At 46.4% G+C, this 115,343-nt stretch carries 85 protein-coding genes, 1 pseudogene, 1 riboswitch and 1 other annotated feature (1 of these 88 running past the window's edge); of the genes and pseudogenes, 23 read left to right on the forward strand and 63 right to left on the reverse strand.

Annotated elements, in window-relative coordinates; all coding sequences use genetic code 11:
* The 37 genes and pseudogenes from AC27IJ_RS20870 to AC27IJ_RS21050 form a co-directional block, all read right to left on the reverse strand.
* Positions 1 to 1,793, reverse strand: a pseudogene (locus tag AC27IJ_RS20870) (collagen-like protein); the annotation flags it as partial.
* 233 nt (positions 1,794 to 2,026) lie between these two features.
* Complete coding sequence (locus tag AC27IJ_RS20875) at positions 2,027 to 3,145, reverse strand: glycosyltransferase (protein ID WP_312446127.1); 1,119 nt, start codon at positions 3,143 to 3,145, stop codon at positions 2,027 to 2,029.
* Positions 3,142 to 4,254, reverse strand: coding sequence for a tetratricopeptide repeat-containing glycosyltransferase (locus tag AC27IJ_RS20880; protein ID WP_312446129.1), 1,113 nt, complete (start codon positions 4,252 to 4,254; stop codon positions 3,142 to 3,144). The genes AC27IJ_RS20875 and AC27IJ_RS20880 overlap by 4 nt, the downstream gene beginning before the upstream one ends.
* Positions 4,255 to 4,647: 393 nt before the next feature.
* The gene (locus AC27IJ_RS20885; RefSeq protein ID WP_313259325.1) at positions 4,648 to 5,169 is read right to left on the reverse strand and encodes a hypothetical protein; all 522 of its coding nucleotides are present in this window, start codon (positions 5,167 to 5,169) and stop codon (positions 4,648 to 4,650) included.
* Between the two features lie 129 nt (positions 5,170 to 5,298).
* Entirely contained in the window at positions 5,299 to 5,829 is a 531-nt protein-coding gene (locus AC27IJ_RS20890) for a CDP-alcohol phosphatidyltransferase family protein (protein ID WP_312446133.1), read from the reverse strand.
* Between the two features lie 94 nt (positions 5,830 to 5,923).
* Positions 5,924 to 6,454, reverse strand: coding sequence for a GNAT family N-acetyltransferase (locus AC27IJ_RS20895; protein WP_312446134.1), 531 nt, complete (start codon positions 6,452 to 6,454; stop codon positions 5,924 to 5,926).
* 118 nt (positions 6,455 to 6,572) lie between these two features.
* Positions 6,573 to 8,402, reverse strand: a complete 1,830-nt coding sequence (locus AC27IJ_RS20900) for a 5'-nucleotidase C-terminal domain-containing protein (protein ID WP_312503594.1) — start codon at positions 8,400 to 8,402, stop codon at positions 6,573 to 6,575.
* A gap of 204 nt (positions 8,403 to 8,606) precedes the next feature.
* On the reverse strand, positions 8,607 to 10,397 hold the full coding sequence (aspS, locus tag AC27IJ_RS20905; protein ID WP_312446138.1) for an aspartate--tRNA ligase: 1,791 nt from the start codon (positions 10,395 to 10,397) through the stop codon (positions 8,607 to 8,609).
* Between the two features lie 80 nt (positions 10,398 to 10,477).
* Entirely contained in the window at positions 10,478 to 11,734 is a 1,257-nt protein-coding gene (gene hisS, locus AC27IJ_RS20910) for a histidine--tRNA ligase (RefSeq protein ID WP_312446139.1), read from the reverse strand.
* 130 nt (positions 11,735 to 11,864) lie between these two features.
* The gene (gene hemZ, locus AC27IJ_RS20915; RefSeq protein ID WP_312446141.1) at positions 11,865 to 13,319 is read right to left on the reverse strand and encodes a coproporphyrinogen dehydrogenase HemZ; all 1,455 of its coding nucleotides are present in this window, start codon (positions 13,317 to 13,319) and stop codon (positions 11,865 to 11,867) included.
* Positions 13,320 to 13,340: 21 nt separating this feature from the next.
* Complete coding sequence (locus tag AC27IJ_RS20920; protein WP_313259329.1) at positions 13,341 to 13,985, reverse strand: MBL fold metallo-hydrolase; 645 nt, start codon at positions 13,983 to 13,985, stop codon at positions 13,341 to 13,343.
* Between the two features lie 83 nt (positions 13,986 to 14,068).
* The gene (locus AC27IJ_RS20925; RefSeq protein ID WP_312446338.1) at positions 14,069 to 16,375 is read right to left on the reverse strand and encodes a RelA/SpoT family protein; all 2,307 of its coding nucleotides are present in this window, start codon (positions 16,373 to 16,375) and stop codon (positions 14,069 to 14,071) included.
* A 73-nt stretch (positions 16,376 to 16,448) separates the two neighbouring features.
* Positions 16,449 to 17,441, reverse strand: a complete 993-nt coding sequence (add, locus tag AC27IJ_RS20930) for an adenosine deaminase (RefSeq protein WP_312503590.1) — start codon at positions 17,439 to 17,441, stop codon at positions 16,449 to 16,451.
* A 254-nt stretch (positions 17,442 to 17,695) separates the two neighbouring features.
* The gene (nagZ, locus tag AC27IJ_RS20935) at positions 17,696 to 19,261 is read right to left on the reverse strand and encodes a beta-N-acetylhexosaminidase (protein ID WP_312446147.1); all 1,566 of its coding nucleotides are present in this window, start codon (positions 19,259 to 19,261) and stop codon (positions 17,696 to 17,698) included.
* Between the two features lie 16 nt (positions 19,262 to 19,277).
* Complete coding sequence (locus AC27IJ_RS20940) at positions 19,278 to 20,420, reverse strand: exo-beta-N-acetylmuramidase NamZ family protein (RefSeq protein ID WP_313259334.1); 1,143 nt, start codon at positions 20,418 to 20,420, stop codon at positions 19,278 to 19,280.
* 11 nt (positions 20,421 to 20,431) lie between these two features.
* Positions 20,432 to 21,148, reverse strand: coding sequence for a PIG-L deacetylase family protein (locus AC27IJ_RS20945; protein ID WP_487150659.1), 717 nt, complete (start codon positions 21,146 to 21,148; stop codon positions 20,432 to 20,434).
* On the reverse strand, positions 21,133 to 22,113 hold the full coding sequence (locus tag AC27IJ_RS20950) for a GNAT family N-acetyltransferase (RefSeq protein ID WP_312446153.1): 981 nt from the start codon (positions 22,111 to 22,113) through the stop codon (positions 21,133 to 21,135). The genes AC27IJ_RS20945 and AC27IJ_RS20950 overlap by 16 nt, the downstream gene beginning before the upstream one ends.
* Positions 22,114 to 22,118: 5 nt before the next feature.
* On the reverse strand, positions 22,119 to 23,435 hold the full coding sequence (locus AC27IJ_RS20955; RefSeq protein ID WP_312446154.1) for a 6-phospho-beta-glucosidase: 1,317 nt from the start codon (positions 23,433 to 23,435) through the stop codon (positions 22,119 to 22,121).
* Positions 23,432 to 24,313, reverse strand: a complete 882-nt coding sequence (locus AC27IJ_RS20960; protein WP_313260835.1) for an ROK family protein — start codon at positions 24,311 to 24,313, stop codon at positions 23,432 to 23,434. The genes AC27IJ_RS20955 and AC27IJ_RS20960 overlap by 4 nt, the downstream gene beginning before the upstream one ends.
* On the reverse strand, positions 24,291 to 25,238 hold the full coding sequence (locus AC27IJ_RS20965) for a BadF/BadG/BcrA/BcrD ATPase family protein (protein ID WP_313260836.1): 948 nt from the start codon (positions 25,236 to 25,238) through the stop codon (positions 24,291 to 24,293). Before AC27IJ_RS20965 ends, AC27IJ_RS20960 begins: the two co-directional genes overlap by 23 nt.
* A gap of 24 nt (positions 25,239 to 25,262) precedes the next feature.
* Positions 25,263 to 26,126, reverse strand: a complete 864-nt coding sequence (locus AC27IJ_RS20970) for a carbohydrate ABC transporter permease (protein ID WP_312503581.1) — start codon at positions 26,124 to 26,126, stop codon at positions 25,263 to 25,265.
* Positions 26,127 to 26,140: 14 nt separating this feature from the next.
* Positions 26,141 to 27,034, reverse strand: coding sequence for a carbohydrate ABC transporter permease (locus AC27IJ_RS20975; RefSeq protein ID WP_312446159.1), 894 nt, complete (start codon positions 27,032 to 27,034; stop codon positions 26,141 to 26,143).
* Positions 27,035 to 27,158: 124 nt separating this feature from the next.
* Positions 27,159 to 28,574 carry an ABC transporter substrate-binding protein gene (locus tag AC27IJ_RS20980; RefSeq protein WP_487150663.1) on the reverse strand — a complete coding sequence of 472 codons (1,416 nt, stop codon included), beginning with the start codon at positions 28,572 to 28,574 and terminating at the stop codon, positions 27,159 to 27,161.
* A gap of 19 nt (positions 28,575 to 28,593) precedes the next feature.
* Positions 28,594 to 29,493, reverse strand: coding sequence for an N-acetylmuramic acid 6-phosphate etherase (murQ, locus tag AC27IJ_RS20985; protein ID WP_312503579.1), 900 nt, complete (start codon positions 29,491 to 29,493; stop codon positions 28,594 to 28,596).
* Positions 29,494 to 29,855: 362 nt separating this feature from the next.
* Positions 29,856 to 35,627 carry a lamin tail domain-containing protein gene (locus AC27IJ_RS20990; RefSeq protein ID WP_487150665.1) on the reverse strand — a complete coding sequence of 1,924 codons (5,772 nt, stop codon included), beginning with the start codon at positions 35,625 to 35,627 and terminating at the stop codon, positions 29,856 to 29,858.
* 113 nt (positions 35,628 to 35,740) lie between these two features.
* The gene (locus AC27IJ_RS20995; RefSeq protein ID WP_487150667.1) at positions 35,741 to 36,946 is read right to left on the reverse strand and encodes a YibE/F family protein; all 1,206 of its coding nucleotides are present in this window, start codon (positions 36,944 to 36,946) and stop codon (positions 35,741 to 35,743) included.
* Between the two features lie 473 nt (positions 36,947 to 37,419).
* Positions 37,420 to 38,328 carry an AEC family transporter gene (locus AC27IJ_RS21000; protein WP_312446171.1) on the reverse strand — a complete coding sequence of 303 codons (909 nt, stop codon included), beginning with the start codon at positions 38,326 to 38,328 and terminating at the stop codon, positions 37,420 to 37,422.
* A gap of 2 nt (positions 38,329 to 38,330) precedes the next feature.
* Positions 38,331 to 39,557 carry an NAD(P)-dependent oxidoreductase gene (locus tag AC27IJ_RS21005; RefSeq protein WP_312446174.1) on the reverse strand — a complete coding sequence of 409 codons (1,227 nt, stop codon included), beginning with the start codon at positions 39,555 to 39,557 and terminating at the stop codon, positions 38,331 to 38,333.
* A gap of 367 nt (positions 39,558 to 39,924) precedes the next feature.
* Positions 39,925 to 40,449 (reverse strand): adenine phosphoribosyltransferase, encoded by a 525-nt coding sequence (locus AC27IJ_RS21010; RefSeq protein ID WP_312446176.1) that lies wholly within the window; start codon positions 40,447 to 40,449, stop codon positions 39,925 to 39,927.
* 79 nt (positions 40,450 to 40,528) lie between these two features.
* Positions 40,529 to 41,416, reverse strand: a complete 888-nt coding sequence (gene xerD, locus AC27IJ_RS21015) for a site-specific tyrosine recombinase XerD (RefSeq protein WP_312446178.1) — start codon at positions 41,414 to 41,416, stop codon at positions 40,529 to 40,531.
* A gap of 219 nt (positions 41,417 to 41,635) precedes the next feature.
* The gene (locus AC27IJ_RS21020) at positions 41,636 to 42,238 is read right to left on the reverse strand and encodes a stage II sporulation protein M (protein ID WP_487150670.1); all 603 of its coding nucleotides are present in this window, start codon (positions 42,236 to 42,238) and stop codon (positions 41,636 to 41,638) included.
* A gap of 181 nt (positions 42,239 to 42,419) precedes the next feature.
* The gene (locus AC27IJ_RS21025; protein WP_487150672.1) at positions 42,420 to 42,968 is read right to left on the reverse strand and encodes an NUDIX hydrolase; all 549 of its coding nucleotides are present in this window, start codon (positions 42,966 to 42,968) and stop codon (positions 42,420 to 42,422) included.
* A gap of 30 nt (positions 42,969 to 42,998) precedes the next feature.
* A complete protein-coding gene (proC, locus tag AC27IJ_RS21030; protein WP_487150674.1) occupies positions 42,999 to 43,793 on the reverse strand; it encodes a pyrroline-5-carboxylate reductase in 795 nt (264 codons plus the stop codon).
* A 72-nt stretch (positions 43,794 to 43,865) separates the two neighbouring features.
* Positions 43,866 to 44,633 (reverse strand): DeoR/GlpR family DNA-binding transcription regulator, encoded by a 768-nt coding sequence (locus AC27IJ_RS21035; protein ID WP_312446184.1) that lies wholly within the window; start codon positions 44,631 to 44,633, stop codon positions 43,866 to 43,868.
* Positions 44,634 to 44,753: 120 nt separating this feature from the next.
* A complete protein-coding gene (locus tag AC27IJ_RS21040) occupies positions 44,754 to 46,154 on the reverse strand; it encodes a GntP family permease (protein ID WP_312446185.1) in 1,401 nt (466 codons plus the stop codon).
* Positions 46,155 to 46,188: 34 nt separating this feature from the next.
* Positions 46,189 to 47,190 carry a 4-hydroxythreonine-4-phosphate dehydrogenase PdxA gene (pdxA, locus tag AC27IJ_RS21045; protein WP_312446187.1) on the reverse strand — a complete coding sequence of 334 codons (1,002 nt, stop codon included), beginning with the start codon at positions 47,188 to 47,190 and terminating at the stop codon, positions 46,189 to 46,191.
* Between the two features lie 35 nt (positions 47,191 to 47,225).
* On the reverse strand, positions 47,226 to 48,533 hold the full coding sequence (locus AC27IJ_RS21050; RefSeq protein WP_487150677.1) for a four-carbon acid sugar kinase family protein: 1,308 nt from the start codon (positions 48,531 to 48,533) through the stop codon (positions 47,226 to 47,228).
* 559 nt (positions 48,534 to 49,092) lie between these two features.
* Here AC27IJ_RS21050 and AC27IJ_RS21055 point away from each other — a divergent pair.
* The 13 genes from AC27IJ_RS21055 to thiD all read left to right on the forward strand — a co-directional run bounded on the left by AC27IJ_RS21055 (position 49,093) and on the right by thiD (position 61,216).
* Positions 49,093 to 49,575 carry a GNAT family N-acetyltransferase gene (locus AC27IJ_RS21055; RefSeq protein WP_331663067.1) on the forward strand — a complete coding sequence of 161 codons (483 nt, stop codon included), beginning with the start codon at positions 49,093 to 49,095 and terminating at the stop codon, positions 49,573 to 49,575.
* Positions 49,576 to 49,738: 163 nt separating this feature from the next.
* Positions 49,739 to 50,003, forward strand: a binding site (T-box leader).
* A 201-nt stretch (positions 50,004 to 50,204) separates the two neighbouring features.
* Positions 50,205 to 51,677 (forward strand): anthranilate synthase component I family protein, encoded by a 1,473-nt coding sequence (locus AC27IJ_RS21060; RefSeq protein ID WP_487150679.1) that lies wholly within the window; start codon positions 50,205 to 50,207, stop codon positions 51,675 to 51,677.
* Positions 51,677 to 52,261 carry an anthranilate synthase component II gene (locus tag AC27IJ_RS21065; RefSeq protein ID WP_312446192.1) on the forward strand — a complete coding sequence of 195 codons (585 nt, stop codon included), beginning with the start codon at positions 51,677 to 51,679 and terminating at the stop codon, positions 52,259 to 52,261. The genes AC27IJ_RS21060 and AC27IJ_RS21065 overlap by 1 nt, the downstream gene beginning before the upstream one ends.
* The gene (gene trpD / locus AC27IJ_RS21070) at positions 52,262 to 53,281 is read left to right on the forward strand and encodes an anthranilate phosphoribosyltransferase (RefSeq protein WP_312446193.1); all 1,020 of its coding nucleotides are present in this window, start codon (positions 52,262 to 52,264) and stop codon (positions 53,279 to 53,281) included.
* On the forward strand, positions 53,278 to 54,072 hold the full coding sequence (gene trpC / locus AC27IJ_RS21075) for an indole-3-glycerol phosphate synthase TrpC (protein WP_312446196.1): 795 nt from the start codon (positions 53,278 to 53,280) through the stop codon (positions 54,070 to 54,072). The genes trpD and trpC overlap by 4 nt, the downstream gene beginning before the upstream one ends.
* On the forward strand, positions 54,069 to 54,752 hold the full coding sequence (locus tag AC27IJ_RS21080; RefSeq protein ID WP_487150682.1) for a phosphoribosylanthranilate isomerase: 684 nt from the start codon (positions 54,069 to 54,071) through the stop codon (positions 54,750 to 54,752). The genes trpC and AC27IJ_RS21080 overlap by 4 nt, the downstream gene beginning before the upstream one ends.
* The gene (trpB, locus tag AC27IJ_RS21085; protein ID WP_487150684.1) at positions 54,698 to 55,882 is read left to right on the forward strand and encodes a tryptophan synthase subunit beta; all 1,185 of its coding nucleotides are present in this window, start codon (positions 54,698 to 54,700) and stop codon (positions 55,880 to 55,882) included. Before AC27IJ_RS21080 ends, trpB begins: the two co-directional genes overlap by 55 nt.
* Positions 55,875 to 56,648, forward strand: a complete 774-nt coding sequence (trpA, locus tag AC27IJ_RS21090; RefSeq protein WP_312446201.1) for a tryptophan synthase subunit alpha — start codon at positions 55,875 to 55,877, stop codon at positions 56,646 to 56,648. The genes trpB and trpA overlap by 8 nt, the downstream gene beginning before the upstream one ends.
* A 51-nt stretch (positions 56,649 to 56,699) precedes the next feature.
* Positions 56,700 to 56,806: riboswitch (TPP riboswitch) on the forward strand.
* Between the two features lie 186 nt (positions 56,807 to 56,992).
* Positions 56,993 to 58,300, forward strand: a complete 1,308-nt coding sequence (gene thiC / locus AC27IJ_RS21095; RefSeq protein ID WP_312446203.1) for a phosphomethylpyrimidine synthase ThiC — start codon at positions 56,993 to 56,995, stop codon at positions 58,298 to 58,300.
* A gap of 42 nt (positions 58,301 to 58,342) precedes the next feature.
* On the forward strand, positions 58,343 to 58,897 hold the full coding sequence (gene thiW, locus AC27IJ_RS21100; protein WP_312446204.1) for an energy coupling factor transporter S component ThiW: 555 nt from the start codon (positions 58,343 to 58,345) through the stop codon (positions 58,895 to 58,897).
* 12 nt (positions 58,898 to 58,909) lie between these two features.
* A complete protein-coding gene (thiM, locus tag AC27IJ_RS21105) occupies positions 58,910 to 59,791 on the forward strand; it encodes a hydroxyethylthiazole kinase (protein WP_487150687.1) in 882 nt (293 codons plus the stop codon).
* Positions 59,778 to 60,419, forward strand: a complete 642-nt coding sequence (gene thiE, locus AC27IJ_RS21110; protein WP_487150689.1) for a thiamine phosphate synthase — start codon at positions 59,778 to 59,780, stop codon at positions 60,417 to 60,419. The genes thiM and thiE overlap by 14 nt, the downstream gene beginning before the upstream one ends.
* Positions 60,416 to 61,216: a bifunctional hydroxymethylpyrimidine kinase/phosphomethylpyrimidine kinase gene (gene thiD / locus AC27IJ_RS21115; protein ID WP_313260727.1), complete on the forward strand. Its 801-nt coding sequence runs from the start codon at positions 60,416 to 60,418 to the stop codon at positions 61,214 to 61,216. The genes thiE and thiD overlap by 4 nt, the downstream gene beginning before the upstream one ends.
* A 93-nt stretch (positions 61,217 to 61,309) precedes the next feature.
* On the opposite strand, the gene AC27IJ_RS21120 is transcribed toward thiD, so the two are convergent.
* The 6 genes from AC27IJ_RS21120 to AC27IJ_RS21145 all read right to left on the reverse strand — a co-directional run bounded on the left by AC27IJ_RS21120 (position 61,310) and on the right by AC27IJ_RS21145 (position 69,157).
* A complete protein-coding gene (locus AC27IJ_RS21120) occupies positions 61,310 to 61,624 on the reverse strand; it encodes a PTS sugar transporter subunit IIA (RefSeq protein WP_312446212.1) in 315 nt (104 codons plus the stop codon).
* A gap of 31 nt (positions 61,625 to 61,655) precedes the next feature.
* Entirely contained in the window at positions 61,656 to 62,945 is a 1,290-nt protein-coding gene (locus AC27IJ_RS21125; RefSeq protein ID WP_312446213.1) for a PTS sugar transporter subunit IIC, read from the reverse strand.
* A gap of 25 nt (positions 62,946 to 62,970) precedes the next feature.
* Entirely contained in the window at positions 62,971 to 63,279 is a 309-nt protein-coding gene (locus AC27IJ_RS21130; protein ID WP_312446214.1) for a PTS sugar transporter subunit IIB, read from the reverse strand.
* A gap of 11 nt (positions 63,280 to 63,290) precedes the next feature.
* Positions 63,291 to 64,715, reverse strand: a complete 1,425-nt coding sequence (locus AC27IJ_RS21135; RefSeq protein WP_487150693.1) for a 6-phospho-beta-glucosidase — start codon at positions 64,713 to 64,715, stop codon at positions 63,291 to 63,293.
* Positions 64,716 to 64,835: 120 nt separating this feature from the next.
* Positions 64,836 to 66,731 carry a BglG family transcription antiterminator gene (locus tag AC27IJ_RS21140; protein ID WP_487150695.1) on the reverse strand — a complete coding sequence of 632 codons (1,896 nt, stop codon included), beginning with the start codon at positions 66,729 to 66,731 and terminating at the stop codon, positions 64,836 to 64,838.
* Positions 66,732 to 66,937: 206 nt separating this feature from the next.
* On the reverse strand, positions 66,938 to 69,157 hold the full coding sequence (locus AC27IJ_RS21145) for a methyl-accepting chemotaxis protein (RefSeq protein ID WP_312446219.1): 2,220 nt from the start codon (positions 69,155 to 69,157) through the stop codon (positions 66,938 to 66,940).
* A gap of 585 nt (positions 69,158 to 69,742) precedes the next feature.
* On the opposite strand from AC27IJ_RS21145, the gene AC27IJ_RS21150 reads away from it, so the two are divergent.
* On the forward strand, positions 69,743 to 70,354 hold the full coding sequence (locus AC27IJ_RS21150) for a recombinase family protein (RefSeq protein ID WP_312446220.1): 612 nt from the start codon (positions 69,743 to 69,745) through the stop codon (positions 70,352 to 70,354).
* An 83-nt stretch (positions 70,355 to 70,437) separates the two neighbouring features.
* Here AC27IJ_RS21150 and AC27IJ_RS21155 read toward each other — a convergent pair whose 3' ends face one another.
* Positions 70,438 to 73,509 (reverse strand): glycoside hydrolase family 2 TIM barrel-domain containing protein, encoded by a 3,072-nt coding sequence (locus tag AC27IJ_RS21155; RefSeq protein WP_312504397.1) that lies wholly within the window; start codon positions 73,507 to 73,509, stop codon positions 70,438 to 70,440.
* Between the two features lie 1,279 nt (positions 73,510 to 74,788).
* Between AC27IJ_RS21155 and AC27IJ_RS21160 the strand changes: the two genes are divergently transcribed.
* Positions 74,789 to 75,157 carry a YmaF family protein gene (locus tag AC27IJ_RS21160; RefSeq protein WP_312446223.1) on the forward strand — a complete coding sequence of 123 codons (369 nt, stop codon included), beginning with the start codon at positions 74,789 to 74,791 and terminating at the stop codon, positions 75,155 to 75,157.
* Between the two features lie 559 nt (positions 75,158 to 75,716).
* Entirely contained in the window at positions 75,717 to 76,562 is an 846-nt protein-coding gene (locus tag AC27IJ_RS21165; protein ID WP_312446225.1) for a helix-turn-helix domain-containing protein, read from the forward strand.
* A 24-nt stretch (positions 76,563 to 76,586) separates the two neighbouring features.
* Here AC27IJ_RS21165 and AC27IJ_RS21170 read toward each other — a convergent pair whose 3' ends face one another.
* Positions 76,587 to 77,402 (reverse strand): helix-turn-helix transcriptional regulator, encoded by an 816-nt coding sequence (locus tag AC27IJ_RS21170; RefSeq protein WP_312446228.1) that lies wholly within the window; start codon positions 77,400 to 77,402, stop codon positions 76,587 to 76,589.
* A 153-nt stretch (positions 77,403 to 77,555) separates the two neighbouring features.
* Here AC27IJ_RS21170 and AC27IJ_RS21175 point away from each other — a divergent pair, with 153 nt between their 5' ends.
* A complete protein-coding gene (locus AC27IJ_RS21175; RefSeq protein WP_312504399.1) occupies positions 77,556 to 78,887 on the forward strand; it encodes an MFS transporter in 1,332 nt (443 codons plus the stop codon).
* Here AC27IJ_RS21175 and AC27IJ_RS21180 read toward each other — a convergent pair.
* The 6 genes from AC27IJ_RS21180 to AC27IJ_RS21205 form a co-directional block, all read right to left on the reverse strand.
* The gene (locus tag AC27IJ_RS21180; RefSeq protein WP_313258947.1) at positions 78,884 to 79,984 is read right to left on the reverse strand and encodes a GntR family transcriptional regulator; all 1,101 of its coding nucleotides are present in this window, start codon (positions 79,982 to 79,984) and stop codon (positions 78,884 to 78,886) included. The two genes, AC27IJ_RS21175 and AC27IJ_RS21180, sit on opposite strands and share 4 nt — an antisense overlap.
* Before the next feature lie 10 nt (positions 79,985 to 79,994).
* Positions 79,995 to 80,693: an L-ribulose-5-phosphate 4-epimerase gene (locus AC27IJ_RS21185; protein ID WP_312504403.1), complete on the reverse strand. Its 699-nt coding sequence runs from the start codon at positions 80,691 to 80,693 to the stop codon at positions 79,995 to 79,997.
* 28 nt (positions 80,694 to 80,721) lie between these two features.
* The gene (locus AC27IJ_RS21190) at positions 80,722 to 82,320 is read right to left on the reverse strand and encodes a xylulokinase (RefSeq protein WP_487150700.1); all 1,599 of its coding nucleotides are present in this window, start codon (positions 82,318 to 82,320) and stop codon (positions 80,722 to 80,724) included.
* 63 nt (positions 82,321 to 82,383) lie between these two features.
* Positions 82,384 to 83,877, reverse strand: a complete 1,494-nt coding sequence (gene araA / locus AC27IJ_RS21195) for an L-arabinose isomerase (RefSeq protein WP_312504405.1) — start codon at positions 83,875 to 83,877, stop codon at positions 82,384 to 82,386.
* Positions 83,878 to 83,898: 21 nt separating this feature from the next.
* Complete coding sequence (gene arfA, locus AC27IJ_RS21200; protein WP_312504407.1) at positions 83,899 to 85,416, reverse strand: arabinosylfuranosidase ArfA; 1,518 nt, start codon at positions 85,414 to 85,416, stop codon at positions 83,899 to 83,901.
* Positions 85,417 to 85,850: 434 nt separating this feature from the next.
* Positions 85,851 to 87,287: a D-alanyl-D-alanine carboxypeptidase family protein gene (locus AC27IJ_RS21205; RefSeq protein WP_312446239.1), complete on the reverse strand. Its 1,437-nt coding sequence runs from the start codon at positions 87,285 to 87,287 to the stop codon at positions 85,851 to 85,853.
* Positions 87,288 to 88,057: 770 nt separating this feature from the next.
* On the opposite strand from AC27IJ_RS21205, the gene AC27IJ_RS21210 reads away from it, so the two are divergent.
* The gene (locus AC27IJ_RS21210; protein ID WP_487150703.1) at positions 88,058 to 90,298 is read left to right on the forward strand and encodes a glycosyl hydrolase family 95 catalytic domain-containing protein; all 2,241 of its coding nucleotides are present in this window, start codon (positions 88,058 to 88,060) and stop codon (positions 90,296 to 90,298) included.
* 112 nt (positions 90,299 to 90,410) lie between these two features.
* Here the strand turns inward: AC27IJ_RS21210 and rny are convergent, their stop codons facing one another.
* From rny to AC27IJ_RS21235, 5 genes are all read right to left on the reverse strand, one after another.
* Entirely contained in the window at positions 90,411 to 91,943 is a 1,533-nt protein-coding gene (gene rny / locus AC27IJ_RS21215) for a ribonuclease Y (RefSeq protein ID WP_312446339.1), read from the reverse strand.
* A gap of 152 nt (positions 91,944 to 92,095) precedes the next feature.
* Positions 92,096 to 92,704 carry a regulatory protein RecX gene (locus tag AC27IJ_RS21220; protein ID WP_312446242.1) on the reverse strand — a complete coding sequence of 203 codons (609 nt, stop codon included), beginning with the start codon at positions 92,702 to 92,704 and terminating at the stop codon, positions 92,096 to 92,098.
* 65 nt (positions 92,705 to 92,769) lie between these two features.
* Positions 92,770 to 93,858, reverse strand: a complete 1,089-nt coding sequence (gene recA, locus AC27IJ_RS21225; RefSeq protein WP_312446243.1) for a recombinase RecA — start codon at positions 93,856 to 93,858, stop codon at positions 92,770 to 92,772.
* A 496-nt stretch (positions 93,859 to 94,354) separates the two neighbouring features.
* On the reverse strand, positions 94,355 to 95,707 hold the full coding sequence (locus AC27IJ_RS21230; protein WP_312504299.1) for an FAD-binding oxidoreductase: 1,353 nt from the start codon (positions 95,705 to 95,707) through the stop codon (positions 94,355 to 94,357).
* 223 nt (positions 95,708 to 95,930) lie between these two features.
* On the reverse strand, positions 95,931 to 96,821 hold the full coding sequence (locus AC27IJ_RS21235) for a S8 family peptidase (protein ID WP_312446247.1): 891 nt from the start codon (positions 96,819 to 96,821) through the stop codon (positions 95,931 to 95,933).
* A gap of 160 nt (positions 96,822 to 96,981) precedes the next feature.
* Here AC27IJ_RS21235 and AC27IJ_RS21240 point away from each other — a divergent pair, with 160 nt between their 5' ends.
* Positions 96,982 to 98,142, forward strand: coding sequence for a M20 family metallopeptidase (locus AC27IJ_RS21240; RefSeq protein WP_487150706.1), 1,161 nt, complete (start codon positions 96,982 to 96,984; stop codon positions 98,140 to 98,142).
* Positions 98,143 to 98,413: 271 nt separating this feature from the next.
* Here AC27IJ_RS21240 and AC27IJ_RS21245 read toward each other — a convergent pair whose 3' ends face one another.
* From AC27IJ_RS21245 to AC27IJ_RS21260, 4 genes are all read right to left on the reverse strand, one after another.
* Positions 98,414 to 99,685, reverse strand: coding sequence for a diaminopimelate decarboxylase (locus AC27IJ_RS21245; protein ID WP_312504295.1), 1,272 nt, complete (start codon positions 99,683 to 99,685; stop codon positions 98,414 to 98,416).
* 205 nt (positions 99,686 to 99,890) lie between these two features.
* A complete protein-coding gene (gene pyk / locus AC27IJ_RS21250) occupies positions 99,891 to 101,327 on the reverse strand; it encodes a pyruvate kinase (RefSeq protein WP_312446251.1) in 1,437 nt (478 codons plus the stop codon).
* 15 nt (positions 101,328 to 101,342) lie between these two features.
* Positions 101,343 to 102,188, reverse strand: coding sequence for a rhomboid family protein (locus AC27IJ_RS21255; protein WP_487150709.1), 846 nt, complete (start codon positions 102,186 to 102,188; stop codon positions 101,343 to 101,345).
* Positions 102,189 to 102,229: 41 nt separating this feature from the next.
* Positions 102,230 to 103,171 carry a magnesium transporter CorA family protein gene (locus tag AC27IJ_RS21260; protein ID WP_312446257.1) on the reverse strand — a complete coding sequence of 314 codons (942 nt, stop codon included), beginning with the start codon at positions 103,169 to 103,171 and terminating at the stop codon, positions 102,230 to 102,232.
* A 254-nt stretch (positions 103,172 to 103,425) separates the two neighbouring features.
* Between AC27IJ_RS21260 and AC27IJ_RS21265 the strand changes: the two genes are divergently transcribed.
* A complete protein-coding gene (locus AC27IJ_RS21265; RefSeq protein WP_312446260.1) occupies positions 103,426 to 107,688 on the forward strand; it encodes an acyl-CoA dehydratase activase-related protein in 4,263 nt (1,420 codons plus the stop codon).
* A gap of 47 nt (positions 107,689 to 107,735) precedes the next feature.
* Here AC27IJ_RS21265 and AC27IJ_RS21270 read toward each other — a convergent pair whose 3' ends face one another.
* Positions 107,736 to 108,707 carry a helix-turn-helix domain-containing protein gene (locus AC27IJ_RS21270; RefSeq protein WP_487150712.1) on the reverse strand — a complete coding sequence of 324 codons (972 nt, stop codon included), beginning with the start codon at positions 108,705 to 108,707 and terminating at the stop codon, positions 107,736 to 107,738.
* Positions 108,708 to 108,905: 198 nt separating this feature from the next.
* Here AC27IJ_RS21270 and AC27IJ_RS21275 point away from each other — a divergent pair, with 198 nt between their 5' ends.
* Both AC27IJ_RS21275 and AC27IJ_RS21280 read left to right on the forward strand, forming a co-directional pair.
* Positions 108,906 to 110,663 carry an ABC transporter ATP-binding protein gene (locus AC27IJ_RS21275; protein WP_313258061.1) on the forward strand — a complete coding sequence of 586 codons (1,758 nt, stop codon included), beginning with the start codon at positions 108,906 to 108,908 and terminating at the stop codon, positions 110,661 to 110,663.
* The gene (locus tag AC27IJ_RS21280; protein WP_487150714.1) at positions 110,660 to 112,366 is read left to right on the forward strand and encodes an ABC transporter ATP-binding protein; all 1,707 of its coding nucleotides are present in this window, start codon (positions 110,660 to 110,662) and stop codon (positions 112,364 to 112,366) included. Before AC27IJ_RS21275 ends, AC27IJ_RS21280 begins: the two co-directional genes overlap by 4 nt.
* A 209-nt stretch (positions 112,367 to 112,575) precedes the next feature.
* On the opposite strand, the gene AC27IJ_RS21285 is transcribed toward AC27IJ_RS21280, so the two are convergent.
* Together AC27IJ_RS21285 and AC27IJ_RS21290 are read right to left on the reverse strand one after the other, a co-directional pair.
* The gene (locus AC27IJ_RS21285; protein ID WP_313258056.1) at positions 112,576 to 113,424 is read right to left on the reverse strand and encodes a DUF6179 domain-containing protein; all 849 of its coding nucleotides are present in this window, start codon (positions 113,422 to 113,424) and stop codon (positions 112,576 to 112,578) included.
* Positions 113,414 to 113,872: a DUF6323 family protein gene (locus AC27IJ_RS21290; RefSeq protein WP_312446269.1), complete on the reverse strand. Its 459-nt coding sequence runs from the start codon at positions 113,870 to 113,872 to the stop codon at positions 113,414 to 113,416. Before AC27IJ_RS21290 ends, AC27IJ_RS21285 begins: the two co-directional genes overlap by 11 nt.
* A gap of 370 nt (positions 113,873 to 114,242) precedes the next feature.
* Here AC27IJ_RS21290 and AC27IJ_RS21295 point away from each other — a divergent pair, with 370 nt between their 5' ends.
* Positions 114,243 to 115,343, forward strand: partial view of a PspC-like choline-binding domain-containing protein gene (locus tag AC27IJ_RS21295; RefSeq protein ID WP_312446271.1) — the 5' portion only. The gene runs 318 nt beyond the window's last position; only the first 1,101 of its 1,419 coding nucleotides appear in the window; it begins with the start codon at positions 114,243 to 114,245; its stop codon lies off the right edge, out of view.

Here is a 115,343-nt window from a genome sequence, read left to right on the forward strand (position 1 = left end):
TCTCCCTGCGGACCTGTTGGACCAATATCCCCTTGCGGACCCGTTGGACCCGTAACTCCCTGCAGGCCGATTGGTCCCGTCGGACCAGTTGGACCAATGTCCCCTTGCAGACCGGTTGGGCCTGTTACTCCCTGCGGGCCGGTTGGACCGATATCCCCTTGTGGGCCCGTTGGACCTGTATCTCCCTGCGGTCCGGTTGGACCAGTAACTCCCTGCAGACCGGTTGGACCTGTCGGACCTATTGGACCCACATCTCCTTGCGGGCCAGTTGGACCTGTATCTCCCTGCGGGCCAGTTGGACCAATGTCTCCTTGCGGACCGGTTGGGCCTGTTACTCCCTGCGGGCCGGTTGGTCCCGTATCTCCCTGCAGACCGGTTGGTCCAGTAACTCCCTGTATGCCGGTTGGACCTGTATCTCCCTGCGGACCCGTTGGACCAATATCCCCTTGCGGACCCGTTGGACCCGTAACTCCCTGCAGGCCGATTGGTCCCGTCGGGCCAGTTGGACCAATGTCCCCTTGCAGACCGGTTGGGCCTGTTACTCCCTGCGGGCCGATTGGACCGATATCCCCTTGTGGACCGGTTGGACCTGTTACACCCTGTAGACCTATTGGGCCTGTATCTCCCTGCGGACCGGTTGGACCCGTCGGACCTATTGGACCGATGTTTCCTTGTGGACCGATTGGGCCTGTATCTCCTTGCAGGCCGGTTGGACCTGTGTCTCCCTGCGGACCAGTTGGACCTGTAACCCCCTGCGGACCGGTTGGACCTGTGTCTCCTTGTGGGCCGGTTGGACCTGTGTCTCCCTGTGGACCAGCTGGGCCAGTAACCCCCTGCGGGCCTATTGGACCAATATCCCCTTGAGGACCAGTTGGACCCGTAACTCCCTGCAGGCCGATTGGACCCGTGTCTCCCTGCGAGCCAGTTGGACCTGTCGGACCGGTTGGACCAATGTCTCCTTGTGGGCCGATTGGGCCTGTTACTCCCTGCGGGCCTGTTGGACCTGTGTCTCCCTGCAGACCGGTTGGACCTGTAACCCCCTGCGAACCGGTTGGTCCCATGTCTCCCTGCGAACCAGTTGGGCCTGTTACTCCCTGCGAACCGGTTGGTCCCATGTCTCCCTGCGAACCAGTTGGGCCTGTTACTCCCTGCGGGCCGATCGAACCCGTGTCTCCCTGCGGTCCGGTTGGACCAATATCCCCTTGCGGACCCGTTGGACCCGTAACTCCCTGCAGGCCGATTGGACCCGTTGGACCCGTAGACCCCTGCGGACCGACTACTCCTTGCGGACCCATTGGGCCTGTGTCTCCCTGCGGACCCGTTGGACCTGTCACTCCCTGTGGACCTATTGGGCCCGTAGACCCTTGAGAGCCGGTTGGACCGATATTTCCCTGTGGGCCAGTTGGACCTGTGTCTCCTTGTGATCCCGTTGGACCGGTAGCTCCTTGAGAGCCCGTTGGGCCGATAATTCCTTGCGGACCCGTTGGACCTGTCACTCCCTGTGGACCCGTAGCTCCCTGTGGGCCGGTTGAGCCTATTACCCCTTGCTGTCCTGTTGGACCTATTGGACCTATCGCCCCCTGTGAACCCGTTGGTCCTGTTACTCCCTGCGGGCCCGTAGGACCCGTTGGACCTGTCACTCCCCACGGGCCGGCAGGACCCGTTGGGCCAGTTGGCCCCATTGGACCAGGGCAGCCCCTTGGTCCCATAGCTCCCAGCGGACCTGTTGGCCCCGTTGGACCTGGGCAGCCTCTTACTCCTTGCGGACCGACTGGCCCTCTGGGACCTTGCATACCTATTTCACCTTTCGGACCTGGACGCCCCGTATCCCCCTTGGGACCCGTTGGGCCTGTAGGACCCATGGAACAGCAGCCCCGGTTGCATCTGCAACTTTTTTCTGAGCATTCCTGTTTTATCAGCGCCGGGTTATCTTCATGGCTATCACTGGCATTTTGCATATTATGACACCCTTTCTAAAGATTCCTAAAGGAACATATTATAATGTCAGCAATAATACGTTCCATTTTTAAGGAACTATTGATTTTTGCGCGGCTGCAATGATGTTATAATTGCTTTTTAGCCGTTCATTATCGGGTGCATATTTAAGAGCATTCTTTGCGTGTTCCAGGGATTCGTCCAGCATACCCAGCCAATAAGCAGATATGGAGCAAAAATCATCGAGAGTATAATCCCAGGAATATCCCATATTGACAAAGGTCCTTGATTTTTCCTTGATTTTCAAAGCTTCTTTTGTCAAAAAATACGTCATCGACCAGTCTTTTAATTCATAGCACATTTTTGAGAACTCCGCATAGGTATCACGAATGTCCGGCACTTCAGCAATGGCTTTATAATACCAGGCGTAAGCCCCTTTCAAGTCTCCTATTTTATAGCAGGATTTTGCAATCCAGCGCATCGCGGCACATCGTTCATCATTCCATACGGCAGCCGGCAAAGCAAGATATTCCTTAAGTGTATCAATGCATTCTTGCCACTGGCTCTTATACATATATTCTCTTCCAAGATAGTACCGCATCCTCTCATCATCCGGAGCCTCCTTCACAGCAAGCTCCAAGAGGGGAAGATATGAACCCCGGGATTTTTCGGGATCCGGGTAATGGCTGAGAATCATTTCTTCGATATATATGGTTTCAACGGGCAAATTTCCCGTATATTGGAGAAACTCATGGACAGGACATTTCCAGCGGAATCCTTGCCGGCTATGCACTTTAAAATAATAAAATTGAATGTCAGGAGTCCCATCTTCCTTAAGACTCCAGTTATAAAGGTATCTTCCCATTTTTGCGGATGGTATGGAACTTTTCGGACTATGATTAAGCCACGCTTCCTCCAGCTTGTTACGCCAGCCTGGCTCAAACAATTCATCTAAGTCCGTACAGACGCAGATGTCTATATCCTCAGGGACATGATCCAGGGAAATATTCCGCGCTGCATCGAACCTCCACGGCTTTACTATATCCACATATACAACCGCGCCACGTTCTTTCAATTTTTCAACGGTCCCATCATCGGAGCCGGTATCAGTGACAACAATTAAGTCAGCCTCACTCATAGAGTCCATCCACTTATCTACAAACCGGACCTCATTTTTGCAAATGGCATAAACACAGATTTTTAGTTTCATGAGGATCCCTCCGCCTTTTCCTGTTTTTTGATCCTGTCCTCGATCATAAGCAGGTTGTTTTGCAGCCTTTTGTTAGAGGAGTCCATGCCTAAGGCTTTCTGGGCATAGTCCTTGGCTTTCTCATACATTCCCATGTTATAAGCACCGATGGAACCGTAATCATACAAAGCAAATCCCCAGCTTTCGGACTCTACCAGATAGCTGCCCGAACTTTTCGTAATTGTTAATCCTTTTTCTGCCATGGCATAGGACAGAGGCCAGTTTTTTTCCTTATAGGCTGATTTTACCAGCGCCAGATATGGCTCCCGGGCATCCGGACATTCTGCCAAAGCCCGGAAAAGCCATGATCTGGCTTCTTTCATATTTCCCTTCTCTTCATAACACTGTGCAATAAAGCGCATGGATGCACTTCTCTCCTCATTCCATCTAGCCGTTGGGATGGAAAGATGTCTTTCCAGTGTTTCAATTCCCTTATCAAAATTTCCATGATACACATATTCTCTTCCAAGCCAGAACACAGATCTGTCATCAAGCGGGTTTTCCTGAACTGATAATTCCAGAAGAGGAAGGTACTGGCTTCTTGGCTTTGATAAATCCGGATAATGATTGAGGACCAATCCATTGATCCATGCAGTTTGTTCAGGACCTGCACCGCTGTATTCCATGACCTCATGAACCGGATGTACCCAGCGGTAGTTATTCCGAATGTGGATCTTCTCCATGGGATACTGCTTTTGAGGGGTGCCGTCAGAATTACAGGCAAATGTAAATAAGTATCGTGCACGAGTATATTCCGGCTTCCATTGGTCTTCCAGTTTTTTTCGCCAACCTGGCTCAAAGACCTCATCCAAATCGTTCGAAACACAGATGTCCGCATCCTCGGGGACATGGCTTAAAGCCACATTACGGGCCGTGTCAAAACGCCATGGCGATATAGTCTCTTCATAAACGATGGCTCCTCTTTCCCGAAGCATTTCAACCGTACGATCGGTTGAGCCTGTATCCGTCACAATGACAGCATCGGCTTCGGATACGGCATCCATCCAGCGGTCTACAAACTGTTCTTCGTTTTTACTGATTGCATATACGCAAATTTTATATTGGCTCACTTCCACAGACTCCTCCAGACATTTTAATGCCTTACTTTATTCTACTAAATTCAATATATGCATCTTGCAGCCCATCCTGTGATGAAACGGCTTTTATGAGCAAGTGTTTCAAGTACTTTCAATCATAAGTGTCTGTCTATGTGGGGCGAACAAAAAAGCCGGTATAATGCCGGCCCCAGAGTGTAACAAAGTGATTATAAATAATTGAATACAAAGAAGGCAAATACATACAAAGGAAAGGCGCGGACACATCGTATTTAATTCAACATTATATGGATAATATGCAATTCATGCATTCAATATAAAAACAAAATGAGAAGTTCCACCAACTTCTCACTTTTACTTAACCCCATAGACAATTTGAGATTTTTATCTTGTTTTGAAAGCTTATAATTAAAAATATCTTTGGTATTCTTCAATAGGAAAAGAATTTTCTAATCCCAGCACTCTTGGCCATAAACCTGTATCATCAATAATAAAACCCATGATCATTCCCATGTGGCTATGTAAATGCCTGAACTGCGCCAAAATCAAAGTAAACCTATTATATTCACAATCCGGCGGCGAATCCAATAGTTGATCATCTGTTAATTGAGAAAGGTAAGTTTTTATTTTTATATCAATATCAGAAAAATAATGATTTATTTCTTCTCTTAAAAGATATTTGCTTGGAATTACATCTAAGCTGTTCAAGTCCTTTTCATGTATATCAGGCTCTGTATAGTCTTTATCTCCCGGATTGACAAACCATAGATCCAGGGAATGAAGCATGTGGTAAATATGTTTCCAACAAGGCATTTCACAATACGCTTTATTCCATAACTCATCTGGTACACAATCAATTACATTTTTCACTTCCCATAAAGCCCGGTATGTCTGGTCTTTTATAATTTCAACTAATAAGTTCTCTTCCATATCCATACCACCTTTCAAAATCAATATTGGTCTGTGTTATAACATAATGGGAAATCCACGCAATACGTCTGACTTGTTTTTTCCTATTCAACGGATCTGCAAATAGAAAGCTTGTGAATGTTGCGGATTTTATAATGAAAATATGGATTTAATATCTCTCCGTAATTTTTTAGCAACAGCATTGATCATTAATTCTTCTACCGCCGAAACACTTGCAATAAAACAAACCAGAATAGTCGCCGCAGATAGACCTAATCCGACATAAAGAAATGGAAAGGAAAACAAAGCGATGCCTGTTAGCTTATTCGCATAAGTGTGTAAAAATGCCGGCTGTTTATAGCGTACAAAGCCAACCCCTAACGATACCAGGCGAACAACAGCAATCACAGCTATCCAGGATATACCCCATAAAGGCAATTTAAAATTGGGAATAAATATAGACAACAGAACTGTTACCATGAAAAGATCTGCAATGCTATCCAGAACCTGGCCATTTTTGCTTGCGGCATTCATCTTCCGCGCAATCATTCCGTCCAGAACATCACTGATGCCGCACAAAAAATAAATCATGAGAAATTGTCCTGAAAATGGTTCTACAACAAGCAAAACCAAGGTTCCTAAAATTCTTGCTATTGTAATTAAATTAGGGATGTTCTTCATCTGAACCTCCAGTACTCCAACAAAATAAGATCCCACAGCCTGAAGCCGGCATTACGCCGGCTTATCTTACGGTCCGTGGCTGTACTCACAATTATTATTCAAAAGTCTCCACGCCATATACCAATTCATAGATTTCTTTCTTATATGGCTTGAATTCCTCTTCCGTCATAAGTTTTCCATAACTCATTATCAACAGTGGAATAGGCTTATCGTCAGGCTTTAATGGCATCTGCTCATAGTAAAAGGAATTGGAATGAAATCCCAGCCTTTCATAAAATCCTTCCCTGCTTCTGGTCATGGGATCCTTCTCCGTAATTGGTTCTATTTCCAGAAACACATGCTTTTCCGACTCTTCCATAACCTCTTCCACCAACTGTTTTCCATATCCTTTTCCCCTGCATACTTCCGTTGTGGCCAGATGCTCCATAAAAACACAGGTGGGAAGATCCCAGTATCCCAGAAAGGCCACAATTTTTTCTTCCTCCTCTATTACCCGGACTTTATAACAGGGATTACCGAAAACCCTTTTCTGATCGTCTTTTGTCCGGCGCTCAATACCAGGAAATGATTCCTTATAAATATGGTATATTTCCTCAAAATGGGTCTGCGGGTTCTTTAACAACATAATATCAATCTCCTAATCTTTTATCTATTATTGTTTCTGCCTTTAAGTGTAACATTTCCTGTGAAAAGAAGCAATGGAAAAGCCTGCCCCTTCTTACCGGGGCAGGCTGCTTTTCATTTTATTTAATAGTAATTCTGCCCTGACCTGCAGGATTTGCATAATCAGCACCTACATTGCCGCCTAAATTGCTGCGGATGTAAGTGGAAAGCAAATCTACATCAGTCAAGACATCATCCCGGATTACCTTGCTTCCCTTAAACATGGTCATGCCATCACCGGCAGACTTTAACATGTAGTTATGGGAGGCTACGGTATACGTCTTGTTCACATCAAGAGGGGCGCCGCCTACCATGATATCGGATACCCGGTATGCACCGTTTACTTTCACAAAATTGTCTTTTTCATCTACCTGGACATTGGATGCCTTGGAGGTATCGATGGTATAGGTAAGACCTGATACATGCAGGAAACCACCGTTCTCCTTCGGGCAGTTCCGGGAAGCCATTTCCAGGGCATCCTTGATCTGCTGGCCGGTTGCCTCTACAACACAACCCATATTACCGAATGGGAACACGGTAAGGGTATCATTGTATGTAATATTGCCGGCCTTAATGTTGGCTCTGATGCCGCCGCCATTGGAAAGGCCGATTTCTGCTCCAAGCACATAGCGGTATGCGTCCGCAGACAGATCACCAAGGTTTGTCTCCGCACTTCTGACCGCACGGTTTCCGGTTGCAGGGTCATTGACCGTAAGCTCAACATCCGTATGCCCGATCACAGTCTTTAATGTCTCATTGTACTGAGCCTGAATCACCTTAATGAATTTGTCTGTATCATAGTCAACGGCCTTTCCGTCAACTGTGACAGCGCTTTTTCCAGGAATTACAAGCTGGATTCCAACAGTCAGAACATTAGGATCCTTGATCTTATCTCTATTTGCTTCATAGATTTCATTCCAACGGTTATAGGAGCCTAATTCTCTCTTTGCGATCCGGCTTAAGGAATCTCCATTTTTTACTGTATAAGCGCTGGTACCTGCTCCTGCCGGAACCTGGGAAACCAGTTCGCTGGAAATCGTTCCATCCGTGTGAAGTGTCAGTTTTCCGATGTTCTTTAGCTTTGTACCTGTCTGGGTAAGAAGCACATCCTGGCCATCCTTATTCTTTAAGTACTTTCCATATTCCTCATGGGAATGGCCGTCGATTAATGCATCAATACCTGTGGTATTCTTAATTACGTTATCAGAGGTCCAGCGGTCTGTTGTCCCGTTTTCGCCCAGATGGCCTACCAGGATTACATAATTAGCCCCTTCCGCTTTTGCACTGTTTACAGAAGACTGTATCTGGTTATAGAGTCTTTGTCCATTTTCATCTTCACAAAAACCGTAAATGTAATTTCCGTTTCCATCCTGGAAATAAGCTGGAGTGGATTTGGTAAAGCTTTCCGGTGTGGTAGCACCCACAAACGCAACTTTGGTATCTCCATATGTAAAAATCTTATAGGGAGCAAATACCGTGGAACCAGTCCTTAAATCCATAAAATTGCTGGAATAGTAGCCGCAGCTTAACTTTCCTGCCAGTTCCAGAAAACGGGGCATCCCATAATCGTACTCATGGTTGCCCGGCACTGCGAAGTCATAACCGACCTTATTCATAATGTCGATCAAATACCCTCCATCCGACAACGTTCCAATGGGTGCGCCCTGAATGGCATCTCCGGCGTCAATCAGCGTCACATAAGGAGTCTGGGCCTGCATCTCTTTCTTATAGAGAGCCAGTCCCGCATATCCTATGTTTTCGTCTACACCGCAGTGGACATCGTTGGTATAGAGAACCACGATATCCCGGTCTGCCGCCAGAGAGGAAAAGGATATGCCTGTTGTCAGGGACAGGACCATGAGCAGGGCCAGCCATAGTGACAGAAACTTTCTTGTCTTACTTCCTTTCATTTTAAAACCCTCCTTTTGAAAAGTACATTTTCCTCTATTATATCAGATAAATGTAAAAATAGTATATAATCTTTGTGATATTTTAAAATTATTTATTCATTTTCACGGGTTTCTTATTAATCCCGAAATTATAAACACAGAAAAGGGATGCCTCCTCTGCCTTAAGCTGACACTTTAAGCAGAGGGGCACCCCTCATGACTCAATTATTCCTTTTCTTCGCTTATTTCTATTCCCAACTCCACAAGCTGCTTTGGATCTACATTTGAAGGCGCTTCTGTCATAAGGCAGGAAGCATCTTTTACCTTAGGGAATGCGATCACATCCCGGATGCTGTCTGCACCTACCATCAGCATGACCACACGGTCCAGACCGTAAGCAAGTCCAGCGTGAGGCGGAACTCCATATTTAAACGCCTCCAAAAGGAAGCCGAACTGATCCTGAGCCTGTTCCTTTGTAAAGCCCAGCACTTCAAACATCTTGGACTGGATATCGCTCTGATGGATACGGACAGAACCTCCGCCAAGTTCCGTACCGTTTAACACGATATCATATGCTTTAGCACGGACAGCGCCTGGATTGCTGTCAATTAACGCCCAGTCTTCGTCCATAGGCATGGTAAATGGGTGGTGCATCGCAGTAAAGCGGCCCTGCTCTTCGGAATACTCAAGCAGCGGGAATTCCGTTACCCACAAGAACTTAAAGTCATCCTTTTTCAGAAGATCAAGCTGTCTTGCCAGCTCCAGCCTTAAGTTGCCTAATACGTCAAATACCACTTTATCCCGGTCTGCCGCAAATAAAAGTAAGTCTCCCGGCTTTGCCCCCATTGCATCTGCCAGAGTGTGAAGCTCTTCCTCTGACATGAATTTTGCAAAGGAGCATTTATAGGTTCCGTCTTCATTTACAGCCAGATAAGCCAGACCCTTGGCACCAAAGCCTTTTGCATATTCCACCAGGGCGTCGATTTTCTTACGAGGCATAGCTCCCTGTCCTTCGGCATTGATACCGCGGACAGAACCGCCGTTTTCAAGTGCGCCTTTGAATACTGCAAATTCCGTATCCTTTACTACATTTGAAACATTTTTAAGTTCCATTCCGAAACGCATATCAGGCTTGTCAGAACCAAAGCGGTCCATGGCTTCTTTCCAGGTTATTCTCGTAATCGGAAGCTGGATATCAAATCCAGTGATTTCCTTAAATAATTTCACTAACAGCCTTTCATTGACTTCCAGCACATCTTCCACATCCACAAAGGAAAGCTCCATATCGATCTGGGTAAATTCCGGCTGTCTGTCAGCACGTAAGTCCTCGTCACGGTAGCATCTTGCCAGCTGGAAATAACGGTCATAACCGGAACACATCAGCAGCTGCTTAAAAAGCTGGGGAGACTGGGGAAGTGCATAGAAAGATCCTGGGTGGACACGGCTTGGAACCAGATAGTCCCGGGCGCCTTCCGGAGTGCTCTTAATAAGAGTCGGTGTTTCGATCTCTAAAAAGCCCTCTTCCGCCAAAAATGCCCTTGTTAAGGTAGCAACCTGGCTTCTCACCCTGATGTTCTTCTGGATATCCGGCCTTCTAAGATCCAGGAAACGGTATTTTAATCTCAGTTCTTCCTTTGTCTTGCTGTTCTCTTCGATGGGGAAGGGAGGTGTTTCGGATTCGGAAAGGATCCTTAAGCTCTTTGCCCGTACTTCAATGGCGCCTGTAGCCAGGTTTTCATTAACGCCTCCTGCCCTTGTTTCCACTTCGCCGGTCACTGCGATGACAAACTCGCTTCTTAATTTTTCAGCCTTTGCAAAGCTCTCAGCTCCGCAATCGCTTTCCTCAAAAATGATCTGCAGAATTCCGGAACGGTCTCTTAAATCAACAAAAATGATCCCTCCCTTATTTCTGCTTTTCTGTACCCAACCCATAACCGTTATTTCACTGCCCACATTGGCCTTTGTAACCTCTGTGCATCTATGGGATCTTTTTAAGCCTAACATTGACTCTGCCATAATTTCCTCTTTCCTGCCCAAAGGGCATATAAATATGCCCTTTGGGCGTTCCTCCTGATATATTTACTTAAGTGTATCGCTTAACGAACTTCCTTGTAAAACTCTTTAAACAGCGTATAACCTTCCTTCTGAAGGCTTTCTTTCTGGAACTTTTTATTTTTGTTCATCTGGGAAACCAGAACGGTCACGCCTTTTGCCCGTTCTTCCATTGCCTCTTTGATCGCTCCGTTCATCACATCATCACTTACACCCTTTTCGATTAAAAAGGCCACCTTTTCTTCTTTTCCGGGAACCGTAAAGCCCTCATCCATCAGGATGGTGATGATCCGCTCAAATCCAATGGAAAAACCGCAGGCAGGCGTATCCATGCCTGTGAATTTTCCGATCATCTTATCGTAGCGGCCGCCGCCTCCTACGGAGCCAGGAAAACCGTCTACCTGGATCTCAAAAATGGTTCCGGTGTAGTAAGACATTCCTCTCACCAGGGTGGGATCGAACACGATGTGAAACTGGCTGGTGGAAATCTGGCTTACACTGTCAATAATAGCCGCCAGGTTTTCCGCCTGTTCCTGATCCATCGCATCCTTTAAGACGTTGCCCAGACTGCGTACTCCGGCAGCATCCGGGGTCGCCGACTCAAAAAGAGATAAATATTTTTTGATTTTTCCCTCATCATAACCTGCTTCTGCCAGCTCCCTTGCCACGCCATCCATACCGATCTTGTCCATCTTATCCAGAATGATGAACACCTGGTCGTAAGCTTCTTCCGGGAAGCCGCAGAAAGCAGCCATTCCCTTTAAGATATTCCGGTCATTGATCCTTACCGTATATCCCTTAAAGCCAATCTTTCCAAGCAAGGTTGTGGTAGCCAGGATCAGCTCGATCTCCGCAAGCCTGGTGGAATCTCCCAGTATGTCGATGTCGCATTGGACGAACTGTCTGAAACGCCCTTTCTGGGGACGGTCCGCCCTCCATACGCTTCCCATCTGAAGAGATTTAAAGGGGGCGGTCAGGGCCGCCGCGTTATTGGAATAATATCTGGATAAGGGAACGGTTAAGTCGTACCGGAGACCGCTGTCAACCAGATCGCTTTCCGCCTGTGCTGTCTCCAGATTTAACTTTTCTCCCCGCTTCATGATCTTAAAAATCAGTTTTTCATTATCTCCGCCCTGTTTGCTGGTCAGATTCTCGATGTGCTCCACACAGGGAGTCTCGATGGAATGAAAGCCGAAGCCGCCATAGGTTTCACGTATCTGGTTCATCACATATTCCCGTACCTGCATTTCGGCGGGAAGAATATCCTTCATTCCGGTAACCGGTTTCTTTTTTAATGCCATCTCGTTCACTCCATTATTTTCTAAATTTTATAGGGAAATGCCCTACGGGCATATAGGAAACACCCTTCGGGTATACCTCTATGCCCAAAAAGCATGGGCAGGAATTATGAAATCATGCCTCTATTGTAAATTACATTTCTAATTTTGCAAGCATTTTTTCTTTTCTTTCCAGCATTTCGTCGATTCTAGTTATATACTGTTCCACATCCTTGACATTTTCCACCCGTTCCAGACGGTTCTCTGATGGGAATACCACCTTTGTAGTGGTTCCTGCCCCGCAGGCTATAATTGTCTGCATTTCTTCCATAATTAAAATATTATAGATGCAGGCTTTGCCTGGAAGGGAATAGCCGACATTTTCAAAATTTCCGGCCATGTTTTTCTGACGGTAAAGGTAATACGGCTCCTGCCCCATGCTTCTGGCATAGGAAGCGGTCAAATCTATCATTTCCTGGGTATTGGTGATTTTTAAATCCCCGTACTTATCCTTAAACATGTTAAGGCGGGCCGCACGCTTAATGGCAAGGGAATGAACCGTAATGCCATCTGGCCCAAGAGCCTTTATTTCCTCCATGGTGCGGGTCACATCATCCATATCCTCTCCCGGCAGGCCGATGATTAAGTCCATGTTGATATTGTCAAAGCCCAAAGACCTTGCCATGGAATACCGGTCTTTTACCATATCCACGGTGTGCCGGCGTCCTATGATATCCAGAGTTTCCTGCTTCATGGTCTGGGGATTGATGGATATTCGGGTCACGCCATGGTTTTTTAGAACCTGAAGCTTTTCCATGGTAATACTGTCCGGACGTCCGGCTTCCACGGTAAATTCCTTTACCCCGGTAAAATCAAAGGTTGCTTTCAGCCTGCTTATCAGCTGATCCAGATGAAGGGCTGAAAGGGAGGTAGGCGTACCACCGCCGATATAAACCGTATCCAGGGCCCTGCCTTCCATTTTCTCTGCCGTATAATCCATTTCCTTAAATAAAGCTTCCAGATACTGTTCCATGCGTTTTTCCCATTGCCCGATGGGAAAAGAAGTAAAAGAGCAGTAAAGGCAGGTAGTGGGGCAGAAGGGAATACCTACATACAAGCTGTAGCCGCGGCTGTAATCAATGGCGGAAATGAGTTTCATCTCCCGCCTGGCAATCTCCAGGCTTAAATCCACTTTTCCGTCACTGGTTAAATAGGTATCCTTCATGTATCTGCGGGCGTTCTCGTCCGTATACCCTTCCGAAAGCTTTGTCATAGCTATTTTGGTTGGCCGGATTCCCGTTAAAGTTCCCCAGGGAAGTTCTTTCCCCGTTATCTCACGGACCATGCCATAAAGCATCCGTTTGATCCGGTTCTTGGTTTCAAATCGGTCAGAATAATCCACAGAACTGGCCCGGGACTTTATAGTCCCCGTCTCAAAATCCTGGATCATCAGCTCAAAGGAAGCTTCCCCTGTCTTACCCCGGACCAGAAGCCGGTATGCCTCTTCCGGGCTTTCCTTGTGGACAAAGCTCTCACCCGGATAAAACGCCATTAAAAGCTCCCTGATATCCTGCTCAAAGGATTGGTCGTCTAATATTAATCCTATCATGTTTTTTCCTCTTAATGCTTCCTATCCTCTGTATAATGCCACCGGGTTGTATGCTTTCTCATGACCAATTGTAGTCGCTTCCCCATGGCCCGGATAAACAAGGATATCGTCAGGCAGGGCAAAAAGCCGTTCCTTTATGGATCTTAAGATCATGGACTGGTCTCCCGTAGGAAAGTCCGTTCTCCCCAAAGACTCCAAAAAGAGAGTATCCCCGCTTATGAGTATGTTTTCCGATTCTATCAGATAGCAGACAGAACCAGAGGTATGGCCTGGGGTAAACAAAACCTTAAAGGTCATTCCTGCAAGGGAAAGTATGGCTCCATCCTCCTCATATCCGTCCGCATGAACCGTATAAGCCTTGCCAAAAGAGGAAGACAAATTGACAGACGGATCGGAAAGCATCTCTTTTTCCTTTTCTCCGGCATAAATCTTCACCTCAGGAAATGCCTCTGTCAAATCCTTAACAGCCAAAATATGGTCAAAATGCCCATGGGTCAGTAGAATTGCTTCCGGAACCAGAGAAAGTTCCCGGCACATATCCAGGATATATGCTCCGTCTGCGCCCGGATCCACGATTACCGCCTTTTTAAGGGATTCCCGGTATATCACATAGCAGTTGGTTCCAATCTGGCCTACAGGATAAGTCTTTATTCTGAAATCACTCATGCTTTTATCTCCTATCTTATACTATCTTTATGTAACAAGCATATTCATTGGGCCCAGTGCCCGCGCAAAAAGAGAAAACTGCGTTATCCCGCAGTCCTCTCAATGTCTATGACTCCTTCGATTTGTCTCAGCTTATCAACCAGTTTGCCCAGCTCCTCCACGCCATGAATATCAAAGGTCATGGTAATGGTTGCCTTGCCCTGCTTGTTGGTTCTGGAGTTCATGGAGGTGATATCGATCTGCCTCTCTGTAAACACCTTGGATATGTCGACAAACATGCCGATCCGGTTATTGGCAAATATCTTGATCTCCGAGGAATACCGCTCCTTGGTGTCATCGCCTTCCGCTTCCTGCCATTCCGCGTCAATGAGACGGTTCCGTTCGTCCTCAGGAAGATTTAAGACGTTGACGCAATCTGTCCTGTGGATAGAAATCCCTCGTCCGCGGGTCACAAAGCCTACGATCTCATCTCCCGGCACCGGGCTGCAGCACTTGGAAAAGCGGACCGCAAGGTCGTGGATTCCTTTTACCACGATTCCGCTGCTGGAACGCCTCTTGACCGGCAGCCTGTTGCCCATATCCTCTATGTCATTTAATATACTGTTGTCCGTAACGTCCTTCTTAAGCTTCTTATTCCGCTCATCCACCATCTTATTGATGACCTGGCCCTCTTTTAGGCCCCCGTGTCCGATGGATGCAAGAACGGATTCCCAGTCACGGAACGCATAACGCTTCATGACCTTTTCCTGGTATTCCGGCTTGCTGATCTCAGAATAAATGATTCCCTTTGTCTTACAGTAGCGGTCCACCATTTCCTTGCCGCGAAGGATGTTATCTTCTTTCAGTTCTGTCTTAAACCATTGGTTGATCTTGTTCTTGGCCTGGGTGCTTTTCACTATATTCAGCCAGTCACGGCTGGGGCCCCTGCTGTTCTGGGAAGTGATGACTTCCACCTGGTCGCCGTTCTCAATCACGTATTCAATATTCACCAGTTTTCCATTGACCCTGGCTCCCACCATCTTGTTGCCTACCGCACTGTGTATGGAATATGCAAAATCAATGGGCGTGGAGCCAGCAGGAAGATTCTTTACATCCCCGGAGGGGGTAAAGCAGTAAACACTGTCGGAGAATAAATCCAGATCTCCTTTTACCATGTTTAAGAATTCCTTGTTATCGGACATATCCTTCTGCCATTCCAGGATCTGACGCAGCCAGCTTAGCTTCTCTTCCTCTTTGCCTGCTGCCACCTGTCCGCTTCCGCTCTCTTTATACTTCCAGTGGGCGGCAATTCCGTATTCAGCGGTACGGTGCATATCATAAGTACGGATCTGGATCTCAAAGGGCTGCCCATTGTTTCCGATCAGGGTGGTATGAAGGGACTGGTACATGTTGGGTTTCGGCATTGCGATATAATCTTTGAAACGGCCTGGAATGGGCTTATACATCTCATGGATCACTCCAAGGGCAGCGTAGCAGTCCTTTACGCTGTCAACGATAATGCGCACCGCAAATAAGTCATAAATCTGGTCCAGAGTCTTGTTCTGGTTCACCATCTTTTTATAGATGCTGAAAAAATGCTTCACCCGGCCATCCACCCGGCCTTCGATCCCGCCGGTCTTTAAATGTTCCTGTACCTCATCTACAATGCTCTTTACAAAGAATTCCCTGGCATCCTTTTTTAAAGATATCTTCTCCGCCAGTTCATAATATATTTCCGGCTGCAGATATCGTAAGGACAGATCATCAAGCTCGATCTTTATTTTGGAAATACCAAGGCGGTGGGCAATGGGAGCATAGATCTCCATGGTCTCCTTTGCCTTTTCCTTCTGTTTTTCCGGTTTCATGTACTGAAGCGTCCGCATGTTGTGGAGGCGGTCCGCCAGCTTGATGATGATGACACGGATATCCTTTGCCATGGCTAAAAACATTTTCCTTAAGTTCTCAGCCTGGATCTCCATCTTATCCATGGACCAGGATATCTGGGTCAGCTTGGTGACGCCATCCACTAAAAGGGCCACCTCTTCCCCGAATTCCGCCTTCAGTTCATCTAGGGACATAATGGTGTCCTCTACCACATCATGAAGGATCCCTGCGGCAATGGTCTCTTTATCCATCTCTAAATCAGCAAGAATAATTGCAACACAAAGAGGGTGAATGATATACGGTTCACCCGATTTGCGCCTTTGGTCCTTATGCGCTTCATCCGCAATATGATATGCTTTTTCTATCATGGTGATATCATCGGAAGGGTGATATCTCCTTATACTGTGGACCAGCTCTTCATAAAGTAAGTCCGGGCTGGTAAAATCAGCCGGAGCTTCCAGATCCACATCCACCTTCCGCTTCTCCGGACGTTCCTTTTCGAAAGCCGCCAAATTATTCTTTTCCATTATTGGATTATCTGCCATATGCCGTCACCTTTTTGTAGCATTCCTGGTTTTCACCTATTTTTAAACGTAGTTATCATTCATTATAATTATTATTGTCGAAAAATGCAAATATTTTTTCTTTCTCCCCTTCATTAAGGAAAGCTCCTTCCAGCGCATAACGGTTCATTTGTCTTAGATCCGCCTCTGTAAACCCCATGTGTTTCTTAATGAGCTCTGCCTCTTTTTCCAGTGTGGTATCTGAAACAGTCATGTTATCCGTATTGTATGTAACCCGGATTCCCCTGTCATAAAAGGCCTTTAAGGGATGCTCCCCTATGGAGGGAACGGCCCTTGTCTGAAGGTTGCTGATCACACACATCTCTAAGGTAATCTTTTCCTTTTTTAAAAGGTCCATACATGCCTCTGACTTGATTGCGGCACATCCGTGTCCGATTCTTTTTGCTCCGCAATGGACCGCTTTTATGATATTTTCATAATCACCGCACTCTCCTGCGTGTATGGTAAAGGGAACGCCGTTCCGGCCGGCCTCTTTAAACAGGGGCTCAAAATGTTCCATGGGGATCAGCCCTTCCGGCCCTGCAAGGTCTACCCCAACAACACCCTTTCCAAGATAAGCCCTGGCAATTTCAAAGGTTTCCTCATTTTCCCGGTCAGGCCCGTTAACCATGGCGCAAAGAAGGAGCCCCGCCTTCATAGGGGATCTGGCTGTTCCCTTATTTATTCCTCTAATTACCGCTTCCACCGCCCTTTCCATGGTCAGTCCTTTTCTCATATGAAGCTGGGGCGCGAAGCGGATCTCACTGAGGATAAGGCCCTGGGTGGCCAGCCGTTCCGTTAAATGAAAGGATGCCAGCTCCAGTGCTTCTTCCGTCTGAAGCAGCTGTCCCGGCAGATCAAAGCACTTTAAATAATCCACAAGGCTCTCACAGTTTTCCCCTGCTATGAGGCTTTCCCTTCCGCCCTGTCCTTCAAAATCATATCCGATCTGCTCTGCAAGCAGCCTTACCGTTTCAATGGATAAGGAGCCGTCCAAATGCAGATGGAGGTCTGTTTCCAGTAGTTTCATAACGATTCCTCCTTTACTCAATAAAAATATCTTATCATATTACAGGAAAAGTAACAATTATTTCGTAATATACTCCTTCCGCTTAATGCTGCAATGAGGATCAGCCAGATGCTTATACTGAAAGGAGAAGCTTTTTTTAACAGGCCATCTTACTATCCTGCTCAAAATGAAGCGCTTTCATGAAATAAAAAACGTGCCCCATAAAAAAAGGGCACGTAAACCATACGTTAAGAGGAGAAGCACGATGTCAGCCTTCAGGGTGCCATATGCGGTTCCATGGAATTTCCTCTTTTGCAGCCGCACTGCTTAAACAATGGCACAACTGCCTCAAAGGATTGTCTGCTGTATTCATATGCCGCAATTTTATCAACCCCATCACCGACTTCGTCCAGATCATAGGGATTTCGAAATGCTGCCATAACCATTGGTATATTTAACTTTTCCAGTTCTTTTGCAAGGGAACTCTGTCCACGGTTTAAATGCCCATTGTAGGTGCCAAGCACAAGATTTGTATATCTCTTACTTTTTACCTTTTCCAGTATTTCGTTTATTTCCCTTGAATCCGGATCTATGGAAAAAGAATACGCATCTCCTCCAAACCTTTCCTGCATAAATGCTGCAAACAGCAGATCTTCCATCACACGGCTGGAAGCCAAAGTGGAACGATAGGCGTAACAGCTTAAAAATACAGGATTTTCTCCCAGAAGATGGACATATCCCCTTTCCCGGTTCGTAAACCGTATGCTGCAGCGAAACAGTGATTTTACAAACTCTCCCGGTTCCTTTAGGGATTTCTTTCCTAAATCTGCATCGGGTGCCGCATATCTTTTTTTGTATGAAAGGATCCGTTCCACGGCATCATCTATCCGGGATATGGGAATCTCGCCGGATTCTACTGCCTGTTCTATTTCCCTGGCCGCTTCCGCTGCAAGACCTGCCGTATGGGAAATGAAGATCAGATCCACGCCTGCCATAATGGCCTTTCTGGCTCCGGAAGCAGTCCCAAAATATTCTTTAATGGCATTCATTTCCAGGCAATCGGAAATCACAAGCCCATGAAACCCCAGCCTTTTTCTCAGTATTCCCTGGATCATGGTTTCTGACATGGTAACCGGTAAATTTTCCTTTTCAATTCTTGGAAACAGAATGTGGGCAAGGGTTACTGCTGTGGCTCCCCGCCGGAAGGCTTCTTTAAACGGAATCAGTTCCTCCTGTTCCAGCTCTTCATAGGATTTCCGGATGCAGGGCAGGGAAAGATGGGAGTCCACTGCCGTATCGCCATGTCCTGGAAAATGCTTCACCGAACACATGATTTTGGAATCTAAATATCCTTTCACCATTTCACAGCCAAATTCGGCTACCACGGCCTTATCCGGTCCAAAGCTTCGCACACCGATTACCGGATTATCCGGATTGTTATTAATATCCAGAACCGGAGCCAGATTGAAATTGATCCCCAGCTCCCTTAATTCCTGCCCTGTAAGAAGTGCCGCCTCATATGCGTTTTCCTTATCTCCGGTCTGTGCAAGAGCCATTGCTCCCGGTATGCTGACCGATCCTTCCGGAAGTCTTCTTACTACTCCTCCCTCCTGGTCGATGGTGATAAAGGCATATTCTCCGGTTTCTTCCTTTACCAGCTTTTGAATGGAATCACAAAGTCCCTTCAGCTGGTTCCTGCTTTCAATGTTATGGGAAAACAATATAACGTTCCCAACTTTATACTCTCTCACCAGCCGTATCATGTCTTCACTTAATTCCCCGGATGGAAAACCGGCCACAATCATTTGTCCGATCTTTTGTTTTAATGTCATTTCCCCCATACTAAAGTCACCTCTTTCATTCATAAAGATGATATGCTTTTTTGCGTTCTGAAAACGCTTTTGCATCACTCTCAAATCCGGCCAGCAATTCTTCTTTTGAAGCTGTTTTCTCTGTCAGCTGATCTGATCCGAACAAAAGATCTTCCATTCGCCTGGTGCTTCCCTCATAAGGATCCAGAAAAGCAAAGCGGTCTTCATAAATTGTCTTTATTGCATCAAGAAGCTCCAGACCGCAGACCGTGGACCGGAAGACCTGGCTGTCCGTAACGTGAATATGGATTCCTTGGCAGGCTTCTCCCTTAAACTTTGAAAAATAGGGGGTGAAATAAGCCGGAGAAAACAACACGCCGGGAAGCTTTTTCTCTGTCATATGCTTCACAAGCTTACCTGCATCTATGAATGGCGCACCGATTATTTCAAAAGGCGCCGCAGTTCCCCTTCCTTCTGATATATTTGTTCCTTCAAAAAGGCAGGTTCCTGCATACACCAGGGCAGTCTCATATCTTGGCATTCCCGGACTTGGCATCACCCACACATGGCCGGTTTCCGGATGCATGGTATGCCTGTTCCAGCCCTCACAGGGGATTACCGTCAGCCGGCAGCCAAGGTTTTTCTCCGCATTTACCATAAGGGCCAGCTCTCCAACCGTAAGCCCATAGCGCATACACAGGGGATACGCCCCTATAAAGCTTTCAAATCCGGGCTTTAAGCAGTTGCCCTCCACCCGCCCCCCAAGAGGATTATAGCGGTCCAGTATAATAAGTTCTTTTTTATGCCTTGCGCACTCTTCCAATGCATAGATCATCGTTGATATAAAGGTGTAATATCTGACCCCAAGATCCTGAATATCATATACTACGGCATCTACCTGATCTAACATTTCCCTGGTCAGCCTCTTTGAATTTTTCCGGTACAGGCTATATACCGGCAATCGGGTATCCGGGTCCAAGTAGTCCTCAATATCACCGCCTGCGCCTACATTTCCCCTGACTCCGTGCTCCGGCCCAAACAGGGCTGTCAGCCGGTATTTTTTATGTAGTATGTCTATCGTAGAATTTAAATACCTGTCAACGCCTGAAATAGAAGTGATCAGACCCAGACGTTTCCCGTCAAAGACCCTATGCCAGCGGTCCACACAATCGATCCCGTTTTTCACCATATTGAACCTCTTTATAATTCTGATAGAATAACCCTTTTTTGTTCCTGATCCACATCAAATGCCTCTGCGTACCCGGTTCTTGCCAGACAGCCGTTTACCCTCATGAGATGCTCATAATACTCTTTATAGGGAAAAGATGGACTATGCACGGCAAACCAATGGGTGTCAATGGCTTTTTTCCATAGTTCAAATCCTTCTTTTGATACTTCCAGATAAATATATTTTTCAAAGCCAGCCGAATCTTCCCAGTTTTCCGCATAGTAGGGTCCTTTTGCAGAATGAGCGCTGTTTTCTCTTTTAAGCCCGGAAAGTCCTGCAAAAAACTGAGCATCCTTTACGATCCTATGGGTTGTTTCATGATCCTTGTGCATGCTGTTCTTCCAATGGGTCAGCAATGCAGCGGGCCGGTATTGCCGGATTGTATCACAAAGCTGAAACCTTACCTCTTCATTATCCGGCAATTCTCCATCTGTATAAGGAAAAACCACTGCCTCCCCTCCCAGCATTCCGGCAAAGGAGACGGCTTCCTTTTCTTTTTGTATTCTGTATTCTTCCACTGGCATATCAGGCGGATTCCCTCTTTCCCCGCCGGTCAATGCTACGGTAACGATCTGATAACCCTTTAATGCCATAGTCGCCAGAAATCCGCCGCTTGTCAGCTCCGCATCTCCCACATGGCCTCCTACCGCCATGATGCACTTTCTTTTCCCGTTCATCCGTCTTTCCATTCCTTCCTCATATCCGCCCAGGTCCTCACGATCCGGAATCCTGCGGCTTCATAAATATTTCTTGCCGGATTATTTTCCCCGGTAAAAAGACTCATAAAATCTGCTCCCATTTCCTTCAGGCTTATGCATAACCTGCAAAACAGGACCGTTGATATCTTTTTCCCCCGATAGCCGGGATCCACGCCGATTCCGCAAAAATATCCCCTTCCGCTCTCTTCTACATCCAGCGGCCCTGTAAAGCCGATCACCTTGCCATTGTGTGCTGCGATCAGAATGGGACGGCTGTTTTCTCCCTTTGCCGTTTCCCCCAGAATGTCTCTCTCCCACAAAGGATTCTGGAACTTATGCATCATTGCCTCCATGCCGTAATGCCTGTGAGAATCATAAACTTCAATCGTAATGTCCTCTTTTTCCAGCCCCTCTGCGATGACTGCCGCAAAATCCGGCACAGAATAGTCATCAAGGGCCAGATAATAGCTGTTCTGCATGGCATAATCCCGGTACCTGCAATTTTTGAAGAAAAGGTAGGCATTGCTTCCCACATCCACTCCCGGAGCATTGGGATGATCTGCCGTCTTTTTCCCTGGAATATACCAGGAAAAGGTCATGGGATTAAAAAAAACAATTTCTATCCTGGAAACTCCGCTTTCCTTCCGTAGTCTGTCTTCCAGACAGGCAAGCATTGTTTTACCGATTTCCTGTCTCTGCATTTCCTTTTTTACAGCAATCATGGAAAGATAGGCTCTGCTCTCGCCGCTTAAAAAGCAGCCGGATGCAAATCCCCAGCCATGTTCCTCCAGAATGGTGATTTTGTGTACTTCATCTGCCTGGTTTTCCATAAAAAATCTGCAAAAGTCACTCTGGTTTTCAAAGGGCCGGAACAATACCTCTTTTGCCCGGACCGCATCTTCAAACAATTCATAGGCAGTTCCTGCATTCTCTTTGTTCAGATCCAAAAATATCATTCAATTCACTCCTTATGGCCGAAAAACTGAGGCAGATATTCTTTATGAGCTTCCAGCAGCTCGTAAAGCACAGCCTTTGCTTCTTTCTGGGAGCCAACAAGGGGATTGATCATAAGTGCCAGCAGGGCCTTCTGCGGGCTTCCGGTTATGGCCGCACGGCACCCGGCTATTTCAAATGATTTGATCTGCTGCAAAAGACCGTTGACCGTCCATGGCAGTTCCACACCGCTTACCGGAACCGGTCCTTCCTTTGTGATCCTGCAGCTGACTTCCACGATCTCATGATTCCTGAAATTTTTTATGGCACCTCTGTTTACGGTGTTTACCACCTGAATATCTCCCTTGTCATTATAAATGGAATGGATCAGATTGCATGCCGAATCACTGTAATAAGCACCGCCCCGCTGGGAAAGCAATTCCGGTTTTTCATCCAATCCAGGATCCTGATAAAGCTCAAACAGCTTTTTTTCCACCTGTTCCACAAGTTCAGCTCTGGTTTCATGTTTTTCATATTTTTCCAGGGCTTCTTCCAGATATTCTTTCGCCATATAATAATATCTGTGATAGGAGCATGGCAGCACTCCGAGCTCTTTTATAAAATCATTGTCCCAGCTGACTGCCTTTATATTCTTCACAACGCCGCCTTCCCCCCAATGGCTGACCACGTCTTCCGTTATGTCCTTTCCATCTGCTTCCACTTTAGTCACGTAAACCATATGATTCAGACCACCCATGGTGACTTTCACCTCTTCCATGGGCCTGCCAAGCTGATCTGCCACCGCTTTATGCATGCCGTAAGGTACGTTGCACAGTCCGATGAACTTCCGGAAGCTGCTGTAACGGTTCACTCCTTCCATGACCATGCCCACCGGATTTGTAAAGTTGATCAGCCATGCTTCCGGGCACAGTTCCTCCATGTCTTTACAGATATCCAAAATAACCGGTATGGTTCTCATTCCCTTGAACAGACCGCCTGCACCATTGGTTTCCTGGCCAAGAAGTCCGTGCTTTAAGGGGATCCTTTCGTCTTTCACTCTGGCCTGCAGCTGTCCCACCCGAAGTTGGGTTATGACAAAATCAGCCCTGGAAAGAGCCTCTCTCCGGTCCAGGGTTGTATGGATCTTCATTGGAACTCCTGCTTTTTTTACCATACGATTTGCAAATTCAGCTACAATCCGTAGTTTTTCCTCACCCTCAGGGATATCCACCAGCCATAGCTCCCTTACAGGCAAGGTTTCGTACCTTTTTAAAAATCCATCCACCAGCTCCGGTGTGTAACTGGACCCTCCTCCGATTGCCACGATTTTCACACCTTTTTTCATGACTGAACGCCTCCTTCTCCGCTTTGCAGCAATAAATACAGGGCCCCCATTCTCCCTGCCATATTTCCCTGCTCACAGGCCTCTATGGCCGTATATGGTTCCAGATGGGGATACAGGGCATATACCGCTTCTTTCATATCCCTTATAAATATCTCATTTTCACTGATCCCCCCGCCGATCAGCAGTATTTTAGGATCCACCGTGACAGCAAAGTTGCCGATCACCATTGCGCCCTTGTAAAGCCATTCCCGGTATACCCGGTCAATGTCCGGGTGGTCCAGATGGTTGAATATATACGTTCCGTCCACCTCCCTGCCAAGGATCTCCGATACTTTTCTGACCAGAAGAGATGTCGCTCCTGCCCCTTCCGCCGCCGGCTTTCCGTCTACATCCCGGAGGCAGACTCTGGTAAATCCCACCTCGCCGGATTTAAAGTGGCTGCCCCGGTATAATTCCCGGTTTATGATGATGGCACCGCCAATCCCGGTCCCAAAGGTGACCATACAAATATCCTGAAAACCCCTTCCCGCTCCCCGCACCATTTCTCCCAATGCGGCACAATTGCTGTCATTTTCAAGCACAACGGGAATCGGATATTTCCTGTTTATCTCTTCTTTTAAACGATACGCCCTGAAATTAGCCCCAACGCTGAAATCCGTATTTTCTCCTGTTACCGGATGGATAAAACCGCCCATGCAGATTGCAACGCCGCTTATCTGATCCACATAGGTTTCCACGATCCCCATGAACTGCCGGAGAAACCCGGCCGGCAGTTTTTCCGTTGGTGTACTTCCTTCATGAAGAACCCGGTATTCCGGATCCATAAGGCTGTACTTTATGTAAGTGCCTCCGATATCAATTGCCAGGTATTGTTTCATATCCGTTCCTTTCCGCTGTCTCCCGTAATATGATCCTGACGGCTCCCTGGGCAGCTTCTCCCCTCATCTTCATGATTTCCAGCTGGGGAAATCTTTTTTTCGCCTTTTCACAAAACAGGCGGTATATCTCGTTATTTTTCATTAATACACTTCCGCTTACAACCAGGGAGACCGGAGACTGAAAATGAGTCAGTACGGCTCCCGCCAGCTCCGCCAGTTCCTCACCGCAATGATCCAAAATCCCGATGGAGGCCTGATCCTTCTCCCTGATCCCTTCTTCCAGCAGGGGAGCCAGGGCGGCGATCTCTTTTTTGCTTCTCCCTGGCTGATACAGCCAGGTGATAAGATCCTCCACCGAATCCGCCTTTAAGCAGCGGAATGTTTTTTCCTTCAATATGGTCTGCCCCTGTCTCCCATCCGATGACCTCACCACTGCTTTTAAAATATCCCGTCCAATGGCATAGGCACTTCCGGCATCATCAATGATATGGCCGTAACCGCCGGCCCGGAACTTATCTCCGGACTCATTGATCCCGTAACAAATCGAGCCGGTCCCGGCAATTAAAATCACTCCAGCCGGTTCCTCCAGCGCTCCTGCCAGGGCAGTTTCATGGTCTCCCACCAGCTTTATCACTCCCTGCATCCCCTGTTCTTTTAACTTCCGGGTCAGCAATGCCGCCGTATCCCGGTTGCTGATTCCGGCAGCGCCAATGCAGATCCCTATGCAGTCACTCATATTCATACCGGACTTTTCCAGTTCTATCTTTAAGTCCGCCAAAGTATGTTCTGCCGCTTCCCTGGACTGTCCATTGATGTTTAAAGGCCCTAACCGGAAGTTTTTCATAAGATCGCAATGAAGTCCGGCTACTATTACAGTGGTGGCGGTCCCGCCCCCATCCATTCCTATCACAAACGGTCCGTTCAATTGATTTCCCCCTTTTTCCTTCTGTTATCCCTTCACCGCACCCACCGTTACTCCTTCCAGAAAATATTTCTGCAAGGTAAAGAACAGAATAAACATGGGCAATGCTGAAATCGTTGCCCCTGCCATCATGGGTGAAAAATAAGTGGTATTTGCAAAACTGAAGTTTTTAAGCCCGACCTGAATGGTTTGCATCTGCTCATTGTTGCATATCAGAAACGGCCAGAAAAAGGTATTCCAGCTGCCCATAAAGGTCATGATTGCCATGACGGATAAAATTGTTTTAGAAATAGGCATGACAATTTTTATAAGGATCTGAAACTGATTGCAGCCTTCTGTTCTCGCCGCCTCCAAAATGGAGGTGGGAAGGGAGGAAAAGAACTGCTTCGCCATAAATACGTTATAGCAGGTGACCAGGGACGGCACGATCAATGCGGTATAAGTATCTGTCAGTTTCAGCACATTGGCTACCAGTATGTACAATGGAACCTGCGTGACCTGATAGGGCACCATCATCGCAAACAACAGCAGGAAGAATAATATCTTACTACCCGGAAACCTTATTTTTGCAAAAGCATACCCAGCCATTCCGGCAAATACCACATTGCTTATTGTGACGATGCCTGCAACGATCATAGAATTTATGATCCATCGGAACGAGCTTTTGCTGAATCCAAAAAAGAATTTATAAGAATCCAATGTTACATATTTAGGGATCAGAGAATAACTGGCGGCTCCAGTCTCATTTGGCGCTCCAAAGGAAGAGATGACCATGTAATAAATCGGAAACAGAGTCAGGATGGCCAAGAGGAGCAGGATGGCTGTCATTGCCCCGTTTCTTAACATTAATTTATATTTTTGATTGTTTCCATATTGCCTGAATAAACCCATACCAGCCCTCCTTCCTAGTACTCAACATCTGCAGCCATTACCTTAAACTGGAAGACTGCAAAGACCGCGATGATTCCTGCTAATAATAATGCCTGTGCACATGCTTCCCCATAGTTAAAATATTTGAAAGCATTGTTAAATATCAGCAATCCTACCATGGTTGTGGCATGATCCGGTCCGCCCCCTGTCATTAAATACGCCGTCTGAAATGCCTGAAACGCATTGATTACTCCGGTGATAGCCAGAAAAACAGTGGTCGGTTTTACCATAGGCCATACTACGTATTTGATTCTCTGCAAAAAGGTCGCTCCGTCAATATTGGCAACCTCATAATAGGTGGGATCAATCCCAAGCAATGCGGCCACATATATAATGACAGTAGAACCAAGGCCTGAGAATATTGTCATGATGATCAGTGACAGCATGGCCGTCTGGGAGCTGCCCAGCCAGTTCTGATTCTGGATCCCGATTGCCCGGATCATCGAATTTAACAGGCCGCTTGGCAGAGGATCAAATATCCATTTCCATACAAAAGAGAGAGCTACTCCCGATGCAATCCCAGGCAGATAAAATACTGCTTTGAAAAATGACTGGCTTCTTTTCTTAAAGGGAACCAGCAGAATGGAGATGATGAACGCCACCAGGATAGAGATAGGCACCGTTACGGCCGTATACACGACAGTGTTCCAGATGGATTTAAAGAAAAGTCCGTTTTTTAATGTGTTACTGTAATTGGTCAATCCCACGAACTCTGTTTTTAAGGGCTTATAGGATTGAAAGCTTACAATCGCCGCCTGTACTACCGGATATAATGTAAATATAATAAATGACACAATGGGTACGAATACGAAAACATACCCCCATTTGGCATCATTGTTTAACCGCTTTCTTTTCTTTGCTGTCTGCATACTCCTTCCCCTCTCCCTTTTTTCTAAAAAGCATAATGATCCCGCAGATAAGAAATGGGCATTGGCACCTGTTACGATTACCAATGCCCGGAAAATCATGATTTCCTATGGATCTCATTTCCCATTAATCCATAACACAGCCTTCCTCACCAAACGCCTCTACTGCAGCCTTTTTAATGGCTTCGTGCATCTCCTCCGGGGTGATTTCTCCTGCTAACAACCCCTGGAATTTTGGCAAAATAACCTCTTCCTCAATCTTTATCGCCTTTGCCCCTAAATCAGCCGGGATGTCAGGTCTGGCTTCCGCCACTTGGGAGGCAAGATTTTTAACTGCTTTTGTATTGTTCTCATTTTTTCCTTCCATTGAAGGAAGGGAGGCAAATGCTTCTTCTCCGGATTTACATACGGGGCTGATATAAAGTTCCTGACAGGTTTCTGCCGCTCTTTTTCCGCTCGCCAGGAAATAGGCGGCCTTTGCTACGTTCTTTAAATGATCCGGGCTTGGTTCATCCTTGCCGCGGAAACACACATAACCATCTACCGCTCCCTGTGCCTGCTGGTTATTTCCCTGGAATGTAGGAACCGGCAGTACGATGTACTCCACCTCCTGGCTTCCTTCTACTGCACTTCCGTCATTTGCAGCCAGCTTTTTATTATTATCGGTTGCAGACTTTTCAAAAACCGACAGTCCCTTGCCGGTGATCATGGTCTGCCCGGTCAGGAACATGTTCCATCGTTTTCCCGCATCCACGGAGCTTAATTCTTTCGGCATGGAGCCATCATCGATTAAGGCTCTGATGTCTTTTAAAAATGGAACCATATGACTGCTCGTATATGTATATTTCAAATCCTTGTCAAAGGCGGCAGGCATCCCTGCATTTTTTACAAAGATCGAAAAATAATCCTTTGCCGCTACGCCTGAACAGGCAAAAACAAAGCCGTACCGGGAATAGCTGTCTCCGTTCTTTACAACTCCTTTTTTAATGGCTTCCCGAAATTCTTCATAGGTCCAGCCATTTTTCTGGACTCCCTGCCAGTCAATCCCTGCTTCCTCCAGCATGGCCTTATTTCCGCCGATTGCCTGTACCTCAACATAGGCGGGAAATCCATAAAGCCCGTTGCCGTTTTTGAAATAGTTGATAATATCTGCGTTGTAATCTTCTATCATTTCCTTATCCGCATATTGGGAGATGTCTACCAGCATTTCCGTGTCCAGATATTTCGTGACCCCGTTAGAACCGATGAAGGCAATATCAGGCGGAGAGCCTGCATTTACCTGAACATCCAGCTTTTCCGTAATGTCTTCCCAGCTTGCCGTTGTGATCTGCAGCTCCACATCAGGATTGGCTTCGTTAAATTCCTTTGCATATTCCATCAGTTTATCCTGATAGGATGCAGAAACAGGCGGAAGCAATGCCTTAACAATGTCTTTTCCATTGCTTTGCTGTGCCGCAGTGCCCTTTGCGGTAGTTCCGCAGCCCGCCAGTGTACCGGCGATCATGGTTGCTGCCAACAGTACGGATAGTTTTCTTTTTTTCATGATTTCTCCTCCATTATTTTTATATCTGCTCTATGGCGTAACGCACATGTCCATGTGCCTTTGCCAACTTCTCCCTCGCCTCCTCGGCCCTGCATCTTGATAAAATAGATACAATCGCTGTCTTTGCATGGCCGTCTGCATAAGTCAGCGCATCCTGCGCCTCATTCCGTCTGCATCCCGTGGCCTCCATCACGATGTTTTCCGCCCTTTTTATCAGCTTTGTATTTGTTTGTACCACATCCACCATCAGGTTCTGATATGCCTTTCCTATTCCCACCATGCTTGCAGTGGATATCATATTACAGACCATTTTTTCCGCCGTACCTGCCTTTAGCCTGGTAGAGCCGGTCAATACTTCCGGACCGACCACCAGTTCAACAGCGACATCTGCTTCTACCGCCAGAATGGAGCCGGTGTTGCATACAATGGCAGCCGTCCTGCATCCGGTTTTTCCTGCATACCGCAGTCCTCCTAATACATAAGGCGTCCTGCCGCTTGCGGCAATGCCGATCACCACGTCAGCCGCTGTGAGATGAATATTTCTCAAATCTTCCTCTCCCAGGGTCTCGCTGTCTTCCGCACCTTCAACGGCTTTTATAAAAGCACCTTTTCCGCCTGCAATCAGCCCTACCACTTTCTCCGGTTCCACTCCAAATGTCGGCGGACATTCTGCCGCATCAAGCAGTCCCAGCCTTCCGCTTGTGCCTGCTCCCATATAGATCAGCCGGCCGGTTCCTCCAAGACTTTCCGTGCACCATTCCACGATCCGGGCGATTTTTTCCCGCTGGGTTTTCACTGCCTGAATTACCATTTCGTCTTCTTCATTCATAATACGGATTAAATCCAGAGGGGGCATTTCATCCAGATTCATGGTCTTTGGATTTCTGGTTTCCGTTACCATATTAGACAGATCAATCATCCGTATCCTCCTTCCCTTTCCTCAAAGCTGTTTCCATTATATATTTATGAATTCTTTTTGTCAAAGAATTTCAATTATTACGAAACGTTGTTTCACACATTGAAATAATCCATCAAATTTCACCATAATTTTCGACATTTTCCCTCATATTTTTCTACAATTTCCCCTTCTACTTACGCATTTTTATCATTGCATTCTTAAAGAACATCTTTTTCCATCACCGCCTGAACCTTCTTATCATCTTTTGTTTCATAGTTCCATTAAAAAAGCAGGTCAGAAAGTCTGTAAATATAAGACATTTCTGACCTGCAAAAGCAATGGCGCCGGTCAAGACCATGGAATTAACCCTGCCAAGCTTTGTATTACCTGATTTGTACTACTCCATCCACTATCCACTCTCCATTTGCGTTGACAGCGTAACCGTCCGGGGTGATGGCACTCTTAAACATAGCGCCATATTTGTATTGCGTTGCATGAACATCCGGATTTAAGTAGTAACATTTTCCATTAATCCATTTCCAGCCTATAACCATGGCGCCGTATGAGCCATCATGATTTTCGCTCATGTAGTACCAGCTGCCATCTCCGTCCAGATACCAGCCCGAAATCATGTGCCCTTCTGTGTCGAAGCGGTACCACGACACCAGACCATTATATGAACACTGATACCATTCATTTTTCGCATATGTTCCATCTTTCTTAACAGCCTGCCAGCCTCTGGCATTCTGTTTCCATACTACATTGGGATTGGGTGTAACTGTGCTTCCGGAATCCTTATCTCTGCCTGAGTTACTTGGGCGGTCTGGTTTTTCAGGAATTTCTGGTTTTTCAGGAATTTCTGGATTTTCAGGAATTTCGGGATTTTCTGGTTCTTCTGCAAGTTTTACATCGTCTCTGTCACGAATTCGTATACGAGGCACAGAATCCTCAGAGTCACCTATGACAGTTCTGGATGAAAGTCCTTCTGCAGACATATATGCACCGATTTCCAGACCCTTTATCACCTTATCCTTAGTAATATATCCGTCGATGAATATTCTTGCGGGCTTCCCTGACTGATCCTGCAGCATAATCGTTTCTACCAGATTATTCGGCGCATCAATGGAAATAACCTTGCCACTTACCGTGACTAAACTGCCAAGGTTCTTGCCCTCATAAGCTTCTTGCGTGGTTTCCTTAACAGGCCCCGGAAGTTCCTTTATATTCGTATCAATTACCATAAGCTTCTCAACTGCCAGCTGTCTCTCTCCTTGATAAGAAGAAGTTTTTCCAAATACCCTGATGGTCTGGCCCGCTCTTATGTCACCGGATACAGGAAAAAGATTAATTCCACCAGTCTCATCCTGCACATAGATACTATCGAAGAAAGCAGTATCTTTATCATAACCAGAAGCGTTGGATGTAGCTATGCCCTCGATTATAAACCGCTCGCCCTCACCAGCCGCCTGCACTTCCTTAATAGATGTAATCTGCAATTGATTCGTCTTATCTAATAAATTCGCCATAATCTGGTAGTTGCTGTAATCATTGGTGGCCGCACTGTCAAATGTCAGCTGGAAATCGCTCATCGTCGAACATCCTGATAAATATAGTGTAGATGGTTCGCCATCACTAAAATAAAGCTCCTGAGTAGCTGCCAATACAAAACGTCCGTCTAATTTCGCCAATGCGTCTCCTGATAATCCTACGCCGTCTTTATCCAGGCTTTTCGTATCTGCCGGTGCGTATACCAGAGGTGCCGCTCCTGACGGAAGCATGGCGCTGTCTCTGACTGGACTTCCACTTTCATCGATTGCATAAATGTCCGCATTGCCATAGGTGTTGAATTTAAGCCCTGCCTCCACTCCGGTCATATAGGGGTTCAGCGGATTATAATCGGTGCTCAGGATACCAATCACTCTGCCGTCATTGCTGGCAGCGCTCTGTAACTCATCATCTGCAAAACGGAATGCACTTCCAAGAGCTTCCAGGATCTTGTTCTGCTGAGCCGACATATGATCCCCTGCCTTGGACTCATCACCTTTGAAACCATCATATGCCTCATAGGTATCGCTCCAGGCACAGACCATTATCGTCTTGCCGCCCTTTTTAGCAAAAGCTCTGACAGCATCAAGCTCTTCCTCAGTATAGTTCTTATAATCCTCCCGCAGCTTCGTACCATCGCGTCTGGAAGGCGCATTTAACAAAAGTCCAACATATTTGTCGTCCCTTAAAGCGGCTATTAGTTCCTCGCTCGTGTTAAGCGTGACCATCCTGATATTGTAATCCCCCGCTAAGGTGGTGAAATTCCCCATACTGTCCTTATAGTTTCCATTCACATATTCATTATAATGACTGGCATCTATCCCAAAATATTTCATCTTCGAACTGTCACGTACTTCTATTTCCAGAGTAAAGCTGAATGTCTTACGATCGCCATCCAGTTCCATTTGGGCGATGGCTTCTATTTCATTTACTCCTACCTTATCAAGTTTAAACGCTTTGTTTACAGTGTAAGTTCCAAATGACTTTAAATTGACGTTCAGATCTTCACTTTCAAGCACCTTATCACCAGTTTTAAATGTCAGCCTGGTAAGTGTGGCATCTGATTCTTCATTATTGAAAGCTGTGACTGTAAACTTCACCGGATCGCCTGTCACTGGTACGTCTGTATCACAAGTGAAGGAAGATATACCTGCTTTTGCAGCGGAACCATACCACACAGGAGCCGTTACGGCGATATTTTTATCCGCCTGAGTAACACGTATGTAATAATATCCTTTCTTTGCCGGAAGCTCAAAGGTGAACTCTCCGCTATTTCCGGTACCTTCTTTTTTTCCTGCTATTGCGCCGCCATTTGTCACTACTTCTACACTTTTAATGATATCTGACGGATCTGGGTCATCTACGCTTACAGAAATATTCAACGTTTTCACATCATCTGACACATCTAAGATACTTCCCATAAGCTCATCATTCAAAGTATACATGATATTCATGTTTTTATCTTCTGTCGCGTATACACGCAAGTCTTTAAGCGCACTTAAAATCCCTGTCTCAGATAAATCATCTGTGATGACGACTGTCCTGGCCGTATTCGCATTGCCCCAACGCCCTTTATGATTATCCTGATTATTGGAAGGCGCTAAATGCCAGCCCTTATCCAGTGCTTTCGTATATTCACTGTAACTTGGGAAATATCCGCCTGAACCGATAGAACCTTCGCCGTTGCCTACTTCTACTAAAACCATTTTGGCGTCTCTTGCCGGTGTATAGTATGCAAAATCTGAAAATGTACCAAACGTCTTGCCCGGGTGGTTGAACTGTGAAAGATTCGCCAACGGATCTGGATCAGCAGTCAGAATGTCATAGTACGCCTTCATACCTGCATCATTTTTCTTGTCATTGAGCGTGGTATTGTTGCGGCTGACCAGTCCTGATGAGCCAAATGTATTGATGTGGCCGGGACCGCCGGACCATGTCATCTCGAAACCGGATAATGCCTTTCTGGAACTGGTTTCGTTAAACGTTCTCGTCTGCTCCCTGTATTCCTCCCATATCGCCCTGCTCTCAGATGTCATAAGATCCGGGTCATTAAGCGCCTCTTTCGGATTGGGTGCATCTTTTGTATCAAAATAGTTGGAATGATCTGTAAAGGATACAAATTGCACATTGTCTTCTTCCGGTATATTTGCAAGATAATTAAGACCATCTTTGACAGACCCGGAACCATCCGAATAGTTCGTGTGTCCATGAAGCTGTCCGAAATACGCGGTAAAAGCAGTCTTGCCTATGGTGAATTTCCAATTCTCGGTAAAAGACACTTTATCTTCCCGAACGACCGTTACCTGTGCATTATAATTGCCGTCTTCCAGCACCTTAGGCGAAAAAGCATATGTTGCGCTGTCAGCGGCCGTCTCTTTGAGATTCATAGACTGGTCTGTATAAATAGCAGTGCCATCTGCCTTATTGAGAGTGAGACTTACCGATGGGTTACTTCCAATATTAGCCAGTTTGATGGAAATCTCAGGCGCTTTCACGTCTCCTGTCGCTTTATTTCTCTCAGGGGTAACCGCCAGTATCTGCGGTTTGTCATTGATAGCGATAGTAACAATCCCACTCTCTGCTTCGAGACCAGTTTTATCTTTCGCTTTGAATTTTATGTATAAGGCCTGCTGCCCTTTAGCAAAATTTTCTGCCGGAATGACTGCCTCATAGTTGTTCGTATCCTGATTAAATGTCATGGACAGTGACTTGCCCTGCGTATCCTCTGAAGGCCCGAAAAGAACCTCCACACTCGCCACGCCCACATTGTCCTTAACCTGGACGGATATTGGATACTCCTGATCCGGTCTTGCATCAATATAGGTGCCTAAGGTAATGACTGGTGGTTTGGTGTCATTTTTCACATAATAGACTGGAAAACCATTTTTCTCTTCTGTGCCGGTGTATAGCTGAATCGTTTGATTATATCTGCCTATCATGGCAGTCAGATCTACAGTCTCTCCTTCTACGACGCCTTCCGGATATGGAGCTGCCTGATAAATATTAATCGTGCCGGTTGCATCAGTTACAGGCGTACTGCCTGATGTATTGAGCTTGCCAAGTGTGACATCCTCTATCAGAACAACTCTGTCAATAAGTCCGCTTATCTCTAAATCAGCGGTATCTGCCATGGCTTTTATCTGATTGACGGTATACTTCACAGGCGTTATCGATGCCTCATCCTGCTTAGCAGCGATTTTTGCTTTATCTTTCGTGGATGTTATCTGAGGCATACCATAGCGAATCTGGTAATCTCCCGTGATTTCCAGTATATCACCTATCCTGGCGTCATCCGGCGCCGCTCCATAAATATAGATACTATACTGGCTGCCATCTATCACGGACTGGAGCACCGGATTTCCATATGTAGTGGCCAGATATGACAACTCCCCTGTAACAGTCACATCTTTTGTGTTCTGTCCCAACGCCAGCACATCTTTAATCGTCATCACTTTACCGGATTCACGGATTGTATAAGAAAACTCAGCTATTTCACTGTCCTCCAGCCCTTCCTTAACTGCGCGCACATAGTATGTAACCGGTTCATCAATCATCAGCTTGTCAGCGTTTGAATATATTATCCATTCATCGGCAGCATTAGACTCCGTATTGTACTCTATCACAGCATCTGATGTTGCCGTAGAAAATGTGAGCTGTGTTCCTTTCAATACCGGTCCGGCAGCCGGTGTTGCAATAGGTGTCTTGCATTTCGTTTCTTCCGGTTGATTCCCGCCTTCCTCATAGGAACTGTTGTGCGGCTCAGGCTTTCCAATCTTGAAATCAGCGCTGTTATTGTCGGTATCAACTGCCGGGTCCTTGCGGATAGCTGCGGTAGAATTTGACATTGCAGCGGTTGGTTGGGTCTCATACTCCTTCGCTGCGCCAATTCCTACTAAATCAACGAGATTCTCATCGCTTTTATCTGTTAACTTCACGGTGTCTTTGGACAATGCCGCTGCACCATCTGTTCCAGACATTGCAATAACACCTAAAGCGTCAGGTTCTGGAAGTTCTGGCGCATCTTTATTCGTCCCGTCTGCTTCCTTTATCAGGTAATAGCCGCCAGCTTCGATGGTCCCTGAAAGTTTCGTTAACTGACCGTCGCCTACAGGATTATAGGAGCTGAACGTGTTTTTAGCCAACCACTGTATTGACCACCCATCCAGGCTCACATCTTCATCCGTAGGATTGTACAATTCAATAAAATCACTCTTCCATATACAGTTACTATTGCCTCCGCCGCCATATACCTGACTGATCACTACGTGGTCTGCCAGACTCATGTCGCTAAGTGCGGACTTATCTTCTACAGGTTCCATAGCACTGGCTTCCTCTTTCACAGCGCCCGTATCTCCCTTATCCTCTGTATCTCCCTTATCCCCCGTATCTCCCTTATCGCCTGTATCTTCTTCCATCTTTTCTGGAATGTCTGTATCCGTGTCCTTGTCTGCCTCACTGGGGCTGGCTTTATTATCTCCCCCACTGGAACTTTCTGCCCCATACCCGTTTGTCAGGTTTGAATCTGTCTTCATCGCAAAACCAGGCACGACCAACAGATTCATACACATGGCAACTGACAGAAACAAACTTAACAGCTTCCTTAAGTTCATAACTTTTCTTCTCCTTCCATTTTTAATGGTATCACCTAATTAACCTTATTATAATGAATTATAAAAAAGTACCAATTTTATATATACTTTTAATACAAAATATGTGAAAATCGTCACTGTTTTTTCCTGTATTTTCTATTCTTTTCATTAACCACCATGACCGGCTTGTCCACCGCATTCTTCCTGCTGCACATAAACGCGCTTAGGAATGCTACTAATGGCACAGTCATTACAATACCTATGGAACCCGAGATACCCTGTATAATCTCCAACGCCATCATGTCACTGTTAAAAATCTGCAAATATGGATAATCAAAGATTCTGAACAGTATCAACATATTGAGTGCCGAACCAGCAAACGCTAATATCAGCGTGTTAGCCATGGTCCCCATGGCATCCCTGCCTATATTAATACCCGACTGAATCAGTTTTTGTCTGTTCAGCTCCGGATTCAGCTGATGCACCTCAAATACTGCAGACGTAATAGTCATAGCCACATCCATGACTGCGCCAAGTGCCGCTATGAGAATGGCACTGATCAATAATCCGCTGATATTCAGACTTGTCCTATCTGCACGGAGAACTAATTCTTCTGCCTCCGACATATTAAAACCGTTTATCGGTGTAGCAACTGCCGTAAGAGCTGCTGCGGCCCCAGCCATCGCTACGCCACCCACGCAACCAATGGTTGCACAGAAAGTTTTCATCGATAAGCCATTTAACAGTACCAATGAAGCAGCTGTGGTAACAGCTGCTATGACAACAGATGACAATATAGGATTAATGCCATGCCTTATCATGGGTATGAGCAAAAACCAGATATCTACGATAGCAAATACAAGCCCCAATATAGCGGCTATTCCTTTTTTTCCCCCGAATACAGCTAAAAACAGCACGAATATCACCGTCAATCCAAGCAATGCCGGACCCCTGTTATAATTGGGTATGGATGCGATATAGGAAAGCCCATTGGCATCTATATCCATCCTGGCGATTATTTTCGTACCTACTTTTAAGTCCACATTGTTGTATGCACTCATATAATTGACTGCTGGCAATATCTTACCTCTGTCCTCACCGCTGTCTATCTGCACATAGACTTCCTGTACTCCTATACGCAGTCCCTCTGTCCAGTCTTCTGCTTTCGCCTCGTCTCTGATGAGTTCAGTCACATGTGCCCTGGCAAACTTTATCTGGCTTGCCGCCGTTGGCACTTCCCCTGGCAGTGGCTGATTTATCCATATGAGAATTGCTATAAATACCATGCAGAAAAGGAATGAGGCTATAAGTTTCATGCAGAGTGTTTTCTGATTTTTCATTTTTAAGTACACCTTTCTGCGAAAGGCACCAATGTGGTTATGAACCCTGCGCCCTTCGTCCTGTTTATTTTGTAAGTTAATTAGGTTGCATTGTCGACACACTTCAGAGCCCTTTTATGCGATAACATGTACAAAATTTTTCGCAAATAATACTCTGGAAGCGCTAAACATGTAAAAATTGGAAATATAGCGTTCTGTATAATTCTATTCCAGTCTCAACCACTTAAGTACTCCTTATCTCTTTCCTTTTAAATATTCCAGTCAATCGGATATATGCAATCCTCTTCGCTACTTGATGAGGTTAAATGAAAGCTACCGTAATCACACCTGTATAGCAGGCAGCTGATGAAAAAGATTGCAAAAAAAACAGGCCAGAATGTCTGTAAATATAAGACATTTCTGACCTGCAAACGCAGCAAAATTCTGAAGCTGTTATAGCAGTGCTTTTAACAGCACTTAAGATATCTGGTATATTAAAGGACCATACACCACAGGGGAATGGTCACCAGAGATAACAGGGTAGTCACCACCACGCATTTTGTGGCAAAAATATAATCCCCATCATATTTGGCTGCCAATATGGCGGTAGTGCTTCCTGCAGGCATTCCGGTCAAAAGGACGGATACTCCGGACAAAAGGGGGGGTACATGGAAAGCCCGGCAGCATAAGTAAACCAGAAGAGGAAGCAAAAACAGGCGGATGAAGGCATACCTTATAATCCCCCAGTCTAATATGCTTCCCGGTTCCACCTCCGCCAGTATGGCGCCGATTAAGACCATGGATACGGTGGTGGTACAGCTTCCTACGCTCCTGATGGTGTTTTGAAGAAATGCCGGCACCGGCAGCCGGGTGATCATGAGAACCAGGCCAATATAGACCGCTATGATGCAGGGATGAGTCAAAACCTTTTTCACAACGGTTTTCCGGTCCGGGCTTTCCGTAAAATAAGAAACCCCGGCAGACCACATGACGATCCTTTGGGGGATCAGAAATATGGAAGCATACATGAGCCCTTCCGCACCATAGACGCCTTCTGCGATAGGATTACCCATAAAGCCCGCATTGGAACAGACCGTGCCATACTGGAGCACTTTTTTACGGCTTTCCGGTTCCCTGTTGTAGAGAACCTTTGCAAGCATAAGGCATCCCATCTGGATGAGGGCGGCAATGGTAAGTATCACGGCAAAGCCCTTTAAGATATCCAGATTAAACTCGATAAAAAATGATTGAATGATGTTGCAGGGAAGGATTAAATAGATCACCAGGTCCGTAAGAATGGCCTTTGCCCCTTCCGGCAGGATCCCCTTCTTTCTAAGTACAACGCCTGCTGCCACCAGGAGAAACAGCATCCCCTGGAGGTTTAAAAGACGATTATAGTCCATGTCTAACTCTCTTCTTTGGATTTCATATATTCATCCATTGCCAAAGCCACTGTCTTAGAATAGGCAACGGCTTCTACTACAGTTCTTGCTCCCAGAACCACATCTCCGGAAGCGAATATGCCCGGAATGGTTGTCTGACCTTTCTCATCTGTCATCAAAAGACCGTTCTGGCTGGCCAGTAAGCCCTTGGTGGTATTCACCAGCTTGCTTTTCGGCCCCTGGCTGATGGAAATGATGGTGGAATCTGCAAAAATCTGTTCCCGCTCTTCATCAATGCCGATCTGGTTTCCTTCCCCATCATATCGGATATTTTCAAACAACGGACCATCATCCGTAATCTCCACGATTTGTTTCCCAAACTGGAAGTAAGCACCATCAAGCTTTGCATAGGCTGTTTCGTGATCGCTGGCATTGCTTGATAAGCCTCTGGCATAAAGGGTCACCTTCCTGGCTCCGTGGCGGATCACGGTCCTTGCCACATCCATGGCGGAATTCCCAACGCCAATGATGGCAACCGTCTCTCCCAGATCATAGGCATCGGGATTTGCCAGATAATCGATGGCATAATGAACATTTCCCAGGGATTCCCCTTTTACGCCCAGGGTTTTCGGCCTCCAGACTCCGGTTCCGATAAAGATGCTCTGATAGCCGTCACGGATCAGATCCTTGATCTCTAAGGCTGTTCCGATGGCCGTATTGGGGCGGATCTTCACCCCGATTTCCAGAAGCTTCTTTTTGTAGCGCTCTAAAATAGTCTTTGGAAGACGGAATTCCGGTATCCCGTACTGGAGAACGCCTCCCACCTTATCCTTGGCATCGAAAATTGTCACGCTGTAGCCTTCTTTGGTCAAAAGAAAGGCAATGGTGATCCCAGCCGGACCTGCGCCGATTACCGCTACCTTCTTCCCGTTTTTCGGCTTGCACTCCACATTCATCTTGTTAAAGATGGTATCAGAGATATAATTTTCTATGCTGCTGATATGCACCGGCTGTCCTTTTCTGCCCAGAATGCAGTGGCCCTCGCACTGTCTTTCATGATTGCACACAAGGGAACAAACCAGGGACATGGGATTGTTTTCAAACAACATTTCTCCTGCTTTGTTTAAACCTCCTTCTTTAAAAGCCGTAATCATCTGGGGGATAGGGGTATTGACAGGACAACCCTGCCGGCACAGGGGCTTCTTACAATTTAAGCATCTGTTTGCTTCATCAATTACATGAACAGCCATAATTTATCTTCCTCTCTTTTTCTGTGGCATAATTTACTGAAAGAAGGCAAGTGAAACGCCGCCTGAATTTCGTAAATCAGCCGCTCCATGCGCCAAAGTACATCAAACTTTCTTCACCTATGGATTTTATCTCTCAATAACTTGATAGTTGCATATTGTATACAGTTTTATTATTATTTTTCACATCATATCACACTCAAAATAATAAAATCAATAGGCAGCATTTATGTACAGAAAAAAATAAATTTTGTCAAAAATATATCGAATTATGGACGTTCTGCCATTTCCATAAATAAAAAAGAATCCGGAGGATAAGGGCGGAAAAGTATCTCCAAACACCTCTATCCCGGATTCTCTGTTTTTAAAATTATTTTCCTTCGTAGGTAATCATGGCTTCCACATCATATCCTGCAAGCTTTTCCCTGCCATTTAATCCTGCAAGCTCCATGATAAAGCAGATTTTCACCACTACGCCGCCAAGCTCCTCGACCAGTTTTATGATGGCTTCAATGGTACCGCCTGTAGCAATCAAATCATCTATGATAACCACTTTTTGCCCTGGTCTAATGGAATCCTTGTGGATCTCAACGGTTGCAGTGCCATATTCCAGCTCGTAATCGGCAGACAGGACTTCCCTTGGAAGCTTGCCTTTCTTTCTCACCGGAATAAAGCCCTTATGCTCTGCATAGGCCACCGGAACACCAAAGATAAATCCCCTTGATTCCGGTCCCACTACCGAATCATATTCCACTCCTTTTAACATATCCCTTATGCCATCCACCGCTATGGTAAGCCCGTCCGGATCCTCCAGAATGGTGGTCACATCTCGGAAAATGATACCTTCCTCCGGAAAATCAGGAATGCTTGTGACATAGTCTTCTAATCTTTTCATTGTCATACCTCGTATTGTCATAATTTGTTTACGGATGAATCAACTGGATATGCAGGCATATCCAGTTGATTCCCGTCCCTTATCCTCTTGGATGGGCGCCCGTATAGGCGCGGCGCAGATTTTCCCCCTGAGTATAGTTCATATACATCTGTGTCGTAGCCATATCGGAATGTCCAAGCATGGCTTGTACCGCATGAATATCCGCTCCGTTGCGGAGTAAATGTGCCGCAAAGGAGTGGCGCAGGGTGTGAGGCGTAATGTCTGCCTTGATCCCTGCCTTATCCCCATAGAATTTTATAATCTTCCAAAATCCCTGGCGGCTCATGGATTTCCCGTTGCAGTTGGTAAAGAGCCACTCCGATTCCTGACCCCTCAACAAATAATCCCGGCCCCGCTCCATATAAGCCGAAAGGGCCAGCTTGGCCACTTTTCCAAAAGGAACCATACGTTCCTTGTGTTCATCCCGGCAGGTAATATATCCTATGGACAGGTTTGCATCGGTTCTCTTTAGATGAATCAGCTCCGACACCCGGATCCCGGTGGCATAAAGCAGTTCCAGCATGGCCCGGTCCCGAAGCTCCTTTGGGGTCTCGCCGTCCGGCTGGCTTAACAGGTTGTTTACCTCATCCACCGTTAATATGGTAGGCGCCTTTTTCTCTACCTTGGGCGCCTTTAACAGCTCTGCCGGGTCCTTCTGGATTCTTCCTTCCCTGCATTCGTAATGAAAGAATGCCTTCATGGAAGCCAGACAGCGTGAAATGGTAGTAGTAGCCTTCCCCTCTTTCTCCAGATGCAGGATATAGGAATTAAGACTGGTCTTTGTTACCTTGTCCACCTCCGTGATTCCCTGCTTCCCTAAAAAAGAAGCCAGCTGCATCAAATCCCTCTGATAAGATACCTCTGTGTTCTTTGACGTTTTTTTAATCTCTCTCAAATAAATGATAAAATGATTGATCTCTGCTACCATCTCAATATCCCCTGACCTTTCGGCTTCAAAAATGCCCTAAAATAAGGCTTCTTCCTACCATTATATAGACTATTTTCGATAAAATCAAACACATTTTTCCCACTATAAAGACATTTTAGGACTACTTTACATAACATGTACTAGATGTTGGTAATGCGTGACTTTTTTTCGCAAGATATGGGGAAATGGACCATTTTATTTTTTTTAATACTTTCTCTATTAGAGGACCATTTTTAAGAAAAACGGGTTAATCCAGGCCTCACAGGCACACCCAAGAGCAGTCAGGAACAGAAGAAGCAAAAAGGCCGGGATCCGGAAACGCCGTCCATTTTGCAATCCCCATAAAAGAAGGATGCTCCAAAGTGGAAGATAACACAGCCCCTGGGGCATGACTGTCATAAGGAACACAGGGAGCCCCATAAGCCCCTTTTGGACCGTTATGACGGAAAGGACAAATCCCATGGAAAATCCGATTCCTGCCGTCAGCAGACAATACAGAGGAACCGCATAAGCAGTCAGTCCGATGAGCCATGCGATCCATACCTCTATCCCCCGCTGCCTTAACACCTGATAAAAAAGCTGTACCCTTTCCCCTTTGTCCAGATTCATATTTCTGTCCAAAAGGCCCAGATAATATCCGGCTTCCTCCACAAACGACGGGTACCAGAAATTTGCCATGACAGTACCGGCAATAAGCCCGATAAAAAAGCAAAAGAGATAGCGGTCCTCTGCCCTTAGGTTCCGCTCCAGGGAAGCATACATACCTCCTGGTCCCGGTCCTCTTCTCAAACGGAATCTAAGCGTACGAAACAAACTGGCCATTAAAAATCCCCCTACAGGTCTTGTCATAATCTGACTCATAATGAATCAAGGGATATGCTTGCGTACCCAGTTGACTCATAAACTCAAGGTTGAAAGACGTCTTTTTTTCAACCTTATGCCTGCAAAGGGACATTTATTCTTGCAAAGCCAACAAGACGGTACTGCTGTTTTACAGGCTTTCCTACTTTACACCGTACTTTCTCCCATAGGCCAGGATTGCCGCAATGGTCTTGCCGTCGGTAATCTCCCCCCGGTAGATCTTCTGTTCTAAATCACCTAACTCCCATTCCTCCACCTCGATGTATTCGTCTTCATCCAGGTTCTGTTTGGAAGGCTCTAATTCCCTTGCAACAAAAATATCGATGGCTTCATCGCAGAACGCAACCGTTGTGTTGACGCTGATCAGATACTCCATCTTTTCCTTATCCGTCTTATAGCCTGTCTCCTCCTCTAACTCCCTGTGGGCGCAGTCGAGCTTCGGCTCATCGGGGCTGTCAAGGGCTCCGGCCGGAATCTCCAAAGTATACCGGTCCAAGGCATTGCGGTACTGACGCACCATGAGAAGCTTCCCGCTTTTCGTAACAGGAACCACTGCCGCTGCTCCGTTATGGTGGATGAAATCCCAATGGGCCAGATGGCCGTTGGCATCTACCGTGTCCTCGTATATTTTTAAAATGTTTCCCACATACTTTAATTCTCTGTCAAGTCGTTTTACAGGCTTTTGTTCCATTGTCTTACCTCCATGTCCGGTATCATTCTATTATAGTTTCTCGCACTTTTTAAAGCAGGCATCCGCTGCCTTTATGACCGCGCTGCGGAATCCGGATTCCTCCAGGGCCGATACTCCCTCAATGGTGGTGCCTCCCGGCGAACACACCTTATCCTTTAAAGCTCCCGGATGCTCCCCTGTCTCCAGGACCATCCTGGCACTGCCAAGAACCGTCTGAGCCGCCATCTCATAGGCAGCATCCCTGGGAAGTCCATACTTTACCGCACCGTCTGCCAGAGCCTCGATGAACATGTAAACATAAGCAGGAGAACTTCCGCTGGCACAGACTACTGCGTTCATAAGCCGTTCTTCCACGATCCGCATCCTTCCCAGAGAACGGAAAATATCACCGATTGTCTCCTTCTCCTCCTGGGAAAAAGCCTTCTCATCGTAGCAGACTCCTGTCATTCCTTCCCCAAGGAGAGCCGGGGTGTTAGGCATGGCGCGGACCATCCGTTTTTCTTCTCCCAGCTTTTCCTTTAACTGGGCCGTTGTGATCCCGGGTGCAATGGAAATGATCACATGGTCCTCTGTCACCTCATTGCGGATATCAGACAGCACCGGATCAAAATACTGGGGTTTCACGGCCAGAACCACGTATTTTGCCTGGCTCGCACACCGGGCATTGCTTTCAGCATAAGCCACTCCCATTTCTGAACTGATCTGCGCGCAACGTTCTTTATTCACATCGGTAAAAATGATGTCTTCCTTCCCGTATGTCTTTAATAATCCCTTTAATATTGCAAAACCCATATTTCCGATTCCGATGATTCCTATTTTCGCCATAATCTCTTCCTCCTGTTTCTGTTTGGAAATCTGCAATGAATCAGCATCATTCTAGCACCATTTTTCCAAATGTCAATCATCTAAATCTTCCTGATTGACGGAAATGATCCGGACTCCCTTCTTCCGAAGGACAGCCTTCTCCTGCTCCTTAAATTCGTGATCCGTAATGATCCCGGTATAATCGGCCAGGCAGTTGATCCGGTTCATCCCCTGCCGGTTGAATTTGGAATCATCCACTGCCAGAAAAGACTGCTGGCACTGCTTTACAAGCTGGCGCTTTAGAAATGCCTTATCAGTGGTAGGCGTCAGCACATGGAACTCCCCGCTTATGGCGGCAGCCCCGAAAAATCCCGAATCAAACCGGAAATCATCGATCATCTGGGTGGTGTAATAGCCTAAGGTACTGCCTGTAGACTTCTGGACATAACCGCCGCACAGGATCAGCTCCGCCTTGCTGTTTTTCATAAGAAGGGCAATTTCTAAATCATTGGTAACGACCGTCATATTTTCCTTATCCATGATCCGTTTTGCGATCTCATAGGTGGTGGTTCCGGCATCTAAATATATGGTAGTCCCTTCCCTGATGAATTCCACGCATTTCTCTGCGATCAACACCTTCTGTCCATGATTTATCACGCTTTTATCCGCATAGGCCACTTCGGTCTTACTTACCGCTCCTCCGTGGCAGCGTTCGATCAGCCCCTCCTTTTGAAGCTTTTCCAAATCCCTGCGGATGGTCATAGGGCTGACGTCCAGCTTTATTGCCAGCTCCTCAACCTGGACGCTTCCATCCTCCTGTATCATGTTCAGAATCTTAATCTGCCTTTCCGCCATCATCATGACCTGTTCCTCCTGTTATAGAGCCTGTACCTGTTTCAGCATAAAAATCCCTGCCGCCGGAAGCTCCGGCGGCAGGGCATCTGTTTTCCGCACAAATTCCCTTATGTATATCATAAATGATTACAGGAAAATACTCAATATCAAAACTTCAACAAATCCAACCGCCCATGCGATGGTGGACGTGACGGAATAGGTGAGGATCTGGTCCTTTACTTCTCCAACTCCCAGGGTCCGGTTTACCACCCAGAAATAGCTGTCATTAAAATAGCTGAAGAACAGGGAACCTACGCAGCATGCCATGGCTCCCAGGATGGGATTCACTCCTGCAGCCAGGATGATGGGGGCTGATATGCTGGCCGCCGTTGTCATTGCAACCGTGCCGGAGCCCTGGATAAAGCGCATGGCCGTGGCAATGAGGAAGGGAAGGATGACAATGGGAACCGCGGTGCCGGCAAGGGCTTCTGCCATATAGGTTCCAAGTCCGCTGTCCTTGATGATCTGTCCAAGAGCACCGCCGCCTCCGGTTACCAGCATGATGATCCCCGCAGATGCCATCCCTTTTTCCATTTCCTTGATCGCCTCTTCTCTGGTCAGGCTTCTTCCCAGGGTGAAGATCGCCAGCACAAGTCCGATTCCTACCGCTACGATGGGGCTTCCCAGAAACTGAAATACCATCATAAAGCCGGAGGTTTTTCCCAAAGCGCTGGAAACCGTACTGATCAGGATGAGGATGATGGGAAGGAACAGGGGGGCAAAGGATTCCAGGGCCGAAGGCAGACTTTCAGAACCAATGGAGAAATCCTGGGAATAATCCGGCTCCTGATAAGGGAGGCGCACAAAACCTTCTTTATCATCAGGAATCTGGTAAAGCTTTTTTCCGATCCATCTTGCATAAAACGTACAGGCCACGGTCATTGGAATGGCGATGACAAGTCCATAAAGTATGAATCTTCCCACGTCCACTCCAAAGATGCCGCATACGCCCAAAGGGCCGGGAGTGGGCGGAACAAGGCTGTGGGTGATCACAAGTCCTGCTGCCAGAGACGCACCCAGGGAAATCACCGATTTTTTCGTCACCCTTGAAATAGCCTTTGCAATGGGGGCCAGGATCACAAATCCGGAGTCACAGAAAATTGGAATGGAAACCAGAAATCCAGTAAGGGCAAGTGCTTCTTCCTCCCTCTTTTTTCCAAAGAGTTTTAAAAACGTCTGGGCCATCCGCTTGGCAGCACCGGTTCGTTCAAATATCTGCCCCATCATTACTCCAAAGCCGATGATAATTCCTATACTCCCAAGCGTTCCCCCAAAACCGGTTGTTATAGAATTAACAATACCAAGGGTCTTTCCATTTTCCAAGGTTACATTTACAAGAGGCATGCCTCCTGCCACACCAATGATGACCGAAGCCATGATCAGGGCCAGAAAAGCGTGGATCTTTGTTTTCAGTACCAAAAATATCAGAATCACGATGCCGATTCCAAGAGCAATCATCATTCTTTCGCCGCTAAGTCCTCCTACCATATAGAAACCCTCCTCATAATTTTCTCTGCCCCTGTTACGCCTTTTTAAAGCGGGGGGAATACTTTGCCGCAAGTAAAATAGCCTCAACCATGCTGACAGCGCTTGCCTTTCCGGTCCCTGCGATGTCAAACGCCGTGCCATGGTCCACCGAGGTGCGCAGGATGGGCATCCCGTTGGTAATGGCAATGGTCCGGTCAAAATCCAGGGTCTTTGTGGCAATATGGCCCTGATCATGATACAGGGAAAGTACGCTGTTAAACCGCCCCTGAGCTGCCTGATGGAACACGGAATCCGCCCCGATCGGGCCTGTCACCGGATACCCCTCTTCCTGTAATTCCAATACGGCGGGAATGATCTCCTTCACCTCTTCGTCACCAAACAGGCCGTGTTCCCCGCAGTGAGGATTCAGTCCGGCAACCGCCATGGTCCCATCCTCTACTCCCAGCCGTTTCAATGCCTCAAGGCAGCGCTTCACATAATCCTTAATCCGCTCCTTCGTCACCATATCCAGCATTTTTCTTAAGGATACATGCCTGGTGAGGAAGAAGACCCTCAGCCCGTTGGTCTCAAACATGGTAAGGGGATCCTCTGTTTCCGTCAGGGCGCTGAATATCTCCGTATGACCGATAAATGGGATGCCTGCCGCCTTTAAGGCCTCCTTGTTGATGGGTGTGGTTGCCACCGCATCCGCCCTTCCCTCGTTTGCCAGCCTGATGCTTTCCTCAATGTATTCATAAGCTGCCCTGCCGCACATTCCGCTGACCTCCCCGAAAGCAAACTGGTCCATGCCGACGTTATCCAGATCAATGAGGTTTAATATCCCTTTTTCAAATTCCCCCTCCTCCGGCTCCTTTACCGTCTTGATTTTTAAATCCGCCCCTGTAATTCTGATGGCCTGCTCCATGATCTTTTTATCTCCTACTGCAATGCATCCGGCTGCCTCAATGACCCTTGGCTCTGCCAGCGCCTTTGCTACGATCTCCGGACCAATGCCGGCCGGATCTCCGATGGGTATTACAATTAGTGGTTTGCTCATATTTATTTCCTCCGTTTCTTAATTTTGCATATGGTTTACATAAATAACTTCTCTTTTAAGTAAGTAATGCAACGGTTCGCCGCATCCGGCTCTCCTACCATCCCTCCCTTTGTTATGATGGACACCCCTTCAAAATCTCCCTTTAAAAATTTCCCGTAGGCGGCAAGGGGAAGGACCTCATCAAGGAGGCATAAGCCGGCAGTGTGGAACTTACGGCAGATGGCTACCGTGATATCTCCTCCGCTGCTGTAGATTCCTTGAAAGCTGCTGTTATATGTAAACACCCGGCAAGTGATTTCCGCAAAGGAATCACAGATCAGCCCGGTCATCTCATCCATTCCCCCGGGAAAGCCGGATTCATACCTTTTTAAATCAACTCTGTTTTCCGGATAGATCCCATCTCCTGTAACAGTAAGGATTTCATAGGACTCACTGGCCTCTAAAACCTCCTTTACCGTCCGTTTGATTTCCTCCTCCCGGCTTTCTTCGCTCTCCAGGAATTTTGCGGCGGAAACAAAAATGTTATGGGCAGTCCGCTGGGTCAGCCACAGCTCTTCCATCTGTTTTCTTGTCACAGGATTTACGCTTCCCACGACGGCCAGTATCTTGTTCTTTCTTTCCTTATCAAGCGGAATGATCTGCTTTCTGGCAACGGTGGAGGTAAACACTCCCGGATCTACTGCCGCAAATTTGATTTTGCTTGTAATGGCCGCATCCGCGATTAAGTCTAAATCCTCCTGAGTCACACAGTCCATGACAATGATCCTGCACCCCTCCTTTACAAGCTCCCTGATACGTTCTGCCAAAGCATGCTTTCCATCCATCATGCCGCTCATCTCAATGCTTCCCACTTTATACCTGCTCTGGATTTCAAAAATTTCCTTCACATCCGATGAGAGCACAGGAGTCTTGGGATCCAGGGCTGCCTCCGTCTTGTGAAGGGGCAGCCCTTTTACCATCATATATCCGCCGATAACGACCCTTCCCGAGGCTGGAAAACATGGGGCGCATATGGCGGTATAGTCCGGTCCCAAAGCATCTAAAAGAGCGTCCGTTTCCCTCCCCACATTTCCTCTGAGAGTGCTGTCAATACGCTTTGCATATACCTTGACTTCTTCATTTTTCAAGAGGTTGGTCACGTTAAACACCCGGTTATAGGCGGTTTCGCTGCTTGCCCCTCTGCTGTCTGTTGGATACATGATACAATCGCACTGATCGAACAGGGATAAATTCAGACGTTCCGAATTCATCACGGTGTAGGTCCGGTAATTCATCTTCTTAAGCAGAACCCCGGTGGCATTTGCCCCGGTTAAATCGTCTGCTACCACAATACATTGAGGCATAGTTCCTCTCCCTTCTTTGCATCAGTTCCGGAATGGGAACGTGTTGTCTCCGGAATCGATTCATGTTTGTTTGTGTTTATTTATATTCTTTATTCTTGTTCGTTTATGTTCTAGATCTTACATTGTCTGTTCAATATTGTCAATATACTTTTTAAATTCTTTTACTTTTTATTGATTAAATACAAAAATAGCTTATAAGTCTTATTAAGTATTTATAGGAGATGCTGGAAAGTGGCTTAAATACAGGTATCTTTTCATGTCTTTTTGCTTTTCGATATAAATCTATATCTTGTGGTTTTGGAAATCCACAGCCAAAGCTGTTATATGCCGTTACCCGCTCATTTTCATTCCCGCCCTCTCCAATTTTGAATGTAAAAAATCCCGCGTCAAACATAGGAAGCAGGTACCCATTTCCGAAATGGCACACACTATGCCATTTACGAAGTGATGTGGAAATAAGCCTGGATGTATGGTATAATTTTCTCGTTGATAGGTAATCTGTACACAGCTAAATCATACATCCCAACAGAGGGTTAATTCAAAAATAAGGAGAATACAGGTGGAAGTAAGAATTGAACTGGCATATGACCGGCCTCAGGAAGTTATCCGCTTGTTCACTGAATATACGGATAATATTATTTCTAAAGATACCGAAGTAGCAAAGTGCCTTGATTCCCAGCACTATGACGATGAAGTGAGAGATTTGGATGTAAAGTATGGTTTGCCCAATGGCCGGCTCTATCTTGCTTATTTAGACAGTGATATTGTTGGATGTGTTGCTTTGAGGCAGTTGGATGATCGTTATTGTGAAATGAAACGTTTGTATGTCAGACCTGGATATCGGGGAAAACAAATAGGAAACGCTTTGATCGGGCAAATAATTGCAGATGCCAGGCAGATAGGATATAAGCATATGCGTTTAGACACTTTCCCTTTTATGGATCTTGCCATTCAGATGTATTACCGGTATGGGTTTTATAAAATTGAACGCTACAACGATAATCCTGCTTCTACAGCAGTTTTCATGCAGCTGGATATGTAAAAGAATCTAATATCTCCTTGTGAGATCCAGGCACCATTTGGCAAGTAAAAATTCCCGGACTGGTTTCCTCCATTTATCATGACCGGTCATACATTTGACCGCTACAAAAAAATTTTCTATTGACATTTTAATTTTTATCTCATATACTGTAACAAATCAAAGTGATAAACTGTTGAGCAGGAGTAAGTAAGAACTTAACATCATGCACAGAGAGCTTCCGGTTGGTGGGAGGAAGCGTTGATGTCTGGTCTGAATGGACCTGCGAGGGCGGCTTGAAACCGATTTTATGATCGGAAGTAGGTGTCGACGGGTTTCCTATCCGTTATCAAGGGGAGGCACATGTTAGTGTGTTATAAAGCGGGAGAAGTCTATCTTCTCCAATCAGGGTGGTACCACGGAACCGTAATTTACAGGCTTTCGTCCCTCTTATCCATAGCAGTATGGAGGAGGGACGGAGGCCTTTTTTATTTCTGCAGGCAATGAGCCAGGCGCAGGTATGCAGGCATTCCTGTATCTGGCAAATGGTGAAAGGGTCAAATACTTCTATACCTCTCCGCTTGCTATAGGATATTTACTGGCTGTCAGGCCAAAAGACATGAGTATTAGCTAAGAAAGGAGCGTAATAAACCATGAACATCACGCCGGACTGTAAGGAAATCGAAGCGCTTGCCGCTTCCTATCCCGTCATCCCGGTCTGCAGGGAAATCTTTGCAGACATTGTCACACCAATTACCCTGCTGCGAAAAATCGCAGCTAAAAGCAGCCGGTATTATCTGCTTGAAAGCATTGAGGGAGGCGAAAAATGGGGACGCTACTCCTTCCTTGGCTATGATCCGGTCCTTAAGGTCACTCTAAAGGATCATGTGGTAAGGGTACATCATTATGGCCAGCCGGAGGCCAGCCAGGTGATCCGGACCAGGGAGCCCTATGATGTGCTGCGGGATATCTTAAAGGATTACCGTTCTCCAAAGCTTCCCGGACTTCCCCCCTTTACCGGTGGATTTGTAGGGTATTTTGCATACAGCATGATCGGCTATACGGAACCGGTCCTCTCCATCAAAAAAGGAACCTGCAATGACTTTGACTTAATGCTCTTTGATACGGTCATCGCTTATGACCATTTAAAGCAGAAAATCAGCCTTGTGGTCAATATGAAAACCGACCAGGTCATGGAAAATTACGGGGAAGCCTGCGCAAAACTGGAAAGCATTGCAGCCATGATCGGAGAAAATATCCCCCTAAAAAAATCCGCAGTCACCAGCAGACCAAACTTCCGCTGCAACGTGACCAGGGAGGAATTCTGTTCCATGGTGGAGCGGGCAAAAGATTATATCGTGGACGGAGACATTTTCCAGGCGGTGCTTTCCAGGCAGTTTACAAGTGATTACCAGGACAGTCTTCTCAATGCCTACCGGGTTTTAAGGACCACCAACCCGTCCCCCTACATGGTATATCTCCATATGGATGATACAGAAATCATAAGCACTTCCCCGGAAACCCTGGTCCGTTTACAAAACGGGCGGCTCACCACCTTTCCGGTAGCAGGTTCCAGACCCAGGGGAAGGGACGAAGAGGAAGACAACAGGCTTTCGAAAGAGCTTCTGGAAGATGAAAAGGAGCTGGCAGAGCACAACATGCTGGTGGACTTAGGGAGAAATGATCTGGGGAAAATAGCAGCGTTTTCCACTGTAGAAGTAACAGGATATAAAATGATCCACCGTTATTCCCGGATTATGCACATCTGCTCCCAGGTGGAGGCGGATATTACCCCTGACCGGGATGCCTTCCATGCCATAGAGGCGGTCCTTCCGGCAGGCACCCTTTCCGGTGCTCCGAAAATCCGGGCCTGTGAGATCATCGAAGAACTGGAAACAGAGCCAAGGGGCATATACGGAGGAGCCCTGGGCTACATTGATTTCACCGGAAACATGGATACCTGTATCGCCATACGCATGGCGGTAAAAAGCCAGGGAAAGGTATACGTTCAGGCAGGAGGCGGCATCGTGGCCGACAGCGTTCCGGATCGGGAGTACGAAGAATCGGAAAACAAGGCAAAGGCCGTGATCCGGGCCATTGAAACCGCAGGGGAGGTAAATGACTGATGATTCTCTTGATCGATAATTACGACAGCTTTTCCTACAACTTAGTCCAGATGTCCGGCGGCTTAAATCCTGATATCAGGGTAATACGAAACGATGAGATGACCGTGGAAGAAATAAGGGATCTATCTCCCAGCCACATCATCCTCTCCCCAGGTCCCGGTTATCCAAAGAATGCAGGAGTGTGCGAGGACGTGGTGAAGAAGCTTTCCGGAACAATTCCCATGCTTGGGGTATGCCTGGGGCACCAGGGAATCTGCGAAGTATTCGGGGCAGAGATCACTCATGCAAAGAAGCTGATGCACGGAAAACAGAGCCTTCTTACAATCGATGTTTCTGATCCCATCTTTCACGGGCTTCCGGAACAGATCCTGGCCGCCAGGTACCACTCTCTCATCGCCGCAAAAGATTCTCTTCCTCATTGCCTGGCCATCATCGGAACCGATGATACGGGAGAAATCATGGCGGTAAAGCATAAGGAATATCCCCTTTACGGGCTTCAGTTCCATCCGGAATCTATCCTGACACCAAATGGGATGACCATACTTAAAAATTTCTTATCCATTCATATAAAGGAGGCAGATTAAATGATTCAACAGGCGATCCATGAAGTAATCTCAGGGCAGAATTTAAGCTTTGAGGCTGCAAAAGAGGTCATGAACGAGATCATGAGCGGGGAAACCACCCCGGCCCAGATGGCCGCATTTTTAACGGGACTTCGGATGAAGGGGGAAACCATTGACGAGATCACTGCCTGTGCCACGGTTATGCGGGAAAAGGCCTTAAGGCTGGAGCCGGATTTTCCCGTCATTGATATCGTAGGCACCGGCGGCGACGAGGCCGGGACCTTTAACATTTCCACCACCACCGCATTTGTGGTAGCTGCAGGAGGAGTTCCTGTGGCAAAGCATGGCAACCGCAGCGTTTCCAGTAAAAGCGGGGCTGCCGATGTGCTGGAGCACCTTGGGGTGAATTTAAACCTTACGGCGGAACAGTCGGGAGACATACTAAGGAAAACAGGCATGTGCTTCCTCTTCGCCCAGGCTTACCATTCCTCCATGAAATACGCCGGACCGGTGCGCAAAGAGCTTGGGGTGCGGACCATCTTTAATATCTTAGGCCCTCTTTCCAATCCTGCGGGAGCCACCATGCAGCTTTTAGGGGTCTATGACAGGAAACTGGTAGAACCTCTGGCCCAGGTATTAAGCAATCTGGGAGTCAGGCGGGGCCTGGTGGTCTGCGGAGATGACGGACTGGATGAAGCCACCGTCACAGGCCCCACCCATGTATGTGAAATCCGTTTCGGGGAGCTTACTCCCTATGAGATCACGCCGGAGCAGTTTTCCCTAAAACGATGCAGCCTTGCGGAGCTGGTTGGCGGCACACCGGCAGAGAACGCCCAGATCACCAGAGATATCTTAAGCGGTAAACTCCATGGACCAAAACGGGATATCGTCATCTTAAACTCTGCCTTAAGCCTGTACCTGGGAATCGATGACTGCACCATTCCCCAATGTATTGAAAAAGCGGCCCATCTCATTGATTCGGGAAAAGCCGCCAGTAAGCTTGATAAGTTTGTAAAAATGACCAACGAGGTGGTTTTATGATACTTGACGTCCTGGCTGCCTCCTCAAAAAAACGGGCGGAGGCGGCAAAAGAAAAAATCCCCATGAAGGCCATGGAAAAACTGGCATTTGAAATTTTGGAAAAAACAAAAGACAGAGGTCTTTCTTTTGAACGCAGCCTCTCCTCTCCAGGCATTTCCTTTATCTGCGAGATAAAACGTGCCTCTCCCTCAAAGGGGCTCATTGCTCCTGAGTTCCCCTATGTGGAAATCGCAAAGGATTACGAAGCTGCAGGGGCGGATGCCATTTCCGTCCTTACGGAACCGGAATACTTTCTCGGAAATAACGACTATCTGACCGAGATCAGCCATAAGGTGGATATCCCTCTTCTCAGAAAGGATTTCACGGTGGACCCCTACCAGATCTATGAGGCAAAGGCCATAGGCGCGGCTGCAGTCCTTCTCATCTGCGCTCTCCTGGATACAAAAGCCCTGAAAGAAGATTTAAGGCTATGCCAAAGCCTTGGCTTAAGCGCCCTTGTAGAGGCCCATGATGAAGAGGAGATCCGCTCCGCCCTCTCGGCGGGAGCCAGGATCATCGGAGTAAATAACCGGAATTTAAAAACCTTTGAGGTGGATTTTAATAATTCCCTCCGCTTAAGGAGCCTGGTCCCCCCTGACGTACTTTTCGTGGCGGAAAGCGGGATCAAAAGGTCAACAGACATCAGGCTCCTGTCAGAAGCCGGAGTCAATGCCGTCCTGATCGGGGAAAGCCTGATGCGTTCCCCTGACAAAAAGGAAGTTATAAACGGATTTAAGCGGGAGGCACAATGAATTCGAAAGGAAAACGGATCAAAATATGCGGACTGACCCGCAGGGAAGATATCCTGGCAGTAAACGTCTCAAAACCGGATTACGCAGGATTCGTATTTGCTCCCGGAAAGCGCCGCCTTACGGGACCAGAGGCAAAAGTACTTAAGGAGCTGCTGCTGCCGGAGATACCGGCAGTGGGAGTATTTGTAAACAGCCCCATAGAAGATATCCTGTCCCTTGCGGAAAATGGAACCATTGACCTTATCCAGCTTCACGGCGATGAGGACCGGGATTATATGATGGAATTAAAAAGCCGCCTGTCCCCCGGCCTTCCTGTCATAAAGGCCATACGGGTCCGGCAGGCGGAAGATATGAAGGAAGCAGATGACCTTCCCGCTGATTTCCTGCTTTTTGATACTTATACCAAAGGACTTTACGGCGGCAGCGGGAAGACCTTTGACTGGTCCATGATACCGGACATAAAAAAGCCCTGGTTCCTGGCCGGAGGCATAGACGCCTCAAACATCAGGCTGGCCATGAAAACAAATGCCTTTTGCCTGGATCTAAGCAGTTCCGTGGAAACAGAGGGCAAAAAGGACCGGTCAAAAATAAAAGAAATCATACAAACAGTAAGGAGTGAACAGCCATGTCAAAAGGAAAATTTGGACAGCACGGCGGACAATTTGTCCCCGAAACGCTGATGAATGCAGTAAATGAGCTGGAAGAGGCTTATGAAAAGTACAGCCATGACGAGGAGTTTTTAGCCGAACTTTCAGACCTTCACCAAAAATATACCGGAAGGCCCTCTCTGCTCTACTATGCAGAGCGGATGACAGAGAATTTAGGCGGTGCAAAGATTTATTTAAAGAGAGAGGATCTAAACCACACCGGCTCCCATAAGATCAACAATGCCCTGGGCCAGGTCCTTCTTGCAAAGAAGATGGGAAAAACCCGGGTCATCGCTGAAACAGGGGCCGGGCAGCATGGCGTTGCTACTGCTACCGCCGCCGCTCTCATGGGAATGGAATGCGAAGTTTTCATGGGCAAGGAGGATACGGATCGTCAGGCCTTAAACGTATTCCGCATGGAGCTTTTGGGCACAAAGGTTCACGCTGTCACCAGCGGCACCCAGACCTTAAAGGATGCAGTCAATGAGACCATGAGGGAATGGACCAACCGGGTGGCTGACACCCATTATGTCTTAGGCTCTGTCATGGGCCCTCATCCCTTTCCGACTATTGTCAGGGATTTTCAGAGCATCATCGGAAAAGAGGTCCGCTCTCAGCTTATAGAAGCAGAGGGTAAACTTCCTGACATGGTGATCGCCTGCGTGGGAGGCGGAAGCAATGCCATGGGAATCTTCCATGAATTTGTAAATGAACCTTCCGTGAAGCTGGTGGGCTGCGAGGCCGCTGGGCACGGCATTGAAACAGGAAAACACGCAGCTACGATTTCTACCGGCTCTCTTGGAATCTTCCACGGCATGAAGTCCTATTTCTGCCAGGATGAGTACGGTCAGATCTCCCCTGTTTTCTCCATTTCCGCAGGACTTGACTATCCCGGCATCGGGCCGGAGCACGCGGCCCTTCACGATTCAGGAAGAGCCAGCTACGTCTCCATTACGGATCAGGAAGCCGTGGAAGCTTTTGAATACTTATCCCGTCTGGAAGGGATCATTCCGGCAATAGAAAGCGCCCATGCAATAGCCTATGCCAGAAAGATCGCTCCTTCCATGGGAAAAGATGAGGTCATTGTCATTAATCTATCAGGGCGGGGCGACAAGGATGTGGCAGCCATTGCCCGTTACAAGGGGGTTGAAATCTATGAGTAGAATAAGCGAAGTATTTTCCAAAGGAAAGGCATTCATCCCATTTATTACGGCAGGAGATCCCGACCTTGCCACCACCGAAGAACTGGTTCCTGCCATGGCCGAGGCCGGAGCGGATTTGATCGAGCTTGGAATCCCTTTTTCTGACCCAATCGCAGAGGGGATCGTAATCCAGGAGGCCGATATGCGGGCTTTGGCCTCAGGAACTACCACGGATAAGCTTTTCGAAACCGTAAAACGGATACGCAAAAAAACAGATGTTCCTCTGGCTTTTATGACTTATATCAATCCGGTTTTCGTGTATGGAAGCGAAAGGTTTTTAAAAAATGCAGCTGAGTGCGGCATTGACGCCCTGATCGTGCCGGATATGCCCTTTGAGGAAAGGGAGGAACTACTGCCCTTTTGCAGAAAATACGGGGTCGAACTGATCTCTCTCATCGCCCCCACTTCCAGTGAGCGTATACGGACCATTGCATCTGGATCGGAAGGATTTATCTACTGTGTTTCCTCTATGGGCGTGACCGGAGTGAGAACGGAAATCAATACCAACATTGGTGAAATGATTTCCTTTGTAAAGGAGGCAAAAGATATCCCCTGCGCCATCGGCTTTGGTATCTCCACGCCGGAGCAGGCAAGGGAGATGAGCAAACATGCAGACGGTGTCATTGTTGGCAGCGCCATTGTAAAAATAGCCGCAAAATACGGAAAAGACTGTGTAGGGCCTGTCTGCGACTACGTAAGGGAAATGAAGTCCGCCATTTCCGGCTGACGGCCGGTAAGGGATGTTTTCCTTGACAAGCAGGAAGGGGAATGCTACACTAGTGCCACAAGAGGGAGCTCGTAGGCGGGCTGAGAGGAAGTAATCAACTTCGACCTTTATAACCTGATTTGGGTAATGCCAACGTAGGGATTCATATGGGATGATTGCATATTTCCGAGCCTATACCTGTTGGTATGGGCTCTTTTTGCGTGGGTAATGAACCAAACGAATATGCAGTATATTCATTCGGTGAATGCCGCGGCGACTAATAAAAACCTGCAAAGCGCGTTTTTCTTAGTCTTTACTAAACGTCCTTACAATCCCTCCGTTCGCGAGAAAAAGGAGGAACAAACATGAATTACACCACACAAATGGATGCCGCAAGAAAAGGCATTCTGACAAAGGAACTGACGGCGGTAGCTGAGCACGAACAATGGAATCCGGAAAAGCTGCGGGAGCTGGTGGCGGAGGGAAAAATCGCCATTCCGGCAAATAAGAACCACAGCTGCTTAAAGCCCAGCGGTATCGGCTCCATGCTCAGAACAAAGATCAATGTGAATCTTGGGACATCCAGGGACTTGAATGATCTGGAAATGGAACTTGAGAAAGTAAAGGACGCAGTTCTTATGGGGGCAGAATCCATTATGGATTTAAGCTCCTTTGGAGATACCCGGAAATTCCGCAGGAAGCTGACGGGAGAATGTCCGGCTATGATTGGTACGGTTCCTATCTACGATGCTGTGGTTTATTATCACAAACCCCTTCGGGAAATCACCGCCGAGGAATGGATACAAATCGTGGAAATGCACGCGGAAGACGGGGTGGATTTCATGACCATTCACGTTGGGATCAACAAGCAGACTGCCAGAAGATTCAAGGAAGCAAAACGGCTGACTAACATTGTATCAAGAGGAGGGTCTATCATCTTTGCCTGGATGGAAATGACCGGGGAGGAGAATCCCTTTTATGAGCACTATGACCGCATACTGGAAATCTGTCAGAAGCATGACGTGACCTTAAGCCTTGGAGATGCCTGCCGGCCGGGGTGCATTGAAGATGCGTCTGATATTTCCCAGGTAGAGGAGCTGGTGACCCTTGGAGAGCTGACAAGAAGGGCCTGGGAGAAGAATGTACAGATCATTATTGAAGGCCCCGGCCACATGCCTTTGGATCAGATTGCAGCCAATATGAAAATACAGCAGACGATCTGCAAGGGAGCGCCCTTTTATGTCCTGGGACCTCTTGTCACTGATATTGCGCCGGGATATGACCATATCACCGCGGCGATCGGAGGAGCGGTGGCCGCTGCTGCCGGGGCGGCGTTTCTCTGCTATGTGACTCCTGCGGAGCATTTGAGGCTGCCGGATGAAGCAGATGTGAAGGAAGGAATCATTGCAGCCCGGATTGCGGCCCATGCAGCTGACATTGCAAAAGGCATCAGGGGCGCTAAGGATTGGGATCATAAGATGAGCGATGCCAGAAAACGGCTGGATTGGGAAACCATGTTCCAGCTTGCCATTGACCCGGAAAAAGCCAGACGCTACCGGGCCTCGTCAAAACCGGAAAAAGAAGATACCTGCTCCATGTGCGGCAATTTCTGTGCCATGAAAAATATGAACAGGATTTTAGAGGGAGAGATCGTCGATATCTTTGATGAATAATATTTTGTGGAAATTAAAATTACATATACAGGAGGAATTTTCATGAATGATCAAATACCATCAACAATTTACAGCAACTCTTCTACCGGTTCAAGAGTACGGGTGAAAAAGCTGGTGATCAGCGGAATGCTGACAGCTCTTACCGTTGCGCTTTCCGGCTTTTCCATCCCGGTGGGAGCTTCCAAATGCTTTCCGGTACAGCATCTGGCAAATGTTCTGGCCGGGGTATTCTTAGGGCCTGTCTATGGTGTTTCCATGGCGTTTTGTACTTCACTTATACGAAACCTCATGGGAACCGGAAGCCTGCTTGCCTTTCCGGGAAGCATGGCTGGCGCGTTTCTTGGCGCCTATCTGTTTCAAAAAACCAGGAAGCTTTTGCCTGCTTATCTTGGAGAAGTGGTTGGGACCGGGCTGATCGGAGGGCTGCTCTGCTATCCTGTGGCCGCCGTTCTCATGGGAAAAGAGGTGGCTGTGTTCTTCTTTGTAGCTCCATTTTTCATGAGTACTCTGGCAGGGACCCTATTGGCTGCAATCTTACTGGCAATGCTGCGCCGCCTTGGCCTTTTTTCCTATTTTGAGCGTCTCATCAATGAATAGGGGGACCCTGTTATGAGCATAAAAATCAATGAATTCCTGACAGGGCTGGTCAGGGAAAAGCGGCCCGTCATCCACTGTATCACCAATTATGTTACGGCAGGGGACGTAGCAAATATCATTTTGGCCTGCGGCGGCTCCCCCATTATGGCAGACCAGCCGGAAGAGGTTTCGGAGATAACCGCCTTATCCGACTGCCTTCTATTGAACATTGGGACCCCGAAAGAATCGACGAAAGCCGCTATGATAAAGGCCGGGCAGGAAGCAAACCGGCGAAACCTTCCTGTCATCTTTGACCCCGTGGGAATCGGTGCTTCCCGTTATCGGACCGAAACTGCTCTTTCCCTTTTAAAGGAAGTGAAGGTAACCGTTATCAGGGGAAATGCCTCCGAGCTGCGGGTCTTATTAAAGGAGCTGACCGGACAGAACGTGGGAAACGGTTCTATATCTCCCGCCCGGGGAGTTGATGCTTCCTTTTCTGATGAGATAAAGGAAGAAACCCTGGAATCTCTTAAGGCAACAGCCAGGGCATTAAGCACTGCGACCGGTGCTGTGACTGTTATGACAGGAGCCACTGATATTGTATCAAGCGGGAAAGAGAACTGGCTAATAAAGAACGGCTGTCCTCAAATGTCCCGGATTACAGGAAGCGGCTGTATGCTGGATGGCATAATTGCCGCCTACACGGCCTCCATCGGGCCCAGGCCCTCACAGCATGCCATATTCCAGGCTGCTGCTCTTGCCACGGCTGCTGCCGGTCTTTGCGGAGAGCGGGCGGCAAAACGAGCGGAAAAGATCCCCGGCGGTACAGGAAGCTTCCGCTGCTGCTTTCTGGACGAAGTAAGCATTTTGGAAGAAAGCACCTTAAAAGGAGGGATAAATATTGAAGTTTCATAAAGACATGCTTCTCCTCTATGGGGTAACAGACCCGGCATTTACAGGAGAAAAAACCTTAACAGAGCAGATCGAAGAAGCCCTATGTGCCGGAGTGACCCTTCTCCAGCTTCGTGAAAAAAGTCTGGACAAAAGTGCCTTCCTGGAAGAAGCTCTACTTGTCCGTGAGCTTACGAAGCATTATGGGATCCCGCTTATCATCAACGATGATGTGGATATTACCCTTAAGTGCGGGGCGGACGGCGTACACGTTGGACAGGATGATTTATCTCCTTTGGAGGTCCGCCGGCTAATCGGGCCGGACCGCATTCTGGGCGTTACTGCCAAAAACGTAAGTCAGGCAAAAAAGGCATTTATGGATGGGGCGGATTATATAGGATCCGGGGCTATCTTCCCAAGCCCTACAAAAAAAGATGCCATTCCCTTAACCCTGGAACAACTGTCTGCGATCTGCCGTTCTGTTCCTATTCCGGTAACGGCCATCGGAGGAATTAACAGTGAAAATGTATCCAGCCTGAGAGGAACAGGCGTGGCCGGAGCTGCGGTGGTTTCCGGCATCTTCGGACAAAAGGATATAACCGCAGCCGTCCATCGCTTAAAAGAACAGCTTTTAAAGGTGGTGAGCCCATGAGCCTGATTCTCCCTTCCTTCCTCACCATTGCAGGCACCGATCCCAGCGGCGGCGCAGGAATACAGGCGGATTTAAAAACTGCCGCGGCTTTGGGTGTCTATGGCTCCAGCGTTATTACCGCCCTGGTAGCTCAAAATACGACTGGGGTTTTTCTGACGGAAACAGTTAGTCAGGAAATGCTTGCCGCCCAGTTAGATGCCGTATTTACGGATATTCCGCCGAAAGCTGTAAAAATCGGCATGGCCGGGACTTCCGGTTCAATTGAAATCATTGCGGAAAAGCTAGGAGAATATAACCGGTCTCCTGTGATCGTGGACCCGGTCATGGTATCCACCAGCGGGCATTCTCTTTTAAAGCCGCAGGATGTTAAGACTTTAACAAGCAGGTTGTTTCCCCTGGCAACTTTAGTTACCCCCAATATCCCGGAGGCTGAAGCACTCTTATCCACAAAAGGGCACCGGATATACACTAGAAAAGATATGGAAGAAGCCGCAATGGAGCTCTTCCATGTCTTTCAAGTTTCTTTCCTTTTAAAAGGAGGCCATAATGACCAGGGAGCTGATGATCTGCTGTGCTGCAACGGATTTCTCACCTGGTTTCCAGGGGAACGTATCGACAATCCAAATACCCATGGAACCGGATGCACCCTGTCTTCTGCCATTGCCTGCGGACTGGCTGGAGGCATGGGGCTGGAAGAAAGCATCCGGATGGCAAAGTCCTATCTAAACGGAGCGTTAAAAGCCAGATTAAATCTGGGAAAAGGACGAGGGCCTTTATGGCACGGATGGAGAACCTAAAAACTCAAAGAAAGCTTTTTAACCGGTTATGGCGGGAACATTACATGCTCCCGCCATAATCGGTATTTTCATTTCCATTTGCAGAATCCCGTTTTATTTGCTTTCCAGTTTCCTGTAAAGATCGATCATCTCTTCGGCCATGACCTTAAAGATCTCCGCGCTCATCATCTGATCCTCCGCATGGGTCAGAATAAGTCCCATAGGCACTGCCTCTCCTGCCGCTTCTCTCTGAATTAAGTCCGCATGAGGCAAATGGCCTTGTTTCATCATTTCGTCCCCTTCAGCGATCAGATGTTCCGCTTCTTCATATTTTCCTTGTTTTGCCTTTTGCACTGCTTTGATATAGTTTGATTTTGCTCCGCCGGCAGCAGTGATCAGCTGAAAGCAAATAAGTTCCAATTCCTGCATTTTTACACCTTTTCTCTCTGTACAGAAATTATCAGCCCTGGGTCTGATTTTCCTGCTTCTCATACATTTTGTCAATAACCCTGATAAATGGAAAGTATACGAAGAATGACAATGCCAGAATCACCACCTGAAGCAGTGCCGTCCTCCAGCCTCCGATCAAAAATCCCGAAATAATGGGAGGACAGGTCCAGGGCACCAGAATTCCTTTATACATGGGACAAAGCCCCGTATAAATTGCCAGATACTGAATGGTTCCGGACAGAACAGGCATGATCATGAAAGGGATTGCCATAATGGGGTTCAACACCACCGGTGTACCAAAAAGCACCGGCTCATTGATGTTAAAGCATGCTGGTCCGATCCCCAGCCTGCCCACCTGCCTGCACTGGTTGGATTTGGCAAAAAACATTAGATATATCACCAGTCCAATGGTAATTCCTGCCCCTGTAACCGTCATAAACTGATCTAAAAACTGCTGGGTAACAATATGACCGCCATTTGCCAGATTAAGCTCCCGTCCGCTGTCAAGAATTGCCTGATTGGCGGCAGTATTGGCCGTAAGGAGGGGACCCATAATTCCCCCCACAAGGGTTGATCCATGAATGCCAAAGAACCAGAAAAACGGAATCAAAAATCCCATGGCAACAACCCCGCCAAAGGAATCAGTCAGTCCCTGGAGCGGGATCTGAATGGTTTTATAGATCCATTCCATTGGGGTCGTGTCAAACATATTTTTTACAACCGCATAAACGATGGAAGCTGCGATAATAACAGCCGCGCCTGGAATCAGAGCCGTAAAAGAGGTAGCAACTCCGTCAGGCACTCCATCCGGCATTTTAATGGTAATGTTTTTCTTTAAAAACACAGTATAGATCCAGCCTACAATGAGTCCGATAATGATAGCGCCGATCATACCCTGTCCGCCGGTCCATGTCTTAAAAATAACGCCAACGGAAGCTCCCTCCTGGTTGGTTACCTGGGAAGGCTGAAACAGCAGATAAGTACAAAGGGAAATCACTCCTGCCGGCATTCCGTTATATCCCTCATTTTTTACATAGGTATAGGCAATGCCTATGGAAGCGATAAGAGCCATGATATTGAAGGTGCTTTCAAATACCTGATTAAACACCGGCGTAAATCCTGCTGCCCCCAGCCAGTCGGCAACAGGCGTATATGGAAAATTTGCCAGAAGCAGAAAAATAGATCCGATGATCATCATTGGCATGGAATACAGCAGACCATCCTTTAATCCCCGAATCGCCTTTGTATTGATAAACACCATCATTTTAGGAACCACTTTACTATTTAAAAAATCTTTCATCCTCACTGTCCCTCCCTTTCTTTTCTCATTTACCGGCCAGCTTCCGGGCAAACTCCAGAACCTTTTTTCCATTGCACATGCCGTAATCGATCATGGGGATCACATCCATTGGTACCTGATGGCTTTCACATGTCTTTAAAACCTTGTCTTTTAAGTATCCCACCTGAGGACCAAGCAGGGCGCAGTCTGCTCCGGCCAGGTTTTCATCTAAGTCATTGACCGGAAATGCCATGATGTCTGCTTCCAGTCCTTCCTGGGCCGCCGCCTCCCTCATTTTACTCACAAGCAGGCTTGTGGACATTCCCTGATTGCAAAATAGCCGTATCTTCAACATACTCTACCCTCCTATAATTCCTCTCCGTTTGTTTGAATCACTTTCTTAAACCAGTAAAAGCTTTCTTTTCTGCTCCGCTCACCTGTTCCATTTCCCTGATTGTCCTTATCCACATAAATGAACCCGTAGCGCTTCTCCATCTCACCGGTCCCTGCGGATACCAGGTCAATACAGCCCCAGGGTGTATATCCCATAAGATCCACTCCATCCTGGTCCACGCATTTTTTCATTGATTCTATATGTGCCTTTAAATATTCAATCCGGTACCCGTCATGGATCATGCCGTCATCTCCCGGCTGGTCATAGGCACCGAAGCCATTTTCCACAATAAACAGAGGCAGTCCGTACCTGTCATACAGCCAGTTCATGGTGTAGCGAAGCCCTTCCGGGTCAATGGGCCATCCCCACTGGCTTGCCTGCACGTAAGGATTTTCCACCCTGTCTCTTTGTTCCCGGTAATCATACTCAGGATTATCGTCCCTGTGTTTCACAGTAAAGGACATGTAATAGCTGAATCCGATATAATCCACACAGCCTGCTTTAAGCGCCTCCAAGTCTTCCGATGTGATATCCAGAGCCAGCCCCTTCCGTTTCCAATATGCCTTTATGTATTCCGGATATAGTCCTCTTACATGGACATCTGCAAACCAGTAGCGTTTCTGCATGGAAGACATGGCCATCATCATATCTTTTGGATCACAGGAGTAAGGATAAATGGGGCACATGGCCATCATACAGCCGATCTTAAAATCAGGATTTATCTCATGTCCCGCCTTTACTGCCAGGGCTGATGCCACCAGCTCATAATGGGCCGCCTGGTACATAAGATGTTCCCGGTTATCTCCTTCTTTAAAATGAAGTCCTGAGTTGGTAAATGGTGCAAAGTCCCCGTCATAATCTGCCTGGTTATTGATCTCGTTAAATGTCATCCAGTAGGTCACCTTGTCCTTATACCGTTCAAAGCATGCTTTGGCAAACTTCACGAACAGCTCCACACAGATGTGGCTACTGAAGCCGCCGTACTTAACCACCAGTTCATATGGCATTTCAAAGTGGGATAAGGTCACTACCGGCTGGATCCCATGCTTTCTGCACTCATCAAATAAGTCGTCATAAAACCGGAGGCCTTCTTCATTGGGTTCCGGCTCTTCCCCCGTAGGAAAAATCCTGGTCCAGGCAATGGAGGTGCGGAAACACTGAAACCCCATTTCCGCAAAAAGAAGGATATCTTCTTTATAACGATGGTAAAAATCAATGCCCTCATGGTTGGGGTAATATTTACCTTCTATGACCCCATCTGTGATCTCCCGTTCCTTTCCATTGGCTCCGGCTGTCATCACATCGGCAACGCTGACGCCTTTGCCTCCTTCTTTCCAGGCTCCTTCCAGCTGATGGGCAGCTACTGCACCTCCCCACAGAAAATCTTTTCTCAGCATTCGTATTGTTTCCCTCCTTCAATCATTTGTCTTTATGGTAACATCAGACTGCTCAAAACTCCAACGAAAAAAATACCACATTCAATCTGGCAGTTCCTCTCCAGTCTGAATGCGGTATCTCTATTCTTCCAGCAGATCCAATAAAATCTCATACTCCGGTTCCTGGATCAATCGTTTCACTGCTTCCTTATTAAGGGCAAACCGGGCAGTAGTTTCATAAAAGGTCTGACGGTTCCTGCCCTCTTTTCTTCCTATGGAAATCAGCAGGACGATCTGGACCGGAAGCTTGTTCCAGATGACTGGCTCTTTAAGGACCGCCACATAAGCAAAGGTTTCCTCCGAAGCGATCTGGTTTGGGTGCGGGAGGGTAATATAATTTCCATAATCCATCTGGGCAAAGGTTTCCCGCTCAAGCACCAGCTCATAAAAATTATCATCTACCTTTTCCTGCTTCCGGATCACGCCGCATAAATACTTTAATATATCCTCCTTATGCTCTCCTTCCACCCCAGTAAGCAGCCGCTCCGGAGTATAATACCGCTTTATGATCCCCCGGCTGTTGCCTCTTCTAAGGGTCCTTGTGATCTTCTGGATATCATCTGCTTCTAAAAATGCCCCTACTTCTACAATAGGCACCGGGACCTCCATGGTGATAGGCACGGTGGAAAAGACATAATCGACTTTCTGGAAATCGAAATGCTCCAGCTCCAGAAGATCGCAGACATAGATATTCCTTAAATATCCGGAAAATTCACTTTCATACTTGTATTTTAATAACCGGGAGCTTCCCTTTCCCGTGCTGCATACCACAAGAATATCCGAGCAGGGATCCATCTTGTCCTTTTCTAAAGCCAATTGGAAGATCAGGGCAAAATATCCGATCTCGTCCTCGGAAATATCCTTTTTATAATGCTTTCTTAAAACTCCTACCGCTTCATAGGATATCTGATATGCCAGGCAGTATCTCTGCTTAATGTCTTCCAGAATGGGGTTTTTCAGCGGAATATCGTACCGGATCCTGATATCAAAGGGGACCAGATGCTGGTTTAAGGTCATCCGTATCTCAAAATTATTATGCATTTCCAGCCCGTATTCCCTGCTCACCAGCTCCATCATGGCAAGGGCCAACTGGTCGGTCTGCTCCCGGATCACAAAATTGGTATCGTTTTCCAGGGTGCTTCCGATCATTCTCTTTCCGGCCAGATACAGTGAGAGGTAATGTTCCTCATCAGCAGTATAGGTGATCTGTTCCTGGGTCCCGACAAAAGAAATAAGCTCCCGGATGAGGGCGGATTCCTTACCCCCTATTTCCGGTAAGTTTTCCTTATCCATCCGAAGATAAAAGCCTGACTTCATCCGTTTCCTGGCCACATAAGTATATTCTACGAAATTCTCAAAGGCAATCTCGGAAAGACGGATCCCATACTTCTTTAAAAGACCTTTAATCACTTCTGCCAGATGGATCAGTTCACTTTCCTGATGGCTGATATCCACCCCGGTTAAGCCCTGACGTTTGATAAAATAGTCGCTTAACAGTCTGCGGATATCAAATTCCGCGCCTTGGATCCTGATTCCGTAATTAGGCTTCCGGTCAATGGAAAGGCCGTAGCGCTTTAATATTCCTTCCACCGGTTTAAGAGAATTGGACAGGGTGGATTTTGAAACATAGAGAAAATCACAAAGCTCTTCGATCTTAATATAATCCATCCTGGCTATCAAGTATGCAAGCAAATATTCTCTTCTCTCATTTTCTCTCTCCGGAAAATGTTCCGTATTTTCCGTTTCTTTCTTTATGTATGCGTCAAATTTCTCCTGGTCATGAATCCGAAGTATATATCCAAATCTCGCTTTTGAGCTTATTTCCGCCCCATGGCCTTCCAGCCGCCCGCTTAAATCCTTCAGTCTCAGCCGAACCGTCTTCTCACTGACCTTCAGCTGTTCAGCCAATGTCGAAGCCGTTCTGTATTCTTCCTGACTCAAGAGCATCAGCAATTCCTGCAACTGTTTCCAAAGCATAGCCGTCTCCTTCGCACTTTTTGTCCCGCAAAACCTAATTATCAGCATAACATGGCAGGCGTGATTTTTCCATTCACATTTTTACCACATTAATTCTGGTAATTGTAAGAGTGCGGGCCGGAACCTTCTTCTATGGATTTATCCCCAAAAGCAGTGCCGGAGGCCTGGAATTGCCAGGCACCGGCACTGCTGTCCGAGTATTTCTATTAATATTTACTGCCAGCCGCATAATCATCGGCCGGATCTACGGTTGGACTTAAAGCCCCATGAGCTGCAATCCTTTCTCCTGCATCTCTTAGCTTAAATCTGTTTACCAGACTCTTTAACATCTGTGCCTGTCCCGAAAGCTCCTCGCTTGCCGCCGCACTTTCTTCTGATGTTGCGGAGTTGGTTTGTACGACTGATGAAATCTGTTCAAGTCCTGCTGCAATCTGTGTAACAGCATAAGACTCTTCCTCGGAAGCTTTTGCAATCTGCCGGATTCTTTCATCCACGCTCTTAGACGTATCCACAACCTCAAGAAGAGATCCGGCAGCCTGATCGGCCAGTAACCTTCCCTTCTCAATTGCCTCCACAGCGCTTTCAATCAATGCCGTAGTATTTTTTGCGGCCTCAGCTGATTTTCCTGCAAGGTTTCGCACCTCATCCGCCACCACAGAAAATCCCTTGCCCGCCTCGCCGGCACGGGCCGCTTCCACAGCGGCGTTTAAAGCCAGGATGTTCGTTTGGAATGCAATGTCATCAATGGTCCGGATAATTTTACCGATTTCCTGAGAGGTATCGGTGATTTCCTCCATTGCCTTCATCAACTGCTGCATTTGCTGGTTGCTTTGTGTAACCTCCTCTCCAGATTCCTCTGATAAGCGGCTTGCCTGCTGGGCATTGTCTGCATTATTTTTAATTCTTTCAGAAATTTCCGTAATGGTAGACGTAAGCTCTTCCACGGAGCTTGCCTGCTCTGCCGCTCCCTGGCTTAGAGTCTGTGCACTGTCTGACATCTGCCCCGATCCTGCCGATACCTGATCAGAGGCCGTATTAATTTCCGCAAGGGTATCGCTTAAATTGCGGTTAATGGTTCTCATAGCAATTAATATCTCCTGATAATCGCCGATGTACATCTCCTCATATTTTGTATCGATCCTGAAATTGCCTCCGCTCATTTCCTCTAATAAGTATTTAATATCCTGAATGATGGTCCTCAAGTTTTCTGCCATTTCCATAAAGGTTCTGGAAAGAACCCCGATCTCATCATTGCTTTGTGTATCAACCTGTATCGCAAGATTACCGGCAGCGATCTCAGCAGCGGCAGAAACCACGCCGTTAATCGGCTTCAGCGCCTTTTTTAAAACAATGATAACAATGGCGACCACAGCCAACAGCGACAAAACAGAAACAATCACAATTGTAGCCGTTAATATTTCGATATCTTTATTTAAGTCAGAAGTATCCAACGCAGTCTGTGCCCACCAATGGGTTCCTTCCACATCAATCGGGTAGAAAAACCGGGATACTTTATGTCCATCCTCGCGGACAGTGGTACAGAAAAAGGCCTTTCCCGAAGCTGCTCCATCTGTGATCTTTTTCATATCTTCCGGATCTTTTAAAAATTCAGAAAGGTTATGGCCAATATCATCAGCAAATCTGCTGTCGTATACCGTGGTAAAATCATCCGTAAGAATTCCGACGTAAAGAGTTTTATAATCTTCTGATGAAGTGGTGATTTTATTAAAATGACCAACGTCAATATCGGCTACGGTCACTCCCTGAAACTCATTTTTATACATAACGGGGTACGCGGCAGTGACCATGGTAGTGCCCTGATATTCGTAAGGCTTTGTAAAATAAGGCTTGCCGGTTTCTTTCACAGGTTTATAATATTCCTTATCACTGTAATCGCTGTATGTACCAAAAGGCTGCGTCTTTTTATTGGCAGCGTCCTCACGATTTACATAAAATGCATAATCCTTTATATTCTCATCAAACTTGCCAGGCTCAAAAAAGATCCCGAACCCAACGATATCTTCATCTGCCACAACGGCAGAGCACATACTGTTAATCAAATAATTTTCCACTTCAATGCTTAAATCAGACATTTCTGTGTGATATACCGCGCTCTTTACCTTGACGTTTTCAGGAGAAGAGATGACCACAGTCCCCTTGTCATATGTCTTACCAATATAATCCTGCATTGCTGAAGCCTGTTTTGATGCGGCATTTAAGATCGCCTGTACCTGGTTTCCATTTGCGTGTGCCAGATTCGTAAGCTCAGAGCGTACTGCCGAACCGGTTTCGCGCCCTGACAAACTGACGGTTATAATACTTAAAATGGCAAAAACCATAAACAATGCCGCTGTGATCACGATTGCAATTTTCTCTGAAATTTTTCTGTATTTATTCCGATGCATGTTCCCTTTTCCATTTTTCATATGTCTTTTCCTCGTATCATTATTTTGTATCATTGTTTTGTAACATTCAGATGTTTTAAATGAAACGGATTTTAAAACGTCTCTATGGTTTTCTATCCAGAGGAAATGGCACTCCCGTTTGTACAGACCTCTTTAAGTATTCTACCCATTGAATCTGGTCTTTTAGTTTCACATATACGTATAAATCGCTTTTATTATTGAATACTTCCACTTTCCATCTCCTCCCCCGTAATCAGCCCATGTTCCTTAATAGCAAAAAGGTACACCTTGGTATCACTGGCAAAATGTAAAGAAAATAAGAATAATATGTGCGAAATATGTTGTATTTTGTCGTAATAATGCTTATAATATACGTAGCATTTTTATGCTGTTTTTATTTGATAAAAAGGTGTACCTTTTTATCAAATAATCAGATGATATTATTTATCATTTTGTACGCAAATTCCCAGCAAAACAAACATCACTAGCTCATCTAGTTTCCATTTTTATATTTTGACCTGAAGGCTATTGTTTTCATAAATACTAATATAGTAGAATAATCCCTTGACCTCATGCCATAATTAAGAATGACAGGAGGTTATTTTAATGAAAAATTTTTATGGATACATGAGGGTTTCCTCATTAGAACAAAACACGGAGCGGCAAAAAGTAGAGCTTCTGCGCTGGGGCATTATTGACAAGAACATATTCTGCGATAAATTGTCTGGAAAAGATTTCAACAGGCCCCAATATCAAAAGTTAAAAAGGAAACTGAAAGAAGGAGATGTTCTTGTTGTAAAAAGCATTGACCGTCTGGGAAGAAATTACGATGACATACAGGAAGAATGGCGGGAAATCGTAAAAACAAAAAAAGCTGATATTGTGATCCTGGATATGCCCATTCTGGACACAAGAACAAATAAAGATCTGATCGGCACCCTGATATCCGACATTGTCTTACAGCTCCTTTCCTATGTGGCGCAGGCGGAACGGGAAAACATCAAACAGCGTCAGGCAGAGGGGATTGCCCTTGCAAAAGCGCAGGGAAAGCATCTGGGACGTTTTCCAACTCCCATTCCCGATGAATTTTACCCTGTCTACGAAAAATGGCAGCAGCGCATTTATACCCTGGAGACTGCAAGCAATGAGCTGGGCATCACTGTCAGCCAGTTCCGGACAATGATAAAAAAACACAAGTCAAAAGCAAAGACTATTTAAATCATAATCCATATAACATAAAGCAGGCAGAACCGCTGCTTTCCATCAACGATCCTGCCTGATTTACCAAACACAGATTTATTTTACAAATGCGAAGGAGCAATAGGAACCAATTTTACTTCAAAAATAAATCTCTCTTCATCAAACCGGTATTCTTTCCGAAGATCCGGTCCGCAGCTTGCGGATCCGATCCCGTCCTGGCGGTAATCCAGGCAAAGAACCGTAAAGCCCGATGGTGTCAGCTCATAGTTATGGGCTTTTTCTGTTAATTCCTCCTGGGTATAGACCGATGCATTAAAGGAAAATGCCCGTTCTGAAACTGCCGAAAGAGAAACTCCCCCGCCATTTATTGTCACAAAATCACAGTCGCTCCTGCTTCCGTTCTCCTGAGGCCTTAAATAATCCTCATGCATCTCTTTTACCCCGGCAGTAAATAACCCATGATAGCTTGCCCTTTTCTTATCCATGTAATTTTCTACAGGCCCCAGACCATAATAGGTCACCTTATCCATGGTCTTTGGGAGGAAAAGGCGAAGGCCGAACCTTGGAAGCTCCGGGAATTCCATGTCCTTTTTCACATGAAGCTTCCCATCTAAAATTCCATCCTTACCTATGGTCCACACGGCCTCAATCATCAGGATTCTCTGGATCACAGCCGCAGTGACGGACAGCATGGTCCTTATTTCCACCCGTCCGTCCTTTTCCTCACAGGAGGTTTCATAAGCCCTGGATATGGACCGGTCATAATGAGCCGCCATCCATTTATTCTTTATATATCTGTCATTATCCGTAGGCGCTCTCCAGATGTTATATTCCATAGGACGCTCCAGAAGGGTTTTGTTTTCAAACACCATATCCTCAAAGCAGCCGGTCAGCTTGTTATAGGTATAAGCAAAATTAGTCCCGTCTATAAAAAGGTATCGGTCATCCTCCCGAATCGCAGGGCACGCCCTTTCCCCCACGTTTGTCTCCCGTTCCGCTAACAGGAATACCCCGGTCTGGTTTCTCATATCTTCATTTTCAAGAAGTATTTCATCAAAGCCTAAAAGGCTTCCGGCTTTTAAAAGGGTTGTATTCTGTTTTAATAAATACTGGATCTTTAAATAACATTTTCCCTTTTGGGGAACCTCAAAGTCCAGTGTCAGGCTTCCTTTTCCATGAGGCTTTATTTCCGGTAAATCCCCATCGCAAAGGATCCCCTTTCCAGTGACCGCTCCATCGCAGGTCACCTCATACCCAATAACCACATAATCCCTCAGTTCGGTAAAATCCATGCGGTTTTGAAGCACCAGTTCCTTCTTTTCCTGGTCATAGGAAACCAGTCTTGCCGGGCGGTATACATTTTTAAATTCCATCAGCCCGGTATGTGGCCTCCGGTCCGGGTATACCAGACCATCCATGCAGAAATTGCCGTCATGAGGGTATTCGCCATGATCTCCTCCATAAAGGTACATGGGTCTTCCATCCAAGGTTCTTCCCTGATATATGGCATGATCACACCACTCCCATACAAAACCGCCGCAGACCTGGTCATACTGGTCAAACACCTTAAAATAATCTTCTAGATCGCCAGGTCCATTGCCCATGGCATGGCTGTACTCACATAGGATAAAAGGCTTTCCTGCATTTCTTCCAATGTATTCATGGATATCTTCCAGCTTTGGATACATACGGCTGTATAAATCCAGATTGGAAAAATCATAGGTTTTATTCCGGTCACGGTAACGGGCTGCCTCATAATGGGTGAGCCTGGAAGGATCAAAGGCCTTCGTCCAGGCCAAAGCTTCTTCAAAGGTGCAGCCATAGGCACATTCATTCCCCATGGACCAGATCACAACGCTTGACCGGTTCTTATCCCGTTCTACCAGAAGCTTTGCACGGTCAACCGTGGCCTCGGTAAACTCCGGATTATCTGCAATAGCCCTGTTCCAGCGTTCATGCACAGCCTCCGTGGAACAGTCTTCCATGTAGATGCTGTTGGTACCGTGGCTCTCATTGTCCGCCTCATCAATGACATAGAAGCCGTACTCATCGCATAACTGGTAAAACTGAGGCCCATTCGGATAATGGCTGGTGCGGATGGCATTGACATTGTGCTCTTTCATGAGACTTAAATCCTTTTTCATCTGTTCCAGGCTGACGACAAACCCTGTCACCGGATCACTGTCATGGCGGTTGACGCCATGGAATTTGATCTTTTCCCCGTTGAAATAAACCACTCCATCCCTTATGGCGATTTCCCGGATTCCCAGGCGGTCCACGATCACCTCGTTCCCGCATACTAGGACAAGGGTATAAAGATACGGCTGCTCTGCATTCCAAAGCACCGGATTTTCTATGGTCAAATGAAGCCTGCCATCCTGAGGGAGTCCCTCCTGGCCGGCGGCCTGGTTTCCATTGGAATCAAATACCAGCGCCTTTACCGGAACTTCCTTTCCAAAAAAGGAGATCACCGCCTGGATATGAGCCTGGTTCTCTTCCTGAGAAGTTGTTAAAAAATAATCAAAGATTCCCTCTTCCGGTCTCTTCAAAAGAAACACATCCCGGAAAATACCGGTCATGCGGAACTTGTCCTGATCTTCCAAGTAGCTTCCGTCACACCATTTTAAAACAAGAACAGCTAAAGTATTTTCTCCCTCACGAATTAAACCTGTCACATCAAACTCGCTGGTAGAATGGGATACCTGGCTGTATCCCACATAGCTTCCGTTCAGCCATACATAGAAGCAGGAATCCACACCTTCAAAGTTTAAATAAGCCCTGGGAGCATTCTCGTCCCTTTCATAGACAAAATGGCGGACATAAGCCCCGCATGGATTTTCTGCCGGAACATAGGGCGGGTCCATGGGGAAGGGGTAGCGGACATTGGTATACTGGTGCTTATCATATCCATAGTTCTGGAAACAGCCCGGAACCGGGATATCATCATAATTTCCAGTATCATAGCCTTCCTGGAAAAACTCCTCGTTCACATCATAAATACTATCATAATAGCGGAACTTCCATGTCCCATTTAAAAGCATAAACCGGTCGGAATTTTCCCTATGCTCCACCAGATCAAACCGCGCCTTGGAAGCCGGAATGTAGTAGGCTCTGTTTGGCATGGCATTTTCATGAAGCAAGTGGAGATTTTCATAATGTTTAGGTACGATCATGGTTGATTCCTCCTTCTTTTCTTATCTTTCATTATAAAATGAAAGATAAGAAAAGCCATATCTCCAATTAGACAAACTATGCACAAAATGATACTGTTGTTTTCTCATATTCCTATAATTCCGTACTTCTCCGCTTAAAATCTAGGTTATTGAGACTTTTAACCTCACCAGCCATCACCACCTAAAAGCAGTCAAAGCCGAGCATCATGCAGTCAGAATATGATATAATTATATAAATAGGCGGGTCCGAATTACCGAAACCCGCCTTATCATTGACTATATTTCAAACTCGTCACATTCATTTTTCCGCTGACTGTATTTGCTACATCCTTCTTTAAGGCCTTTCCAGTAAGCTTCTTTTATTTCTTATTAGTACCATTCTTTATCACAATCACGTTCCTGTTCATGTTCGCATTCACATTCGCGTTCGCGTTTGCATTCGCATTCACGTTTGGGTTTGCATTCGCATTCACATTCGCGTTTGCATTCGCATTCGCATTCACATTCACATTCACGTTTTGGTTTGCATTCACATTCACGTTTTGGTTTGCATTCACATTCGCGTTTGGGTTTGCATTCGCATTCACATTCGCGTTTGGGCTTGCATTCGCATTCACATTCGCGTTTGGGCTTGCATTCGCATTCACATTCGCGTTTAGGCTTGCATTCACATTCACATTCGCGTTTGGGCTTGCATTCACATTCGCGTTTGGGTTCACACTTCTTAATACATTTGCATCTACATTTAATAGTATTACTACTCATATCCTTTGACTCCTTTCATACCGTACTATACAATATTATATGGGACAAGCGGAGAAGGTGTGAATTTTGAGAATGGCTTATATTTTAAGAATGGCTTACACAGAAAGTGGCCCCCAGGTCAGAGTACCGGAGTCCACTAAAATAGGAGTTATACTAAATGATTATCGCATTATCACAATATATAATATGCAATACTTATAATAATGACCCTTTGTATCCACTGATCACTCCGCCAGCCCCGGATACTGCTATGGCTGCCTCTACCAGGGTGATTCTTATCCTCCTTTGTGAATTTTCAGTTTAATTCGTTAATGCCCCAATGCTGATTTATTGTTCTCTCTTGCTCTTTTGTCAGAGGAATAACTCTTATAAGTCTTCTTCTGAAAATCTTCACTTCATTTTTTTCTCTTATCATTAGATAGTCCGTCTCAGAAACAACACCCTATTGCATTATTTTCATATAATAATTATGGAAACAAAGTTTCCTAATATTGGAGTACAGGAGTAAATCAATATGAATAACTATAACCAAAATTGGTTTAATGAAGATCATTGTGATTGCCATGATAAGCAGGCGCACGTTCATGAAGTCCAAGGCAGTGTAGAGATAGCTGAACGCGAAGAAGATCCCCATAATCATCGTTTTGCTACGGTTTCCGGCGAAGCAATCCCTTCTGGCATGAACCACTTTCATGAAGTAAAATTTAGAACAGATTTTTATGAAAATCATTTTCATGAATTTCGTGGCAAAACATCGCTTGCAATTCCTGTTGGGGACAGACATGTTCATTTTCTGCAATCCGTAACAGAAGTGAGCGATGGTCACTTTCATGACTTTAGAGTGGCCACATTGATTAATGATCCTATCGGTGAAGAAGCCTAAAATTTATTTTTAATTTTTATATCCCACCACATCTCAGGTTGTTTTATTTCGTTTGAGATGTGGTGTTTTTTTGATTCACCGTGTAATGGCCGAAAGTTAAATCCAATTTACGAGATACCTTCCCTTTTTATGTCAACTGTTCGTGTGGTCCTGGTGTTTTCCAAAAGCTCCGGGCTTATCTCTTTACTTTATTTTCCTTTAGGGATAATTCCCAGGATGAATCGGTGTTTTTCCCTGAATAACGATGCAGTCAAGCGATGATATAGTACCTATTAAAGGCGCACAAATAAAGGATTTTAGATAAATAGACAAACTATACACAAAATGATACAATGTTCACGAAAGCAATGAGCAGTGCGAAACAGGACACAGAGAAATTTTCGTTGTGCTTGCACATAAGAAAATTTCCCTGTGCCCTGTTTCATAGGGCGAAGCCCGTGAGCGAAGGAAGCCGCAGGATTCCCTCGCTGCACTGCGGACCCACGGTACAGTCAAACAACGCACCCTGTCACCAAGCCTTCCACTCACTCCCCATAAACAAAGAAAAAGGAGTCCATAAATGTACACCAACACAGGATACATGAACCTAACAGACGACGAACTGGAAGACAGCACTCTCCCCCTAAAAGCAAACAGCTGCGGCGTCTACCGCCTGCTCACCCACCCCGTCATGTCCACCATACGGCCCTTAGGACGGCCTGATTACCAGATTTTATACATCGCATCAGGAAAAACATGGTTTACCTTCCAAAAAGAGGCCGTGGAGGTCCCCGCCGGAAACATGGTGCTTTATAAACCCGGCGAGCCCCAGCAGTACGCCTATTACCTGGAAGATAAGCCAGAGGTATTCTGGCTTCATTTTACAGGCAAAGAGGCCGGAGATCTTACCATACAGGCAGGTTTTGATGACAGCCGGATCCTATATACCGGTGTTTCTTCCAAATACCAGGAATTATTCCTTACCATAATTCGGGAGCTCCAGCTCCCCCGCCCCTGTTTCGAAGAATTGTCATCCCTTCATGTAATGCAGCTTTTCCTGCTTCTAAAACGGCAAAGGAAAGAAGGAGGATTCCAAAAAACAGAGATCCAAAAGGAAATGGAAAAAGCGGTCCATTACTTTCATGAGAATTTTTCCACTGATATTGAAATCGACCATTATGCCAGAAAGCTCCATATGAGCACCTGCTGGTTTATCCGCAGCTTTAAGCAGTATACGGGAATGCCTCCCCGCAAATACTTAACTTCCATCCGTGCAAAAAAAGCCCAGGAACTACTTGAAAGCACTGACTACAGCATCGGAGAGATCGGCAGCATCGTCGGTTATGAAAATCCTTTATATTTCAGCCGGATCTTTAAAAAACAAACCGGCATTTCTCCCGCAGAATACAGAAAAGCGGCAAGGTGAGCTTCCCTCCCCCTGCCGCTCTTTCTATCTTCCCACCAGACGGTAGGTCTGGCGGTATTCCTTTGGCGTTATACCCATATACCTCTTAAAGATCCTTCTGAAATAATCCACATCCTGATATCCGCACTGGTAAGCGATCTCATTTCCTGTTAAGTTTGTCTCTATGAGCATTCTGCACGCCTTATTAAGCCGTGCCTCGTGGATCCCCTCCGTGAGCGTCTTCCCATAAACCGCATTGTAGACACGCCCTAAGTAGTCAGGGCTGCAATCCAGCTTATCGGCCAGTATGGAAGAAGATAAAGGCTCTTCAAAATGATTCCTGATATACTGCCCCGCCTGGTTTGCCAAAAGCACCTTCTGCCCGTTCACTTCCATTGGAGAAAGGGAGTCACTGAGCTCGCACAGCAGCTCTAAAAGCACCAGGTTTAAGATGGTCCGGTCATCCCTGCAGACATTCTGACGCTTGATGAAGCGCCGGAAAAGCTCCTCAAACTGCTCCGGCTTTCTGATTCGGATGAGCTGGGGCAGGGACATAATATCCCGTCCGATCCTCACCGCTTCCTCTTCCAGATGAAAATGGAGCCAGTAAAAATTCAAATCTTCTTCGAATTCCCTTGTCCCCCAGTGATGCCTTCCGGGAAATAAGATCAGCGCTTCCCCTTCCTCCACGTTATACGTTATATCCTCCTCGGCAATTCCAAGAATCCCGGAATTTACATAGATGATCTCAAAGGAATCCATGACCCGGTCCGCATGGCGTCCCTTGCCGTCAGTCACCAGATACCCTGCATTTAACGCTCTCACCGGAAGTACAGCCTTTAAATTTAAGTAATGTTCCATAAGTAACCTCCTGTCACCCCAGTCGGAATCCTCCAGTTTTTCGCTTCTTTTTCCTCTTGTATCCCTTCCATTATACTGGCAATATAGAGAGAGGAAAAACCTTTAAAAAAAGAATAGCAGATATCTAACAAAAAGAAAAGGGGATTGTGGCAGTTGTGCTACAGAAGTTCGATGATAGAAGCAGTATTACTCTTAAAAGAAAAAGTATCCCGCACCTATTTTAGCGGTACTACCATGACAGCAACAGATTATTCCAAAGGCAGAAATCTCTTTATCGCAGAGGGCTGCTGCGCCAACGGAATTGTTACACTTACCACCGGAGCATTCCTCTCCGGTTATGCCAATTCACTGGGAGCGACTGATTCCATAAACGGGATCATCGGTTCCATCCCGGTCCTTCTTTGCACTCTTCAGATGTTTTCCTCCATTCTTCTGGAAAGCCTCTGCCGGAAAAAATGCCTGATTTCCAGTTTTTCTTTTATCCACAGGCTTCTTCTGGCTTCGGTCTTTTTTGTGCCCCTGTTTATAAGTAATCCAGGATTCCGCCTGGCAGCGGTGATCGGCATCTATGGAGCCGCCCATTTTTTTGGAGCCTTTATCGGAACCGGAACCGGAAACTGGATCCTGCAGCTTGTTCCCCAGCACATGAGAGGGAATTATCTGGGAAAAAAGGATTCCTTTGCGTTCGCCTTTTCCACCATTTTAAGCTTGATCATGGGCTTTGTCATGGACCGGTTCCGCAGCTCTTCCATGGAACAGACCGGTTTTCTTGTGGTAGGTACCGTAGTCTTTTTCATCGCCTGTACGGACTTCTGGTGCCTTTCCTCCATCAGCGAACCGGAAAGCCAGCCCCACCGCCAAAAGCTTCAGGACGCAGTATGGAAACCCCTGGCCGACAGGGAGTACCGGAAGGTCATGCTCACCTATATGTTCTGGAACCTGGCCCTTCAGATCGCAGGTCCTTTTTTCAGCGTATACATGGTCACAGGGCTTAAGCTGGATTATACATACATTACTTTTTTAGGCCTAATCTCCTCGACCGTCCGTGTTCTGGCGGCCTGGCTCTGGGGGCGTCTGGCCGACGCTACCTCCTGGCTTTTGGCAGCCCGCTGTTCCATGGGAATGCTGGGCCTTGTCCATGCCAGCTGGTTTTTCATGACCCCGGACACCTGCTATACCCTTCAGCCTGTCTTACAGGCTTTGTCCGGCGCAGCCTGGGGGGGCATTGCCATATCTGTCTTTAACCTTCAGTATCACTATGCCCCTGCGGAGAAGCGGGTGCTTTATGTCAGCTCCAATTCCTCCTATGCAGGGCTTTGCGGCTTTCTTTCCACCCTGCTTGGAGCCTTCCTTCTCAGGGTTTTTCCTACCCTGGAGATAGGGGGACTTCCCATAACCGGAATGCAGATGCTCTTCCTTCTTTCCGGGATCCTGATCCTGGGATGCGTTTTTTACATGGGAAGGCTCCGGTCCGTCTCTCTTTAAATCCGCCGGTCTTTGCAGGATTCCCGGATAATCAGTTCCGGCTTTAAGATCCGCTCCACCCTGCTTTCTTCATCAGGCACATTGTTCATCTTTTCCAATAGAAGCTCCGCCGCCATAGCCCCCAGCCGCTCCTGGGGGTGGGCGATGGTAGTCAGCTTGACAATCCCATTTTCAGCGATAAAAGAATTATCGTAACCTGTCACGGAAATATCCTCAGGCACGGAAAGCCCGCTTTTTTCAATGGTTTTCATCACCTCAAAGGCAATCTGGTCATTGTAGCAGACGATTCCGTCAATCCGAACCCCTTCTTCCAGCTTAAGCCTTAAGGCGCCTGACGGCTTTGACACCCGGTCCTCGGTGTGGAACCAGACCACCATATCCGGATCATAAGAAAATCCCGTCTCCTGAAGAGCTTTTACATAGCCCTTGTGACGGTCCCTTCCCTGGCTGTCATCAGCCTTGAATATTCCCAGAATATGCTTATGGCCTAATTCAATCAGATGCTTTGTCACCAGATAACCGCCCATGCAGTCATCCATCAGGATATGGGGTTTATTTCTCATGTGGGCGTAACAGCCCTGAATAAACACATAAGGGATCTGATAAAAATCCAGCTTCTCATAAAGCCCCTTATGGCCGCACATGATCTCACTTTTGCTGGGCTCTATGATAAGCCCGTCAATGTCTTTTTTTAGGATTTCTTCCAGGCACCTGCTTTCCTTAAGCCTGCTGTTTCCCGTATTTTTCAGTATAATGCTGTAACCGTTTGCCGTGAGCACTCCGTCGATTCCCTGGATCAGCCGGGGGAAAATGTAATCCGACAAATAGGTGGTGATGACCGCGATATTTCCTGACCCCTTTTTTCCCCCTGCCTTTCTGGAAACAAAGGTTCCCCGGCCATGCTCTGCCTCGATAAACCCTTCCTGTTCCAGAATGGACAGTGCTTTTCTCACCGTATGGCGGCTTACATGACAGGAGGCCGACAGCTCATTTTCCGAAGGCAGCCGGTCTCCCGGCTTCCTCCTTCCTGAAACAATCTCTTTTTTCAGTTCTTCCATTAACAGATAATACTTTGCTTTTCCGCTGTCCTCCGCCATATGGGGCTCCTTATGATTCTTTATTCTGGCCGTAATAAGCATTCGGCCCATGCTTGCGCATAAAATGCTTATCCTGCATGCACTGAGGAGCCGGCAGAACCGAAGGGTTCAGCAGCTCGGTCATAAGGTTCATCCTGGCGAGTTCCTCCAGCACAACAGCGTTGTGGACCGCATTTGCCGCATCAGTTCCCCAGGTAAAGGGCCCGTGGTTTTTGCACAAAACCGCCGGAACATGCATGGGATTCCTTCCCTTAAAGGTTTCAATGATCACTGTTCCTGTATTCTTTTCATATCCGTCCTCAATCTCTTTTTCCGTGAGATTTCTGGCACAGGGAATCTCCCCGTAGAAATAATCCGCATGGGTAGTTCCATAGCAGGGAAGGGCCCTTCCTGCCTGAGCCCAGGAGGTAGCCATGGGAGAATGGGTATGGACGATGCCTCCTATTTCTTTAAATGCCTTATAAAGCTCAAGGTGAGTGGCAGTATCCGAGGAAGGCCTTAATTTTCCTTCCACCTGATTTCCGTCAAGATCCATAACCACCATATCCTCAGGTGCAAGCGCTTCATAATCCACCCCACTTGGCTTGATCACAAAAAGCCCCTGATCCCGGTCAATGCCGCTTACATTTCCCCAGGTATAAGTGATAAGCCCTCTTTTCGGTAATTCCATATTTGCTTCGTATACAATCCGTTTCAGTTCTTCCAGCATATCAGCTTCCTCCTTTTTGCTTTCGGAATTATTTTAAGCTGTCCACCGCGGCCCGCTCAATGGAAAGTCCATTTCTGTACCGTTCCATAAAAGCATAAAAGCCAGCTTCATCCTCAGGATCAGGCTCCAGCCTGGTTCCCCCTTTATCCTTAAATACCTTTTCAGCCAGATAATGATCCAGAGACTCTCCCTCCTCCTTCTGTACCATGTATGAGGCTAAAAGTGCGGCTCCCCAGGCTCCTCCTTCACCGGCTGTCTCCATAACGGAAACAGGAACGCCCAGGGCGGCAGCCATGATCCTCTGTCCCACTTCTTTAGTTTTAAAAAGCCCTCCATGACCCAAGAGCACGTTAAGCCGGACTCCTTCCTCAAACAGGATATCCATTCCCATCTTAAGGGCTCCCAAAGCCGTATAAAGGTGGACTCTCATAAAGTTCGCAAGATTGAAGCGGCTTTCCGGGGTACGGACAAACACAGGCCTTCCCTCTTCAAAATGGGTAATATGTTCTCCGGACAAATATCCATAGGAAAGCATGCCTCCTCCATCCTTATCCCCTTCCAGGGCCTTTTGGTAAAGAGTGGAAAACAGGGTATTCCTGTCGATCTTCATTCCCATCGCGACCGCAAATTCCTCAAACAGGGAAACCCAGGCATTTAAATCAGAGGTACAGTTGTTGCAGTGAACCATTGCCACCGCATCTCCGGCCGGAGTGGTGACTATGTCGATTTCCGGATAAACTTTAGAAAGCTCCTTTTCCAGCACCACCATTGCAAATACGCTGGTGCCGGCGGATACATTGCCGGTTCTTCTTGCCACGCTGTTGGTAGCCGTCATCCCTGTCCCGGCATCGCCTTCCGGCGGGCATAAGGGGATTCCAGGCTTTAAATTCCCGCTGGCATCAAGAAGTCTTGCCCCTTCCTCAGTAAGAATTCCTGCCCTCTCTCCTGCCGTCATAACCCTGGGCATAATATCCCTAAGCTTCCATGGGAACTGCCGGGGAGCGACCAGCTCATCAAACTGCTCCACCATGCGCTCATGGAAATCCTTTGCGGCGCTGTCCACGGGAAACATCCCTGCACAGTCTCCGATGCCAAGAACCCGCTCTCCCGTCATCTTCCAGTGGACATAGCCTTCCAGGGTAACCAGATAATCAATCTTTGGCACGTGCTCTTCCTGGTTAAGGATTGCCTGATATAGATGGGCAATGCTCCATCTCTGGGGAATCTGAAAGGAAAATAACTCCGTCAGTTTTTCCGAAGCCTCTTCCGTCATGGTGTTCCTCCAGGTCCGGAAAGGCACCAGCAGCTCTCCCCCCCTGTCAAATGCCATGTACCCGTGCATCATGGCTGAAAAACAGATGGCCCCGATGGTGGTAAGAGTTTCCCCATACCTCTCTTTCACCTCCTCTGCCATTTTTCTATAACTTTCCCTTACTCCTTCCCATATATCAGGTATGGAGTAGGTCCAGACGCCGTCTACATACTGGTTTTCCCAGTCATAACTGCCGGAAGCGATAGGATCGTGATCTTCATCTACCAGTACGGCCTTAATTCTTGTGGAGCCAAGTTCGATTCCAAGGGCAGTTTTCCCTTCCCGGATCGCTGCTCCTATTTGTTTTTCCATCATTTGAAACCCCTCCTGAATGATGTCCGCCCCTTTCCTTCCAAAAGGGCGGACCTTGTTATTTGATTAACGAAATGCTGCTGAATTCCATCTCAATTCATTTTTTAAATCCCTGATGGTGGTTTTTTCGTCAATGAAAACGGCTTCAATTCCCATAGCTTCCGCCCAGTCTCCCATCTGTTCCGCCGTCAGATCATAGGTAAATGCCGTATGATGGGCACCGCCCGCTAAGATCCAGCTTTCCGCTCCTGTGGCAAGGTTCGGCTCAGGCGTCCAGAACGCAGTGGCAACCGGAAGCTTTGGCATTGGTTTTTCCGTCTTTTTGCAGTTTACAGTATTGATGATCAAACGGAAACGGCTGCCCAGATCAATGAGGGATGTGGCAATTCCTTTTCCTTCCTTTGCCGTAAATACAAGGCGGGCAGGAGCTTCCCTCTCTCCCATGGACAGCGGGTTTACCCTGATGCCAACCGTACCATCTGCAATTGTGGGACAAACCTCCAGCATGTGAGCCTGCAGGATCCCTTCTTTGCCCGGAACCAGGTTGTAGGTGTAATCTTCCATAAAGGAAGTTCCTTTTGCATCCTTTGCCCCTTCTGTCATGAGCTTCATCAGACGGACCATGGCGGCTGTCTTCCAGTCTCCCTCTGCCCCGAAGCCATAGCCCTTTTCCATAAGGCGCTGGATAGCAAGGCCGGGAAGCTGCTTTAAAGAGCCTAAATCTCCAAAATGAGTTACAATGGCCTGATAATCCTTATCCTTTAAAAACCGTTCAAAGCCAAGTTCGATCTGGGCCTGGATAGCCACATGGTTCTTAAATTCTTCATGGTCCATGCCTTCCGTCAAAATCTCGTACCTGCTGTAATACTCCTCCACCAGTGAAGAGATATCACCTGCTGCCACGTCCTTTACATAATCCGTGATTTCATTGACAGGATAGGCATCGATTTCCCATCCGAATTTCATCTGGGCCTCTACCTTATCCCCTTCTGTAACAGCCACGTTCCTCATATTGTCCGCAATCCGTACCACGCGGATATGGCTGCTTTCCATGATTCCCACTGCGGTCCGCATCCAGGAACCAATCCGGCTCTGAACCCCCTCGTCATCCCAATGCCCTGCGATCACCTTTCTCGGAATCCCCATTCTGGTTACCATATGCCCGAATTCCCGGTCGCCGTGGGCTGACTGGTTCTCATTCATGAAGTCCATGTCAATGGTATCATAAGGAATCTCCATATTAAACTGGGTGTGCAGATGAAGCAAAGGCTTCCGGTACTCCTGAAGCCCTAAAATCCAGGACTTGGCAGGGGAAAAGGTATGCATCCAGGTGATCACCCCGGCGCAGGCCTCATCGGTGTTTGCCTCATGAAACAGCCTGCGTATGGAGGCATTATCGATCAGCACCGGTTTTAAAACCACCTCGTAGGGAAGGACCCCGGAGGCATTAAGCCTTTCTGTGATTATTCTGGAATGCTCTGCCACATTTCTTAAGCATTCCTCACCGTAAAGATCCTGAGAGCCTGTAGCAAACCAAAACTTAAATTCTTTTTTTACCATTTTCACTGCCCCTTTTCTCCATTATTTACCAAGACGGATCACATTCCATGACGCCTTGTGCAAGATACTTGTCATCATACCGCCATCAAGCGCAGACTGACTGGTCTGTTTCGGCGCTACCCGCTCTCCGAAAGGCCCGTTCTCCGCCTTTAAATCATCACTCTCCAAAACCACATGCTCCAAAACCCGGTATCCTTCAAAACTCCTCACATCAACGGTCATCTCCGCATCATTCTTAAGATCCCTGTTCACCGCAAAAATGGTCACTTCATGAATGGCCTCATTGTATACGGAAACAGCTTCTACCGCAGTCACATCTTCATGGGCGGACGTGTCGAATTTCGGCGTGCTGATGACCGGAACAAGAGCCATTCCCCGTCCATATCTGGAAGCATGCATGAACGGATAAAAAATCGTCTGCCTCCATGCCTTTCCGCCTTTGGCTTCCGTCATAATAGGCGCAATCACGTTTACAAGCTGGGCCAGACATGCCATCTTCACCCGGTCTGCGTGCTTTAATAAGGTGATGAGCATAAGGCCTACCAAAAGAGCATCCTCAAAGTTGTAAATGTCCTCCAGCATGGGAGGCGCCACCTGCCATGGGTGGTTTTTCGTGATATCATCATCCGCCGCATTGGAGTGATACCATACATTCCACTCATCAAAGCTGATCTTAATATCCTTTTTGCCCCTTTTTTTAGCCTTCACAAAATCACAGGTGGCAATGACGGTACGTATAAACTGATCCATATCATCGGAGGAGGCAAGGAAATCCTGGCTGTCCCCCTTTTGGTTCCCATAGTACTGGTGCATGGATATGTAATCCACATAGTCATAGGTATGCAAAAGAGTCACTGCCTCCCAGTCCGGGAAAGTGGGCATGGTTAAGGATGAGCTTCCGCAGGAAACAAGCTCAATGTCAGGGTCAATGATTTTCATGGCTCTTGCAGTCTCTTCTGCCAGACGGCCGTACTCCTCCATGGTTTTATGTCCGATCTGCCATGGGCCATCCATTTCATTTCCCAGACACCAGGTCCTGATGTTATGAGGCTCCTTATATCCGTGGCTGATCCTTAAATCACTGAACTTGCTGTTGCCGGGATGATTGCAGTATTCCAGCAGATTGCATGCATCCGCAATTCCCCTGGTCCCTAAATTTACAGCCATCATTACATCAGAACCTGCGCTTCTGGTCCATCTGGTAAATTCGTTCAGTCCTACCTTATTCTCTTCCATGCTTCGCCAGGCCAGATCCAGACGCCTGGGACGTTCCTGCATAGGTCCCACACTGTCCTCCCAGTTAAAGTTTGATACAAAGTTGCCTCCAGGATAACGGATAATAGGAACATTTAATTCACGTATCAGTTCCTTTACGTCACCCCGGAAGCCGTTTTCATCGGCAGATGCATGCTCCGGGCAGTAGATGCCGTCGTACACTGCCCGCCCAAGGTGCTCAATAAAGGAGCCATAGATCCTTTCGTCCACCTGTGCAATGGGATACTCCCTGTCAATTACCATTTTCACTTTATGATACGCCATTTTTATAATCCCGCCCTTCTGTCATGAAACAGACATCCTTTTTTAGTGAGAGTAACTAAAACATTCTCTTACTACTAATCTATTACTTGTACGCACCATTGCACAAGTTGTTTTTATATATTTTACCACCAGAAGACAGTTTTTACAAAATCTCCCTCAAAAGACTGGAGAGATTACGCACAAGGAAGACCCGTGTTCCTTCCCATTTCTATATTTTTTCCACAACCGGCCAGGTAAATAGAGAGAAAATGCACAATTTTAATTGTAAAATTTATAAATGTTTGTTGACACTTTTTTAGAAAAATGAGTTATATTATTAATTGTAACCCCCCCCAATACATTATATAGTTTTTGCTACACCCCATAAGAAACGAAATACCTTCTCCGAAAAAGGACCAGCTTCCCCAGCTGGTCCTTTTCATTTACTTTTATTCTTATTTTACCTTTTTATTCCGGCGTTGCTTTAAGATCCGCTCAAACGCTTCTTCTGACCCTTCCGCTTTTAAACGCCGCCTTCTCTCTTCTCTGCGTAGAGCGACCTCTCTGGCCTCTTTCCTTTTCATATAAATAAAAAATCCGGTTCCGCCGCCTGCCAGTCCAAGAAAAGCCGCGATTCCTGCTATCGCAAGCACTCTGCTTCCCTTATTTCCAGATGACTTTTTATTACCGCCTGAATTTGCTTCCGATTCCGAAGGTTTTTCCCCTGTGGATCCCTGTTCCGATTCCTGACTTGTTGGCTCCGGACCTTTCTTTTGCATTAAGTAGGCCTGACCCACCTTTCTGTCATTGTAGGTATACTGGATCATGGCTACCGCCTCTTTGGGGCTTCCCTGGGGAAGCTCGGTCACCAGAGTTTTTTCCGACTGGGAGAACTCGGCTCCCTTAGGAAGGGTTATGACGCTGCCCGGTTCCAATTCTAAGTCAGAGGGCTTGTAGGTTGTCCCGTTAATTTCAACAGGCTCTTCCCCTGATATATAGCTGGTTTCATTCTCTGTAACAGGGAAATTATCAAAACGGCTGAAGCCAAATTCCAGAAGAGCTTTTCCATCAATAAAATATTGTCTTGGGCTTCCCTTTAAAATGACGGAAATAAGCCTTTTTCCATCTTGTTCCCCGTAGGTAACAAGGGTATTACCGGCCTTAATCAGATATCCGGTCTTTCCGGCCACTGCCGACGGACAATAAAACTCATTTTTTGGATCCTTGGTCTTTACCAAACGATGTTCGTTGTAAATGGTAAGTCCCTCCGGATTATTGGAAGTGGGAGGGATATTATAGCTGATCGCAGAGCTGATCTCCACAAGTTTTTTATTGCTGTAAGCCGCCTTTGCTATGAGAGCCATATCATAGGCTGTCACATACTGGGTATCTCCATTAAGGCCTGAAGGGTTGTCAAAATGACTTTCCGTACAGCCAAGCTCTTTGATCCTGTCATTCATCATGCGGACAAATTCCTCCCTGCTTCCGGCTACATGCTCCGCAAGAGCATTGGCCGCCTGATTGCAGGAATGGAGAATCAGAGAATAAAGACAGTCTTCTACAGAAAGCTTGTCTCCTGTATCCACATTTAATTTATTGCCGCTGCCCTCTTCCACATTGTAAATGGAATCCTTTGAAAAGGTTACCATATCATCAAGTTTTGCGTTCTCCAAAACAATGAGAGCAGTCAAAATCTTCGTAATGCTGGCCGGCGGATAGGGGGCATGGATATTCTGACCAAATATGACGGCCCCTGAATCCCCGTCTATTACAATCCCGGCTTCCGCCTGGATACCCGTATCAGACGGCCAGTCCGGTGCTCCATATACAGTCATAAGAAATAGCTGGCAGACCAATATGCAGCTAATCAGTACTTTTATCCTCCGATTCACGTATCAACCTCCTGACATGAAATATGCCCTAAAGCCGCATTCAGATTATTATACGGTTTTAAGGCATTATATTACTTCGCATAATCCATAACTTGCCCCGAGACTTCTCAGACCGATCTGAAAAAAGGGCATATATATTATAATACATCAAATCTTTACTATATTCAAGAAAAACATTTAAAACTATATTGCCTTCTTATGCTCTTTCCTATACGGAGAAGGCGTAACACCATAATTTATGGCCTGTATTCAGAAATACCATTATTATTTGCTTTTATAAAATTATTGTCGGCTTTCACGAACCAATAGTCCTGTCATTGTTGTTTAACGAAGACAAAAGTGTTAAAATTAAAAAGGCAGCTCAGATAATTACATATATATTTCATATCATGGATTGTCCATGCAAGAATTGTTATTGAAGTACTTTCTCCATCAAGAGGTCAACTAATTTCTGGGATTATTTGGAATAGATCCCCAATTTTTTGTGGGGGATCCTATTTATTCCCGTTGGGTTCTCGTTGGGTTATCGCTGGGTCATCGCTGGGTTATCGCTGGGTTATCGCTGGGTTATCGTTTTCTCTTATGTATGGAGAAATGCCGGCTATCAGACTATCGTTTTCCTTTCAGCCATATCCGGCATTAATCCGGAGCTGTACGAAGCAGCTGAGATGGAATTATAAATATAGGGCTGTAATTTCTACATACGCATACCGGGTCAACTTAAGATATAGATACTTAGCAAAAACAGAAAAGAAAGAAGGAAGAAATGCATGTTAAGAGAGCAGATAAGTGACTTTAGAAACACATTGGATTTAAAGGCATTTTTAGACAGCTACGATTTTGTTTGGGAAAATCTAAAATATCATGAAGGAACTATACGGGAAATAATCAATGACAGAATCGCTAATATCCCAATAGACTGGGGCAATGGCGGACTAATCGGCAACGGTTTAATCGGCGCAAATATCTATAAAAACGGCATCACCTCCATGAAGTGGGGAATCGGCCGGGGTGACATAGATGGACCAACCAACTGCCCGCAGTTAGGCTGTTTACAACAACGGCTTTCCCTTGGCGATATTATTCTTGAAGTAAAAAATCCTATCAAAAAAGAAAGCTTATCCATCTCATTACGCAAAGCAGAGGTTGATGGAGTGATTGAAACAGATAAAGGAACCCTAAAATACTCCAGTATTGCATATGCAAAAAAAGACTGCATCATAATTGATGCAGAATGGGATGATGAAGTTGAATTTGATCTGTCATATGTCCCAAGCCATGGCATGACTTTAAAACACCATGCCGCAAAAGCTCATGAAGTACCGGATAGGTGTTTTCCGCCAGCGCCAGAGCGAAAAATGGCAGATAACACTTTAATTTATAATCAGAAAATTCTTAATGAGTCCTTAGCTCCGGAAGGTCAGTTTTCTATCGGCCTTGCATCAAAAGAAGCAGGTAATAACCACAAAATATGGTATATATCAATAGGATTCACCCGGTATGGATTTACATCAGAAAAAGAAGCAGAAGAAGAAATCAAACAAGTCATGACAATTGATTTAAAAGAAATATACAGAAGCCACCAGAAACATTGGGAAGATTTTTACAGGAAAAGCATCGTTAAATTACCTGAAGAATATTGGGAAAAGTTTTATCTCATGCAGCTGTATAAGCTCGGCTGCTGTACCAGGCCGGGCAACCTTCATGTAATTGATAATATGGGTGTATGGCCAACACTAAGCGCATGGCCGGCTGCATGGTGGAATTTAAATGTCCAGCTTATTTATTCCTCAATGCAGAAAGCGAATCATTTAGAACTGATAGAATCTCTCATAGATACTTTGGAGCACTATGACGAAACGCTTTCGGAAAATGCAAAGCCGTTGGGAATCGATGACGGCTGGTTTATCGGGCGTTCAGCTGGGCGCGACATGAAATCTTATCCGCCTTCTTATGAAGATATCATGGAAGAAAATCCGGAACGAGTCATTATATTCGAGCTTGGCAATGTTACCTGGGCACTCCATTGTGTCTATCGATATTATAAAAGCACCATGGACCAGGACATTTTAAAAAAGTTTTATCCTATGCTAAAAAAAGCCGCAAACAGTTACTTAAGGATCGCCTATAAGAAGGAGGATGGCAAGTGGCATCTGCCTATGACCAGTTCACCAGAATATCCTGGTCCCATTGATTCTACATCCAATCCTGTCAGAGATGCCAATTATGACCTTTCTTTGTTCCGATGGGCGCTTATAACTTTGATTGAATCAGCGAAAACACTGGGTATTGATGACGAACCGCTTATGGATACCTGGATAGAACACCTTGAAAATCTGACAGATTACTCCATGGATGATACAGGATATACGATAGGAAAGGATTTACCTCTTACCGTATCGCACCGCCATTATTCTCACTTATTACAGTTTTTCCCACTTCACATCGTAAGCGAAGATAATGAAGCAGAACGGAGGATTATTGAAAAGTCAATAAAAACCTGGATGAGTATGCCGGAATATCTGCAAGGATATTCCTTTACCGGAAGCGCTGCTATGTTAGCAGCATTAGGTGATGGCAATTACGCATATAAGCGTTTAAGCGGTCTGAAAGATTTCTTAAATCCAAATACTCTTTACACAGAAGGCGGCGGGCCCGTTATCGAAACACCTCTTTCAGCGAACGAATCCATCCACTATATGTTAATGCAGTGCCACGGAAGTAAAGTAAAAATTTTTCCGGCAATGCCAGATGTATGGAAAAATGCAGAATTTTATGGACTGTTGGCAGAGGGCGGTTTTGAGATATCAGCCAGGTATACAGATGGCGAAACAGAATTTATATATATAAAAAGCATGGCCGGAGAACCGCTTATTATAAGTCCTAATTTCAAAGCAGGGTTTGTAATAGAGTCAAATCAAGAGATGAAATATGAAACGTTGGAAAACGGCTGCTTTCAATTTGAATTGAAAGCAGGAGAAGATCTGCTGCTGATAAAGAGTTCCAGATAATTTTGTGTTTCACCTGACCAATCTTTATCTGAATACGCCAATTAAAGTTAAAAAAACAAAAAATGCCCTAATCCCGTATGAATACTAACTTCTACGGTTTTAGGGCATTATTTTACTTTGCGTAATCTGTAACTCTGGACTCCCGGATCACGTTGACCTTGATCTGTCCCGGGTATTCCAAGGATTCTTCAATCTTCTTGGAAATATCACGGGCTAAAAGCACCATATCGTCATCGTTAATCTGTTCCGGAACCACCATAATCCGAACTTCGCGTCCTGCCTGAATGGCAAAGGACTTGTCCACTCCCTTAAAGGAATTGGTAATATCTTCTAACTGTTTTAATCTGTTTGTATATGTCTCCAGAGTCTCTCTTCTTGCTCCAGGTCTTGCCGCAGAAATAGTGTCCGCAGCCTGGACAATGCAAGCGATAAGGCTCTGAGGTTCAACATCGCCATGATGAGATTCCACAGTGTTCAGCACGATTGCAGATTCCTTATATTTCTTACACAACTCCACTCCCAGCTGAATATGAGAACCTTCCATCTCATGGTCAACGGCTTTTCCGATGTCATGTAGTAAACCGGCACGCTTGGCCATGCGGATATCAAGGCCGATTTCTCCGGCCAACAGCCCTGACAATTGGGCCACCTCAATGGAATGCTTTAAGGCATTCTGTCCGTAGCTTGTCCTGTATTTCAGTTTGCCTAGCAATCTGATGAGTTCTGGATGAAGTCCGTGAATGCCCACTTCAAGAGCAGCGGTCTCTCCTTCTTCACGCATATTGGTTTCTACCTCTTTTTGTGCCTTTTCCACCATTTCTTCAATTCTTGCAGGATGAATACGTCCATCCACAATAAGGCGTTCCAATGCGATTCTGGCTACTTCTCTACGAACCGGATCAAATCCGGATAAAACAACTGCCTCCGGGGTATCGTCAATAATGAGTTCCACGCCCGTAAGGGTCTCTAACGTACGGATGTTACGGCCTTCCCTTCCGATGATTCTTCCTTTCATCTCATCATTGGGAAGCTGCACGACAGAAACCGTAGTTTCTGCCACATGGTCAGCAGCACATCTCTGAATGGCTGTAACCACGTATTCTTTTGCCTTTTTCTCGGCTTCTTCTTTTGCTTTGTTGTCAAGTTCCTTAATTAATTTCGCAGTGTCATGTTTAACGTCATCTTCAACAGATTTTAAAAGATATTCTTTTGCCTGTTCGGAGGTAAGTCCGGAAATTTTCTCCAGTTCCTGAATGCCTTTTTCATAAAGAGATTCCACTTCGGCATTTCTCTTATTCAGGGCGTCCTCTCGAGCAGCCAGACCTGCTTCGCGTTTTTCCATAGCCTCGGACTTCTTGTCCAGGTTTTCTTCCTTGTTTAATACTCTTCTTTCATAACGTTGAAGCTCAGCTCTTCTTTCCCTGGTTTCCTTCTCCAGTTCGTTCTTAGTCTTTAAAGACTCTTCTTTTGCCTCAAGGAGAGCTTCGCGCTTCTTTGTCTCAGCGGTCTTTAATGCTTCATCTATTATTTCCCGGGATTTTTCTTCTGCAGATCCAATCTTGCTTTCGTAAGCATTCTTACGATACGTGATGGCAGCAGACCAGGCAATAAAAGCAACTACTACTGATGCGACGATTGCAATCATTGCAGCCGTGAATACTGATACTGACACAGGAGCACCTCCTTATTCGATTTTCATTGTACATCAATACAACACTACAATTTTAAACTGTTTTATACATTATGTCAAGTATTTCGCCCCTGTTTCCGGTATACTTATACACATTTTCCTTGTTGTCAGTCATCACTATAAATACCGCCTAAAACACGGCTTATCGCATCGTAGGAAAAACCTTTTCTTCCCAATGCCGCCATCATTTTGCGGCTTTCCTTAAAGTCCATTTCTTCTGGGCTTAAGCACTTCTTTTTCATATAAGCCCGTATCTGTGCCACCTCATCCACTGGCTGTTCTCTAAGGATCTCCTTGATCACCTCTTTGTCCAGCCCTTTTCTCTGCAGCTCGTACTGAATCTGCCGTTCACTTTTCCGCTTTGAATTGAATTCCACGTATCTGCGTCCATAGTCCTGATCATTAATGAAATTATGCTTTTTTAAAAATTCTATGGCGTAATCAGCAGCCTCTTTCGGATATCCTCCGTCCTTTAACTTCCGTCTCAGTTCCTGTTCCGTCTTATCTGAGGATTTCAGAAGGAAAAGGACCCTCTCTCTGGCCCTTTTAAACAAAACCTCGTGAAGTATCTCCTGGTAAGTCTCCTCGGAAAGCATCTTCCCTTCCTCAATCCCAAATTTTCTAATTTCCCCTCGATAAAGGACAAGAGTAAAGTCATCCTCCAGAATGACTTTACTCCTGCGTTTATCAACGGGCACTATTTCCGTAACTGTCATATATGCCCCTTATTCTACTTATTTTCCCGGCGTTTATAAACCTGCCGGCCAATTCCTGCCTGAAATCACGCCTTAGGAGCTACGTCCTTGCTTTCTTCTGCCTTGATCCTCTTGCTTTCCTTGGGGGCTGCTGAACCCTCTGGCGCTGCACTGCCTTCTTCATGAAGCCCATACTTTATGCGAACCTTGTTCTCGACTTCCAGGCAAACAGCCGGATTGTCCAGAAGATAAATCTTGGCATTCTCACGCCCCTGGCCGATCTTAACGTTATTATAAGCAAACCATGCTCCGCTCTTTTCTACGATATCCTCTTTTACAGCCAGATCCAGGATATCTCCTTCCTTGGAAATGCCTTTACCGAACATGATGTCAAACTCCGCCTCTTTAAAGGGCGGTGCGATCTTATTCTTCACAACCTTTACGCGGACCCGGTTTCCTACCATATCTCCGCCCTGCTTTAAAGTCTCAATCTTACGGATATCCAGGCGGACAGACGCGTAGAACTTAAGGGCACGTCCTCCTGTGGTAGTCTCAGGGCTTCCAAACATCACTCCCACCTTCTCACGGAGCTGGTTAATGAAGAGAACAATACAGTTGGACTTGCTGATGACGGCCGTAAGCTTTCTAAGAGCCTGGGACATCAGACGCGCCTGAAGGCCCACATGGGAATCACCCATATCCCCTTCGATCTCGGCCTTTGGCACAAGGGCTGCGACCGAGTCCACGATCACTATGTCAACGGCCCCGGAACGAACCATGGTTTCTGTGATCTCCAATGCCTGTTCCCCGTTATCCGGCTGGGATATGTAAAGGTTATCAATATCCACTCCAATGCTCTTGGCGTAAACAGGGTCAAGGGCATGCTCCGCGTCAATAAATCCTGCGATGCCGCCTCTCTTCTGAACCTCTGCGATCATATGAAGGGCAACGGTGGTCTTACCACTGGACTCCGGTCCATAGATTTCCACAACTCTTCCTCTGGGGATCCCGCCCAGGCCGAGGGCGATATCAAGGCTTAATGCCCCTGTAGGTATGGTCTCCACATTCATATTTGTGCCTGAGTCACCAAGCTTCATGACAGAGCCTTTCCCATATGCCTTTTCTATCTGAGTAAGGGCGGCATCAAGCGCCTTTAGTTTATCATCTTTATTCATATTATCCTCCGATGCGAACAAATGTTCTTTTTCTGTTTATAATCATAGTATATTTCCGGGTAAATGTCAACCAGAATTTTATACTTCTAAGCTCATTATACATCACACTCCTGGCCTGTTTGGTAAAAACAATTTCATCTTTAAATCCAATAGGGAGGTTCCGGCGAAATGCCTGAAAATTGAAAAGAAAGACAGATTGCTTTCTTACTGTTAATTTACTATAGCATAAGAGGGATGGAGGTGCAAGTATTAATTTGAAATAATGTTATTCCGTATCAGGCCTCTTCATACGGTATTCCGAGGTTTCATAGGTCGTACGGGTGAATGGAAGTTCTAAACTACTTTGTCAACTACCCTGCATTAGGCTGAATTCAGGTAAAAACCGCGCTATTCCCAAATTGATCCGAGAGAGCACGGTTTTTATTACCAAACTATTTATAGACTAAAGTGGCCGAATAAGTTAGCTAAACTTTTGTATTGTGCGGATACTCATTCATTATTCGCGGCATCCGCAGGCCGGTGGTATACTTTGTGGAAAGCGAAAAAAATTATCCGGATCGTACTTCGCCTTGATTCTGGTTAAACGCTCAAAGTTGCCACCGTAGTAAGCCATTGGCCAGTTTTCGATGGATAAATCCTGCGTGTTGATATAAACACCATTGGTATATGGCTGCATTTCCCTTCGGAATTGATCCACCCAATGAATGCCGGGACCGGCACCCTCAGGCTCGTTCCATGTGGCGTAAATAGACATATTTGACAGCGCCTTGCGTTGGAAGTACGCTGTGGCTTTACTGGGAATGTCAGCTACCGCCCCACCCAGGCCATGAAACAATAAATACACTAAAGAGGTTGGCGGGTTTGTGATAAAACGCTCTATGATGTCAATTGCCTCATCCGGAAGCAATTCATCTACATAAGGCCCCACGCTTTTAAACGGCTCCGGGTTACCGGACTGGGACCCGCCAATACGGGCCGCTGCTTCTACCCATGGTATTTCCTCAATAAAAACGTGATTGGGCGAACCGGATCGGAGTAAGGGACAAAGCAATTCCCGCAGTTCTTCGGCTGAGCCGAGAAAAACCCCTTGTGCAAGCAAAAACGATTGCGCTCCCGAAATAATCGTAAGCAACGGTGTAAACCTGTTGTCTGCGTCGGGAAGCGTATATTCCTGCCAGACTTTTAGTACCGGCTTCAAATCTTCAAGTTCCCAGTTGATAGAGGCGTAGGCCACCGTATCGATTTCGTGTGTACGAAAACAGAAAGAAGTGCAAACGCCAAAATTGCCGCCACCGCCGCCGCGCAGAGCCCAAAACAGGTCTGCGTTACGGTCGGCACTTGCGTGAAGCACACAGCCGTCTGCATCTACCAATTCCGCTTCCAGCAGATTGTCAATAACAAGCCCCCATGGCCGGGAAAGGCTGCTATGCCCGCCCCCTGATGTAACGCCTGCAATCCCGGGAGTGGGACAAAGACCAGGCGGAACGACTAAGCCCTGTGAACCAAGTTGTTCTATGATTTCAAAATTCCGAAGCCCTGTCTGAAGTGTGACTGTGCCCTGCTTGCGATTTATCTCCAGTTGTTTCATTTCGCTGACGTCGATAATAAGACCGCCATTCAGCGCGGACACCCCCTCGTAGTTGTGGCGGCCAGAGCGCATACGGAGTGGTACGCCGTTATATCGCGCCCAGCGTATTGCATTGATTACATCCTGTGTTTCCTTCGCGAAAACAATGACCAGTGGAAATTTATTGAAAAATGTATTGTATTCCTGACGGGCGGAGTTATACAGCGGATCATCTGGTAAAACTATCCGCCCGGTCAGTTCGGGTTCTTTTCTATATTTCATATTGTTTCTCTCCTAAATATTGGGATGCAGAATTTATGCATACTCCTCATATAGTATATGGCTCGTACAAGGTTTTATTTCCCGTACGTGATACACCGCTGCCTAACAGTCTGAAGCAAAAAGCAGATGGCTTAGCCTGTCCCTCACCTTTCGTTTAAAATACCAGGGCCTCCACAGGTCAAATTTTCCCGCAGAGGCCCTGATAATACTCATACGTTCCCCTTTACATCAAAAGCCTCTCCACATCAAGCATCCCCCAGCCTTGCTGATTTATGGGAAGCCCCAGGTCCACTGCCCGCTCCCTTAACATCAGCTTCACATCCCGGTTGGTCATATAGGGATATTTCTGAAGCAGAAGCGCAATTGCCCCTGAAACTAAAGGTGTCGACATTGAGGTTCCGCTTTTGGCAAGGTATTGCCCCGCTTCGTTGGCACAGCTAATGATCCCCGCCCCAGGTGCGATGATTTCCGGCTTGCAGATACAGGCACCGGTGGGACCCCTGCCGGAATAATCGATCATCCGGTTTCCCATTACATTGACCTCTTTATAATCGTCCGAGCACCCTACCGTGATCACCTTCCGGCTGATTCCCGGAGTTGTGATCGTGTTCATGCCAGGCCCCATGTTTCCTGCGGCCACACAGACCACCAGCCCGTCATCCCATGCTGCATTTACCCCCCGCACTAGGACAGAATTCTCTGTCATCCCTTTTTTTGAAAAGGAACCAACGGAAATATTTACAATCCTGATCCCATACCTCTCTCTGTTGTCACGAATCCATTTAAGTCCGGCAAGCACATCGGAGGCATAGCCGTTTCCTTTTTTATCCAATACCTTAAGCATAATGATATGACACTCTGGTGCAATGCCCATATACATTCCGTCGGAAGCGCCTCCGCACCCTCCGATGATTCCAGAAATATGGGTTCCATGACCGTTATCGTCATAGGTATCCCTCCTGCGGTGTACAATGTCTACAAAAGCCGCCATTCTATGTTCAAAGTCCTCATGAAGATAAATCCCCGTATCGAGAACTGCAACTCCAATTCCACGTCCTGTATAGCCCATGCGATGGGCAGCATCACAATGTATTGCTTCTCTTACATGATTCACAGTCCATTACCTGATTCCTTTTTTATTAGGATATTCCGGTTTGGCTCTTGTGGTTTCTTTTCCTCAAAAATACAAAAGAAGATTTTAGCCAAATACCATTTACTTTCTGCAGATCCATTCCTATAATGGAGATAAAATAACAATTAAGGAGATTATTATCATGGAAAATCATCGATCCGATGCCACTTTGCTGACACAGAACCTGATCCGCATCGACAGTACGGATCCCGGCGCATACGAAAAAAATATCGGAGAATATATTTATGACCTGCTATCTTCCCTGTCCGTTCCTGTCATCAAAAAAGAGGTCCTCCCGGGCCGTTATAATATCATGGCGAAAATAAAAGGAGAAACCGACGACCCAGCCCTTGTTTATATCTGCCACATGGATACGGTGACCATTGGGGATGGCTGGACAACCGATCCCTTTGGAGCGGAGATTATAAAGGGAAGGATCTATGGCCGGGGAGCCTGTGACATGAAATCAGGGCTGGCCTGTGCCCTTTCCGCCTTTTCGGCCATGGCAGAGGAAGCGGCTTCCGGAAAAATTCCCAAGCATTCCTTTGTCTTCATTGGCACTGTTGATGAAGAGGACTTCATGCGGGGAGTTGAGGATGTGATAAAAGAAGGCTGGGTGACGGAAAAAAGCTTTGTTCTGGATACAGAGCCTACCAACGGGCAGATACAGGTCGCTCACAAAGGACGTACCTGGTTTGAAATCACCGTTGCCGGGGTGACCGCCCATGCAAGCACTCCCTGGAAAGGAGCCGACGCCATTGCCGCTATGGCCGAAATCATTTCTTTCATACGCCGAAGAATCGGAGAATGCCCCTCCCATGAGGATTTGGGCGTATCTACCGTCACATTCGGCCAGATCGAAGGAGGATACCGCCCCTATGTGGTTCCTGACCGCTGCAAAGTCTGGATCGACATGCGCCTGGTCCCTCCCACGGACACGGCTGCTGCCGTTTCCATAGTGGAACAGGCTATCCGAAAAGCAGTCGCCGCTGTCCCCGGAATCACCGCTTCCTATGAGATCACAGGTGACAGGCCCTATATTGAAAAGGATGATAACTCCTCTTTATTAAAAGCACTGAAGGATGCCGCTGAGGAAACCACAGGGGCACCGGTGCCTGTCTCCTTTTTCCCCGGTTATACCGACACCGCCGTCATCGCAGGAAAGCTTCACAATCCTAACTGCATGTCCTACGGTCCCGGTGATTTAGAACTGGCCCATAAGCCGGATGAATTTGTTCCCTGTGAAGATATCAAGAGGTGTGAGGAGGTGCTCACCAGGCTGGCACGCTCCATTGTCTTTTAAATATTTTCTTCTGGAAAATGATATTAAGAAAATCTTCATAATCTATTCAAACAATATACAAACTTTTCAAGAGCCGGTGTGCTATACTAATGTCATAAGAAATGCACAATGTATCAAATATCCTTTCACCCTTTTTGAAATCCGAAAATCCTAAGAAAAATCACCCCTGTGTCATGTGGCACAGGGATTTTTCTGTTAAAAAACAGGAGAGGCGGCTTCCGGAATTCCCGGAAGCCGCCTCTCCTGTTTTTACAAACTTCTTACAAAAATATTAATATTTTATATCTTTTAACACATCGCAGAAATCAAAGGTGGCAAAATAATCTTTGGGAGTCTCTGCCCTTCGGATCATCTGAACGGCCCCGTCCTCTTTTAAGAGCAGTTCCGCTGACTTTAATTTCCCGTTATAATTATACCCCATGGCATAGCCGTGAGCTCCTGTATCGTGGATGAAAAGCAGATCACCTCTGGATATTTCAGGTAAGTTCCGGTCAATGGCGAATTTGTCATTATTTTCACAGAGAGATCCCACCACATCGTATTTATGGCTGCACACATCTCCCTCTTTTCCCATGACAGTGATATGATGATAGGCTCCATACATGGCCGGCCTCATTAAGTTTACCGCACAGGCATCCACGCCGATGTATTCCTTGTGGGTATGCTTCTCATGGATGGCCCTTGTTACCAGTCCGCCGTAAGGCCCCAGCATGAAGCGTCCAAGTTCCGTGTAAATTGCCACATCCTCCATACCTTCCGGTACCAGAATTTCCTCATAGGCCTCTCTGACGCCTTCTCCGATGGCCTTGATGTCATTAGACTCCTCCCCCGGACGGTAAGGAATTCCGATTCCTCCTGATAAGTTGATGAAAGCAATATGGGCTCCTGTCTCTTTTTTAAGCTTTACCGCAAGTTCAAAAAGCACCTTTGCAAGAAGGGGATAATATTCATTGGTCACCGTGTTGCTGGCTAAAAATGCATGAATTCCGAAGTTTTTGGCTCCATTGCTTTTTAATATGCGGAAGGCTTCAAACATCTGCTCAGTGGTCATCCCGTATTTGGAATCCCCGGGATTATCCATGATGTCGTTGCTGATCTTAAATATGCCGCCTGGATTAAAACGGCAGCTGATGGTCTCCGGAATATGGCCGATGGCCTTCTTAAGAAAATCAATGTGGGTGATGTCATCCAGGTTGATGATGCCGCCGATTTTGTCCGCATACTGGAATTCCTCTGCAGGCGTGTCATTGGAAGAAAACATGATATGGTCGCCGGTAAAGCCCAGACAATCAGACATCATAAGCTCTGTCATGGATGAACAGTCCGCTCCGCACCCATAATCCTTTAAAATATTCAGGATAAATGGATTGGGCGTGGCTTTTACCGCAAAATACTCCCGGAATCCTTTATTCCAGGAAAACGCCTCCTTTAACTTCCGGGCATTCTCTCTGATCCCTTTTTCATCGTATATATGAAAAGGCGTTGGATATTCCTTTACTATTTCCTCTAACTTATCCTTGGTAACAAATGGTCTCTTGTCCATAGCTTTCCTCTCCTCTCGTAGCTTACCATATGCAAAAAGAGCCTGTCTCCGGCACATTTGCTGATAAGCTACATTGTACCGGGGATAGACTCCTTTGTCTACATTTTTTTGTATAAATATTCATAGTAGGGTGGGTAAGTCCGCAGTGCGCGCTCGCAAAACCTTCCCATGTCCTATTTCACACTGCTCATTGCCTTCGTGAATGTCAATCCACGGTTACGACTCTCATAATGTTGGTATGAGCTGCCGGTTCATTTTTTCTCACCGGATTTACCACACCGGCAGTAACCACTACCATATCATTTTCCTTTACGATGCCTTTTGTCTTTAACAGTTCCATGGAGGAATAAATTAAAACGTCAGTGGATTCTGCACGCTTTGCATGTAATGGCCTTACGCCCCAGTATAACTGCATCTGGCGAAGAGCGGAAGCGCTGGGGGACAGGCCGATGATCAGGCTTTCCGGTCTCCATTTGGATAACATCCTTGTAGTGAAGCCGGTGATGCTTGGCGCCACGATCACACTGGCTCCCAGATCATGGGCAGTGGAAACGGAAGAATAACATACGGCATTGGATACATTATGCACATTAACAGCAGAAACCTTGCGCTCTCTGTATGCGCTGTAATCCAGGTGCTTTTCTGTCTCCTCTACGATGGAAGCCATCATGGAAAGAGCTTCAATCGGATATTTACCCATAGCGGTCTCACCGGAAAGCATTACTGCATCTGTTCCGTCATAAACTGCATTTGCCACGTCCGTTACCTCCGCTCTGGTTGGGCGGGGATTGCGGATCATGGAATCTAACATCTGGGTTGCCGTAATAACAGGCTTGCAGGCTTCGTTGCATTTTTCTATGATCCGTTTCTGGATAAACGGTACCTCCTGAGCCGGGATCTCAACTCCCATGTCGCCGCGGGCAACCATGATACCGTCGCTGGCTTCGATGATATCATCCAGGTTTTCAATGCCTTCCGCATTTTCAATCTTGGCGATAACGGCCATATTGGAACCATACTCATCTAATATTTTCTTGATTTCTAAAATAGCATCAGCCGTACGGACAAAGGAAGCTGCAATGAAATCAAAGCCCTGTTCGATACCGAACTTAATATCCATTTTATCCTTATCCGTAAGCGCAGGAAGCTTTACCTTAACATTGGGAACGTTGACACCTTTTCTCTCGCCCAGCTCGCCGCCGTTAATAATCTTACATGTGATTTCCTTGCCCTTTACCTCAAGGACTTCCAGCTCGATCAGACCATCGTCAATGAGGATACGGTTTCCCGGGATTACATCCTCATTGAGGCCATCATAGTTGATATGCCCTTTTGTTTCATCCCCAACGATTTCTTCCGTTGTCAGTATATAGATTTCTCCCTCTTTCAGATTCACCTTTTTGCCGTCCGTCAAAAGTCCGGTACGGATCTCCGGTCCTTTTGTATCAAGAAGTGCTGCAATTGGAAGGTCAAGTTCCTCGCGGATGCTCTTAAGTGAATTAAGGCGCATCTTCTGCTCTTCATAATCACCATGTGAGAAGTTGAATCTGGCGACATCCATGCCATGCTCGGCAAGTGCCTTCATCATTTCGCGGTCGTTGGTATTAGGTCCCATGGTGCAAATAATCTTGGTTCTCTTCATTATTATCCTCCGTAGCTAGTTGATCGTATCACCGGTTGTGGGGTTGGACGGTGTTACATGTTTATGTGTATACAAATGCTCGGAACAGTATTCAAGACTGCCTTCGCATTTTGAGCAATAACGGAATTCCAGGTTTGGAGCGTCCTTTTCGGTACGACCGCATACGGCGCACCTGTGATGTGTCCATCCCTGGGGCTTTATCTTCATCTGCTTTTGAAAATTTTGTTTTCTTTTGATCTCTTTCGGATTGAACCGACTTAAATTCCGCGTCAAAAGGAAAAAGAGGATAAAGTTTAATAAGGACATAAATATCGTGACTCTGGTCGCTATATTGCCGGTGATAAAGCCATACAGGAAATAAATCCCGTTAAAAATGGCCAGCCACTTGGCTTTTATTGGAATTACGAAAAACAAAAGGAATTCTAAGTCCGGAAATGTGGCGGCAAAGGCAAAAAACAGGGAATAATTGAGAAATTCCGTCGTCAGATACACCGTCTTTCCCATGAAAATATACACGATCAGCGCGGCCGCCACATGACCGATGACCCCCATGAAGAAATAGACATTAAAACGGAATGCTCCCCAGATCCTCTCTAGGTTTACTCCCAGCATATAGTATAAATACATGCTGATCAGGCTCATGAAAACGCCGCCGCCCGGCGGGTAAATCATGAAGGTGGCAATCCTCCACACCTGGCCGCCAAGTATCTTCCCGGCGTCAAGAGACAGGTACTGCCAGTAAAATCCCGGTGTGAGCATCTCCATGATAAGCCCCACACCGTACATACCGATGATATAGTACATCAGATTTGGAATCGCATACTTTCTGAATCTGCGTTCAAAATTATAAAAAAACTTCATTCTTTCATCCTTTTCTTATTTTTACCCAAGTTCTTTGGGCATTAAAAAAGATCCTTTTTGGAAAAAATCCACGCTACAATCAGAGTCAGAGCCAGCGTCAGACCTAAAACAATGATAAAACCATGAGGATTATCCGCAAAAGGCATGCCCATGGAATTAACATTCATTCCATAAAAGCTTGCCACCATGGTCGGTATGGACATAACAATGGTGATCGTTGCCAGAAACTTCATTACAATATTTAAGTTGTTGGATATGACGGAAGCAAAGGCATCCATGGTTCCGCTTAAAATCCCGCTGTAGATGTTGGCCATCTCGATGGCCTGCTTGTTCTCTACAATGACGTCCTCCAAAAGCTCCGTATCCTCCGGGTACTTTTTGATTTTTTCATTTCTCATCAGTTTTTCAAGCACCATCTCATTGGAACGTAAGGATGTGGTAAAGTACACAAGGCTCTTTTCCAGCTCCAAAAGCTCGATAAGCTCCCGGTTCTTAGTGGATTTGTGAAGCTTCTCTTCGACCACCCCGCTCTTTTTGTCAATGATCCTTAAATATTGCAGATACAGAGATGCATTCTTATACAGGATCTGCAGGATAAAACGGGTCTTCATATACGTGTGGAAATCCCTCACCCTGCCGTCCATAAATGCATTGAGAACTGTGGTTTCTTCCAGACAGACCGTAATAATGGCCTCCTCAGTCGTAATGATACCCATTGGTATGGTAACATACCAGTCCTTGCCGCCACGTTCCTCAATGGTGGGAACGTCAACCAGGATAAGCGTGTAATGATCCTCCGTCTGGATACGGGAACGTTCTTCCTCATCAAGAGGAGCCCTTAAGTCATCGGGATCGATTTTACAGGTGTTGGCGATTTCCAGGACCTCTGTGGCAGTAGGATTTGTGAGGGCGATCCAGGAACCAGGAGAAAGCTCATCCTTTTGCTGAATCAGGCCGTCTTCTGTTTTATAAATCTGAATCATAGCTTTTCTCTCTTTCGCTGAAAAATCTAAATAAAAACGTTGGCAGACTTTGACTTATACATTATAATTTCCCAGGCCATTTTTGTCAAATGAAAAGGACCCCCTTTTCGTTAACTTAAACAAATTTTACTAGAATTAACATATTTTTAGCATGTTATGGCAATTGTATTATTTCTTATTTTATGTTAAACTGATGTTCGGTGAGCCAGCAACTTACTTTTACACAAAAGGAGGCAGGGGGAGACCCCGCACATATGATTACATATCACACATTGGGAATCGATATCGGTTCCACTACGGTTAAAATAGCTATATTAAATGAACACCATGAGATCTTGTTCGCTGATTATGAGCGGCATTATGCAAACATACAGGAAACACTGGCAGGCCTTTTAAAGAAGGCCTATGATAAGTTGGGCCCTATGGATTTACGCCCTGCCATCACAGGCTCCGGCGGATTAACTCTGTCCAAGCATTTAAAGGTTCCTTTTGTCCAGGAAGTGGTATCAGTCGCTACCTCTCTTAAGGATTATGCCCCGCATACCGACGTGGCAATCGAACTTGGCGGAGAAGATGCAAAAATTATTTACTTCACCGGCGGCATTGACCAGCGTATGAACGGGATCTGTGCAGGCGGTACCGGGTCCTTTATCGACCAGATGGCAGCACTTTTACAGACCGATGCCTCCGGCTTAAATGATTATGCGGCCAATTATAAGGCCATTTACCCCATTGCCGCACGCTGCGGCGTATTTGCAAAAACAGACATCCAGCCGCTCATCAATGAAGGGGCGACCAGGGAAGATCTTGCGGCTTCCATTTTTCAGGCTGTGGTGAATCAGACCATCAGCGGCCTGGCATGCGGAAAGCCTATCAGAGGACATGTGGCTTTCCTTGGCGGCCCTCTCCACTTTCTTCCTGAGCTTCAGAAGGCGTTTGTCCGCACCCTCCATTTATCCGGGGAGGAGATCATCGCTCCGGAGCATTCACACTTATTTGCCGCCATCGGTGCGGCCATGAATGCAGAGGAAACACAGGGAGGGGACGTCTCCCTGGAGGAAATGATCGGCCGTTTATCATCCGGCATCCGGATGGAATTCGAAGTAAAACGCATGGAACCCTTGTTTTCGGATCAGGCTGATTTTGACGCATTCATAGACCGCCACAACAACCACTGCGTAAAAAAGGGCGATTTATCCTCCTATCATGGAAAATGCTTTTTAGGAATTGATGCAGGCTCCACCACCACAAAGGTGGCACTTGTAGGTGAAGACGGCACCCTGTTATATAAATTTTACAGCAGCAACAACGGAAGCCCGCTTGCAACAGCGATCCGGGCCATGAGCGAAATCAAGGAACAATTGCCAAAGGACAGCCAGATCGTATGGTCCTGTTCCACTGGTTACGGGGAAGCCCTCTTAAAATCAGCATTCCTGCTTGATGAGGGCGAGGTGGAGACCATCTCCCACTACTATGCGGCAGCCTTTTTTGAACCGGAAGTAGACTGCATCCTGGACATTGGCGGCCAGGACATGAAATGCATCCGCATTAAAAACGGAACCGTGGACAGCGTTCAGCTGAACGAAGCATGCTCCTCGGGCTGCGGCTCCTTTATCGAAACCTTTGCCAACTCTTTAAATTACCAGGTAGAGAATTTTGCACAGGAAGCCATATTTGCCAAGAACCCCACCGACTTAGGGACCAGATGCACGGTATTCATGAATTCCAACGTGAAGCAGGCCCAAAAGGAAGGGGCCGAAGTATCCGATATATCTGCAGGGCTTGCTTATTCAGTCATTAAAAACGCCCTGTTTAAAGTAATAAAAATTACAAATGCTTCTGATCTGGGCCAGCATGTGGTGGTCCAGGGCGGTACCTTCTATAACAACGCCGTTTTAAGAAGCTTTGAAAAAATTGCAGGCTGCGAAGCCATCCGCCCTGATATTGCAGGCATCATGGGAGCCTTTGGTGCTGCTCTCATCGCAAGGGAACGCTATGAGGAATCCAGAACAACCACCATGCTGAGCCTGGATAAAATTCTGGGACTGCATTACGAAACCTCCATGGCCCGCTGCAAGGGCTGTACCAACAACTGTGTGCTTACCGTTAACCGCTTTGACGGAGGCCGCCAGTTCATTACGGGAAACCGCTGCGAACGGGGCCTTGGCAAGGAAAAAGCAAAGAGGGAGATACCAAACCTCTTTGATTATAAAAACCACCGTATGTTCGATTACGAGCCGCTTAGCCCGGATCTTGCGGATCGGGGCACCATCGGCATTCCCAGGGTCTTAAACATGTATGAAAACTACCCCTTCTGGGCTGTTTTCTTTAAGGAACTGAAATTCCGGACCGTGCTCTCCCCGCAGTCCAGCAAAAAGATCTATGAACTGGGCATTGAATCCATACCGAGCGAATCGGAATGCTATCCTGCAAAGATCGCCCACGGCCACATTGAATGGCTGATCAAGCAGGGAATTAAAACCATTTTTTATCCCTGTATACCCTACGAGCGGAATGAGACCCCTGAGGCAGGAAACCATTTTAACTGCCCCATTGTCACCTCCTACGCAGAGAATATCAAGAACAACGTAGAAGGTCTTAAGACGGAAAATATCCGTTTCTTAAACCCGTTTATGGCCTTTACCAACGAAGAAATACTCACCGGACGCTTAACAGAGATATTTGCAAAGGAATTCCAGATCCCCGCGTCTGAGGTTGCTGCTGCCGCTGGGAAGGGCTGGAAGGAGCTTATGGCTTCCAGAACCGATATGGAGAAAAAGGGCGAGGAAACTATAAAATGGCTGGAGGACAACGACCGCCATGGAATCGTGCTTGCGGGACGCCCCTACCACGTGGATCCGGAAATCAACCACGGCATTCCGGAGCTTATTACCTCCTATGGATTTGCAGTGCTTACGGAGGATTCCATTTCCCATCTGGCTGAAATCGAACGCCCTCTGGTGGTTACTGACCAGTGGATGTACCACACCAGGCTTTACCGGGCCGCCGCTCTCGTAAAAAAGGAGAGCCGCCTGGACTTAATCCAGCTCAATTCCTTTGGCTGCGGTCTGGATGCAGTTACCACAGACCAGGTTAATGACATCTTAACCGGGTCCGGTAAGATCTATACGGTTTTAAAGATCGATGAGGTCAATAACCTGGGAGCCGCCAGGATCCGCATCCGCTCCCTGATTGCGGCACTGCGGGTGCGCGACAAACGCCACTACGAGCAGAAGGTAGTTTCCAGTGCTTATCACAGGATTATGTTTACCAAAGAGATGAAAAAAGATTACACCATCCTGTGCCCTCAGATGTCACCCATACATTTTGACTTAATTGAACCTGCCATCCGTTCCTTTGGTTACCGGGTGGAGGTCCTTCAAAACGACAACCGCTCTGCCATTGATACGGGGTTAAAATACGTGAACAACGATGCCTGCTACCCGTCCCTCATCGTGGTGGGCCAGATCATGGATGCGCTTCTTTCCGGCAAATACGACTTAGACCGCACTGCGGTATTCATGAGCCAGACCGGAGGCGGCTGCCGGGCTTCCAATTACATCGGATTTATCAGGCGGGCCCTGGAGAAGTCAGGCATGGGCCATATCCCGGTTATCTCCGTCAATGCAAACAACATGGAGTCAAATCCAGGGTTCACCATCACTCTTCCCATGCTGACAAAGGCCATGCAGGCAGTGGTATACGGCGATGTCTTTATGAGGGTTTTATATGCGACCCGCCCCTATGAGAAGGTGCCCGGCTCAGCCAATTCCCTTCATGAGAAATGGAAAGAACGGTGCATCGAATCCCTGTCCAGGAAGTCACCGGACATGATGACCTTTTCCCGTAACATAAAGGAAATTATCAGGGATTTTGACAATCTGCCAAGAAACTCCGTTCAGAAGCCCAAGGTAGGAATTGTAGGAGAAATCCTTGTTAAGTTTTCTCCTCTGGCCAACAATCACATTGTAGAGCTTCTGGAATCAGAAGGCGCGGAAGCTGTTATGCCGGACCTGATGGACTTCCTTTTATATTGCTTCTACAACAACAACTTTAAGGCCCGGAATTTAGGCGGTAAAAAAACCACCGCAGCCTTTTCCAATATGGGGATATCCCTGTTGGAATATTTCCGCAGGGCTGCAAAGAAGGAGCTGTTAAAGAGCAAACACTTCACAGCCCCGTCCCACATCGGAAATCTGGCGGATATGGCAAAGGATTTCGTATCCATCGGAAACCAGACCGGCGAAGGTTGGTTTTTGACCGGGGAAATGCTGGAGCTGATCCACAGCGGCACCAACAATATCGTGTGCACCCAGCCCTTTGGCTGCCTCCCCAACCACATCGTTGGAAAGGGCGTCATTAAAGAGCTGCGGAAAGCTTATCCTGACTCCAACATCATTGCCGTGGATTATGATCCCGGTGCAAGCGAGGTAAACCAGTTAAACCGCATCAAGCTGATGCTCTCCACTGCCCAGAAAAATATGCGCAGAGGGGAAAATCCATCGGAAACGATATAAAAAAAGATACCGGGAAGAATCGAACGATCTTCCCGGTATCTTTTTATTTATTTTCTATGAGCCATCTTCCGATATTCTCCCGGCAGCATTCCCGTACTTTTACAGAACAATTCTGCAAGCCTGCTGGCATTGGAATAACCAACTGCCCGGGCGATCTGGCCGATAGATAGCTCTGTATTTGCCAGAAGATTTTCTGCCTGGCTCATGCGGCGCTGCTGAATATATTGGGTTATGGTGCAGCCGTGATATTCCTTAAATATGGTTTGGAGTCTCCTTGCCCCGATATAGGAGACTTTCACGATCTGGTCCAGGGAAATCTCCTGTAAGCAATGGTCGTTTAAATATAGCGTGATATTGTCTAAATCCTTAATATCCTGGACAGACAGCTTCTTTTTAACTTCCTGCTTCTGCCCCTGCTTTTTGCTCCATTCCACAATGAGGGAAACTGCTTCCGCAACTTTTCCCTGATAATAGAGCTTTGCCGCCAATCCGCTCCCACGATAATCCCGGACTATTTTCAACAGCCGGTCCATTTCCGGAAAATCCATCGTCTGCCCCACTGCAGCAAATGCTTTTAAGGGATTGGAATATTCTCCGGGGTACTGCTCTTTTAAGTATCCCTCATAATACCTTGGCATAATTTCAATTCCCATGGATCGTACCGGAATTTTCTTGTGTATCAGGACTTTGTACGTCCCATACCCTCCAATAAAGCTCTTAACAATTCCAGCCTCCAATCTCCGGTAAGGAGAAAGTTCTTCACCAGAAATAGAATCATACTGCATAATACCTAAACATTCCAGCCAGCTGAATTCCATTACGGTATCCTCATGGAAATAGAAATCGTGAATTTTGACAGAGAACAAATCCTGTTCTGCATAAAGCCAGAAGGTTCCCTTGCCAATGGCATCTGATAGTCTCCACGTGGACCCAACCCCGCAATAAATATGGTTGTCCCGGTCCGGCAAAAAACCATGTTCCGCAAATTGCTTTTTATAATATTCCTGAATCGTGTTCATCATCATTCACCCATATTCTTTCATACCTCGAAAGCGCAAACTTTTACCTTGAAAGCGAAAAACTGTGCGAAAACCATTGTAAGAAATTTATGATAAGTGTATTGTTATAACGCAGTTAGTTTCCACTAACCATCATGATAGCACAACAGTATGGAAGCGTCAAGAATAGGGCGCTCCAAACGAAGGAGGAAAATTTTTATGCAAAAAAAGAAAAGTCCAATCAGGCTCTTGCTTCAATGGGCCGGACGGGAAAAATATTGGATGTACCTGGCCATTGTATTGTCATTCTTCAGCGGCCTTTGCACCATGATTCCCTACTATGGTATTTATCAACTGATGGAGGCGGTGTACAATCGCACCTATACCCCTGAATTCGCGCGGCAAAATGCGGTGATCATTGCCATTGCCGTACTGATTCGTTTCCTGTTGTTTGGCTCTTCCGGCGTAGCTTCCCATAAAGGGGCTTACCGTGCACTGTTCAAGGTGCGCTGCATGGTGGCAGATCACATGGCAAAGGTTCCTTTGGGGGCGCTAAATGAACACAGTACCGGCGAGATCAAGACCGTCTTAAATGAGGATATTGAAAAGCTGGAGCTGTTTCTTGCCCATAGCGTGCCTGAACTGACCTGCTATATGATCGGCCCTGTCGCTGCCTTCCTTTATTTAATGACAGTAAATGTACCGCTGGCCTTGGTTTCTTTAATTCCGCTGATATTGGCCGTTGTTGTGATGTGCTTCATGTTTTTAAGAGCCGGCCGGATGATGGACAGGGCGAACCGTTCCGTGGCAAACTTAAACTCTGTCATGGTGGAATACATCAGCGGCATGAAGCTCATTAAAGCCTACAACATGGGAAGTAAGTCTTTCCAAAAATTTTCTGCGGCTGCCAAAGAGGAAAATAATGTTTGGAATTTAATGTCTAAAAAATTGGGGCCATTCTTTGCTGCATTTATCGTTGTAATTGAGTGTGGAATGGTTCTGCTGGTGCCCTTGGGCGGCTTATTCTATATGAAAAGTTCCATCACTGCAAGCGTATTCCTGCTATTTGCGTTTGTCGGCTCCATGTATTTAACGGAGATCCGCCCCCTGCAGGAAATTTCCAGTAACTTCGCCCAGGTACTTACCGGCGTTATCAAAACGGAGGAGATTTTGAGCCTCCCTACGTTTGAGGGAGGCGGCCCTTTCCCGAAAAGTCATGATATTGAGCTTCGTAATGTCCGGTTCTCATATGATGGAAAAACCGATGTATTGGAGAATTGTAATTTGAAAATTAAAGATGGGGAAGGGATGGCACTTATGGGACGTTCGGGCGCCGGCAAGAGTACGGTTGTCGAACTGATTTCCCGCTTTTACGATGTGCAGGAGGGCGAGGTTTTAATAGGCGGGAAGAATGTTAAGGAAATCGACTATGAAACGCTCCTGCAAAATGTTGCCATTGTTTTTCAAAAAACTTTTCTCACCCGTGACAGCGTTCTTGAAAATATACGCATGGGCAGCAATGCCAGTTTAGAGCAGGTAAGGGCGGCGGCAAAGAAAGCCCAGATTGACGGCTTTATCATGTCTTTGCCAGATGGTTACGATACAAAGGTCGGCAGCTTCGGCACCCGTTTTTCCGGCGGCGAAAAACAGCGGATCGCCATCGCAAGGGCCATTTTGAAAAATGCTCCTATCCTGATTCTGGACGAAGCCACTAGTGCAGCCGACCCGGAAAATCAGGTGGAGATTGACAAAGCCATTGAAAACCTGTGCAAAGGGAAAACTGTCATTATGGTAGCACACCGGCTGAGCGCGTTAAACAAGTGTGACCGGGTCGCCGTGGTGGAAAACCATACCATTACTTCAGTGGGTACGCATGAACATGTCCGAAAGGAAAACAAATACTACAATCAGGCGTGGTCGGACTATGAGACAGCCCGGAGCCTGACCTATCAACTGGAAGGAGGTGGGGAGGCATGAATGAGAATCCAATGAAAAAGGGCAGGAAATTCTATATCGGTATGATTTTGACCGTTGTTGAGGGCATGCTGTCCGGATGCAATTATTTTGTCCTTTATGAAGTTATGAAAATGCTGTGGGCTGAAAATGCCGGGCTGCCCCGCATGATGAGACTGGCATTATTCCTGGGAATCATTTTTGTATCACGCATTGTGATATACAGTCTGGGATATACCAGCAATCAGATTGGCGGCGCTGCCGTCAGTAAAAAGGTTCGTCTGTTCCTTGGGGATAAGATCAAGAAAATACCCCTGTCGCGGTTCACTCAGGGGCAGACGGGTCAATACATCAATATTGCCACCAGCGATGTTAATAGCTATGAAAAAATTTTGACCCATACCATCGGGAACCTGGTGAAAAATATAACGTTCTCCGTCATGCTGATACTCTTTGTCGGGTATATCTGGCTTCCGGGCGGTATTATTCTGGCGTGTATTGAATTATTGCTGGTTCCATCCCTTTGGCTGGCTTTCCGCGTTGTTAAAAAGTATGGTACGGAGAAAAATGCTGTATGCGCTGAAAATGTAAGCAGCATTGTTGAGTATGTTACCGGCATCCAAACCTTCAGGGCTTATGGTGTAGGAGGTACTAAGAATAAGACAGTTACCTCCTCAATGAAAGAATTTTGCGATGTGAGCTATGAATATGAAAAACATGGAATTCCCGTTAATGTAGTCCAATGCATTTGCATTTGGGCCGGTTTGCCGATTATGATTCTGGCGGCCTCTGTGCCTATGCTTAACGGAACTCTTACCCCCACTTCTTATCTGTTGATCAGTATTCTGCCCATGCTTCTTGCAAAGCTGGCAGATGCCATTTCAAGAGATTTGATGAGCTATAAAAATCTGATGATTTCTAAAATTAAAGTTATGGACATCATGAAAGAAAAAGAAGAAACCGGCAGTATGGAGACGTTTACACCAAAAACCCATGACATTGAATTCCAGAATGTTGAATTTTCTTATGTGCCAGGGGAGCCGGTGCTGCAGGGAATCAGCTTTACTGTGCCGGATCAGAAGCTGACTGCAATCGTGGGAGATTCCGGTTCCGGAAAATCCACCATTTTAAATCTGATCTCGAAATACTATGAGGCACAGGCCGGAACAATCTCTATTGGCGGGCAGCCCATCCAGAATGCCGCCCCAGAAAGGATTCTGGAGCAGATTTCCATGGTTGACCAGGATGTCTTCCTGTTTGACGATACCATTCGTGACAATATCCGTCATGCCCGGCCAAACGCTGCGGATGCAGAAATCGAAGCGGCCTGCAAAGAAGCCAACTGCGACGGCTTTATCCGAAAGATGGAAAAGGGCTATGATACCCCTACCGGCGAGAACGGCAATCTGCTTTCAGGCGGTGAACGGCAACGTTTGTCTATTGCCCGCGCTATATTAAAAAACAGCCCTATCCTGCTTTTGGACGAGGCAACGGCCTCTCTTGATATTGAAAATGAGCTGGCGGTAAAACAGGCGATTGCTAATCTGATGAAAGCAAAAAAGACCGTCGTGATGATTGCTCACACTCTATCCATTGTGAAACATGCAGATCAGATTTTGGTGGTGGCAGACGGCAGAATCGCCGAAGCAGGCACACATGAAGAATTGCTTAAGAAAAACGGAAAATATGCTTCCATGTGGAATGCGGAACAGCAGCTCTCCGCTTGAGCGGAAGTAAAAGCATAAACTTTCGTCTACATTTGGGAAAACGTCCGGCTGGGTTGTGACCAGCCGGACGTTTTTGTCATTTTCCGGAACCGCAGGGTGTAAATCAGCGCAGGAACATGCCCTTCAAAGCCTGCCTTTTTGCCTATAAAAGGTGTTAATGTACTTCTAAGGTATTAGGAATTTCAAATGCTGTCTCCCTGCTTCTCGTATTATATGGCCAGAATAGAATCCAGGCATTGGTTTTTCACTGCATTTTTCAGTTCAAAGCAATAATCATGCAGATCAGCCTTTAGATAATTTCCCATTTCGTCCTGTCCGTCATATACGGACCGAACCAGTTCGTCAACCAGTCCTTCCATCTCCTGTTCCAAGGAAGCCGTCTTGTTTCGGTTTACATAATTTATCAGCCGTTCCAGTTCACCGGGGGTATATCCCTGTGTATTAACTCTCTTACCTGCCATCCGGCAGCCCAGAATATTCCGCAGTACAATGCCTGCAAGGTTGATGATCAGTTCCCCATGATCCGGGGAATAGGCTTTCAGCACATGGAGAACATACTCATCCGGCATTTTTCCAAAGAATCCCTGTTCCAGACTGACACATTTCACAAAGGCGCTTATGGCATCAATTCCCCTCAAAGAATTCACTGGATACAAAACCGGATAATCCAGTGTAAGAATGTGATTCTGAGGCTGGAAACGGGGATCATAATACAAAAAAAAGGATGGGATTCCCTTGGCAAACGTATCGTAATAACACCAGTTCTCATAATATTTAAAATCCGGTATTATTTTGTTATACAGAATCTGGGCTTCCTTCACGTTCCTTAGAACCGCCTCATATCCCAGGCTATAGATCCTTTTTGCCTCCGTCTTCCCATCCATAGTAAGAAGTTCCTGACTTTTTACCGGATCAGTTTCGTACTCATGGATACAGTACAAAACAGCTTCCATGAGCTGCCTTGCTTTTTCATAGGTAATGGAGGTACTTTCCTTTCCCGTATATTTATCTGCTAATTCCGCCACGATTGGCAATAACTCTTCCGTCTCAAAATTCATCGTCTTCTTCCTCATACTGGTCTGATCCAAAGCGGACACGTCTGGCAAAGGCCTCCAATCCGGTATCCTCCAGATGATCAAGAGAGCCCTGGCACGGTCCGTCAAACTGGTCTTTCATGAATTCAATCAGTTCATCATCGGAAATTTCATCCAATGATTCATTTTTATATAGGTAGAACATATCCTGAAGCCTTCCCAGGGAATCCACATAATTATCCTGATAAATATACGGGGAATCACAAAACGCAAAAATCAGTTTCGGAAGGATTCCCTCCCCGAATTCCACCCGTTCCTGTTCCTTTAATGCATCTTTCCTCTCCCCGATAAGCAGAGCTGTTTCCTCATCCGTTAAAGCAAGGCCAAACTTTTTTGTATAATCATTGGCCGCTTTTACCCTGGCAATCTGAAATCCGTCGTTCGCAGTCTGTAGCCACTTCCCATCATCCATAATAAACCCTCCAATCTTCTGATAAATACAAAGTCTACTCCAGATAGGGCAAAATTACAAGACTTGAAAAAAAGTCAATTTTGTGGTATTATTATTGCATAAGAGATAGGAGTTCCTGTCTCTTTTTTTTATTTTTCTGCCCTTTTTGGCTCAAGCCATCTCTGTTTCCAATTCTCTATTTCCAGTCCCAGGAACAGCTTCCAGAATATGGTGAGATTACGGTTTTCTTAAATTCCACGGCTTTTCTTACGCATTCTTACGCCTTTTTTACATCACTTGACCTTAGACTAACTCCATGGTTTAAAGTCATTCCATCAGCAAGACCTGCTGACAAAGCAACAAAAAGGGTTCTTATGAAAGGAGAACAAACATGAGAAAACAGAAACTTAAATGGCTGATTCCCTGCGCCGCAGCGATATTTACCATAGGTGCATCCATGACCTCCTTTGCAGCACAGGGTTGGGCACAGGAAAATGAAACCTGGGTATACCACGACTCCAATGGAGATTTAACAACCGAATCCTGGCGCAAATCCGGTGACAACTGGTTCTATCTGAATGAAGATGGCGAGATGGCTACCAGCAGCTTAATCGAATCCGATGACAATTACTTTTATGTAAATTCATCCGGAGCTATGGTTACAAATGAATGGCGTGAAATTACTGCCGACCAGGATGAAGAAGATGCGCCAGATACTTACTGGTACTACTTTGGCAGCAACGGAAAAGCCTTTAAGGCTACTACCTCCGGCAAAACTTCCTTTAAATCCATAAAGGTTGCCAACGGAGAATCCCATAACTATTCCTTTGATTCAGAAGGAAGGATGCTGTTTGGCTGGGTCAATGAAGAATCCACACGCCAGACCGGCGACGACGCATGGAAGGACGGGGTCTATTACTTAGGAGATTCCTCTGACGGCGCTCAGGCTAACGGCTGGAAATCTGTCGAAGTTGAAGATTCAGAAAATGAAAAAGACAACTTTGAGGGAGCTTACTGGTTCTATTTCGGTGCCAACGGCAAAAAAATAACGGATACCACCAAAACCATCAACGGCTTAAAATACCGCTTCAATGAAAATGGAGCTGCTGAATCCGAATGGTATGATTTAGCCTCCGCTTCAACATCAAGTTCTGCGAACCAGTATTACAATCTCCCAGAACAGTGCTGGCTTGCAAAAGGCTGGTTCAAGACCGTTCCCGGAGAAGAGGTTGATGCAGAAGCTTATGATGACGGTACAGAATACTGGTTCTATGCTTCCACCAACGGACAGCTGACAACAAGCCAGATTAAGTCCATTAACGGTTTAAGCTATGCATTCAATGAAAAGGGTGAAATGCTTCAGGGTCTTTATAAGCTGACCTTTGAATCAGGCAAAACGATCGCAACCTACAGTGAGATTGAAACAGAAAGTGATTTCCCTGCAGCAGATGATGCAGCAGAGGTTTACTACTTCGGCACATCTCCTAAGGAA

The organism is Lacrimispora sp. YZC11 (assembly GCF_057543815.1).

Bases quoted from the DNA above. Each gene is read 5' to 3' on its own strand.
- AC27IJ_RS21060 (WP_487150679.1), top strand. From the start codon at position 50,205: ATGAACATCACGCCGGACTGTAAGGAAATCGAAGCGCTTGCCGCTTCC.
- trpB (WP_487150684.1), top strand. From the start codon at position 54,698: ATGTCAAAAGGAAAATTTGGACAGCACGGCGGACAATTTGTCCCCGAA.
- AC27IJ_RS20945 (WP_487150659.1), bottom strand. From the start codon at position 21,148: ATGGAAAGACGGATGAACGGGAAAAGAAAGTGCATCATGGCGGTAGGA.
- add (WP_312503590.1), bottom strand. From the start codon at position 17,441: ATGAAACTACTGGAAACAGACCTCCATCTGCATTTGGACGGCTCCTTA.
- thiW (WP_312446204.1), top strand. From the start codon at position 58,343: ATGAATGATCAAATACCATCAACAATTTACAGCAACTCTTCTACCGGT.
- AC27IJ_RS21245 (WP_312504295.1), bottom strand. From the start codon at position 99,685: ATGGACAAGAGACCATTTGTTACCAAGGATAAGTTAGAGGAAATAGTA.
- AC27IJ_RS20990 (WP_487150665.1), bottom strand. From the start codon at position 35,627: ATGAACTTAAGGAAGCTGTTAAGTTTGTTTCTGTCAGTTGCCATGTGT.
- thiC (WP_312446203.1), top strand. From the start codon at position 56,993: ATGAATTACACCACACAAATGGATGCCGCAAGAAAAGGCATTCTGACA.
- AC27IJ_RS21165 (WP_312446225.1), top strand. From the start codon at position 75,717: ATGTACACCAACACAGGATACATGAACCTAACAGACGACGAACTGGAA.
- hemZ (WP_312446141.1), bottom strand. From the start codon at position 13,319: ATGATAGGATTAATATTAGACGACCAATCCTTTGAGCAGGATATCAGG.
- xerD (WP_312446178.1), bottom strand. From the start codon at position 41,416: ATGGTAGCAGAGATCAATCATTTTATCATTTATTTGAGAGAGATTAAA.
- recA (WP_312446243.1), bottom strand. From the start codon at position 93,858: ATGAATAAAGATGATAAACTAAAGGCGCTTGATGCCGCCCTTACTCAG.
- trpC (WP_312446196.1), top strand. From the start codon at position 53,278: ATGATACTTGACGTCCTGGCTGCCTCCTCAAAAAAACGGGCGGAGGCG.
- AC27IJ_RS21265 (WP_312446260.1), top strand. From the start codon at position 103,426: ATGATTACATATCACACATTGGGAATCGATATCGGTTCCACTACGGTT.
- murQ (WP_312503579.1), bottom strand. From the start codon at position 29,493: ATGATTGATCTGTCTAATATGGTAACGGAAACCAGAAATCCAAAGACC.
- pyk (WP_312446251.1), bottom strand. From the start codon at position 101,327: ATGAAGAGAACCAAGATTATTTGCACCATGGGACCTAATACCAACGAC.
- AC27IJ_RS21155 (WP_312504397.1), bottom strand. From the start codon at position 73,509: ATGATCGTACCTAAACATTATGAAAATCTCCACTTGCTTCATGAAAAT.
- AC27IJ_RS21240 (WP_487150706.1), top strand. From the start codon at position 96,982: ATGGAAAATCATCGATCCGATGCCACTTTGCTGACACAGAACCTGATC.
- AC27IJ_RS20875 (WP_312446127.1), bottom strand. From the start codon at position 3,145: ATGAAACTAAAAATCTGTGTTTATGCCATTTGCAAAAATGAGGTCCGG.
- AC27IJ_RS20980 (WP_487150663.1), bottom strand. From the start codon at position 28,574: ATGAAAAAAAGAAAACTATCCGTACTGTTGGCAGCAACCATGATCGCC.
- AC27IJ_RS21130 (WP_312446214.1), bottom strand. From the start codon at position 63,279: ATGTTGAAGATACGGCTATTTTGCAATCAGGGAATGTCCACAAGCCTG.
- AC27IJ_RS21260 (WP_312446257.1), bottom strand. From the start codon at position 103,171: ATGATTCAGATTTATAAAACAGAAGACGGCCTGATTCAGCAAAAGGAT.
- AC27IJ_RS20885 (WP_313259325.1), bottom strand. From the start codon at position 5,169: ATGGAAGAGAACTTATTAGTTGAAATTATAAAAGACCAGACATACCGG.
- AC27IJ_RS21255 (WP_487150709.1), bottom strand. From the start codon at position 102,188: ATGAAGTTTTTTTATAATTTTGAACGCAGATTCAGAAAGTATGCGATT.
- AC27IJ_RS20995 (WP_487150667.1), bottom strand. From the start codon at position 36,946: ATGAAAAATCAGAAAACACTCTGCATGAAACTTATAGCCTCATTCCTT.
- AC27IJ_RS21290 (WP_312446269.1), bottom strand. From the start codon at position 113,872: ATGGATGATGGGAAGTGGCTACAGACTGCGAACGACGGATTTCAGATT.
- rny (WP_312446339.1), bottom strand. From the start codon at position 91,943: ATGATTGCAATCGTCGCATCAGTAGTAGTTGCTTTTATTGCCTGGTCT.
- AC27IJ_RS21220 (WP_312446242.1), bottom strand. From the start codon at position 92,704: ATGACAGTTACGGAAATAGTGCCCGTTGATAAACGCAGGAGTAAAGTC.
- AC27IJ_RS21065 (WP_312446192.1), top strand. From the start codon at position 51,677: ATGATTCTCTTGATCGATAATTACGACAGCTTTTCCTACAACTTAGTC.
- AC27IJ_RS21020 (WP_487150670.1), bottom strand. From the start codon at position 42,238: ATGGCCAGTTTGTTTCGTACGCTTAGATTCCGTTTGAGAAGAGGACCG.
- AC27IJ_RS21145 (WP_312446219.1), bottom strand. From the start codon at position 69,157: ATGAAAAATGGAAAAGGGAACATGCATCGGAATAAATACAGAAAAATT.
- AC27IJ_RS21270 (WP_487150712.1), bottom strand. From the start codon at position 108,707: ATGAACACGATTCAGGAATATTATAAAAAGCAATTTGCGGAACATGGT.
- AC27IJ_RS21170 (WP_312446228.1), bottom strand. From the start codon at position 77,402: ATGGAACATTACTTAAATTTAAAGGCTGTACTTCCGGTGAGAGCGTTA.
- trpA (WP_312446201.1), top strand. From the start codon at position 55,875: ATGAGTAGAATAAGCGAAGTATTTTCCAAAGGAAAGGCATTCATCCCA.
- AC27IJ_RS20900 (WP_312503594.1), bottom strand. From the start codon at position 8,402: ATGAAAGGAAGTAAGACAAGAAAGTTTCTGTCACTATGGCTGGCCCTG.
- AC27IJ_RS21280 (WP_487150714.1), top strand. From the start codon at position 110,660: ATGAATGAGAATCCAATGAAAAAGGGCAGGAAATTCTATATCGGTATG.
- AC27IJ_RS21000 (WP_312446171.1), bottom strand. From the start codon at position 38,328: ATGGACTATAATCGTCTTTTAAACCTCCAGGGGATGCTGTTTCTCCTG.
- hisS (WP_312446139.1), bottom strand. From the start codon at position 11,734: ATGGCATTAAAAAAGAAACCGGTTACCGGAATGAAGGATATTCTTCCC.
- araA (WP_312504405.1), bottom strand. From the start codon at position 83,877: ATGGTAAAAAAAGAATTTAAGTTTTGGTTTGCTACAGGCTCTCAGGAT.
- AC27IJ_RS21050 (WP_487150677.1), bottom strand. From the start codon at position 48,533: ATGCCTCAATGTATTGTGGTAGCAGACGATTTAACCGGGGCAAATGCC.
- AC27IJ_RS21040 (WP_312446185.1), bottom strand. From the start codon at position 46,154: ATGGTAGGAGGACTTAGCGGCGAAAGAATGATGATTGCTCTTGGAATC.
- thiM (WP_487150687.1), top strand. From the start codon at position 58,910: ATGAGCATAAAAATCAATGAATTCCTGACAGGGCTGGTCAGGGAAAAG.
- AC27IJ_RS21285 (WP_313258056.1), bottom strand. From the start codon at position 113,424: ATGAATTTTGAGACGGAAGAGTTATTGCCAATCGTGGCGGAATTAGCA.
- AC27IJ_RS21125 (WP_312446213.1), bottom strand. From the start codon at position 62,945: ATGAAAGATTTTTTAAATAGTAAAGTGGTTCCTAAAATGATGGTGTTT.
- AC27IJ_RS20950 (WP_312446153.1), bottom strand. From the start codon at position 22,113: ATGATATTTTTGGATCTGAACAAAGAGAATGCAGGAACTGCCTATGAA.
- AC27IJ_RS20960 (WP_313260835.1), bottom strand. From the start codon at position 24,313: ATGAAACAATACCTGGCAATTGATATCGGAGGCACTTACATAAAGTAC.
- AC27IJ_RS21275 (WP_313258061.1), top strand. From the start codon at position 108,906: ATGCAAAAAAAGAAAAGTCCAATCAGGCTCTTGCTTCAATGGGCCGGA.
- proC (WP_487150674.1), bottom strand. From the start codon at position 43,793: ATGGCGAAAATAGGAATCATCGGAATCGGAAATATGGGTTTTGCAATA.
- AC27IJ_RS21210 (WP_487150703.1), top strand. From the start codon at position 88,058: ATGTTAAGAGAGCAGATAAGTGACTTTAGAAACACATTGGATTTAAAG.
- AC27IJ_RS20920 (WP_313259329.1), bottom strand. From the start codon at position 13,985: ATGAGTGATTTCAGAATAAAGACTTATCCTGTAGGCCAGATTGGAACC.
- thiD (WP_313260727.1), top strand. From the start codon at position 60,416: ATGAGCCTGATTCTCCCTTCCTTCCTCACCATTGCAGGCACCGATCCC.
- AC27IJ_RS20940 (WP_313259334.1), bottom strand. From the start codon at position 20,420: ATGGTGAAAAACGGGATCGATTGTGTGGACCGCTGGCATAGGGTCTTT.
- AC27IJ_RS21185 (WP_312504403.1), bottom strand. From the start codon at position 80,693: ATGCTGGAAGAACTGAAACGGATTGTATACGAAGCAAATATGGAATTA.
- AC27IJ_RS20970 (WP_312503581.1), bottom strand. From the start codon at position 26,126: ATGGGTTTATTCAGGCAATATGGAAACAATCAAAAATATAAATTAATG.
- pdxA (WP_312446187.1), bottom strand. From the start codon at position 47,190: ATGAGCAAACCACTAATTGTAATACCCATCGGAGATCCGGCCGGCATT.
- nagZ (WP_312446147.1), bottom strand. From the start codon at position 19,261: ATGGGGGAAATGACATTAAAACAAAAGATCGGACAAATGATTGTGGCC.
- arfA (WP_312504407.1), bottom strand. From the start codon at position 85,416: ATGGCGTATCATAAAGTGAAAATGGTAATTGACAGGGAGTATCCCATT.
- AC27IJ_RS21035 (WP_312446184.1), bottom strand. From the start codon at position 44,633: ATGATGATGGCGGAAAGGCAGATTAAGATTCTGAACATGATACAGGAG.
- AC27IJ_RS21190 (WP_487150700.1), bottom strand. From the start codon at position 82,320: ATGATGGAAAAACAAATAGGAGCAGCGATCCGGGAAGGGAAAACTGCC.
- trpD (WP_312446193.1), top strand. From the start codon at position 52,262: ATGATTCAACAGGCGATCCATGAAGTAATCTCAGGGCAGAATTTAAGC.
- AC27IJ_RS21230 (WP_312504299.1), bottom strand. From the start codon at position 95,707: ATGAAATATAGAAAAGAACCCGAACTGACCGGGCGGATAGTTTTACCA.
- AC27IJ_RS20925 (WP_312446338.1), bottom strand. From the start codon at position 16,375: ATGGAAAAGAATAATTTGGCGGCTTTCGAAAAGGAACGTCCGGAGAAG.
- AC27IJ_RS21080 (WP_487150682.1), top strand. From the start codon at position 54,069: ATGAATTCGAAAGGAAAACGGATCAAAATATGCGGACTGACCCGCAGG.
- aspS (WP_312446138.1), bottom strand. From the start codon at position 10,397: ATGGCAGAGTCAATGTTAGGCTTAAAAAGATCCCATAGATGCACAGAG.
- AC27IJ_RS20955 (WP_312446154.1), bottom strand. From the start codon at position 23,435: ATGAAAAAAGGTGTGAAAATCGTGGCAATCGGAGGAGGGTCCAGTTAC.
- AC27IJ_RS21025 (WP_487150672.1), bottom strand. From the start codon at position 42,968: ATGGAACAAAAGCCTGTAAAACGACTTGACAGAGAATTAAAGTATGTG.
- AC27IJ_RS21005 (WP_312446174.1), bottom strand. From the start codon at position 39,557: ATGGCTGTTCATGTAATTGATGAAGCAAACAGATGCTTAAATTGTAAG.
- AC27IJ_RS21150 (WP_312446220.1), top strand. From the start codon at position 69,743: ATGAAAAATTTTTATGGATACATGAGGGTTTCCTCATTAGAACAAAAC.
- AC27IJ_RS21180 (WP_313258947.1), bottom strand. From the start codon at position 79,984: ATGGCGGAGGACAGCGGAAAAGCAAAGTATTATCTGTTAATGGAAGAA.
- AC27IJ_RS20975 (WP_312446159.1), bottom strand. From the start codon at position 27,034: ATGCAGACAGCAAAGAAAAGAAAGCGGTTAAACAATGATGCCAAATGG.
- AC27IJ_RS21010 (WP_312446176.1), bottom strand. From the start codon at position 40,449: ATGAAAAGATTAGAAGACTATGTCACAAGCATTCCTGATTTTCCGGAG.
- AC27IJ_RS21140 (WP_487150695.1), bottom strand. From the start codon at position 66,731: ATGCTTTGGAAACAGTTGCAGGAATTGCTGATGCTCTTGAGTCAGGAA.
- AC27IJ_RS21135 (WP_487150693.1), bottom strand. From the start codon at position 64,715: ATGCTGAGAAAAGATTTTCTGTGGGGAGGTGCAGTAGCTGCCCATCAG.
- AC27IJ_RS20895 (WP_312446134.1), bottom strand. From the start codon at position 6,454: ATGTTGTTAAAGAACCCGCAGACCCATTTTGAGGAAATATACCATATT.
- AC27IJ_RS21120 (WP_312446212.1), bottom strand. From the start codon at position 61,624: ATGCAGGAATTGGAACTTATTTGCTTTCAGCTGATCACTGCTGCCGGC.
- AC27IJ_RS20890 (WP_312446133.1), bottom strand. From the start codon at position 5,829: ATGAAGAACATCCCTAATTTAATTACAATAGCAAGAATTTTAGGAACC.
- AC27IJ_RS21160 (WP_312446223.1), top strand. From the start codon at position 74,789: ATGAATAACTATAACCAAAATTGGTTTAATGAAGATCATTGTGATTGC.